Raw genomic sequence first — 112176 nt, 5'->3', positions numbered from 1 at the left:
CGAACCAGCGGCGGTTCAGGTAGATGCAGGTGCCGGAGGCCTCGGTGATCCAGGTCATCACCGGCGCGTCGTCCGCCATGGTGCGGAAGCGCGCCTCGCTCTCGCGCAGGCGCGCCTCCGCCTCGTGGCGGAAGGTGACGTCGCTCGCGGTCCCGAACCACTCGATCACCTCGCCCGCCCCGTCGAGGAGCGGCACCGCGCGCGACAGCGTCCAGCCGATGCCGCCGTCGGCGCGCCGCACCCGGTGCTCCAGCGCGAACAGGCCGCGGCGCCGGATCGCATCCGCGATCGCCGCCTCGACCTCGGGCCGATCCTCCGGCTCCAGGTACAGGTCGCGCCAGCGCGGGCTCGGCTCCGCCATGTCGGCGAGGAAGCCGCGGCCGTCGAGCCGGCGCATCTCCTCCCAGTCCGGACTCATCCGGTAGACGGCGTCCGCGGTCGCGTCGACCAGGGCGCGCAGGCGCCCCTCGCTCATGCGCAGGTTGGCCTCGGCGCCGACGCGCTCGATATGGGCCCAGCAGCGCTCGGTCACCTCGCTGATGAGCGCGAGCTCGGCCTGCGACCAGCGGTGCGGGGCGGCGTGGTGGATGGCCATCAGCGCGGTGAGCCGCCCGCGCTTGACCAGCGGCATGCAGATGGTCGCGGCGATGCCGATGTCCTGGAAGGTCTTCGCCTCGCGCGGCGCGATCTCGGCGAGGGTGTCGTTGATGATGAGCGGCCGGCCCGCATTGAGTTCCCGGACCGCGAGCGCGCCGAAATCCGCGAGGCGGTAATGCCCCAGGATGGAGGGCGAGCCCGGGGCGTGCCAGTTGCCGCGGATGGTGAAGCCGTCGCCGTCCGGGTCCATGTCCGCGTAGGCGCAGTTGGACAGGCCCAGATGCTCGCCGACGAGCCGCGTGGTGACGGCCAGCACCGCGTCGGCGTCGCGGGCCTCCGCGGTCGCCTGGGCGAGGCGGTCGAGGAAGCGGAAGCGGCTCTCGCTCCCGGCCACCCGGCGCTCGCCGAGCACGCGCGCGGTGCCGAGCACGCGCGCGGTGATGTCCAGCACGGTGGCGAGCACGCCGAGGGGCGCGCCGTCCTCGCCGAGGAGCGGGGTGTAGTCCAGGTCCATCCAGACCGTCTCGGGCCGGCCGCTCCGCCGCAATTCGAATTCCCGGGCCCGGAAGCTGAGGGCGCGGCCGGCGCGCCCGCTCTCGATCACGCGGGCGTTGAAGGCGCGGGCCTCCGGCCAGACCTCCAGCAGCCGGCCGCCCAGCGCCTGCGGGTGGCGCGGTCCGCAGACCTCAGCGTAGCCCTGGTTGTAGACGAGGATGCCCTCGGGACCCCAGATCGCCACCATCGGGACCGGCGAGAGCAGCAGCGTCTGGACGACGGTGCGCACCGGCATGGGCCACTCGGCCATGGCGCCGAGCGGCGTGGCGGCCCAGTCGTGCCGCCGGACGAGGTCCCCGAGAGGGCCGCCCCCGACCGGGGACCACGCGGACGCTGAACCTGCCTGTGTCATCAACTCATGGGTGAAAGCCGCTGTCCCGGGCGCTTGTCGGGGCGCGGGCGGTTCCCGTCAACGGCCGCCCGGGAGGGCCCAGGGTCGCGGCGCCCAGGGTCGCGGCGCCCAGGGTCGCGGCGCCCAGGGTCGCGGCGCCCAGGGTCGCGGCGCCCAGGGTCGCGGCACCCCGGCCCCGAGCGCCGACCCGGCGACCGATCCGGCGGCGAGGCCGATGGGCTCAGCGGCGCCTGCTCCCCATCGCCCAGGCGGCGGAGGCCACCGCGAGGCCCAGGCCGGCCGCGGCCGTGGCGAGCGGGTGCAGGCTGGCCCTCGTGTACGCGCTGGTCCGCTGCACGTATCCGGGCTGGTCGCCGCGGACCCGGCCGGCCTCCCGCGGGCGGAACAGGGCGCCCTCCGGGTGGCGCGGCGGCGACCCCCGCTTCTGGAGCGCGATGATGGCGGGCGCGAGTTGGTCGTAGAGCCCCGGCGCGAATTCCTTGCCCATCACGAAGAGCTTGCCGGCGCCGCCGACGAAGATGTCGCGCGGCGCATGGACGGCCGCGTGCAGGATCGCGTGGGCCACCTCCTCGGGCCTGTAGACCGGGGGCGGCAGCATCGGCTCCCTGTCCATGGTGTTGCGCGCCCGTTGCGGCAGCGGCGTGTCGATGGAGGCGGGCTTGATCAGCGTGACCGACACCGGCGCGCCCTCCGCGATCAGCTCCATGCGCAGCGTGTCGGTGAAGCCCTTCACCGCGTGCTTGGAGGCCGCGTAGAGGCCCTGGAACGGGAAGGCGAGGTCGGAGGCGATGCTGGCGACGTTGATCAGCGCGCCGCCGCCCCGGCGCAGGTGCGCCACCGCCGCCATCGACCCGTGCACGGTGCCCCAGAAATTCGTCCGGACCAAGCGCTCGTGATCCTCCAGGGGGATGTCCCGCAACGCGCCGTAGGTGGTCAGGCCGGCGACGTTGACCCAGGTGTCGAAGCCGCCGAACGTCGCGACCGCCCTGTCGGCGAGGGCCTCCACGTCCTCCTGGCGCCCGACGTCGCAGGCGACCGCGAGGGCTCGCCCGCCCGCTCCGCCGAGTTCGGCCGCGAGCTCCTCCAGCACGTCCCCGCTCCTCGCGGCGAGCACCACCCGGGCGCCCCGCCGCGCGGCCATGCGCGCCGTGGCGAGGCCGATGCCGCTCGACGCACCCGTGATCACGATGACTTGGTCGCGCACCCGCTTGTGTCTCATGCTCGCTCCTCCCTCAGCCCCGGCCCCCCTGCCGCCCGCGGCCCCTTGCCGCCCGCGGTTGCCCGCCGCGCGGTTCGCGCGCCGGGCGACCGCGGGCCGGGCCGCCGGAAGCCGGACATTCAAGTAATCAAGGACTCAGGCGGTCCTCGTCGGATCGTGGCCCCAGTTTATCAGCGAGAGGCGCCAGGGCGAATCCTTCACGGCGGCCGCGTCCTTGGGGCCGCCCTGCGCCAAGTGCCGGTGCACGTAGCCGACGACTTTGCGCATGTGCTGATAGTCGTCGTCGGACAGGTCGGACTTCTTGGTGCGCAGGATCTCGACGATGCGTCGACCCTCCCGGTGCCCGGTCGCCTCGGAGGCGCCGTCCCTCCTCTGGCCGACCGACCGGCTCGCCTCGCCCGCGAGGTGCTTCTCCAGGGTGGACGCCGTCATGTTCACGGCCTTCCTGAACCCCCGGACGATCTCCTCGCGGTCCTGGTCCGTCTCGTGCCCCATCATCCCTCTCCCGCTCGCGAGGCCGCCCGCGGCGCGCTCCGGCCCGCGCAGGTGCTCTTCCCAAGCTCGCATCCTCGAGGCCCGCGCGATGCGGCGGATCCGCGTCGATCCCGCCGAGGCCGGCGCCCGCCGGGGGCCGCCGCCTCGTCCCGCTCGTCTCGAACCGGGCGGCCAACGTCGGCCGGAATGCGTCGTTCCGGGGCTTGGTCTGCGGCGATTGCGCCGCGCCAAGCCGGGGCGCGGCCCCCGCTCCCGGGGCCACCGCCCGGCCGCGACCTCCTGCCCGCGCTCCCGGCTCGGCCTGGAGCGACAGTTTTGATCAACACCGGCCGCGTACCGGAACCCGGGATCACGCGTTGTGGCGATTGCGCGCGCAGTCGAGCCCCGCGGCATGACTGCGCTGATCGGGAGGACGTTCCGCAGACATGGGGAGCACGAGTGTCATCGTCGGCATTCACGGCCTGGCGAACAAGCCGCCGGTCGACGAGAAGACGCGGTGGTGGCGGGCGGCCATCGCCGAGGGACTGATCCGCAACGAGGGACTGAGCGACCCGCACTTCGCGTTCGAGTTCGTCTACTGGGCCGACCTTCGCTACGACGCGCCGCTGCGGGAGGAGTCCAACCGGGAACCCTACCGCCGCCACGGCGGGGCCGGGCCGCTGCCGGGGGAGGACGAGGCGCCCGCGCTCACCGAAAAGGTGGTGCTGGCGCCCCTCTATGCGGGGATCGACCGCCTGGAGGAGACGACCGGCGTCACCCTGGTGGACGATGCCATCCTGGAATACCGGTTCGACGACCTCTGGTACTACCATGCCGAGCGGGACTTCGCCCGCGACGTGCGCGCGCGGCTGGCCGCGCGGCTCCGGGCCTGCCGGCACCGGCGCATCCTGCTGGTCGCCCACTCGATGGGGTCGGTCATCGCCTACGACGTGCTCCGCCTGTTGGAGCGCGAGGATCCCGCCCTGCGGGTCGAGCACCTCGTCACGGTCGGCTCGCCCCTGGGCCTGGCCAAGGTGAAGCTCAAGATCGAGGCCGAGCACGGCGCCGCGCGCGTGCCCGCCAACGTGGCGCGCTGGACCAACCTGGCCGACGGCCACGACGTCGTCGCCATCATGGGCACGCTGGACGAGGCGTTCGCGCCGAGCGACGCGGGGCTGCGGGTGGTCGACCGGCGGGTCGTGAACACCTACAGCCGTCCCGACGGCGGGCGGAACCACCACAAGTCCTACGGCTACCTGCGCACGCCCGAATTGTCCCGCATCGCCCGCGCGTACGCGACCTCCTCCGGCGGCGCCTGATCCTGGCGCCGGGCCGGCCGGGGCTCGCGCGCGGCGGGCGCCCCGGACGCGCGGGGAAATGGACGCGCGGGGACATGGACGCGCGGGGACATGGCCGGGCGGGACATGGCCGGGCGGGACATGGCCGGGCGGGGACGCCATCTTCGCCTCGACATCCGCCCCCGGAGGTCCGAGACGATGGCTAACCGCGTTGGCGTGCTCGCCGCGCCGGCGCGGGTCGTGATCGCGCCGCCAATCTTGCAGGAGTGCCCAGGTGACCCAAGCCGAGGTGAAAACGCTGGTCCGCGTGCTGGCCGCCGAGAGCGGCTCCGGGTACCGGCTCGTGATCGAGACCGCCGACGGCAGCGTCGTGGAGCTGCGCGCGACCCGCGATCAGGTGGAGAGCCTTGCCCGGCAGCTCGCGCGCCTGACCGAGGACGAGGAGCAGGCCGGCGGCTGACGGGCCGCGCGGGCGCGACGCGACGGATGCGGCGCGCGGCGCGTTAGCGGACACCCGGCGGCCACCCCGCCGGCCGCGCCCGCCGCCCGGAGTCCCGCATGCCCGCTGCCGTCACGCCGCCCTCCCTCCCGCCGGCCCGCGTCCCCCCGCCCTCCACGCCCGGCCCGTCCGGGCTCGCGACCCTGGCCGTCGCCGTGGTCGTGGTCGCCGCGCTCTACCTCGCGCGCGAGGTCTTCATCCCCCTGGTCCTCGCCATCCTGCTGAGCTTCGTGCTCGCGCCGGTGGTGAATCTGCTGCGCCGCCTGCGCCTCGGGCGCGTGCCCTCGGTGATCGCGGCGGTGCTCCTCGCCCTCGGGGTCATCCTGGCCATCGGCGGCGTCATCGGCCTGCAGGTCGCCGACCTCGCCAAGAACATCCCCGCCTACCAGAGCACGGTCCAGCGCAAGGTCTCGGCCCTGCAGGAGGGCGTGCTCGGCCGCGCCAACGACCTCATCCGCCGCTTCAACCGGCAGGTCAGCGAGGTCTCCAGCCAGGCGGCCGCGCCCGACGCCGCCGGCGCCGCGGCGGGCGCGCAGGCGCCCCGGGCCGTGCTGGTGAAGGTGCAGGAGCCGGACACCTCACCCCTGGTCCTGGCCGAGAAGGTCCTGGGCCCGGTCGTCTCGCCGCTCACCATGGTCGGCATCGTCCTGGTGGTCGTGATCTTCATCCTGATGCAGCGCGAGGACCTGCGCGACCGCCTGATCCGCCTGTTCGGGGCGAGCGACCTGCACCGCACGACCATGGCCATGGACGACGCGGCGGGCCGGCTCGGCACCTTCTTCCTGGCCCAGCTCGGCATGAACGCCGCCTTCGGGGTCATCGTGGGCGTCGGCCTCTGGTTCATCGGGGTGCCGAGCCCGATCCTGTGGGGCGTGTTCTCGGCCCTGATGCGCTTCGTGCCCTATATCGGCGCGCTCATCTCGGGCGTGTTCCCGGTGGCGCTCGCGGCCGCCGTCGATCCCGGCTGGTCGATGGCGCTCTGGACCGCCGCCCTCTTCCTGGTGGCCGAGCCGGTGTTCGGGCAGGTCATCGAGCCGCTGCTCTACGGCCACTCGACGGGCCTGTCGCCCTTCTCGGTGATCGTCTCGACCCTGTTCTGGGGCTTCCTCTGGGGGCCGATCGGCCTGATCCTGGCCACGCCCTTCACGGTCTGCCTCGTGGTGCTCGGCCGCCACGTGGAGCGGCTCGAATTCCTCGACGTGCTGCTCGGCGACCGGCCGCCGCTGACGCCGGTCGAGAATTTCTACCAGCGCATGCTCGCGGGCGATCCCGACGAGGCGCAGGAGCAGGCGGAACTGCTGCTGAAGGAGCGCTCGCTGTCCTCCTACTACGACGAGGTGGCCCTCAAGGCGCTGCAGCTCGCCGCCAACGACTACCAGCGCGGGGTTCTCGGGCCCGCTCAGCTCGACGCGATCCGGCAGCTGACGCAGGCGCTGGTGATGGAATTCGCCAAGCGCCCGGACGAGGTGCCGCAGGAGGCGCCGGAGGCGCCGGCCGGGCAGCCGGGCGCCGAGGCCTCGCTGGCCGAGAAGGAGCACCCGAAGAACGAGGCCGTGCCGGGCCGCGCGCCGCCGCCCGAGGCGCGGCCGCAGAGGTGGCGCGGCGAGGCCCCCGTCCTCTGCATCGCGGGCCGCGGCCCGCTCGACGAGGCGGCCTCGTCCATGCTCGCCCAGCTGCTCGGCAAGCACGGGCTCGGCGCCCGCGTCGTCCCGCACGAGGCGGTCAGCCGCGAGAAGGTGCGCAACCTCGACGTGAGCGGGGTGGCGATGGTGTGCATCTCCTACCTCGACATCAGCGGGAACCCGGCCCATCTGCGCTACCTGCTGCAGCGGCTGCGGGAGAAGGTGCCGGGCCAGCCGATCCTGGTCGGCCTCTGGCCCGCCGAGGACGCGATCCTGACCGACGCTGCGCTGCGCCGGCAGGTCGGGGCGGATTACTACGTCGTCTCGCTGCGCGAGGCGGTCGAGGCGTGCCTGGAGGCCCTGCGGCAGGCCTGATCCGGGCTCCGCATCGAGCGAGCGGGTCCCGAATCCGGGGCCCGCCCGTCCGGACCTCCGGACCGCGTGCGCCTGACCAGCGCTCCCGAACCCCTTCCGGGCCCTCGCGGCGCCTGTGGAGATGTCCGGTTGCAAGCGTGTCGCGGACATCTCTTACGACATTCGACGGATTGCGTCGCCATCTTCCATTTCGGCAATGCGGATTTGGGCTTCGCTCAGGCGCCGCGCGGGCTTGTCATCACGGTGTCCGGACGTGATCGTCCGGTTCACCTCCACGCGCAAACCTTCGCGGTCGCGTTGGCCCAACATGCGCTTCCTTGTGGCTTCAAGGTTCCGAGGCTGTCATGGGCGTGACTTCCTCCCCGCGCTCCATTCCAACTGCCTTCGGCGGTACCGTCTTCGTTTTTATTGACGTACGCGAAGAATTTTGAAGAACGACGATCGCCGGTTCCCACGGAAAAATTGCCGTCCGCATCAGACTCGATGTTGCATCTGCCGTCCAGGTAGCGTTTCCCGCCGACTTCGATGAGACACCGTCCTTGTCCCGATTCGCTGAGGCATTTTCCCTCGGAGCGCAGCGTGCAGGTTGCGCCCGCCGGCGAGGCAGCGACGAGCCAGAGAACGGAAAGGAGTTTGACGGCACGCATCGGTCATTCCTCCGGGCTGCAAGCGGTGAGTCCGATCTCGTTTTACTGCGACGAACCGGCAACAAAAATCGATACGGAAATGCGCCGCTCACAATGGAAAGCGATAAATATTCCTGCAGAGACTATCCGGTTCGATCTCTCAGTCCCAGTGCGCGGCGGAGTCCCTGACCTCGGTCGGATCTCACGTCGTAGATGCGCCAGCCGTCGGGAGCGCGCTTCAGGCGATAAGTGATGCGCACCGCTTTGCGCGCGTTCCGGAATCTTGCTTGCGTAACGGCATAGTCACCCGTCATCGTGGCCGGGCTGATCACCAGGTTTGCGATGGTGGGATCCTGCGATTCCGTGAATGGATCAACATCGATTGTGTTGTCGCCGTTCGCGGCCTTTGCGAGGTCTCGAAGCCATGCCGCCGCGATCTCTTTCTCAAAAAAATGGTTGGCCGTTGACTTGTCCAGCTGAAGTGAAAGCAGTTTCGGGCTTTTGCGTGAGCCCTCGTACTGGGCGTAGACGGCTTGAACGGCAGCTTCCGGCGTCGCGAACTGGGCTTCGGAAACTGTCAACCCGGTGAGCAGCATAGCCCCTGTTGCACATGCGAAGAGCGATGAGCGTATCAGAGCACACATCGCAAGCTCCTCCTGCCCGTCCCTTGCCGAGATCGCGGAAGCACCGCTGATCGAGATCTGGACTCTTGAAATCAGCGGGAGTCCCTGCGGGGAGATCAGGTCATGCTTCCTCAGAAATGATGTCTCGTCGCGGATCGTGCTCCCGAGCGTGGCGCCAGAGGCGGCCGCCGCTGCGGTGGCCATCGCCGGCCTTCGGCGAGGGTTCGATTGCGGGCTGAACTCCGACCGGACACGGCGGTGACCGAGGACAGGATGATCCTGATCGCGCAGATCGAGAAGGGGGCGGGCGGCGATCTCGTGCGCGACCTGCTGGTCCTCCCGCGGTCGAGCCGGCCGGCTCGGGCCCCTCACCGCGCCGGCCCTGCCGCTTCGCTGCGCACGGGGCGGACCCGGCGGCCGCCCCGTGCGACACCCTCCGCACGGCCGAGCCATCGACGGGCCGCGGCCGGCTCCGTAAGGTGAGGGGGATCGGGAGAGGCGCGCGCGTGTCCGACAGTCGAAACCGCTGGCACGTGATCACGGGCCCGCCCTGCTGCGGCAAGTCGACGACGATCGACCTCCTGGCAGCGCGCGGCTTCCGGGTGAGGACCGAGGTGGCGCGCGCGCACCTGGACGAGGCGCTGCGAGCCGGGCGCAGCGTCCACGAGGTGCGCGCGAGGCCCGAGGAGTTCCAGGTCTCCGTGCTGATGCGCGCGCTCGCCGTCGAGCGGAGCCTGCCGCCGGAGGAGCTGATCTTCTTCGACCGCGGGGTTCCCGACAGCCTCGCGTATTTCAGGCTGCACGGCCTGCCCGAGGCCGATTACATGTCCCGCATCGCCGCCGCGCGCTACCGGACGGTCTTCTACCTCGAACCGCTGAGCGACTACGTCACGGACTACGCCCGCGTCGAGAGCCGCCACGAGCGGGACAGGCTCGCGGACCTCCTCTGGCGCGCCTACGCGGACCTCGCCTTCGACGTCGTGCGCGTGCCGGTCCTGCCCGCGCAGGAGCGGATCGACTTCATCCTGCGGCGGATCGCCGGAGCGGGCGACGGCGCGCCCCGGGCGGAGTGACCGCGCGGGCGGCCGCAGGGCCCCGCCCCACCCAGGCTTGAGCGCACGCAAACCGCAGAACAGGCCGGCCGAAACCAAACACCTCTCGCCCGCGTTGGGGGCCTACCTGTCATCACGGGCCGGGAAGCCTCAGCGTCGGAAAGGTGTCTGCGGATGATGTACCTCATGCGTGAGTCGTGTGAACTGATGCTCACGCCCGCCCGGATCGCCGCCGACCTCACGAAGCTTGCTTGCGAGAACCCGCTCAACCCTTTCACCTATACGGTCGCGGGCCGCTCGATCGCCGCCTCCTGCGAGATCTTCGAGCGCGCCACCCGCTCCTATCCCAAACCCGCCTTCGGCCTGCCGGCCGCGGAGCGGATCGTGTGGGAGCAGCCCTTCTGCCGGGTCATCGCCTTCGGGGAGCCGTCCGACAAGCCGAAGCTCCTCCTCGTCGCCCCGATGTCGGGCCACTACGCCACGCTGCTGCGCGGCACGGTGGCAGCCTTCCTCGACACCCATCAGGTCTTCATCACCGACTGGGCCGACGCCCGGCAGGTGCCGCGCGCGGCCGGGCGCTTCGGCCTCGACGAGTACATCGACGCCTGCGCGGCGATGTTCGCGGCGCTCGGGCCGGACCTGCACGTGATGGCCGTCTGCCAGCCCTCGGTGCCCGTCCTGGCCGCCATCGCCCGGATGGAGGCCGAGGACCACCCGGCCGTGCCGCGCGCGGCGATCCTGGTGGGCGGGCCGATCGACACGCGGCGCTCCCCCACGGCGGTCGACCTCCTGGCCCAGGAGCGCGGCATCGGGTGGTTCCGGCAGCACTGCATCCACCTCGTGCCGCCGGGCTATCCCGGCCACGGGCGCGCGGTCTATCCGGGCTTCCTGCAGCTCTCCGGCTTCATGGGGATGAACCTCGACCGGCACCTGACCGCCCACTGGGACATGTTCAACCACTTGGTCGAGGGCGACGGCGATTCGGCGTCCAAGCACCGGGCCTTCTACGACGAGTACCTCGCCGTGATGGACCTGACCGCCGAATTCTACCTGGAGACCGTGGAGCAGGTCTTCATCACCCACAGCCTGCCGAACGGCACCATGCGCCACCGCGGCGCGCCGGTCGATCTCGGGGCGATCCGCCGCTGCGCCCTGATGGCGATCGAGGGCGAGAAGGACGACATCACGGGCGTCGGCCAGACCCGCGCCGCCCTCGACCTCACCCCCAACCTCCCGGACGACAGGAAGGCCTACCACCTGCAGGCCGGGGCAGGGCATTACGGCATCTTCAACGGCTCGCGCTTCCGGGCCGAGATCGCGCCCGAGATCTGCCGCTTCATGGCGGATCAGGCGGCGCCGCGCCCGGCCCCCGTCCCGGAGCGGGCGGACTGGATCGACCGCTCCGTGGCCCTCTTCGTGGTCAAGGCCCCGCCCGGCCGCGCCGCGGTCCCGCTCCGGCCCGTCTGAGCCGGGGTCCTCAATGCAGCAGGGCGCGCCCCGGCACGGCGGCGCCCTGCGCGCCGGCGGGCGCGGTCAGGCCGGCCGCGCGGGCCTGCAGGTCTCCGAGCCGCCGCCGCAGCGCGCTCCGCCCCCGCTCCCGCTTGGCGCGCAGCTGCGCCAGGATCCGCTCCCGCTCCGCGCCCGGCCCGATCCGGGCCTCCAGGTGCTCGCACTCGATCTCGTGCGCGACCTCGACGTCCGCCAGCGCCGCCAGGACGGCCTGCAGCGCGCCGGTGAGGCCGTCCAGGTCCGTCCCGGGGGCGCGGCGCGCCGGGCGGACCGACACCGTGGCCGCCTCGGACAGGTCCAGCCGGAGCGGCGGCCGCGTCGCCACCAGGATGGACGCGCCGGCGACGATCGCCCCGGAGCGGGCGCGAATCGGGGTCGCGCAGGGCATGAACGGGATCCGCGTGCCGTCCGGGCGCTCCAGCACCGCCCCGGCGTCGCGGACGGGGCGCCCCTCCCGCAGGGCCACCGCCATCGGGCAGAGCGCGAGGGGCAGGTCCGACCCGTCGGGCGCCAGGAGGCGCCACGCGCCGCACCAGCGCGCGCGGCCGATCTCCGGACGGTAGCCCCAGAGCGCCGCGGCGGCCGGGTTGTAGTAGGTCAGCCAGCCCTCGGCGTCGGTGGTGTAGACCGCCGTCCCGGCCCCGTCGAACACCTGAGCGATCGGCGGCTCGTCGTTCCAGTCGGACGTCATGCCCGCGTGTCCTCCCTGCCCCCCGACACCTGATCGGCGCCTCCGGCCGAGGAGCGGCTCCGCTTATCGTTGATCTTGACGGATCGGCTTGACTTGCGACGCGCCGCGCACGGGCCGCATTCACCCATGATCGTCCCGGACAGGCAACGGGACGAAAACGATCGGCCGCCGAGCCGCTCCCGCCGCCGTCGCCCGGTCCGGCCGGACTTGTCCCGGATCCGAGAACGTTCTCGGGCGCCGTCACCTTGCAATCGATCGCCCCCGTACGGGCAGGTCTATGCCGACATCCGGATTTTCTCTCGCGTAGAGCTCATCGGGAGACCCAATCGACTGAGTTCCCGCCGCGCGGGAATCGCGGCGTCCCGCTGCCGAATGCCCGGGTCAGATTGCTGACATCATGGCATTCACCGGTCGCATGTGATAAAAGAGTTGTGATCATGATGACGGCTAGGCCTCCCAGGATGGCGGTGCTCGAGGAATTGCCATTTGGTGTAGATGTGAGCGAGAGCGAGGATTACCTCGTGATCGAAAAATCCGGCATCGAGCATGATAATCATAACTATATTGTGTCTGGGAAAGTGAAAAAGAAGAATAGAAGCGTGCTGGTCACGACCCATGTGGCGTCGTTCGAGGAAGCACTCGTCCTTGCCAAGCATCTCGCCGACAGGTTGGAGGCATCGCTGATCTACATACGGGACGACGCCCAGCCCTCGCTCTAGCTCGGATCCGCGCACGGCCGGATCTCCTCGGGCGCCGGCGGGGCGGCGCTTGGGCGCCGGCGGGGCGGCGCTTCGGCGCCGACGGGGCCCGGACGGAGGCCGGCCGCGAACGGTGCGGCACCTCCGTACTCGGTCGCGCGCTTTGCCGGCGCGCCCACTCGGTCCCAATAATCCGCGCCGCGCGCCCTCGTCGGACCCCGCACCGGAGCCCGCCTGTCACCATCGATCCTCACGGCAGCTGTCGACTAAATTGATACACTGCATCCTTTCTGTGCCGCTATGTCGTCGCGGATCTGGGTCCGTTAAGGATAAATTTAACACAGGATACCCAGATTAGGGCCTGAGATACAGATCACGGGCTCTTCGATGTCAGTCGGCTACGGCAATTCCCTGGTGCTCCGGGTGGCGGAGGACGCCTATCGGGGCGACGCGCTGGTCGCGGTGCTGGTGGACGGCGTGCAGGTCGGCGGGCCCCAGGCCGTCACGGCCCGCCACGGGGCCGGCGAGTGGCAGGACATCACCTTCACGGGCGCCTTCGCGCCGGATCCGCGCAGGGTCGAGGTGCGGTTCCTCAATGATGCCTGGGGCGGTACCGCCGGCGCCGACCGCAACCTCTACGTCGACCACCTAGTCCTGGACGGCCGGACCTATCGGGGCGCGGCGGCGAGCAACGGCGCCGGCGCGACGGTCGACGGCGCCGCGGCGCTGATGGCGGAGGGGGGCCTCGTCTTCGACACCAGCGCGCCCCCGCCCCTGCGCAGCCTGACGATCCGGGTGGCGGAGGACGCCTATCGGGGCGACGCGCTGGTCGCGGTGCTGGTGGACGGCGTGCAGATCGGCGGGCCCCAGGCCGTCACGGCCCGCCGCGCGGCCGGCGAGTGGCAGGACATCACGCTCACGGGCGATTTCGGCGACGACCCGCGCAGGGTCGAGGTGCGGTTCCTCAACGATGCCTGGGGCGGCACGGCGGACGCGGACCGCAACCTCTACGTCGATCACCTGATCCTGGGCGGGCGCACCTACGAGGGCGAGGCGGCGCGCAACGCGGCCGGCCCGATGCTCGGCGACGCCGCGGCCCTCTACTCGGCCGGAACCCTGACCTTCGACACCGGCGTGCCGCCCGCGGCGCCGGTGCGCAGCCTGACGATCCGGGTGGCGGAGGACGCCTATCAGGGCGACGCGCTGGTCGCGGTGCTGGTGGACGGCGTGCAGGTCGGCGGGCCCCAGGCCGTCACGGCCCGCCACGGGGCCGGCGAGTGGCAGGACATCACCTTCACGGGCGCCTTCGCGCCGGATCCGCGCAGGGTCGAGGTGCGGTTCCTCAACGATGCCTGGGGCGGCACGGCGGACGCGGACCGCAACCTCTACGTCGATCACCTGATCCTGGGCGGGCGCACCTACGAGGGCGAGGCGGCGAGCAACGCGGCCGGCCCGATGCTCGGCGACGCCGCGGCCCTCTACTCGGCCGGAACCCTGACCTTCGCTACCGGCGTGCCGCCCGCGGCGTCGATGCCGGTCCTCACGCCGGCCCCCCCGCCCGGCGGGACGGGCCCCGGCCTCTCCCTGCTCGGGGTGAACCTCGCCGGGGCCGATTTCGCCGCCGGCGCGCTGCCCGGCCGGCTCGGCACCGACTACACCTACCCGACCGCGCAGGAGATCGACTACTACGCGTCCAAGAACCTGAACGTCATCCGCCTGCCCTTCCTGTGGGAGCGCCTGCAGCCGGTCCAGGGCGGTCCCCTGAGCGCCGCCGAACTCGCCCAGATCGACGCGGTGGTGTCCGCCGCCACCGCCAAGGGCATGAAGGTGATCCTGGACCCGCACGATTACGGCGCGGGCTACGGCCACCTGATCGGCAGTCCGGAGACGCCCGACAGCGCCTTCGCGGATTTCTGGGGCAAGCTGGCCGGGCATTTCAGCGCCAACCCGAACCTGATCTTCGGCCTGATGAACGAGCCCTACGCCCAGAGCGCGACGCAGTGGCTCGGCTCGGCCAACGCGGCCATCGCGGCGATCCGCGCGGCCGGGGCGACGAGCCAGGAGATCCTGGTCCCGGGCAGCTACTGGGACGGGGCCCATAGCTGGGTGAGCAGCGACAACGACACGGTGATCGGGACCGGCATCGTCGATCCGGCCGGCAACTACGCCTTCGAGGTGCACCAGTACCTCGACGCCGACAGTTCCGGCACGCAGGCGGGCGTCGCCTCGCCGACGGTCGGCGTCGAGCGCCTGACGGCGATCACCCAGTGGGCGACGCAGACCAACAGCCGCCTCTTCCTCGGCGAGTTCGGCGTGGCGTCGGACCCGACCAGCCTGCAGGCGCTCGACAGCATGCTGGCCTACATGGACCGGCACGCCGTCTGGCAGGGGGCCACCTACTGGGCGGCGGGGCCCTGGTGGGGCGACTACATGTTCTCGATCGAGCCGACCGGCCTGGGCACCGCGCAGGTCGCCGACCGGCCGCAGATGGACGTCTTGGAGAAGTACGCCCCGTGACGTAGGCTGCCCACCGGGCGGCGCCGCCGCCCGCGGCGCGCCCCCCCCTCCGCGCCCGGCCGAACTCGACCCCGCGATGCCCGTCTCCCTTCCCCAGCACTTCTGGCAGGCCGTGCGGCCCGGCCTGTCGCCCCTTGGTCTCGCCCGGCTCCTCGCCGCCTCGTGGCGGCTGCGCCGGCTCGCCGGGGCGATCGGGCGGGCGCGGGAGGCGGGGGACGGGGCCGCCCTCGCGGCCCTCACCGCGCGCTGGGTGGCGCTGCACGAGGAGGCGGCGCGCCGCTTCGGGATCCCGGTCCCGGCGGAGGTCTACGCCGCCGAGGCGGCGCTGCGGACCTTCGCGGTCCGCGACCTGCCCCGCCTCGACCGCGAGATGCGCCGCCTCGCCTGGGCGGAGGCCCGGGCCGCGCGCGCCCGGGCAGCCGGGGACGAGCGGGCCGCGGCGGCCGCGCACCGGCTCGGCCAAGCCGCCTGCGACCGCATCTCGGCCCTCTCGCGCGAGATCGACGGCCGCTGATGCAACACTGCATCACCGGTTCGGTCCTGCCCACGCAGCGTGAATGGAAGCATAGGCTGGATTTCAGCGCTTCCGCACAACGCCCTTGACTGTGGTAGAACTGTGTTCTGAACTGGATGATGGCCACAATTCAGCCATTCTGAAAGCCGTTGCCGGAGGGACGGCCGCGTGCTAGGCCTGAATAATACCCGTACAGGGCGAGACCGGCGCGCTGCGGGCTGCTTCGCCGCGTGGTTTTCGCGATGATCATGGTGGTATCTCTGGCAGGTGTCGCGGCGATCGGGGCCGTCATGGCGCGGTTCTGCCCGTGGTTGCCGATGCTCCTGGCGAGCGTGCTGCTGTTCCTCGGGGCCGCGATCGGCCTCGTGGCCTGGGGCGAGCCGCTCCCGACCGCGCTCGGCCTGGCCTGCCTGCCGGTCCTCGTGCTGCAGACCAGCTACGTGATCGCCGGACAGGTTCTGGAGGGCGCGCGGGCCGCCCTGCTCAAGGCCAACCCGGCGCAGAAGACCCTCGTCTCCCCGCACGGCTCGGCGGACGAGCCCCCCGGCCTGCACTGATCCGACGTCCGCCCGATCGGTTCATACGCCATCCGGTTGATGGCTTCGCCATCTCCGATTTCGGCCATGCGGATGTCGGCGTCGCTCAGGCGCCGCGCTCGCGCACGATCCCGGCTCCCGGCGTCCTGCTCCGACGGGCGCGGGATGGGCGTCGGACGGAGTCCCCGTGATCGGTCCGGCAGCGCCTGTCCGCGGTCACGGCTCCGCTTCCGGACCCGTTCGGGCCTGCCCGACCGGGGCGGAGACGGCGGAGTCCGGGCAGCCGGCGACCGGATGCTCAGAGCGGCGCAGCGTCCGGGCCCGGGCCCGCGGGCAGCAGCTCGCCGCCGAGCGGCGTGTCGATGGTGCAGACGAGGCCCTCGGGGCGGAAGTCCATCCGCACCCGACCGTTGAGCTCACCGGCGAGGGCCCTCTCCAGCATGCGCGTGCCGAATCCCCGGCGCGCGGGCGGGTGAACCGGCGGACCGCCGCGCTCCTCCCAGCGCCAGAGCAGCCGCCGGGGCGGATCCTCGGTCACGCTCCAGGCGACCAGGATCTCGCCCCCGTCGCGCGCGAGCGCGCCGTACTTGATGGCGTTCGTGACCAGCTCGTGCAGGGCCATCGCCATGGTAACGGCGGTGCGCGGCTGCAGGGCCACCGGCGGGCCGCTCGCCGAGACGCGGCCCTCGACGCCGCACGCCGTCGCCGCGGTCGCGACGATCTCGCCGAGGTCGGCGGCCCTCCAATGCACGCGCGTCAGCACGTCGTGAGCGTGCGACAGGGCTTGCAGGCGGCCCTCGAACGCCGATCGGGCGGCGCCGGCCCCCTCCACTTCCCGGAAGGTCTGCAGGGCGAGCGACTGAACGATCGCCAGGGTGTTCTTGACGCGGTGGTTGAGCTCCTCGACCATCAGCCGAAGCCGCCTCTGGTCGTCCGCGATCTGCTGCTGGGCCCGGCGCAGCTCGGTTGAATCGTAGTAGTAGCAGATCACGCCGAACCGGCCGTCGGGCAACCGCGTCCGCTGCAGCTCCCACTCGTAGCCTTCGGTGCCCGGCACGTCCTGGCGGGGCCGGTAGAAGGCGCGCGAGTAGAAGGGAACGCCGGTGTCGAGCGTGTCCCGGAAATGGCCGATGATCTCCTGCGCCACCTCCTCCGGCCAGAGGATCCGCATGGCCTCGGCGAAGGGGCGGCCGATCAGCGGGCGCACGTTGCGGAAGGCGCCGTCCTGCGAACGGTGGTTCATCGAGGCGATCGTGAAATCCGCGTCGACGATGTAGATCCCGAAGGGGCAGCGCTCGATGAGCTCGTGAAACAGCTCCTCCTGGCGCGCGGCGCGCGCCGTGGCCCGCGCCAGGCGCTGCTCCAGGCTCGGGCCGTGATCCGCCGGCGGCGGCTCTCGCCGATCCGGGGCCTCGGGTGCCCGCTTCGCCGGATCCCGCGCTTCGGGCTCGTCACTGCTCAAAGGTCACACCGGCCGGGCTGAGAACCGCACCGGAGGCTCCCTACCTCAAGTCGAGGCGGGGGAGAAACCGGATCCGCGCGGCGTGCTCGGCGGCCCCCGCACGGCCGATTCCGGCTCAGCGGGCGGGATCGCGGGCGTCCGCCTCCCCGCCTCGGCCCCCCGCGAGCGCCGCGAGCCGGCGCCCGAGGAAGTCCACCACGGCCTCCCGGTCTCCCGCCGCCTGCCGGTTCCAGCGCGCGAGGTTGTGCCGGGCCGCCTCGCGCGCCTCGCGCCGCCAGTCCGGACGGGCCAGGGCCGCGGCCACGGCCGCCGCCGCCGCCTCCGGATCGCCGATCGGAACCCGCAGCCCCGAGGCTCCGAGCACCTCGTGGAAGACCGGCTTGTCCGGCGCCACCACCAGGAGCCCGGCGAACTGCATCTCGAGCAGCGGCAGCCCCAGCCCCTCGTCGTGCGAACTCATCAGGAACAGGTCGAAGGCGCCGATTGCCCGGCGCGCCTCGTCGTCGTCGAGGAAGCCGAGCGGCCTGACATGGGGCAGGCGCGCCAGCGTCTCGGCCTCGCCGCCCCAGCCCGGCCGGCCGATGATCCGCAGCTCGACCGGGCGGCCGAGCCGGCGCGAGAGGGCCGCGCAGAGGGCGGCGGCGCCGGAGTAGTTCTTGCGCGGCTCGATCGTGCCCATGGCGCCGACCACGAGCGGCCGGTTCGGGTCCTCCCGGTCCCCCGCCCCGGCCTCCTCCGGGAGCGCGTCCGAGAGGGAGAAGACGTTGCGGATCGGCGGGCGGTAGAGCAGCACGGTCGCGTCCGGCCGGATCCAGGGCCGCAGGGTCGCGCCCGTCGTCTCCGAAAGGACCAGGAAGTTGCGGAGCCGTCGCAGCGCAAGCCGGAAGGGCGGCACCATGTAGAGCCGCGCGGCCCGGTTGAGCTCGTGGCGCCGCGTGAGCAGGAACAGGTCGTTGACGTAGAGCACGCTGCGCTCCGGCAGCGCCGCGAAAACCGGCGAGGGCGGGTAGCCGGAGAACAGCCACAGGCTGCGCGGATGGGCCAGGGCGGCGGCCGGCATCCGCAGCATCTGCTCCCGGATCATCGCGGGCCGGCTCCCCCGCGAGGTCCAGCCGGTCACCGGCAAGGGTGCCAGGGCCTCCTCGCTGAACAGCTCGCGGGTGATCCGCTCGATCCCCGAGGCGCGCCGGCTCAGATGGGTGCGGTCGACGACGAGGGTGGGGCGGGGGCCGAGCGGCAGGGTCGGGCCGCTCATGGGCGCATCCCGCCGCTCTCCGCCTCGCCCTCGCTCTCCAGCATGCCCTTGAGCATCCACAGCAGGGAGGCGGTCTTGATGCTGAGGAAGCCGTAGCTCACCAGTGAGTTGAAGGCCACGTAGAGGCAGAGCGCGTGCGCGTAGCGGATCTGTGCCCGGGTCCGGTAGGCGGTGGAGAAGGTGCAGTAGAGCCAGAACAGGGCGAGGCCGAGGAGCGACTGCGTCGTGATGATGTAGCTGACGCCGCTGTCGACCGCCTTGTAGATCAGCTTGTCCGAGAGGCCGAGGAACTCGGGCACGTCGTAGACGTGCAGGAGGTCGACCGTCCAGGCGACGCGGCCCGGGAAGTCGTCGCTGCCGCCCGCGATCCCGGTCACGCCGACGAACAGGAAGGAGGCGACCAGCGCGCCCGGCAGGTAGAGGAGAGGCACCACCCGCGGCAGGAACCGCCACACCACGCTCACCAGCAGGATCGCGAAGAACGAGACCAGGGCGAGGCGCCCGTCGCAGGCCACCATCAGGAAGAAGTTCGTCGCCAGGAGGTAGGTGCGGCAGGATGGGCTCAACCGCTCCCAGCGCGAGAAGATGTAGGCCGCGATGATCACGCAATAGGCGCCGAGCGAGACCGGCTCGAGGAAGACCGACGAGACCCGGTGCGCGTCCATGATCTGGTCGGCGATGCTGAGGAAGCGCGCATCGGGCCGGGTCGCGCTCACGAACAGGTCGGAATCCGTGTTCCAGAAATTCTCCTCGGTCAGCCCGCGGGTCGCGATGAAGTAGTCCTTCACCCGGAACAGCGCCGAGTAGGCCTCGACGTTGAAGGCCTCGATCACCCCGAAGACGAACACGACGCTGTGGATGGCGAGGAGGTAGCGGTTCAGGTAGCGCGTGCGCGTGCACAGGCCGAGCATCATGAAGACCGGCGCGATCAGGATGTCGCGGAAGTACTTCACGCTCGTGGCCGGATCGACGGCCACCGCCCGCAGCGTCATGAACACGAAGAGCCAGGCGATCAGCGCGACCGAGAGCGTCATGCTCGGCCGGTAATGCGCCACGGCGACGAGCAGGGCGGCGCCGATCAGCACGATCTCGGCCCCGATGACGATGCCGGGCGAGAGCCCGGTGACGTTGCCGTTCACGTAGGCGAGCGCGGCGTTGAACAGCATCCCCCCGGCGAGGATCCCGAAGGGGACGTGCTCCAGCACGGCGCCCCGCGCCGCCGCCGGGGCCGGGACGGGCCTGAGGAAGGAGGGCAGCGCGACCGCGTGGGTCGGGACGGGCGGCATGGCGGGGCTCCGGCGGGTGGGGCGGCGAGGGACCCGCGCGTCGGCGGGCCGGCACCCGCGTCAGCGGGTCGGCACCCGCGTCAGCGGGTCGGCACCTCGGGCGGCTCCTCGGCCTGCAAGGCGACCTCGACCACGTCGCCGGGCTGCAGCTCGGTGTCGTGATCCGCCGGGATCCGGGCCGTCTTGCCGCCGGACCTGCGGAAGATCGAGATCTGCGGCTGGCTGTCGAAGCCGCGCACCAGCTGGGACTTGACCATTCCGGTGTAGCGCAGCTTCTCGCTGACCGCCTGGAGCCGGCTGCGGATCGCCGCCAGCTTGGCGGTCGAGTCCTGGATCTCGCGCAGCACCTCGAGGCGCCGGGTGTCGTCGACCCGCTGGAGCTTGCGGCCGAGATCGCCCTTCTCGCGCTCGACCGAGGCGAGGACCGCCATGGTCTGGAGGGCGCGGGTGGCCGAGAGCAGGACCGTGCGGCGCGCCTCGACGAGGCGCGGCATCGGCACGTTGCCGCGATCGAACAATTCCTGGTAGCGCTTGAGATCGTCAGTGTCCGACTGGACGCCTTCCTTCTCGCGCCGCTCCTGCTCGCTGAGCACCGAGGCCCGCTCGTTCTCCTTGGCGGCGGCCTCGGTCAGGTAGCGCTTCTCCTTGGCGATGTCCTCGTTGCGCGTCGTCAGGATCGCGCGCTCGCCCTCCGAGAGCTCCTTCGCCACGGAGGGCGCGACGGGCGTCTCGATCACCGCCTTGCGGTCGAGCTCCCCCTTGCCGTCGAGCTCGGCCCGCAGGCGCGAGAGCCGCTGCTGCTCCTTGGCGTAGTCGATCCAGGCCGTGTTGTAGGCGTCGCGCAGGTCCGACAGCTGCAGGAACGGGTTGTCCATCTTGAAGCGGAGGATGTCGAAGCCCCCGGCCAGCGCCACGGTCTGGCGCACGGTCATGCCCGGCCGGTAGGGCTGCTCGCCCGGCTTGGCCACGTCGCCGTTCAGGTAGACCGGTCGATATTCCAGGATCGCGACGTTGATCTCGGAGGCCGAGAGGATCAGCGGAAATTCCCGGCCGTCGTCGGTGCGGCGGCGGATCTCCTTCGACGGCAGGAGCGACTGGATCTTCGCCCGCGCCTCGGCGAGGCTCAGCCCGGCGACCGGGACCTGGCCGACCAGCGGCACCGTGACCTCGCCGTCGCCGTTGACGACGCTCTTGGCCTTCAGTTCGGGCACCGCGACCGCCTCGATCGAGAGCGTGTCGCCCGGCGCGATCAGGTAGGCCGCCGCGGCGGGATGCGCCGCGAGGGCGAGGACCGCCCCCAGGACGAGGCCCGCCCTCGTGCGGGACGGGCGGCGCGGGGCCTGGTTCACCATGCGGGGTACTCCCTTTCGCGGCGCGTGGCGGGCTTCCTGCGGTCGTGCGACCGGCCTCGTCGCATTCCGGATCCCTCGTTCGGACGGGTCCCGCGTCGGGCGACCCTGATGCTGGACGGGTCCGGGCGGCCCGCGGGGAGCGACCGGACGCGGCGGCTGTCACAACTTCGATTGTGCAGTGCACAACCGAAGGGCGAGAGACGGCGAAGCCATCCCCCGCCGCGAACCGGGGCTAGAAGTCCCTTTCCCCCCGAACCGTTCCAAGAAATGCCGCGCGACACAAGAGGTATGCGGCTTCCCCTGCCCCCGCTGGACCAGTTCAAGAAGACGCAGCACCGAGGATGCGGCGGCCCGGCCTTTCGCCTATGCGAGACAGCACCCGTACTTCTCAGAGAATGCAAGAAACGGGCCTGTTCCACGAAATGTCGGGTCGCCGCCACCGACATCGGCGCGCATTATGCTTGCAAAGCAGAGCAGACATGCGAAAAATGCAAAGAGGCCGCGAGGCTGCGCCCCGTGGGGCAAGGCGGGGCCCGCTTCGCCCTCTGATAAGGCTTGCGAATCCAATCGTCGCGGATCCGGGGCGGTGCGACCGGCCCGGCGGGTCGGCCGCGCCGAGCGCCGCCTTCGGCCGCTCCCGTCATGCTGAAATCACAACCCTGGTCATCGTTTTGAGCATGTCTTAACCGGCAACGAGAGGGTCGATCCGGGTCCCGGCTGGACTGTCCGCCCGATACGGGCCGCACAACCTCCCGAACGCCCTGGCCGGGAACCCTCTCGCGTTGCAACAAAAACCCCAACGGCCGGGCCGGGCCGCTTCGCCATGCACCGAGACGGCGTTTGGTTCCCGGAAAAAATCCGCCGGCTCGCCTGGAACGTGCATTCGGAACGGCAACGCTTCGCCAATCCGGCGCGGCGGGTTGTGAAACCCGTTCGACCGGTGTTAACCCTTTCGAGGCAGCAAGCGGCCGGCATTGCGACCTGTACGCCAAGCAGATCTGCTCGAATCGACACCTCGCCAGCAAGTCGGCGCAGATCAGCCGCCGAGTTGCGCAGGGCTTCAGCCCGATACGCCGTATCGCCGGCAAAATTCCCGCTGTTGTGCAGGGCCGGTCGGCCGCGTCCTGCGAGTACCGAGCGCGCAAGGGTGGCCATGAACATAAAGCCGAACCAGCTGCGTCTGCACGTCGACTCGGCCTCACCCCGGCTGGAGCGCGATGAGCGCTGGGACGTGGCGGCGATCCTGGACGTTCTGCGCCGGCGCCGCATCCTGGCGGCTTGCGTGTTCGTGGCCTGCCTCACCGCCGCGCTCGCCTACCTGGCGACCGCGACGCCGCTGTTCATGGCGACCGGCATCCTGGTGCTCGACACCAAGCTGACGCCCCCCTCCCCCGCCCAGGTCAGCGCCGAGCCGACCATCGATCCGGCCGTGGTGGACAGCCAGATCGAGATCCTCAAGTCCCGGAAGATCGCGACCGACGTGGTCGACAAGCTCGGCCTCCAGGGCGACCCCGAATTCGTCGGCAGCGGTCCCTCGCTCCTCGACGCGCTCAAGGGCCGGCTCCTGTCCCTGGTGGAGGCCAGCAGCGGATCCGCGGAGCCGCCCGACCTGCGCCAGGTCGCGGCGGGGACGCTCGAGCGCACGCTCAAGATCACCCGCACCGGCCGCAGCTTCCTCGCCGAGATCAACGCGACCACGCGGGACCCGAAGAAGTCGGCCGCGATCGCCAACGCCGTGGCGGAGGCCTACATCCAGGACCAGCTCAGCAGCCGGATGGAATCGAGCCAGCGCACCACCGACTGGATGCAGCGGCGCCTGAAGGAAGTGCGGGACGAGGCCGAGGCGGCCGAGCGCGCCCTCAAGGAGTTCCGGGCCCATGCCGGCGCGTCGAGCCCCGGGGCCGAGCCCGTGAGCGCGGCGGACATCGCCTGGGAGCGCGCCTCGATCGAGGCGATGCGGCGCGCCGCGGCCGAGAGCCTGGAGCGGGGCCGCGCGGGCCTCGCCGCCGCCCAGGCGACGCTGGCCGCCCTGGAGGGCGGGGACACCGCCGCCGCCACCCGCAAGCGCCTCGACGAGGTCGACGACCCCGAGGTCTCGCACCTCGCGGCGGCGATGGCCGGCCCGGGGCCGAGCCCGGCCGAGGCCGAGGCCCTGCGCGCGCGGCTGCGCCGGCTCGTGGACGACCGCCAGGCCGCGATCGGTCTCGCCCAGCGCCGCGACGGGCTGCTGGCGCGGCGCCTCGGCGACCTCGCGGCGGGCACGGATCCCGGCCCGAACGGCCGCGAGCAGCAGCTCGCCCGCGCGGCCGAGGCCGCCCGCTCCACCTTCGAGGCGCTGCAGAACCGGGTCTCGCGCGTCAGCTCCTTCCTGCAGCAGCAGGCGCTGCCGGTCACGGAGGCGCGGCTGGTGAGTGCGGCGGTGCCGCCGCTCGCCAAGTCCTCGCCCCGGACGACCCTGGTCCTGCTCCTGGCCAGCGCCGGCGGGCTCGCCGCGGGCATCGCGGCGGCCTTCCTGCGGGAGATGTTCGACCGGCGCATCCGCTGGCCGACGCAGATCGCCGGCCTCGGTCAGCCCTTCCTCGGTCCCCTGCCGCCCACCGAGGGGCGCCGCCTGCCTCTGCCGGGCCGACGGGCGCGGCCTTCCGCCGGGATCCCGCTGCTCATCGCAGGCCCGGACGCCTCGCCCGCGGCGCTCGAGACCCTGCGCGCGGCCAAGATCGCCGTCGACCACGCCCTCGGCCGCGAGAGCTGCCGGGTGGTCGGGGTCGTCTCTCCCTGCGACCGCGACGGGAAATCGACGGTGGCGGCCAATTTCGCGGCCCTGGCGGCCGAGATGCGGGCCCGCGTGCTCCTGATCGACGCCGACCTGCACGGCGGCGGCCTCTCGGCGCAATTCGCGGGCGAGGGGGCGATCGGCCTCGACGAGGCGGTGGGCCGGCAGCACCCGCTCGCCCGCTGCGTGGTGCCGACCCCGCTCGGCTTCGACCTCCTGCCCGGGAGCGTCGGCGCGCCGCCCGCCCACCCGGTCGAGATCCTGGCCTCGGTCGGGCTGCGGCGCCTGCTGACCGAGGCGCGCGGGCGCTACGACTACGTGGTGATCGACATCCCGGCGGTCCTCTGCGCGGTCGACGCGAGGGCGATCGCCGAGGTCATCGACGGCTTCATCCTCACGCTGGCCTCCGGCCGCACCAGCCTCGATGCGGTCGAGCGGGTCTTCGCCACCTGCCCGGGCATCGCCGACCGGTCCGTGGGCGTGGTCCTCAACCGCTCCAGGGTCGCGGTCGGCCCGCTGCGGGCGCGGCGGGCCCCGCGGTCCGGCATGCTGGAGATCGCCCGATGAGCGCCCATCCCGTCCTGCGCACGGCGCGGCGGGCCGTGCGGCCGGTGGCCCGCGCGGTCCGGCGCCACCTGCTGCCGCGGCTGATGCCGGTCGCTCGCCACGCCTTTCCGGAGGCCGCCGCGCGGGTGCGGGTCGTGGGCCTGCTGTCCTCGTCCTCCGGGCTCGGGGAATCGGCGCGGCTCTGCCTCGGCAGCCTGGCCGGGGCCGGCTACCGGCTCTCGACGGCCGACGTCGCGGGCCTGTTCGACAGCAACGACGGCATCGCCTACCCGGCGGGCGAGTCCGACCCGCAAGCGGACCTCGCCATCTACCATCTCAACCCGCCCATGCTCCTCCCGAGCGTGGTGCGGACGGGCCTGCGCCGGCACGCCGGCACCTACAGCATCGCCTACTGGGCCTGGGAGCTGGAGACCCTGCCGGCCGAGTGGATCGCGGCGATCCGGTTCGTCGACGCCATCCTGGTGCCGAGCCGCTTCTGCCAGGCCGCCCTGCGGGCCCACACCGACAAGCCGGTGATCGTGGTGCCGCATCCGGTCGACGCCGCCGTCCCGGTGCGGGAGGCCGCCGCGCCGCCGCCGGGGGACCGCTTCCGGGTGGCGAGCATCTTCAATTTCGGCTCGTCCTACGCGCGCAAGAACCCGACCGCGCTGGTGCGCGCCTTCCGGGCCGCCTTCGGCGAGGATCCGGGGGCCGAGCTGGTGCTGAAGGTCAGCGACGGGGCCCGCTACCCCCGCGAGCGCGCCCAGATCCTGGCCGAGATGGCGGGGGCGCCGAACGTCCGCCTGATCGACGAGGTCTGGGAGCGCCCGCGCCTGCAGGCCTTCCTGGCCTCGGCGGACGCCTACCTGTCGCTCCACCGCTCGGAGGGCTTCGGCCTGACCCTCGCGGAGGCGATCCTCGCCCGCGTGCCGGTCGTGGCCACCCACTGGTCGGGCAACACCGATTTCTGCGACCCGGCCCTGTCCTACCCGGTCGACTACGCCCTGGTGCCGTTCAGCGACCCGCATCCCGCCTATGCGGGGGTCGGCGCGGCGCGCTGGGCCGAGCCGGACATCGCCCACGCGGCCCACCAGCTGCGACAGGTGCGGGGCGAGCCCGAGGCGGCGCGGGCCAAGGCCCGGGCCCTGCGGAGCGCCTTCGTCACCTACCTGCGCCGCCACGGCTACGAGGAGGCGCTCGCCTCCCTCGCCCGCCCCGCGCAAGCCGCCTGATCGGGACGCCCGCGCCCCGACCCTGCTGCCCCGAGAGGAACGAGCCTTGACTGATCCGATTGCCCAGAAGGGCGACGAGACGGACCTGACCGTGTCGCTCGTCGTCTGCACGGTGGGCCGGCTGGAACCCCTGGAGAGGCTGCTCGCCTCCCTGCGCCGCCAGACGCGCCGGCCCCTCGAGATCCTCCTCGTCGACCAGAACCCGGCCGGCACGCTCAGCGCCCTGCTCACCCGCTTCCGCGACCTGCCCCTCGTGCACCTCGTCGACCTCGCCGATGCGCGGGGCCTGTCGCGGGCCCGCAACCTCGGCCTGGCCTGCGCCCGCGGCAGCGTGGTGGGCTTTCCGGACGACGATTGCTGGTACGACCCCGAGGTCGTCGCGCGGGTCGCCGACCTGTTCTCCGTCCCGGGAAGCCCGGACCTGATCTGCGGGCGCACGGTCGATGCCGGGGGCGCCGAATCCGTCAGCGCGCATCTGCCGGTCCCGGCCGAGATCGCGCGCGACACCGTCTTCCTGGCGGGCAATTCCAACGGCCTGTTCGTGCGTCGGGGCCTCGCCAAGCGCGTCGGCGGATTCGACGAGACGCTGGGAGTGGGCGCCGCGACGCCGTTCCAGTCCGGCGAGGAGACGGACTTCATCCTGCGCGCCCTCGCTCTCGGCGCGTCCTGCCGCTTCGAGCCCGGCCTGGTCGTCCGCCACGACCAGCCCGAGGCGAATCCGGCCGCCGCGGCCGCGCGGGCCGCCCGCTACGCGCCGGGCTTCGGGCGGGTGCTGCGCCTGCACGGTTTCGGACCCGGCTACGTCGGCAACCGCGTGCTGCGGGCCTTCGGGCGCGGGGCGCTCCTCCTCCTCGGCGGCCGCCGGGACGACGCGCGCCACCGCTTCGCCTGGGCGCTCGGCACCCTGCGGGGCTACGCCGCCCCGGCCCGCGCCCGCGCGGCGGCCCCGCCGCGCGGGGCCGCCGCGCGGGAGCCGGGCGCGCAGCCCAGGCCCTTCGGCCTCTCCTTCGCGCCGCTCGACGACGGGCAACTCGCCCGGCAGCTGGCCGGCCCGCTGGTTCCGGCCGGCGCGGGCCCGCGGATCGTCGCCACCGCCAACCTCGACCACATCGTCCAGCTCTCGCGCAACACCGTCTTCCGGGAAGCCTATCGCCGCGCCTGGATCGTCACCGCCGACGGGATGCCGGTCTACCTCTACGCGAGGCTGCGCGGGGCGAAGCTGCCCGGCCGGCTCACCGGCGCGGACCTGTTCGCGCGGCTGATGACGATGCTCTCCCCGGCCCGGCACCGCTGCTTCTTCGTGGCCTCCTCGGAGGAGACCGCCGCGCGGATCGAGGCCCTGCTCCTCGCCCGCGGCTTCTCGCGCGAGCAGCTCGCCTTCCGGGTGCCGCCCTTCGGTTTCGAGACCGACGCGGCCTATTCGGACGCCCTCGCGGGGGCGATCCGGGCCCACCGCGCCACCCACCTGTTCCTCGGCCTCGGCTCGCCGAAATGCGAGATCTGGAGCCACCGCTACCGCGGCGCCCTCGGCGACTGCTACGTGCTCAACGTCGGCGCCGGCCTCGACTTCTACAGCGGGACCAAGCGGCGCGCCCCGGTCGTCCTCCAGCGGACCGGCCTCGAATGGGCGTGGCGCGTGGCCCAGGAGCCGCGTCGGCTGTTCCACCGCTACTTCGTCGCCTCCTGGCGCTTCCTCTGGATCGCCGCCGCCGACTTCGCCCGGTCGGACCGCACCCTGCCCCCCTCACGCGCCATCGAGGTGGAACGCCATCGATGAGCCCCGCCACGCGAGGCGCGCTCGCGCCGCCGGAGCGGTCCGCCCGCCCGGCCGCGCCGCTCCGCCCCGAAGTCCACGGCCGCTGACCGATCGCCCGGCGAGACCGATGCCGCTCCGGAACGCCACACCTCCCGCATCAACCCAGAAGCCGGTGCGCAGCACCGCGCCGCAGGCGCCCCAAGGCGCCTGGACGCGCCGTCCGCCGCGCCACGAGGAGAGACGATCAATGCCAAGGGGGATTGCAGTCGAGTTCCAATATCGGGAGCAGCGCCTCGAGGACGGTGCCGCGGGGCTCCCACGGCGCGCGATCGACCCGGCCCGGCCCCTCTGCCGGCGCGCCGGCCTCATCAACGTGGCGCTGGCCAAGCGCGCGACCGACATCGCCGTCGCGCTCGCCGCGCTGGTGTTCCTCCTGCCGGTCTTCGTCGCCGTGGCCATCCTGATCAAGGCGGAGACGCCCGGCCCGGTCTTCTTCCGCCAGCGCCGCTACGGCGTGCAGCGGCGGCCGTTCCTGATCTTCAAGTTCCGCACCATGACGGTGCTCGAAGCGAGCGGGGCCTTCCGGCAGGCCGCCGCGAACGACGCTCGGGTGACGCGGATCGGGCGCTTCCTGCGGCGCTCCAGCCTCGACGAGGCGCCCCAGCTCATCAACGTGCTCGTCGGCGACATGTCGCTCGTCGGGCCGCGGCCGCACGCCGTCGCCATGGACGACGCCTACGCGCCGGTCGTCTCGCACTACGAGGACCGTTTCCTGGTGCGCCCGGGCCTCACCGGCCTGGCCCAGATCAGCGGCTACCGCGGCCCGACCGACACCCACGACAAGATCGCCCGGCGCATCGCCCACGACCGGGCCTATATCCGGCGCTGGTCCCTGCTCCTCGACTTCGCGATCATGCTGCGCACGCCGATCGCGCTCGTGAGGGATCCCAATGCCCTCTGAGGCGACGAGGCGGGCGCGACCGCTTCCCGCCGCGATCACCCGCGGCGCCTTCCTGGCCGCCCTCGCCGGCGGCGTCGCCGCGGCGGCCGGGATGGGGGCGGGCCCGGCGCGGGCCGGCGGGGCGGTCCGCTACCCCGGCGTCAACCTGTCGGGCGGGGAGTTCGGCGACATCGGCCGCCCCCTCGGCCAGGGCTACATCTACCCGCCGAACGAGAGTTTCGCCTACTACGCCGGGCGCGGCATGAAGCTCGTGCGGATCCCGTTCAAGATCGAGCGGGTGCAGCCGGAGCCCCTCGGCGCCCTCTCGGTCCGGGACGCGGACGAACTCGCGCGCTGCGTGCGCGCGGCCAAGGCCGCCGGGCTCCTGGTGGTCCTCGACGCGCACAATTTCGGCAAGCGCGACGGAAAGCCGATCGAGGCGCGGGACCTCACCAATCTCTGGTCGCGGCTCGCCGCGCGGTTCCGGGACGAGCCGTCGGTGGCCTACGGCCTCATGAACGAGCCGGTGGCCTTCGCGCCGCCCGCCTGGCGCCCGGTCGTCGACGCCCTCGTCAAGGCCATCCGCGACGGCGGCTCGCGGCAGCTCCTGATGGTCCCCGGCGCCGGCTGGAGCGGCGCCCATTCCTGGGTGTCGGACGGCAACGCCGCGGCCTTCGAGGATTTCCAGGACCCGCACTTCCTCTTCGAGGTCCACCAGTACCTCGACCGGGACAATTCGGGCTCGAACCCGCAGGATTACGCCCCGGGCGCCGGCGCGACCCGGCTCGCTGCCTTCACGGACTGGGCCCGGCGGCGCGGCGCCAAGGCCTTCCTGGGCGAGTTCGGCTTCGCCCTGCCCGCGGGCGAGGCCGAGGCGCGGGCGCTCCTCTCCTTCGTGGCCGCCCACACGGATGTCTGGCAGGCCTACGCCTACTGGGCCGGCGGACCGTGGTGGGGCGATTACGCGTTCAGCATCGAGCCCGGCAAAGAGGGCGACAAGCCGCAGATGGCCCTGCTCAGGGCCTACATGTAGGGGACCATGGCGAGTCTCGCACGACAATCCGTGACCAACGCGGTCGCGACCGGCTCGATCGTGATCGGCGGGACGCTGAGCACGATCATCGTGGCGCGCGTCCTCGGGCGCGAGGGCCTCGGCGTCTTCACGTACGGCATGTGGCTGGTCGGCCTCTCGGTCCTGGTCGCGGATCTGGGCATCCCCGGCGCCCTCGCCCGCTACCTGCCGGACCTGCGGCGGCAGGAGAACGGCGCGGCAGCGGACGGACTGGCGCGCTATCTCTTCGGCCGCTACGCCCTGCTGATGGCCGCCGGGGTGGCGGTCCTGCTCAGCGCCTCGGCGCCGCTCTGGAAGGACCACCTGCACGTCGGACCGATCGGGACCGTCGGCTACCTCGCCAACCCGCTCTTCTGGCTGCTCGTCGCCGCCGCCTTCGTGGGCCAGGGCGCCGGCAACTTCGTGGTCGGGCTCCTGCGCGGGCGCCAGGAATTCGGCCGGATGGCGCGCATCATGCTCGCCACCGCCGTCATCCAGGTCGCCGCCGCGGGCATCGGTTCATGGCTCTTCGGCGTGGCCGGCGCCCTCGCCGGGAGCGTCCTGATCGGTCTGTGCCCGGCGGTCTTCCTCGCCTCCGGCCTGCGCCGGGGCGCCCCGGTCGCCCCGGCCCTGCGCGCCAGGATCGCCCGCTATTGCGGTTCGACCTGGACCAGCTATCTCCTCGCCTCGGTGGTCTCGACGCGGACCGAGATCTTCTTCCTCGAGCGCAGCTGGGGCAGCAGCGAGGTCGCGCTGTTCTCGATCTGCGTGACCCTCTCCAACCTCGCCGTCCAGGCGCCGCTCCTGCTGACCGGCACGCTGCTGCCGCATCTCTCGCAGCAGATCGCCATGGGGGAGCACGAGCGGGCCGCCGCCCTCTACCGCAGCGGCATGCGCTTCCTCGCCATGATGGTGGTCCCGGCCTGTTTCGGCACCGCCGCCATCGCCCCCGCCTTCATCCCCCTGGTCTACGGCTCTCAATTCGCCGACGCGGCCCTCCCGGCCGCGATCCTGGTGGGCGCCTCCGCCATCGGGGCCGTGACCTCGGTGGCGCAGATCTACATGAATGCCAGCGAGCGCAACGGCTTCAACCTCGGCGTCGGGGCCGCCGGTGCCCTCAGCATCGTCCTGTCGGGGCTCCTCGTCGTGCCGGTCTATGGGGTGATCGGCGCGGCGCTGACGCGCGCCGCCGTCCAGCTCTGCGGCGCCGCCCTGCTGCTCCTCTACGCCCATCGGGTGCTGAAGGCTCCGGCCCCGATGGCGGATCTGGCGCGCATCGTGGCGTCCTCGCTGCTCTGCGCGGCCGTGGCGCACGCCGTCATCCGCGCCGTCCCGGGCCCGGCCTCCGTCGGGCTCGCCATCGTGGCCGGCATCGTCTCGTACGGCTTCGCCCTCAAGCTCTTCGGCTGCATCACCAAGGCCGATCTCGCGATGCTGCGGGCGGAGATTGGAATCCTGCCGCGGCCCTTCGGCCGCGTGCTGTCGAAGGCGGTCAGCTTCTACGCCTGATCGGGCGGGGGCGCGGGGGAGGATTGACGCGAGGGCCGGCGCACATTGCCATCGTGCCCCGGCATGGAGGAGAAGGCATGCAAGATCTCTACGACCGCTCTTTCTACGGCGAGCAACGTTCGGGCTCCTTGAATTCCGCCCTGATCGTCGCCCCGATGGTCTGCGCGATATTCGCGCCGCGCTCGGTCCTCGACCTCGGATGCGGGGTCGGGACCTGGCTGAAGGCGTTCTCGCAGGCCGGCGTCGCCGACGTGGCCGGCATCGACGGGGATTACGTGTCGCGCGACGACCTCGAGATCGCCCAGGAGCACTTCACTCCCCGGGACCTCACCACCGAGATCACCTTCGATCGCCGGTTCGACCTCGCCATGAGCCTCGAGGTCGGGGAGCATCTGCCCACCGACAAGGCTCCGGTCCTGGTGCGTTCGCTCTCGAACGCGGCCGACGTGGTCCTATTCTCCGCGGCGATCCCATACCAGGGCGGCATCGGCCACATCAACTGCCAGTGGCAGAGCTGGTGGGCCGACCTCTTCGCGCGGGAGGGATACGAGGCGTTCGACCTGTTCCGCCCGGCCCTCTGGAACGACGGCCGCGTCGAGGCCTGGTACCGGCAGAACATGCTCGTCTACGCGCGGCACGCCGGGGCCGAGACGGCCCGCGCCCATCTGCGGGGCGGCGGCCTTCCCCTCGACGTCGTGCATCCCGCCGAACTCGAGCGGGGCATGCTGGGCGTGCCGCGGGTCAGCCACGTCATCGAGGATCTGAAGCTCGCGCTCGGCCGGCGCATCCGGTCGAGCTTCGGGGCGGGCGGGCCGGTGCAGCGCAGCCGCAGCCGCTACGGCCTGTCGTGAGCCGGACCGCCGTGATCGGTGGTCCTCCCGGCCCGGCCTCCGGCCGGGAGCGCCACCGGGAGCCGCACCGCTCTCGTTCGCAGCACGAGGATCAGCGAATGTCGCCCACGCGTCGCGTGTTCATCACCGGGGCGGATGACCCCAAGAACTTCTCGGGCTCGTCCTACTACTTCGGCGAGAGCCTCAGGGCCGTGCTGGGTGCGGAACGCGTCGTCGCGCTGCCGATCCGCAGCTACCGCGACCTCTACCTGCCCACCCTGGTCTTCGGCGCGCGGATGGGGGTCGATCCGCGCAAGTACTTTTTCATGGCGCGGGAGTTTCAAGAGGCCAACTTCCTGGCCGCCAACGACCGGCCGAACCAGGGCGACGTGCTGGTCTCCTTCCCGCCAATCACGCCCCGCAGGGACAAGTATCTGCGCGCGTTCAGTCACGTCTCACTGCTCATCGACATGACGCTGACGCAATACTTCGAGTACAGCCAGTTCAAGGATGCCCCCGATCGGGTGAAGAGCCGTATCATCGGGCAGGAGACCCGGTCCTACCAGGAGTGCGACTCGATCTTCGTGTTCAACGACTGGGTGGCCGATCAGCTCGTCGAGCGCTACCGGGTCGATGCCGGGAAGATCCACGTGATCGGCCGGGGCCTGAACATGCCGCGCAGGCTCGCCGAGGAGCGCCGGCCGTCCCGCGCGCCAATCCCGGGCAGCCCCCTGCGGGTCGGGTTCGTGGGCGCGGATGCCGAGCGCAAGGGGCTGTTCGACCTGATCGAGGCGATCGACGGCGACCCGCTCCTGTCCGAACGGGTGCATGTCCACGCGATCGGGCCGGACGCGGCGACCCTTCCGGCGCGGCCCTTCCTGACGGCACACGGCTACATCGACAAGGCTGGGGAGATCGACAGGATCGTCGCGATCATGTCGGATTGCGCCCTGGGCTACCTGTTCTCGCGGGCCGAGGGCATCCCGGGCTCCGTGCTCGAATTCCTGAGCCTCGGCGTCCCCTGCCTGGTGTCGGACATCCCGGCCATGGACAGCGTCCGGGCGCTGCCCGGCGTGGCGGAGATCCCGCTCGCGGGCGGGGCCGCGGCCGTGCGTGCGGCCCTTCGCGGCCTCGTCTCCGAGCCCGAGCGCTTGGCGGCTCTGCGGGCCGACGCCGCCGCGGTCGACCTCGACGGCTGGATCCCTCAGGCGCAGGCCGTCGCGAACCGCATCTGCGCCTGATCCGGCCGCCCCACGATCCCCGGCGCCGCGGACCCCCGCGGCGCCGGGGATCACGCGGTCAGAGACGCGCCTCCTCGAAGGCCCGCACCCATTCGGCGCAGATCCCCGAGCGGACGATGTCCTCCAGCCCGAACTCCACGATCGGGATCGGCATCAGCCGGCTCTTCACGAGGTGGATCACGGTCCGCAAGCCCGACGTCTCCCGCAGGTCGGTCTGGGAGACGTCGCCGTTGATGATGACCTGGCAATCGTCGCCGATGCGTGTCAGGAACATCTTGATCTCGGCCGGGGTGGTGTTCTGGGCCTCGTCCAGGATCACGAGGCAGTTCTTGAAAGTGCGGCCGCGCATGACCTCGAAGGGCACGATCTCGATGTCGCCGGACTTGAGCGCGATGTCGAAGGCGCCCGCGCCCATCCGCTCCTTCATCGTCTCCGTGAGCGGAGCGACCCAGGGCGCGATCTTCTCTTCGAGACTGCCGGGAAAGTAGCCGAGGGAGCGTCCCGAGGGGACGTTGGGCCGGGTGATCACCACCTTGGCGATGCGGCGCTGGCGGAGGAGGTCCGCGGCGCGGGTGCCGGCGATGTAGGTCTTGCCGGTGCCGGCCGGCCCGAGAACGATGACTTGTGCGTGGGAACCGAGGGCTTCGAGATACTCGGCCTGGCGGGCCGTCATGGGTTGAATCGGCGGCGCATTGCGCTCCTCCTCGAACCGGGTGCGCGGCATCCGGATCGGGCGGTCATCGACCAGTTCAAGTCGTGCGCGTCGTCTCTTCATAGATCAACACTCCCACTGGACTTGCGGTGCCGCGATGTGATCTGCCCTCTCGTGTCCCTCGACCTCCTCGTTGCGCCAACAGCACGTCAAATCCGCGGGTCCGGACGGGTTCCACGTCCGATCGACGCAGGCGGTGGACAAGTCCGCCTGGATCTCCCGCAACGGTATGCCGACAGAGGTTGACCAGCAATTCCCGCGCCGCGCCGCACAGGACGGTTTTCGCGGGCGCGAAGATTAGGGTTCGGTCTGTGTCTCAAACCACACAGCGACGGGGCTCGCGGCCGGCTCCGCGGCGGGGTCGCGCACGCTGTCGCGTGCGCCGTCCCGGATGTCGGCTCCTGCGAGATCGCACCCTCCGCCGGCGTGACGCGGGGACAGCGGCCCGCCGAGTCAGGTCGGCTGGACGAAACTGTCGAGGACCATCTTCCGGCCGGCCTTGTCGAAGTCAACCGTGAGCTTGTTGCCGTCGACCGCCGCGACCGAGCCGGGGCCGAACTTCGTGTGGAAGACGCGCGCGCCCGCTACGTAGTCTGACGCAGTGCCGGTCGACTTCGCCACCAGCGTTCCCTCGATCTGCCTGGGGGCGCCGCGCGCGCCGCGGCCCTCGCCGAAGCGGGGCTCGCCCGGGCGGCCCTGGCCGCCGAAGCGCTCCTGTCCGGCCGTGGCGGCCTGGGCGCGCTGCCAGCCGGGGGTCGCGTAGGAGGAGCCGAAGGGCGTCGCCTGCCGGTCGAAGCGCGAGGGGCCGTGGGAGAAGTTCGCCGGCGCCTCGATCACGCTCACGCTCGCCTCGGGCAATTCGTCGATGAAGCGGCTCGGCATGGTCGAGGACCACAGGCCGTGGATGCGGCGGTTGACCGCGAAGGAGATCTTGGCGCGCTTGCGGGCCCGGGTGAGCCCGACATGGGCGAGGCGCCGCTCCTCCTCCAGCCCGGCCCGGCCGCTCTCGTCGAGGGCGCGCTGGTTGGGAAACAGCCCGTCCTCCCAGCCCGGCAGGAAGACCGTGTCGAATTCGAGCCCCTTGGCGGCGTGCAGCGTCATCAGGCTGACGCGGTCGCCGCCCTCCGCCTCGTTGGCGTCCATCACCAGCGCGATGTGCTCCAGGAAGGCCGGCAGGTCGGGGAACTCCTCCAGCGAGCGCACCAGTTCCTTGAGGTTCTCCAGCCGGCCGGCGGCGTCGGCGGTGCGCTCCTTCTGCCACATCTCGGTGTAGCCGGATTCCTCCAGGATGGTCTGGGCCACCTCGGCGTGGGGCCGCCCCTCCAGGAGCTTCGCCCAGCGGTCGAAGCACTGCACCAGGGCCCGCAGGGTCGAGCGGGGCTTGGGCTTCAGCTCCTCCGTCTCGACGATCAGCCGGGCCGCGTGCAGGAGCGGCACCGCGCGCCGCCGCGCGACACCGTGGAGGGCCTGCAGGGTGGCGTCGCCGAGCCCGCGCTTGGGCGTATTGACGATGCGCTCGAAGGCGAGGTCGTCCGCCCCGTTGGCGGTCAGGCGCAGGTAGCCGAGCGCGTCGCGCACCTCGGCCCGCTCGTAGAAGCGCGGGCCGCCGATCACCCGGTAGGGCAGGCCGAGCTGGACGAAGCGGTCCTCGACCTCGCGCATCTGGGCGGAGGTGCGCACCAGCACGGCGATCTGCGCCAGGGGATGCTCCTGCCGCTGCAGGCCCTCGATGGTCTCCCCGATGAGGCGCGCCTCCTCCTCGGAATCCCAGGCGCCCGTCACCGTGACGGGCTCGCCCGCGCCGGCCTCCGTGCGCAGGGTCTTGCCGAGCCGCCCCTCGTTGTGGGCGATCAGCGTCGCCGCCGCGGCCAGGATGTGGCCCGTCGAGCGGTAGTTGCGCTCCAGCCGCACCACCACGGCGCCCGGGAAATCGTGCTCGAAGCGCAGGATGTTGTCGACCTCGGCGCCGCGCCAGCCGTAGATCGACTGGTCGTCGTCGCCCACGCAGCAGACGTTGCGGCGGCCCTGGGCCAGGAGCCGCAGCCAGAGATACTGCGCCACGTTGGTGTCCTGGTACTCGTCGACCAGGATGTAGCGGAAGCGGTCCTGGTAGCTCGCCAGGATGTCGGGATTCTCGCGCCAGAGCTTGAGGCAGAGCAGGAGCAGGTCGCCGAAATCGACCGCGTTGAGGGTGGCGAGGCGCTCCTGATAGGCGGCGTAGAGCGGCCCGCCCTTGCCGAAGCCGAAGGCGCCGGCCTCGCCGGCCGGCACCTGGTCGGGGGCGAGGCCGCGGTTCTTCCAGCCGTCGATCGCCTGGGCGAGGCCGCGGGCGGGCCAGCGCTTCTCGTCGATGCCCGCCGCCTCGATCACCTGCTTGAGCAGGCGCAGCTGGTCGTCGGTGCCCAGGATGGTGAAGTCGGATCGCAGCCCGACCAGCTCCGCGTGGCGGCGCAGGATCTTGGTGCCGATCGCGTGGAACGTGCCGAGCCAGGGCATGCCCTCGCCGGCCGCGCCGATCAGGCCGCCGATGCGCTCCTTCATCTCCCGCGCGGCCTTGTTGGTGAAGGTCACGGCCAGGATGTCGAAGGGCCGGGCGCGGCCGATGGCGATCAGGTGGGCGATGCGCGTGGTCAGCACCCGCGTCTTGCCGGTGCCCGCGCCGGCCAGGACCAGGACGGGCCCCTCCGTCGCCTCGACGGCGCGGCGCTGCTCCGGATTGAGCCCGTCGAGATAGGCCGCCCCGGGAGGCGCCACGGCGGCCCTCGCGCGGGCTGCGATCGAGGTGGGGGCGGGCGCCTCGGCCCCGGCGGCATCGCGAGTCATGGATTCTTCACTGGACCAAAACGCGAACGGCGTCGAGGGTGGGCCGGCGAGGGGGCCGGCGAGGGGGCCGGCGAGGGGGCCGGACGGTGGCGCAGCGCCGCAGGGTCGCGGGGAACCCGAGACCGTCCCGGCGCGTCCCCCCATCGCCTATATCCGTGACCGTTCACAGCCTCGGGGTGTTCCCATGCGCGTCCATACCCTGCTGATCCTCGCGGCCGCCCTGGCGGCGAGCCCCGCCCTGGCCCAGAACCAGCGCGGCACCACCCGTGCCGAGCGCACGGTCGAGGGTCTCAACAACTCGATGAACTATCGCAGCGAATCGCGCGACATCCAGCAGCAGAACCGGTTCGAGACGAACCAGCTGCAGGGCCAGATCCGCCGCGAGCAGACGCTGCCGCCGCCGCCGGTGACCCCCGGCATCATCGCCCCGGCCCGGTGAGGGAGCCGGGCGGGGCGCGCGGGACGTGCCTCGGTCCGGCGCCGTCGCGGCACCGGGTCGCCCGCCGGAGCCTCTCCGGCGGGTGACCGGGCGTTCCTATTCGAGGCTCAGCGCCACGAACCGCACCTCGCCCTGGGCGTTCGAGACCAGCAGCAGGGCGGATTTGCGGCCCTCCTTCTTGATCTGATCCAGGCGGCGGGTGACGTCCGAGGGTGAGTTCACCGGCTCCTGGCCGACCTCGACGATGAGGTCGCCGGCCTGGATGCGCTTGTCGGCCGCGTTCGAGTTCGGGTCGACGCGGGTGACCACCACCCCCTTCAGCCCGTCCTTGATGTTGAAGCGCCGCCGCGCCTCCTCGGAGAGGCCGGTCAGGTTGAGGCCGAGGGCCTGGCGCGTCACGTCGGCCTCGGGCTGGGGCCGGTTGAGGGCGGCGGGCTGGGGCTTGTCGTTGTCCTCCAGCCGCCCGAGGGTGACCGGCCGCGTCTGCTCCGCGCCCTTGCGGATCGTGAGCACGTCCACGGTCTTGCCGACCGGCGTCGTCGCCACGATGCGGGGCAGGTCGCTCGACGACTTCACCTCGACGCCGTTGAACTTCACGATCACGTCGCCGACCTCGAAGCCGGCGGTCTTGGCCGGGCCCTTCTCGTCGATGCCGGCGATCAGCGCGCCGCGGGCGCCGCCCTTGAGGCCGAGCGCCTCGGCGGTGGTGTCGTCGACGTTCTGGATCCGCACGCCGAGCCAGCCGCGGCGGGTCTCGCCGTACTGGCGCAGCTGCTCGATCACCGGGGCCGCCGTCGCGGTCGGGACCGCGAAGCCGATGCCGACCGAGCCGCCGGTCGGCGACAGGATCGCCGTGTTGATGCCGATCACCTCGCCGCTCATGTTGAACAGCGGACCGCCCGAATTGCCCTTGTTGATGGCCGCGTCGGTCTGGATGTAGTTGTCGTAGGGCCCCGAATCGATGTTGCGGCCGCGCGCCGAGACGATGCCGGCCGAGACCGAGCCGCCGAGGCCGAACGGGTTGCCGATCGCGATCACCCAGTCGCCCGGCCGCATCTTCTCGGAATCGCCGAGCGGCACCGCCTTGAGCGGCCGGTCCGCCTCCGGCTTGACCCGCAGCACCGCGATGTCGGTCTTGGAATCCTTGCCGACGATCTCCGCCTTCAGCTTGCGGCCGTCGTGCAGGATGACCTGGATGTCGTTGGCGTCGCCGATCACGTGGTTGTTCGTCACCACGATGCCGGAGGCGTCGATGATGAAGCCGGAGCCGAGCGAGTTCGACTTGCGCGGCTGGCGCGGCTGATCGCCGCCGCCCCGCCGGTTGAAGAAATCCTCGAACAGGTCCTCGAAGGGGGTGCCGGGGGGCAGCTGCGGCAGGGTGCGGCCGCGGGTCTCCACCGTCGTCGAGGCCGAGATGTTCACCACCGCGTCGGTGACCTGCTCGGTGAGGTCGGCGAGGGATTCGGGGGCCCTGGCGAGGGCCGCGGAGGGGAGCGCGGCGGTCCCGACCGAGAGCGCCAGGAGGGCGCCCGCGAGCGCCGGCAGCCGCCGTTTCGCGAAGGCTTCGGATCGGCGCGCGGGCGCGGACTCGGCAGCGGGCATCGGGAACCTCGTCTGAACGGCTGTGTCGGGCCATGCTGCCAGATCGGGCGGCCTCCGGGAAGCGGAGGGCCGACCGCCCGGCGGATCCCTTAGATCGTGGTCGCGCCCGAAGGATCAAGGGCGGCCCGGGCGTCTCCGGCCCGCCCCGGCGCGGTTTCGCCTAGCGGAGCAGGAGGCGCACCACCCCGACCACGATCACCCCCGCCACCGCGGAGACGACCCCGACGAGGCGCATCCGCTCCGCCGGGGTCTGGGCCGCCTCCAGCATGGCCCGCCGCATCGCCCCCGGGAAGGCCGCGCAGAGCAGGCCCTCGATCGCGAGCGCGAGCCCGAGCGCGGCGACGAGGTCGCGCACGGCCCTGCGCTACTGGCCGGGCGCCGGGGTACCCGGCGCCGGAGCCGGGCCGCTCGGCGCCGGGGCGCCGGACTGGCCCGGGGCGGGCGAGGCGGCGGCGGGACGCGACCGGCCCTGCGGGTCGTTGAAGTAGCGGAAGAAGTCCGAGCCGGGGCCGATCACCAGGCGGGTGTCGGGGCCCGTGAGCCCCTTCTCGTAGGCCTGCATCGAGCGGTAGAAGGCGAAGAAGTCCGGATCCTGCCCGAAGGCCTGGGCCAGGATGCGGTTGCGGTCCGCGTCGCCCTCGCCGCGCAGCTGGTCGGCCTTCTGGCTCGCCTCGGCGACCAGCACCGTCACCTCGCGGTCGGCCCGCGCCCGGATCGTGGCCGCGTCGCGCTCGCCGTTCGCCCGCAGGTCGGCGGCCTCGCGCTGGCGCTCGGTCTGCATCCGGCCGTAGACCGCCTGGCTGTTGGCGGCCGGCAGGTCGACGCGGGTCAGGCGCAGGTCGATGATCTCGATGCCGAGATTCTTGGCCTGCCGGTTCACGTCCTCCTGGATGCGGTTCATCAGCGCCTCGCGCTGGGTCCGCACGATGGCGTCGCGCGAGGCGCTGGCGAGCACGTTGCGCATCGCCGCGTTGGTGAAGCTCGACAGGCGCTGATTGGCGACCTGCACGTTGTTCACCGCCTGATAGAAGCGCAGCGGGTCCGAGACCTTGTAGCGGGCGAAGGCGTCGACCTCGAGGTTCTGCCGGTCGGCCGAGAGCACGGTCTGCACCGGCAGGTCGAGGTCGAGCAGGCGCTTCTCGAACAGCACGACGGTCTCGAAGAACGGGATCTTGAAGTAGAGGCCGGGCCGGTCGGTGCCGGCCTGGTTCAGCACGGTGCGCACGCGGCCGAATTGCAGCACGAGGGCTTGCTGGGTCTGGCTCACCGTGAAGGCCGAGGCGTAGAGCAGGAGGGCCACGACGGCGATCAGGCCGATCGCGGCGGTCCGCAGGGCGTTGCTGCCGTTCATCGCGTCGTCCCCTGCGCCTGGCCGGCGCCGCGGGGCGCGGCGAGTTCGTTGAGCGGCAGGACCGGGATCACGCCCGGGGCGGCGGACCCGCCGGTTCCGGGCTGGTCGAGGATCACCTTGTTCACGCTGCCCAGCACCTTCTCCATCGTGTCGAGGAACATGCGCTCGCGGCTCACCGCGGGCGCGAGCTTGTAGGATTCGTAGACCTCGCGGAAGCGGCCCGCCTGGCCGGTCGCCTCGGCGGTGGCCTGCGACTTGTAGCCCTCGGCCTGCTGGATCATCTGCGAGGCGCGGCCCTCCGCCTGCGGCACGACGCGGCTCGCGTAGGTGCGGGCCTCGTTGCGGGCGCGCTCGGCGTCCTGCTGGGCGGCGTTCACGTCGACGAAGGCCTGGCGCACCTCCTGCGGCGGGCTCACGCCCTGGAGCTGCACCACGTTGATCAGCACGCCGGCCCCGTAGGAATCGAGCGCCCGCTGGATGATCTCCTGCACCTCCTGCGCGACGCTGGTCTGCTCGGTGGTGAGGATCGCCTGGATCTTGCGCCGGCCCACCACCTCGCGCATGGCGCTCTCGGCCACGGACTTGATGGTGCCCTCCGGGTTCTGGAGGTTGAACACGAATTCCTCGGCCTTGGCCGGGTTGACGCGCCACTGCACGTCGAAGTCGATGTCCACGATGTTGTCGTCGCCGGTGAGCATCAGGCTCTCCTCCGGCACGTCGCGCATCCGCTGCGGGCCGACGCCGGAGCGGTAGCCGATCTGGATGCTGTTCACCTGCCCGACATTCGGCTTCACCACGGCGCCGATCGGGTAGGGGAAATTGTAGCGCAGGCCCTCGCCGACCTGGCCGGTGTAGCGCCCGAACACCGTGTTGATGCCGACCTGGTTCGGCGCCACGGTGTAGAAGCCGGTCAGCAGCCAGACCGCGGCCACGATCAGCACCGCGAGCGCGATGCCGCGCCCTCCCACCGGGCCGCCGCCCGGCATCAGGGTCCGCAGCCGGTCCTGGCCGCGGCGCAGCAGATCCTCGAGATCGGGCGGCTGGTTGCCGCCGCCGCCGCTGCCCCAGGGCCCGCCGCCGTTGCCGCCGGGCCGGCCCCAGGGTCCGCCCCCGTTGCCGCCGGCGCCGCCGCCGCCACTCTGATTACTCCATGGCATGCTCGCCCACTTCCTTTCCCGGCCGGCACGCCTCTCGCTGTCGCGACCCGCGCGGCATCTTGAGTTGCTGTCAACGCTGTCCCCGCAGCGATATCGGCTGCGCTTGGCGGGAAAGCAACCTCCCGGGACCGGGCGAGGCCCCGGGCGGCGCCCCGGCGCCGGGGGTTCATCGCCGCACCCGGCGCCCGGATGGCCCGGACGGGCTCAAACGTGGCGGTCGAGGGTGACGAACCGGTAGGGATGCTCGTCCTCCGGGCCGGCCGGGTGCGCCTCGCTCGCGACCTCCCGGAAGCGGCCCGCCGGGATCTCGGGGAAGCGCGCGTCGCCCTCGGGCGCCGCCGCCACCTCGGTGAGCTCGATCCGGTCGGCGAGCGGCAGGGTCAGGGCGTAGATCTGCGCGCCGCCCGCCACCATCACCTCCTCGGCCTCCCCGACGAGGGCGAGCACCGCGTCCCAGCCGGCGGCCGTCTCGACGCCGGGCGCCGACCAGCCGGGATCGCGGGTCATCACGATGACCCGCCGGCCGGGAAGCGGCCGGCCGATCGAGTCCCAGGTCCGGCGGCCCATCACCACCGGCTTGCCCATCGTGAGGGCGCGGAAGCGCCGCAGGTCGCCGCGCAGGCGCCAGGCGAGGTCGTTGTCGCGGCCGATGACGCCGTTGCGCGCGACCGCGGCGATCAGGGTGACGCGGGGCACGGGGTCAGACCGCCACGGGCGCGCGGATCGCCGGATGCGGGTCGTAGCCCTCCAGGACCACGTCGTCGTGGCGGAAATCGAAGAGCGAGCGCACCTGCGGGTTGAGGCGCAGCCGCGGCAGCGGCCGGTGGTCGCGGGCGAGCTGCTGGCGGGCCTGGGCGACGTGGTTCACGTAGAGGTGCGCGTCGCCGAGCGTGTGCACGAAGTCGCCCGGGACGAGGTCGAGCACCTGCGCCATCATGGCGGTGAGCAGCGCGTAGGAGGCGATGTTGAAGGGCACGCCCAGGAAGGCGTCCGCCGAGCGCTGGTAGAGCTGGCAGGAGAGGCGGCCCTGCGCGACGTAGAACTGGAACAGGCAGTGGCAGGGGGCCAGCGCCATGCGGTCGAGGTCGGCCGGGTTCCAGGCCGAGACCACGAGGCGGCGGGAATCCGGGTTGCGGCGGATCTCGTCGAGCACCCAGGCGATCTGGTCGAGGCTGCCGCCGTCGGGCTTGGCCCAGGAGCGCCACTGCTTGCCGTAGACCGGCCCGAGATCGCCGTGCTCGTCGGCCCACTCGTCCCAGATCGTCACCCCGTTCGACTGCAGGTAGGCGACGTTGGTGTCCCCGGCCAGGAACCAGAGCAGCTCGTGGATGATCGACTTCAGGTGCAGGCGCTTGGTGGTGACGAGCGGGAATCCCTCGGCGAGGTCGAAGCGCATCTGGTGGCCGAACACCGAGAGGGTGCCGGTCCCGGTGCGGTCGTGCTTCTCGACGCCGTCGTCGAGGATGCGCCGCAGGAGGTCGTGATAGGCGCGCATGGGCTGTGCTCCGAGGCCCTCCAGGATAGCGCAATCCGCGTCCGCGGGTGAGCGGGCGGCGCCGCTTTTTCAGGGGACCGCGAGGGCCAGCATGGCGAGCACGATCGCGCCGTTGTTCACCGCGTGCAGGGCGATGCAGGCGGGCAGGCTGCCGGTGCGCAGCCGCACGAACCCGAGCACGAGGCCGAGGGGGAGCACGCTCAGCGGGCGGGCGGCGTGGCCGATCCCGTGGCTGAGCGCGAACAGGCCGGCGCTCAGGAGCACGACCGCGACCGGGCCGAGCCGTCCGGCCGCGCGGGCGAACAGGTCGCCCCGGAACAGCAACTCCTCGGCCACCGGCGCCAGGAGCACGAGCCACGCCACCCAGACCGCGAAGGCCGGGCCGGCGAGCGCCGCGGGCAGCCGGAACGCCGCCGCGGCGGGCTGGCCGGCGAGGAGCGCGAGGGCCGAGACCCAGCCGATCTGGAAGCCGGGCCAGAGCAGCAGCAGCAGGGGCAGGAGCGGTCCGCGGGGCGGCGCGGCGAGGCCGAGCGCCCCGGTCCAGCCCCGCCCGAAGCGCGCCCGCGCCCGCCAGACCACCAGGGCGGCGAGGATCGGCAGCGGCACGACCGCGAAGGTCAGGGCGTAGCGCTCGGCCTCGTCGAAGCCCGCGTACGGGAAGCCCCAGACCGAGAGGCCGACGCGGCGCAGCAGGCGGGCGGCCCCCGCCACCAGCGCGAAGGCCAGGAGCCCGGCCGCCACCAGGAAGAGCGGGGGGCGCAGGCCGAGGAGCGCCGCGGCGCCCAGCTCCCGCCAGGCGTTGCGGTCCCGCCAGGCGTTGCGGTCCTGCCAGGCGCCGCCGCGGGGCCCCGCCGCGGGGCCGCCGGGCCCCTCGGCGGGGCGTTCGCGCCCCGGCGCGGGAGGGGAGAAGGGCGGATCCGCCACAGGGGAGCGGGAAGGGTGATCGACGGGCTTCAAAACCGGCGCGCCTGCCTCTATATTCGGTAGGCCGGCCGCGAGGTCGGCTATGGCGATAAACGTTCTTCGCAATAAACCTATCGGACCCGGGGGCGGTACCCGGCGCCTCCACCCAAGCCCAGCCCGTTCCGGCGGGCTGGGCTTCGGCGGGGGCGAAATAGGATCGACGAGGGCGTAAAGGTTGGACTTTCGCTCGGCATGGTTCCGCCGTTATCGGGCCAATGCAATAGTTGCCAACGACAACTATGCTCCGGTGGCGGTCGCCGCGTAAGCGGTGCCCAAGACCAAACAAAGTCCTAGCGGTTAGCATCGCATAGGCGGGGTTCGGAGGCACCTGGCAACAGAAGCCTCCACTTTCCCTTCCACGACTCGCCGATGGATGCGGCACCGGGTAAGCGACCGCCGATGGCAGACGATCTGATTCGCTACGATCTCCTGGTGCAGGACGCCCTGCGCAGCGTTGTGCGCAAGGTTCTCGGCGACGCGGCCCGCGACGGGCTCGCGGGCGAGCATCACTTCTACGTGTCGTTCCGGACCGACTACCCGGGCGTGCGCATCTCCCAGCGCCTGCGCGAGAAGTACCCGCAGGACATGACGATCGTCCTGCAGCACCAGTTCTGGGACCTGGGGGTGACCGAGCACGCCTTCGAGGTGGGGCTGTCCTTCTCCGGCATCCCCGAGCGGCTTCTGGTGCCGTTCGAGGCGGTGACGGGCTTCTTCGACCCCTCGGTGCAGTTCGGCCTGAAATTCGAACTGGGCGAGGGGCAGGCGGGCGAGGAGAGTGCGGCGCCGGCCGCGAGCCCGGGAGCGGGCCTGCGGGCGATCCGCGGCGCGGGGTCCGAGCCGAGCGAGGCGGCCCCGAAGGTGCCGGCCCTCGCGGCGGCGCCGAAGATGCTGGGCGCCGACAAGCCGGAGGCGAAGCCCGCCGGCAAGGAGGCCGCCAAGGCCCCGGCCAAGCCGGCCGAGGAGCCCGCCGCCCCCGAGGGCGGGGCCTCCGTGGTGAGCCTCGACGCGTTCCGCAAGAAGAGCTGAGGCAGGGGCGCAGGGGTCCCCGGGGCGCAGGTCCCCGCTTCCCTCGGCCAAGCCGAATCGCATGGGGCCATTCGGCTTGGTCTCCTGGTGCCGCGTCATGTTTCGCTGACGCGGTCCTTCGGTTCGGTGGCGAACCGCCGACCATTTCGGCGCATGGTGCTTTATACCAACGGCTCAGGATGCGGACGCATCGAGCCGTTGATGCGCCTCGTATTTTCGATTTCAAGCCAAAGGCTTGGCGAACCGAAGGCTTGGCGAACATTCGAGAGCAGCACCACCGGTCATGAGAAATGACCGGTGGTCTTGGAACCCCCCGGGCGGCTCTGCGGCCCCCGCGGCTCGGCGCCCCCTACCGGCCGGATTCCCGCCGCGTCACCCGCATCCGCATGCCGTCCCGCGGCCGCAGCGTGACCCGGTGCAGGGGCACCACCGGCCCGGCCTCCGGCGAGCGGTCGAGGCGCACGGCGCGCAGGAGATGCGCCAGCACCAGCGTCGCCTCCATCAGCGAGAAGCTCATCCCGATGCAGACCCGCGGCCCCGCCCCGAACGGCAGGTAGGCGTAGCGGTCGATCCGGCCGCGGAACTCGGGCAGGAACCGCTCCGGCCGGTAGGCGTCCGGATCGTCCCACAGGCGGCGGTGGCGGTGCAGCACGTAGGGCGCCACCGTCACCAGCGAGCCGCGCGGGATCTTGATCCGCCCGAGTCGGTCGTCGGCGATCGCCTGCCGGCTCATGAAGGGCACCGGCGGGAAGAGCCGGATCGCCTCCTCCAGGGCCGCCCGCGTGAACGGGAAGGCGTCGGCGCGCGGCTGCGCCTCGGCCGCGAAGGCCGCGTCGATCTCGGCCTCGGCCCGGGCGCGGGAGGCCTCGTCCTGCGACAGGCAGTAGAGCGTCCAGGTCAGCGCGTTGGCGGTGGTCTCGTGGCCGGCCCCGATGAAGGTCACGATGTTGGCCTTCACCTCCAGGTCCGAGAGGCCCTGCCCCGTCTCGGGGTCCTGCGCCCGCAGGAGCAGCGTCATCAGGTCGTGCGGCGCCTCGCCCGCCGCGAGCAGCGCCCGGCGCCGCGCGATCAGCTCGTCCACCACCTCGGCGAAGAAGCGCAGGGCCGGCCGCGCCCGCAGCCGCCCGATCCGCGGCACCCAGTCGGGCATCCCGAACACGTCGAGGGGGTCGATCGGCCCGAGCGCCTCGAAGTAGCGGGTGATCGCCCGCCCGAGCGCGTCGGGGTCGCGCGGCAGCCCGTGCGTGAAGATCGTCCGCTCCAGCACGTCGAGGGTGACCCGGGTCATCTCCAGGGCCACGTCCACCGCCTGCCCGTCGCGCCGCGCGAGGCGCCGGGCGAGCACCGCCGCCGCCTCGCTCATCGGCGCCTGGAAGCCCGCCACGTGGCGGGCGGAGAAGATCGGCGCCAGCGTGCGCCGCTGCAGGCGCCACTCCTCGCCCTCGGCGGTGAGCAGCCCGTTGCCCAGGCCCGGCGCCAGGACGCGGCGCTGGAGGTCGTCCTTGCGGTAATTGGCGGCGTTGTCGACCAGGATGTGCCGGATCGCGGCCGGGTCGCTCACCACGGTGATCCGCCCGAGCGCCCCCTCCCCCGTCACGATCAGGTGCTCGAAATGCTCCCGGAACCACGTGGTGAGGGGATTCGCCCGCGCGGCGCGCAGGAAGGCGAACAGGTCCATCGGCTCCGTGCGCGGGCGGGGCACCGCCGGACGGAAGGGAGCCTGGGGAGGGCGGGCCTCGATCACGGCGTCTGACAGATCCTGTCTCCTGTCATGCTGGGGGCGGCCTCGCGCGGATCCGGCATCGCGCAAGGCGGATCTTTGGCTTAAGTAGGCGCCGTTTCGCTCTGCCAAAGAGGGCCACGATGTCGCCGACCGAGAAAGCCACCCGCACGGAATCCGACACGTTCGGGCCGATCGAAGTCCCGGCCGACCGCTACTGGGGGGCGCAGACCCAGCGCTCGATCCAGAATTTCCGCATCGGCACGGAGCGCATGCCCGCCCCGCTTGTGCACGCCCTCGGCCTCGTGAAGCAGGCGGCGGCGCTCGTGAACCGCGACCTCGGCGTGCTGGAGCCGCGGCTCGCCGAGGCCATCGCGGCCGCCTCCGCCGAGGTGGTCGAGGGGCGCCACGACGGCGAGTTCCCGCTGGTGGTCTGGCAGACCGGCTCGGGCACGCAGTCGAACATGAACGCCAACGAGGTGATCGCGAGCCTCGCCAACGAGCGGCTCGGCGGGCAGCGCGGCGGCAAGTCGCCGGTGCACCCGAACGACCACGTCAACCGCGGCCAATCCTCGAACGACACGTTCCCGACCGCGATGCACATCGCGGTGGCCCGCGAGATCAGCGACCGGCTGATGCCGGCGCTCCACCACCTGCACGCGGCCCTCGACGCCAAGGCGCAGGACTTCGCCGGGATCGTCAAGATCGGCCGCACCCACCTGCAGGACGCGACCCCGGTCACGCTCGGCCAGGAATTCTCCGGCTACGCCGCCCAGGTGGCCCTCGGCGGCGCGCGCGTCGGGGCGGCGCTGCCCGGCGTGCTGGCCCTCGCCCAGGGCGGCACCGCGGTCGGCACCGGCCTCAACGCCCATCCGGACTTCGCCGAGCGTTTCGCCGCCAAGGTGGCGGAGCTGACCGGCCTGCCCTTCACCTCGGCGCAGAACAAGTTCGAGGCCCTCGCCACCCACGACGCGCTCGTCTTCGCCCAGGGGGCGCTCACCAGCCTGGCGAGCGGCCTGTTCAAGATCGCCAACGACATCCGCCTGATGGGCTCCGGCCCGCGCTCCGGCCTCGGCGAGATCTCGCTGCCCGAGAACGAGCCCGGCTCCTCGATCATGCCCGGCAAGGTCAACCCGACCCAGGCCGAGGCGATGACCATGGTCTGCGCCCAGGTGATCGGCAACGGCACCACCGTCTCGGTGGCGGGCAGCCAGGGCCATTTCGAGCTCAACGTGTTCAAGCCGGTCATCGCCAACGCGGTGCTGCAATCGGTGCGCCTCCTGGCCGACGCGGCGGTGAGCTTCGCGGACAATTGCGTCGTCGGGATCAAGCCGAACCACGACCGCATCGCCGACCTGATGAGCCGCTCGCTGATGCTGGTGACCGCGCTCGCGCCGACGATCGGCTACGACAAGGCCGCCGAGATCGCCAAGACCGCCCACAAGAACGGCACTACGCTCAAGGAGGAGGCGCTGCGCCTCGGCTACGTCACGGCCGAGCAGTTCGACGCCGTGGTGCGGCCCGAGACGATGCTGGCGCCGAGCGCGGAGTAGCCGATGGCCGAGATCATCAACCTGCGCCGGGCCCGCAAGGCCCGGGCCCGGCAGACCGAGGAGGCGAGGGCGGAGGAGAACCGCGTCGCCTTCGGGCGGCCGAAGGCCGCGCGGACGCTCGCCGAGTCCCGCCGCGCGATCGAGACCGCCCGCCACGAGGGCCACCGGCTCGAGGGCCCGCCCGAGGACCGGCCCGGGGTGACCGATCCGTCGGAATGACGGGATCGGCGGCCGGCCTGCGCAAGCGCTCGGTGATGATCGCCGGGCACCGCACCAGCGTGTCGCTGGAGGACCCGTTCTGGGAGGCGCTCCAGCGGCTCGCGCGGGCGCGCGGCCTCTCCGTCCCGGCGCTGATCGGGCGCATCGACGCCGGGCGCGCGGGGCAGAACCTCTCCTCGGCGATCCGGGTCTTCGTGCTGCGCGCCTTGCAGGAGGAGGCGGGCGGGCCGGAGGCGCCGACCTGACCGCGACGGGATCGGCGCCTCACGCGGCGATGCACAGGGCGCGCCGCATCATGTCGAGATGGGCCGCGTAGTAGCCCTGAAGCTCGAGCGGGTGCGCCTCCCCGAACAGGCTGAGCCAGGTCGAGGCCATCATCACCGGCGAGAACAGCAGGTGCGGATAGGCCTCCTCGACGCCCGGGCGGAACTCGCCGCGCGCGACGCCGTAGCGCATCACCGCCCGCATCCGCTCCACCGCCGGGCCGATCACCTCGTCGTGCCAGCGCTCCGCCAGGCTCGGGAAGCGGCCGGCCTCCGCCATCAGCAGGCGCAGCAATTCCCGGCCCCGCCGGTCCGCCACCATGTGATCGTAGACGAAGCGGAAATGCGCGCGCAGGATGTCCATCGCGGTGCCCTGCGGCGCGTGCGTCAGGGCCGCGATGTTCTCCATCGTCGGGCGCACCATCTCCTTGAAGGTGGCGACGAACAGGTCCTCCTTGCTCGGGAAGTAGACGTAGATCGTGCCCTTGGTGATGCCGGCGCGGGCCGCCACGTCGTCGAGGCGCGTCGCCGCGTAGCCCCTGCGGGCGAATTCCTCGAAGGCCGCGTCCAGGATCTCCCCCGGACGGGCCTCCTTGCGCCGCTGCCGCGGCCCGTGCCGTGCCGCCTCCATCGCTCCCCCTATTGACCAACCAGTCAGTCACTAGTAGCAAGGCGCCGCGAAGAGCAAGAGCCGTCCCCCGTTCGAGGAGCGCGGCGCCGCTTCGCCACGAACATCCTTGCCCCGCGCGGGGCTCGCGACAGGTCTCCGGTTGACGTAAGGTCGCCCGGGGGCCTGGAAGGAGCGGCCGCTCCGCCCCCTCGCGGCCGCTCCTTCACGGTTCTCCGCCTCGGCATCATGCGCCGACGCGGTCCCGGGCTCGCCGGAAAAACCATGCACCGACAAGACTCTCAAACGAATCGCCGCATGCCGTTCCGGTGGGCCGCCACCCATGGAGCCTTCGTTCCCATGCCGCTCCTCCCCATGCTTCGCCTGATTCGCGCGGCGCTCCTCGCGGGCGCGGCGCTCGGCCCCGCCGCGGCGGCCGGCGCCCCGGCCGACGCGACGCCGCCGCCCTCGCTCGCCGCCGTCAAGACCGTCACGGCCGCCCGCACCGACGTGGCGGGCGAGGTCGTGCTGTCCGGCGACGTCCAGGCCAAGTTCCTCAGCACCGTCGCGTTCCGCGTGACCGGCAAGATCGCCGAGCGCCTCGCCGAGGTCGGCGACCACGTGGGGGCCGACCAGGTGCTGGCCCGGCTCGAACCGCAGGAGCAGCGGGTCAACGTCGAGACCGCCGAGGCGGCCCTGTCCTCGGCGGAGGCGCTGCTGACCCAGGCCAAGGTGAATTTCGAGCGCCAGCAGGCGCTCATGCGCAGCGGCTACACGACCCGCAGCAGCTACGACCAGGCCGAGCAGCAGCTGCGCACCAGCCAAGCCTCGGTCGATTCGGCCCGCGCCGCCCTCGGCTCGGCCCGGGAGCAATTCACCTACACGGAGCTGCGGGCCGGGGTCGCCGGCATCATCACGGCCCGCAACGCCGAGGCCGGGCAGGTCGTCTCCTCGGGCCAGACCGTGTTCACCCTGGCGCATGACGGCCCCCGCGACGCGGTCTTCATCGTGCCCGAGACCCTGCTGACCACCCCGCCGGCGGGCGGCAGGATCGAGATCAGCCTGCAGGCCGATCCGCGCATCCGCACCACCGGCGCGGTGCGGGAGATCTCGCCGACCATCGACCCCGGCACCGGCGGCGTGCGGGTGAGGATCGGCCTCGATTCCGTGCCGCCCGAGATGAGCCTGGGCGCGGTCGTGCTCGGGCGCGGGCGCTTCCGGCCGCGGCAGGCCGTGACCCTGCCCTGGAGCGCGCTCTTCCGCTGGAAGGACGCGCCCGCCGTCTGGGTGCTCGATCCGGGCTCCGGCACGGTGACGCCGAGGCCGGTCGAGATCGCCCGCTACGCCGGCTCCGCCATCGTGCTGGCCGGGGGCGTCGAGGCGGGCGAGCAGGTCGTCACCGCGGGGATCCAGTTCCTGCGCCCGGGCCAGCGCGTCGCCGCCGCCGGGGAGGGCGCGCCGTGAGGCCCCTCCTCCTCACCGCCGCGCTCCTCACCGCCGCGCTCCTGGCGCTCGCCGGCTGCCAGCAGGAGAAGGCCGAGGCGCCCCCGCCCGTGCGCCCCGTCCTCGCCGTGGCGGCGGAGCGCCAGGCGAGCGAGACCTTCGGCCCCTTCGCGGGCACGGTGGAGCCGCGCTACCAGACCCAGATGGGCTTCCGCATCGGCGGCCGCATCGTCGCCCGCGACGTCTATGTCGGGGACCTCGTCGCCAAGGGCACGCGGCTCGCCGCCCTCGATCCCACGGTGCAGCAATTCGCCCTGCTGCGGGCCCGGGCCGACGTGGCGGATGCGCAGGCCCAGGTCCAGAACACCACCGCGGCCGAGAGCCGCCAGCGCACCCTGTTCGAGAACGGCAGCGCGGTGACGCAGGCGCAGCTCGACGCCGCGGTCGCCGCCCGCGACACCGCCACCGCGCGCCTCGCCCAGGTCAGGGCGGCCCTCCAGAAGGCGGAGGACGAACTCGGCTACGCGACGCTCACCGCCGATTTCGACGGCGTCGTCACCGCCTGGAGCGCCGAGGTCGGGCAGGTCGTGCCGGCCGGGCAGGCGGTGGTCACGGTGGCGCGGCCCGACATCCGCGAGGCCGTCGTCGACATCCCGGACGCGCTGATGGGCGAGGTGCCGCGCGAGGCGGTCTTCACGGTGACGCTGCTCTCCGCGCCCGGCCTCACGGCGCGGGGCCGGGTGCGGGAGATCGGGCCGCTCGCCGAGGCGTCCACCCGCACCCGGCGCGTACGCATGACGCTGGTCGACCCCTCCCCCGCCTTCCGCCTCGGCACCACCGTGACGGTCGCGCTGGAGCGGCGGATCGCCCCCCGCATCCCCCTCCCCTCCACGGCCCTCCTCGACCCGGAGGGCCGCCCCGCGGTCTGGGTCGTGGCGGCGGACGGCAAGTCGGTCCGGCGCCGGGACGTGACGCTGGTCGGGCGGGCCGGGGACCGGGTCTTCGTGGGCGAGGGGCTCGCGGCCGGCGAGCGGGTCGTCGTCGCGGGCGTGCACAGCCTGAAGGAGGGCCAGGCCGTGCGGCTGCCCGAGGCCGGGCTGTGATCCGCTTTCCGGACGATCACGTCCGGACAGCGTCTGCCAAGCCCGCGCGGCGCGTGAGCGAAGCCCCAATCCGCCATCCCGAAGGGATCGAGCGGATTGGGTATGACACGCCCGCGCGGCGCGTGAGCGACGCCGACATCCGCATGGCGACGCAATCCGTCGGATGTCGGATGACGCCGCGCGGCGCGGCCGCGCGGCCATCCGGCATCAGGCGCGCGGGGCCCGGGGCCCGGCGCGCCGAACCTCATCCCCTCCCCGCGCCGCGCGGCCTCCCGCCCCTGGGCGGGCCGCGGCGGCCCCGATCCAGGACGCGCCGATGACCTCCTTCAACCTCTCCGAATGGGCGCTCGCGCACCGCTCCTTCGTCTGGTTCCTGATGGCGATCTCCATCGTGGCCGGGGCCATGGCCTACGAGCGCCTCGGCCGCGAGGAGGATCCCGCCTTCGCCATCAAGACCATGGTGGTGCAGGCGCGCTGGCCCGGCGCCACCATCGGCGAGACCCTCGAGCAGATCACCGACCGCATCGAGAAGGAGGTCCAGCAGATCAACGCGGTGGACTACACCCGCAGCTACACGACGCCGGGCCAGACCACCGTCTTCGTGCAGCTGCGCGAGACCACGCCGCCCAAGACCATCCCGTGGCTGTTCTACCAGGTCCGCAAGCGGATCGGCGACATCAAGGCTCAGTTCCCGCAGGGCGTGCAGGGGCCGTTCTACAATGACGAGTTCGGCGACGTGTTCGGCAACGTCTACGCCTTCACGGCGGACGGCCTCTCGATGCGCCAGCTGCGCGACTACGTCGAATCCGCCCGCACCAGCATCCTCAAGGTGAGGAACATCGGCAAGATCGAGATCGTGGGCGCGCAGGACGAGGTCATCTTCCTCGACTTCTCGACCCGCAAGCTCGCCGCCCTCGGGATCGACATGCAGAGCGTGATCAACACGCTGCAGGCGCAGAACGCCGTCGAGCCCTCGGGCGTGATCCAGGCCGATCCCGAGCGGGTGTCGGTGCGGGTCGGCGGCCAGTTCGCGGACGAGAACAGCCTGAGGGCGATCAACCTGCGCCTCAACGACCGCTTCTTCCGCCTCTCCGACGTGGCGGAGATCCACCGCGGCTACACCGACCCGCCCGAGACGCTCTTCCGCTACAACGGGCAGCCCGCCATCGCCCTCGCGATCGCCATGCAGCCGAGCGGCAACATCCTCGAATTCGGCGAGGCGCTGAAGGCGCAGATGCGCCGGATCGAGGGCGAATTGCCGGTCGGCGTCGGCATCCACCTCGTCTCGGACCAGCCGAAGATCGTCGAGGAGGCGGTCGGCGGCTTCACCAAGGCGCTGGTCGAGGCCGTGGTGATCGTGCTCGTCGTCTCCTTCCTGAGCCTCGGCCTGCGGGCCGGCCTCGTCGTCTCGCTCTCGATCCCGCTGGTCCTCGCCATCGTGTTCGTGATCATGGACGCGATGGGGGTGACGCTGCAGCGCATCTCGCTCGGTGCCCTGATCATCGCGCTCGGGCTGCTCGTCGACGACGCGATGATCACCGTGGAGATGATGGTGGCGCGGCTGGAGGCCGGCGACAGCCTGACCAAGGCGGCGACCTTCGCCTACACCTCGACCGCCTTCCCGATGCTCACCGGCACGCTCGTCACGGTGGCGGGCTTCCTGCCGATCGGCTTCAACGGCTCGGCGGCGGGCGAGTACACCTACTCGCTCTTCGTGGTGCTGGCGACCTCGCTCCTGGTCTCCTGGGTGGTGGCGGTTCTGTTCGCGCCCCTCATCGGCGTGAAAATCCTGCCGAAGACCATGAAGTCCCACCACGACCGGCCCAGCCGGCTGCTCACCGTGTTCCGGGCCCTGCTCGTCCCGGCGATGCGCTTGCGCTGGATCACGGTGGCGGCCACGATCGGTCTGCTCGCCGCCTCGGTCGTCGGCCTGGGCCACGTGCAGCAGCAGTTCTTCCCCTCCTCGGACCGCAACGAGGTGCTGGTCGACCTCACCCTGCCGCAGAACGCGAGCATCGGCGAGACCAGGGCGCAGATGGACCGCTTCGAGGCCGCCCTGAAGGACGATCCCGACATCCGGCACTGGAGCTCCTATGTCGGCCAGGGGGCGATCCGCTTCTACCTTCCCCTCGACCAGCAGCTCGGCAACGCCTTCTTCGGGCAGATCGTGATCGAGACGACGTCCCTGGAGGCGCGCGACCGCACCATGGCGCGGCTCGCCGCGCTCGGCCGCCGCGACTTCGTGGGCACCGACGTCTTCGTGCACCCCCTCGATCTCGGGCCGCCGGTCGGCCGCCCGATCCAGTACCGGATCGGCGGCCCCGACCTCCAGGTCGTGCGCCAGCAGGCCCTCGCCCTCGCGGCCATTCTGGGCGGCCATCCGAGCCTCGGCGTGCCGACCTTCGACTGGAACGAGCCCGGCAAGGTGCTCAAGGCCGAGATCCTGCAGGACAAGGCCCGCCAGCTCGGCGTGACCTCGAAGGACATCGCCACGATCCTGAACGGCATCGTCGGGGGCACGGCCATCACGCAGGTGCGCGACGCGATCTACCTCGTCGACGTGGTCGGCCGCGCGCTCGCCGCCGAGCGGCGCTCGATCGACACGCTCCAGAGCCTGCAGGTCCCTCTCGCCAACGGCGCCACCGTGCCGCTGCTCGCCTTCGCGCGCATCGGCTACGACCTGGAGCAGCCGATCGTCTGGCGGCGCGACCGCCAGCCCACCATCACGGTGCGCGCCGCGATCACGGACGACACCCAGCCCCCCACGGTCGTCAAGGCGCTCCAGCCGGCGATCGACCGGTTCAAGGCCGGTCTGCCCGACGGCTACGACCTGGAGATCGGCGGGGCGGTCGAGGAGAGCGCCAAGGGCCAGGGGCCGATCGCGGCCGTGGTGCCGGTGATGCTCCTGGTCATGGCCTTCCTGCTGATGGTGCAGCTCCAGAGCGTGCAGAAGACGCTGCTGGTGGCGAGCGTGGCCCCGCTCGGCCTCATCGGCGTCGTGGCGGCGCTGCTGCCCTCCGGCGCGCCGCTCGGCTTCGTGGCGATCCTCGGCGTGCTGGCGCTGATCGGCATCATCATCCGCAACTCGGTGATCCTGGTCACCCAGATCGACGCGTACGAGGCGCAGGGCATGGCGCCCTGGGACGCCGTCGTGGAGGCGACCTGCCACCGGATGCGGCCGATCCTGCTCACCGCGGCGGCGGCGAGCCTCGGCATGATCCCGATCGCCCGCGAGGTGTTCTGGGGGCCGATGGCCTACGCGATGATCGGCGGCATCGTGGCGGCGACCTTCCTGACCCTGTTCTTCCTGCCCGCCCTCTACGTCGGCTGGTACCGCATCAAGGCCCCGCCCCGGGGCGGGGCCTTGCCCGGCGCGGTCGCGCGGGAGGCCGGGGACGGCCGGCGCGGCGAGGCCGCGCCGGCGGGTGCCGGCGCGCCGATCGGGGCCTGAACGGCGGGGCCATACTTAGAATTGTTCTAAGAAAGTGTCTTGGCTGTTCGCCCGCGGCGTGCCATGTGGGGGGAGCCGTCGATCGGCCGGGCGGGTTTCCGGAGAGGCAGCGTCGGCGCGAGTCTGAGGAGGGATGGGATGAAGGGCGATCCGAAGGTCATCGAGTACCTGAACCGCGGCCTGCGCAGCGAGCTGACCGCCGTGAGCCAGTACTGGCTGCATTTCCGCATGCTGAACGACTGGGGTTACATCGAGCTCGCCAAGTACTGGCGCAAAGAGTCGATCGAAGAGATGAACCATGCTGACCGGTTCATCGATCGTATCCTGTTCCTTGAGGGCTTCCCGAACCTGCAGGAGCTCGATCCGCTGAAGATCGGGCAGAACGTGCAGGAGATCATCGAGTGCGACCTCGCGGCCGAGAACGAGGCCCGGGCGCTCTACCTCGAAGCGGCGCAGTACGCCGAGTCGATCAATGATCGCGTCTCGAAGGTGCTGTTCGAGGACCTCGCCGAGGATGAGGAGGGCCACATCGACTTCCTGGAGACGCAGCTGGAGCTGATCCAGCAGATCGGCCTGCCGCTCTACGCCCAGAAGCACATCGGCGGCCTCGACAAGATCGAGCCCGAGGTGGAGTGACGCGGGGCCCGGACCATCGGTTCGGAGATCGCCCGGCGCGGCGCCCCCCTCCGTGCGGGCGCCGCACCGAGCGCGGCCCGCCCCGGCGGATCGGGCCTGACGGGCGAGCCCGATCCCCGGGCCGTCCCACCCGGTGCGGGGCCGGACGAGGTCGACGCCCCGCGGCGTGAGCGGCCCCCGGCCCGGAGGCCGGCACAGCGTTCGAGCGCGTCGGAACGCGCTCGCCCCGGGCGCCGCCCGTCCGGCCGGCGGACGCAACGACGGGAGAGATCCCGAGCTCAGGCAGGGCTGCCGGGCGCCGGCCAGGAGCCGTGATCCGACATCCGCATTGCCGACATGGGAGATGGCGAAGCCATCAACCGGATGGCGTGTGACCCGACGCCCTCGTCGGTTCCCCTCGCCTCACGCGAGGCCGCGGTTGCGCTCCAAACCGCCGCGCGGAGCGGGTGCTGTTCGAGAAATTCCCGCGTCGCTGCCGGGCGCCCCAGGGGAAGGCTTGGACGTCTGCTTCGGGCAATCTGCCGAATCGATGCTGCGCCGATCCTCGATAGGAAAGATTCCGTCAACAACATGGTACTATTTTCTGCGATGAGCCCGGACCGTCCGCCCCCGACGAGTTGCCCAGCCTGCCGACACCGAAAGATGTAAAATCTCAGGTTGTATATAGCTCATCCGATAAAATTGCGTCTAGGCCGTTCGTCTCTCGGGCAGGTCGGCCCGGTAAGATGCTGCGGAATACATCGGCGATCTCGGTCGTGACCAGGCGAGGATGAACATGACGAGCCCAGCGATCGACACCGTGTCGCACCCCCGTCCGGGTCGGCTTCGCGCCATGGGCCGCTGGCTCGGACGTCGAGAGGTCTGGGCCGGCCTCGGCGTGCTCGCCCTGACGGCGCTCGCCGCCACGGCCGGCCCGCCGGCCTGGGTCTCCGCCGCCCGCGCCCTCGGCGTGCCCTACTGCCTGAAGTATTCCGACGTCTACCTGTACGCGGGCGGCGCCTTCCAGCGCCGGGGCAGCGATTGGTTCGATCTCCCCGTTTACAGCAACCTCACCGTCTCCCGCTACGAGGAGATCGAGCGCGACGCGGAGTTCATCTATCTCCTGAATTCCGCCTCCCGCAACAACGACAAGGTCAACCAGATCGTCGTCCGGCTCCCGGTCTGCGGCGGCGTCTCGCAGGTGACGCTGTCGAAGAATGCCCGCAACTGGATCGACTCGCAGCCGATCTGGCGCTGACGGGCGGCCGGGGGGCGCGGCGCGATCGGTCGCCGCGATCGGTCGCCGCGATCGGTCGCCTTGTGCGGCGGCCCCGGATGAGTACATCCGGGGAAGGGTTACCTGCCGGGCGGCGGGCCCCGACGGCCTCCTCCCCTCGAAGCCCCTCCGAGCGCCCCTTGAGCAATCCCAGACCTCTCCTCACCCCCGAGCGCCGCGAGGACGACATCGACGCGTCGATCCGCCCACTGAGCCTGTCGGATTTCACGGGCCAGCGCGCGGCGCGGGCGAATCTGGGGGTGTTCATCGAGGCGGCGCGGCGCACCGGTCAGGCGCTGGACCACGTGCTGTTCGTGGGCCCGCCGGGGCTGGGCAAGACCACGCTGGCGCAGATCGTGGCCCGGGAGCTGGGGGTGAATTTCCGCTCGACCTCGGGTCCGGTGATCGCCAAGGCGGGGGACCTGGCCGCGCAGCTCACCAACCTGGAGGAGCGCGACGTCCTGTTCATCGACGAGATCCACCGGCTGAGCCCGGCGGTGGAGGAGATCCTCTACCCGGCCATGGAGGATTACCAGCTCGACCTGATCATCGGCGAGGGCCCGGCGGCGCGCTCGGTCAAGATCGAGCTGCCGCGCTTCACCCTGGTGGCGGCCACGACCCGGGCGGGTCTGCTGACCACGCCGCTGCGCGACCGCTTCGGCATCCCGATCCGGCTGGAATTCTACGCGGTGGACGAGCTGGAGGCGATCGTGGCCCGGGGGGCGCGGGTGCTGGGGATCGGCATGGCGGCGGACGGGGCCAACGAGATCGCCCGGCGGGCGCGGGGCACGCCGCGGATCGCCGGGCGGCTGCTGCGGCGGGTGCGGGACTTCGCGATCGTGGAGGAGGCCGGGACGGTGACGCGGGCGATCGCCGACCGGGCGCTGCGTCTGCTGGACGTGGACGCGGCGGGTCTGGACACCATGGACCGCAAGTATCTGGGGCTGATCGCGCGCTCCTACGGGGGCGGTCCGGTCGGGGTGGAGACGATCGCGGCGGCGTTGTCGGAGCCGCGCGACGCCATCGAGGAGATCATCGAGCCCTACCTGCTCCAGCAGGGCTTCGTGCAGCGCACCCCGCGCGGCCGCCTCCTCACCCCGCACGCCTTCCGACACCTCGGATTGCCGGAGCCGAGCCGCGACCCCGCCGCGCAATTCGGCCTGTTCGGCGGGGACGAGGATGTCTGAGCCCTCGCGGCGCCGCTGGCCCACCCGCCGCCAAGTGATCGGGGGATTGGGCGCGCTCGGGGCCTCGGGCTTCGCCACGGCGGCCTACGGCACCGGGATCGAGCCGTTCTGGTCGGTGGTCACGCACTACGCGGTCCGGCCCCGGGCGGCCTGGCCCGCGGGCCTGCGCCTGCGCATCGTCGCCTTGGCGGACATCCACGCCTGCGAGCCCTGGATGACGGTCGAGCGCGTCGCCGGCCTCGTCGCGGCCGCGAACGCGCTCGGGCCCGACCTGATCGTGCTCCTCGGCGACTACGTGGCCGGGCAGCGCTTCATCACCCGCCGCCTGCGGGCCGAGGAATGGGCCGCCCCCCTGGCGGGCCTCGCGGCGCCCCTCGGCGTCCACGCGGTGCTCGGCAACCACGATTGGTGGGAGGATGCCCGGGCCCAGGCCCGGGGCGGCGGCCCGGTCGAGGCGGCCGTCGCCCTGGCGGGGGTCGGGATCCGGGTGCTGGAGAACGCGGCCGTCCCCCTCGCGGTGCCGGGCGGCCCGGTCTGGCTCGCGGGCCTGCAGGACCAGCTCGCGCTGCTGCCCCATCACCACCGCCTGCGCCGGGAGACCGGCGCGGCGCCCGGACGGGTCGGCCTCGACGACCTCGCCGCCACCCTGGCGGCGGTGCCGCCGGAGGCGCCCGTGATCCTGCTCGCCCACGAGCCCGACATCTTCCCGCGCGTTCCGGCCCGGGTGGCGCTGACCCTGTCGGGCCACACCCATGGCGGTCAGGTCAGGTTCTTCGGCTACGCGCCGGTCGTGCCCTCGCGCTACGGCCGCCGCTACGCCTACGGGCACATCCGCGAGCACACGGACCTGATCGTCTCGGGCGGGCTCGGCATGAGCATCGCGCCGATCCGGATCGGCGTCCCGCCCGAGATCGTGGTCGTGGAGATCGGGACGGAGGCCGCCGCGTGACCGGGCACCGCCTGACCCTGCGCGTCTACTACGAGGACACGGATTTCTCCGGCCTCGTCTACCACGCGAGCTACCTGCGCTTCCTGGAGCGCGGGCGCACCGAGATGCTGCGCGCGGCGGGGATCGACCAGTCGACCCTGCATGCGGGGGGCGAGGGCCTGTTCTTCGCCGTGCGGCGGATGCTGATCGACTGGCTGGTCCCGGCCCGGATGGACGACGTGCTCACCGTCGAGACGCGCACGAAAGAGGTCCGCGGCGCCTCGATCCTCGTGGCGCAGCGCATCCTGCGGGGCGATCAGGTGCTGATGACGGCGGAGGTCCGCGTCGCGGCCCTGATCGGCGGGCGCCCGGCGCGGCTGCCGGACGGGTTGCGGGCGATCCTGGAGGGCGGGCCGGAGGCGTGATGCGACATCCGCCATCCCGAAGGGATCAAGCGGATGTGGGATGAGGCCGCCGGGCTCCGCCCGGGGTGCCGCGGGCCGCAGGGCCTCGCGGAGGCGGGCTCAGGCGCGCGTTCCCTCGACCCGGAACCGGGCCGCGTGGCTCCCCACCTCGTCGAGGCGGGCGGGCGGCGCGCCGCAGGCCGCCAGGGCGTTCCGCAGGGTCTCGGGATCGACCGCGCCCGGCAGCGCGAGGAGCTGGCCGAGGCCGCCGCGCAGGCCGGCGCTCGCCACCACCTCGGCCCCGAGCTCCGCCAGCACCGCCTCGGCGCCCTCCCGCCAGCGCTCGAAGCGGGCGGCGTAGAGCACCCAGTCGCGCTGGGCCGCGCTCGGATCGTCGAGGGGACGGGCGATCACGAAGACCGGGGTGCCGGCCGGATGGCCCGGCCGCTCGATGAAGGGCAGGCGCGCGATCACCTTCGGGCGCCCCTCTCCGGCGAGACCCTCCCACCAGGGCCCGGCAGTGACGCCCTGGTCGAGGCGGAAGATCCCGAGGTCGCCGCGGGAATCCGCCACCGCGGCGATCACCGCCTTGGCGCTCGGATGCGGCCGGTAGGGCACCGTGAAGCCGAAGTGGAAGCGGGCCGAATCGCGCATCGGCGCGTCGCCGCCCGAGACGTCCGCGTGCACCGCGAAGGGCGCCTGCACGTACGTGAAGGTGGCGATGATGACCCGCCAGATCCCCTCGACCGTGTCGAGGGGCAGGAGCCCCGCGTGGCGCTCGGCGATGGCCCGCATCATCGAGGCCTCCCGGCCCGGCCGGAAGGCCGAGCCCGAGGCGCCGGTGCGCTTGACCGCGATCAGCCGGTCGATGATGCGCCCGCGCTCCATCAGCAGATCGTGCATGGCCGCGTCGATGCGGTCGATCTCGGCGCGCAACGCCGCGAGATCGGCGGTGGGGGCGGGGGAGGTCATGTGGGATCGGGCATCCGGGGAGACATCGCGCCGTCTTACGACCGCCCCGCCCCGCCCGTCACCCTCGATTGACGGACGGCCGCGAAGGTCCTAACTCAAGCGTCCGGCGAAACGAATTTTCTGGCCGCTTTATCGTCCGCAACCGGCGGATGCTGCTTGGAAGGCCCTTCGCGATCATGGCCATCTCCGCCCTGAGACCCGGCGCCGAGACCGCCTCGCAGGCCGTGGAGCCCGCGAGTCCCGTGGCCCAGTTCGGGCTCGACGCGCCGCTGGCGATGGATGCGGGCGTGGCCCTCGCCCCCTGGCAGATCGCCTACCAGACCGTCGGCCGGCTGAACGCCGCGCGCAGCAACGCGGTGCTGGTCTGCCATGCCCTGACCGGCGACCAGCACGTGGCGAGCCGCCACCCGCTCACCGGCAAGCCCGGCTGGTGGGAGACCGTGGTGGGGCCGGGCAAGCCCGTCGACACCGACCGCTACTTCGTGATCTGCGCCAACGTGGTCGGCTCCTGCATGGGCACGACCGGGCCGGCCTCGATCAACCCGGCGACCGGCCACCCCTACGGGCTCGACTTCCCCCTGGTCACCATCCGCGACATGGTGCGGGGCCAGGCGATGCTCCTCGACCGGCTCGGCATCCCCGACCTGTTCCTGTGCATCGGCGGCTCGATGGGCGGCATGCAGGTGCTGCAATGGGCGGCGAGCTACCCCGAGCGGGTCTTCGCCGCCATGCCGATCGCGACGGGCGCGCGCCACTCGGCCCAGAACATCGCCTTCCACGAGGTCGGCCGCCAGGCGGTGATGGCGGATCCCGCCTGGCACGGCGGGCGCTACCTCGACGTCGGCACGCGGCCCGCCAAGGGGCTCGCGGTGGCGCGGATGGGCGCGCACATCACCTACCTGTCGGAGCCGGCCCTGCACCGCAAGTTCGGCCGCCGCTTCCAGGACCGCGACGCGCCGACCTTCTCGTTCGACGCCGATTTCCAGATCGAGAGCTACCTGCGCCACCAGGGCATCAGCTTCGTCGAGCGCTTCGACGCCAACGCCTACCTGTATCTCACCCGCGCGATGGACTATTTCGACCTCGCCGCCGACCATGGCGGGGTGCTGGCGAACGCCTTCCGGGGCAGCCGCACGCGCTTCTGCGTGATGTCCTTCACCTCCGACTGGCTGTTCCCGACGCCCGACTCGCGGGCGATCGTGCACGCGCTCAACGCGGCGGCGGCGCGGGTCGCCTTCGTGGAGGTGGAGAGCGACAAGGGGCACGACGCCTTCCTGCTCGACGAGCCGGCGATGTTCGCGGCCGCCCGCGGCTTCATCGCCGCCGCCGCCCGGGAGCGCGGCCTGTGAGCGCCGCCGCCGCGCCGCTCGCCCCCGCGGGCCTGCCCGAGGAGCCCGGCCTCGCCGCCGCCCGGGCCGACCACCGCGTCGTGCTCGGCCTCGTCGAGGCCGGGGTGCGGGTGCTCGACGTCGGCTGCGGGGACGGCTCGCTGCTGGCGCTGCTGCGCGACCGCCGCGGCGTCGACGGGCGGGGCATCGAGCTCTCCCGCGAGGGGGTGAATGCCTGCCTCGCCCGCGGCCTCCCGGTGATCCAGGGCGACGCCGATACCGACCTCGCCGACTACCCGGACGACGCCTTCGACTACGTCATCCTCTCGCAGACGATCCAGGCGACGCGCCAGCCCAAGGTCGTGCTGGAGCACCTGCTGCGCATCGGCCGGCGGGCCATCGTCTCCTTCCCGAATTTCGGGCATTGGCGCATCCGGGCCGAGCTGCTGATGCGCGGGCGCATGCCCGTCAACGACTACCTGCCGGACGCGTGGTACGAGACGCCCAACATCCATCACTGCACGATCCGCGACTTCGTGGGCCTGTGCCACCTGGTCGGTGCCCGGATCGAGCGCGCCTCGGCCCTCGACGCCGAGGGGGAGCCGATGCGCTTCTCCCTGCCCTGGTGGATCTGGAACCTCGTCGGCGCGCAGGGCATCTTCCTGCTGCGGCGGGGCTGAGGCGGCCCTTCGGCGCGCTCGGCAGAATTGCGTGCGCCGACGTCATCGTCACCGCAGGACCGGTGATCCGGGATCCGCTTGGTCGAAGCGGATCCCGGATCCCAAGCCCGCGCGGCGCCTGAGCGAAGACGACATCCGCGTTGCCGAAACGGGAGATGGCGAAGCCACCAACCGGATGTCGGACGACCCTCGCGGCGAACGATGCCGGGACGGGCGTCGCGCCTCATCCCCCCGCGTCGGCACCGCCTCGCGCGAAGGCCGGCGCGGCGAGCCCGCGGGCGTGGTCGCGGAGCGCCTCCGGCCAGCTCTCCGTCAGCGCCCGGAAGCGCGCCCCGTCGCCCGCGTAGAGCGCCCGCGACGCCTCCTCGTAGCCCGGGGCGTCGCCCAGCATCGCGCCCATGAAGCGGTCGGCGGCCTCCCGGGCCTGCCGCACCCGCTCGCGCCCGCCCCCCTCCGCCCGGGCCGCGTCGACGAGCCGGCGCAGGGCCGCCGAGGCGCCCCCCGGCTGGGCGGCCAGCCAGTCCCAGTGCCGGGGCAGCAGCGTGACCTCCCGGGCCACGACCCCGAGCTTCGGCCGCCCGGCCTGCCGCGGCGGCGGCGCGGGTGCGAGCCGGGCCAGGATCTCCGCGTCGCTGCCGCGCAGGTCGAGGTCGATCACCCGCCCGGTCCGGTCGTCGAAGACGTGAACCGGCGCGCCGCCCTCCCGTTGGTGAGCGGCCTTGACGGCGAGCGCAACCTCACGGATTGCGCCCGACGCCAGCCGGCGCTCCCCCTGGAACGCCGTGCAGTCCGACCCTGATTCCATCGCCGGATCCTCCTCGGCGGGGAGATATCACCCGGATGATATCCGCCGTCAATATCATCCGGGTCAAATTCGCGAGGCTCCGAGCCCGATGCGCCCTGCCCGGATCGTCCCCCTGGTCGTCGCCACGGCCCTGTTCATGGAGAACACGGATTCGACCGTGATCGCGACCTCGCTCCCGGCGATCGCGGCGGATCTGGGCGAGGACCCGATCGCCCTGAAGCTCGCCCTCACCTCCTACCTGGTGAGCCTCGCGATCTTCATCCCGGTCAGCGGCTGGATGGCGGACCGGTTCGGGGCGCGCACGGTCTTCCGCCTCGCGCTCGCCGTGTTCATGGGCGGCTCGCTCGCCTGCGCGGCGGCCGATTCCCTCGGCTGGTTCGTGGGCGCGCGCTTCCTGCAGGGCATGGGCGGGGCCATGATGGTGCCGGTGGGGCGGCTCGTGCTCCTGCGCAGCGTGCCGAAGGCGGAACTCGTCCAGGCGCTCGCCACCCTGACGATCCCGGCCCTGGTCGGCCCGGTGATCGGCCCGCCGCTCGGCGGCCTCATCACCACGACCCTGAACTGGCGCTGGATCTTCTTCATCAACCTGCCGATCGGCCTCGCCGGCATCCTGCTGGCGACCCGCTACTTCGCCGACCTGCGCGAGGCCGAGCGCCCGCCCCTCGACGGGGTCGGCTTCGTGCTCTCGGGGGCCGGGCTCGCCAGCCTGATGCTCGGCCTGGCCTCGGGCGGGCGCCACCTCCTGCCCGCTTCCGTGTCGTGGGGCTGCGTCGGGGCCGGGCTCGCGCTGCTCGCGCTCTATTGCGGCCATGCGCGCCGCACCGCCCACCCGCTGATCCGCCTCGACCTGATGGGCTACCCGACCTTCCGGGCGGCGATCACCGGCGGCAGCCTGTTCCGCATCGGCACCGGGGCGATCCCCTTCCTGCTGCCGCTGATGCTGCAGCTCGGGTTCGGGCTCGACCCGCTGCATTCGGGCCTGCTCACCTTCGCGGCGGCCGCGGGGGCGCTGTTCATGAAGACCCTGGCGGCCCGCATCCTGCGGTCCCTCGGCTTCCGCACGGTGCTGACAGTGAACGCCGTTCTGGCCGCCTGCCTGCTCGCCGCGAACGGCCTGTTCACCCCCTCGACCCCGCACGCGCTGATCGTGGCGGTGCTGCTGATCGGCGGCTGCTTCCGCTCGCTGCAATTCACCGCCGTCAACGCCATCGCGTACGCGGACGTGGATTCGCGCGACATGAGCGCGGCGACGAGCCTCGCCAGCGTGGCCCAGCAGCTCTCCCTCAGCATCGGGGTGGCGTTCGGGGCCTTCGCGCTCGAGAGCGCCGCGCAGTGGCACGGGCGCGCCTCCGTGCGGTCGGAGGATTTCTGGCCGGCCTTCCTGGCGGTGGCGCTCGTCTCGGGCCTGTCGGCCTTCGCCTTCGCGCGCCTCGCCCCGACCGCCGGGGCCGAGGTCTCGGGCCACCGCCGCGTCACCGCGCGGCCGGCCGCGGACGCGACCTGAGCTGCGCGGCCGACGCAGGGTCGCACCGGCCCTCGCCGCCCACTTTCAGCACCCATTCAGTCGCGCTTCCCTACAAGGATCGTCGTCGCGACGGCGGGAGATCTCTCCCGGGCAAACGCCGCGATTTCCATTCTCAATCATGCGAGATCGAGGGGATCGGCCATGAAGCGCATCGTCTCCGCCTGTGTGGCTGCCGCAACCCTGGCCGGCATGGTGACGGCGGGCGCGTCTCCGGCGCAGGCCGGCGGCTGGCGGGCGGGCCCGGCGATCGCGCTCGGCGCCATCGGCGGCCTCGCCCTCGGCAGCGCGATCGCGGCGGGCTCGCGTCCCGCCTACGGCTACGCCCCGGCCTACGGCTACGCGCCGGCCTACGGGCCGGCACCGGTCTACGTGGAGCCCGACTGCTACGTCGTGCGCCGCCGCGTCGTGGACGAGTTCGGCGACGTCTACCTCCGCCGCGTGCGCGTCTGCGAGTGAGCGGGGCGCGGGTCCGGGGCGGCGTGCCGCCCCTCAGCCCCCGCCCGCCGCCCGCTTCGCCTCGATCGCGTCCCACACCGCCACCGCGAGGTCGGGGCCGCCGAGGCGCTTGATGGCCCGGATGCCGGTGGGAGAGGTCACGTTGATCTCGGTCAGGTGGCCGTCGATCACGTCGATCCCGACCAGGATCAGGCCCCGCCGCCGCAATTCGGGGCCGATCGCCGCGCAGATCTCGCGCTCGCGGGCGGTCAGCGCGGTCGCCCCGCCGGTTCCGCCCCGCACCATGTTCGAGCGGATGTCGTTGCGCGCCGGCACCCGGTTCACGGCGCCGAGGGGCTCGCCGTCGACCAGGATGATGCGCTTGTCCCCCTCCGAGATCCGGGGCAGGAAGCGCTGGATCACCCAGGCCTCGCGGAAGGTCTGGGAGAAGAGGTCGAAGATCGAGCCGAAATTCGGGTCGTCCGGCGTCACCCGCAGCACCGCCGCGCCGCCGTGCCCGTGCAGGGGCTTCATCACCACGCTGCCGTGCTCGGCCCGGAACTCCTCGATCTCCTGCCTGTCGCGGGAGATCAGGGTCGGGGGCATCAGGTCCGGGAAATGCGTGACGAAGAGCTTCTCGGGGGCGTTGCGCACCTCGAAGGGGTTGTTCACCACGAGCGTCGCCGGGTGGACGCGCTCCAGGAGATGCGTCGCCGTGATGTAGGCGAGGTCGAAGGGCGGGTCCTGGCGCATCAGCACCACGTCGAGATCCGCGAGGTCGACGCGCTCCGGGCTGCCGAGCGCGGCGTGCGCGCCCTCGACATCCTGCACCCGCAGCGCCTCGGCGCGGGCCGTGACCCGCCCGTCGCGCATCGAGAGCCGGTCGGGCGTGTAGTGCAGCAGGGTGTGGCCGCGCGCCTGCGCTTCGAGGAGAAGCGCGAAGGTGGTGTCGCCCGCGATGCGGATGCTCTGGATCGGGTCCATCTGGACCGCGACGGTCAAGGCCATGGGAAGGCGCCTCCGGTCGGCGGCGTTATCGGGCGCGCCCGTCCTCCTGGCAACGGGGCGCGAAAAAAGGCCCCGCTCCGGGAGGAGCGGGGCGTGAGATCAGGGAGGAAACGTCATGGTGACCCGATCGGCCATGCAAACCGCGTGCCGAAATCCCGTCAGGCCTGCGGATCCTCGGCCGGCCAGCCGACGATCCGGTCGAGGAGTTCGTCCGTCTCGAACTCCTCCTCGGTGCCGCTGACGCGCCCGCGCACCGAGATCCCGGCCTCGTGCACGGTGGCCCGGCTGCCGGAGACCAGAGGGTGCCACCAGGGCAGGTCGCGGCCCTCCCGGACGAGGCGGTAGGCGCAGGTCGGCGGCAGCCAGGGCAGGCGGCGCACCGCCTCCGGCGTCAGGCGCACGCAATCCGGCACCCGGCTCTGGCGCCGCGCATAGTCGCGGCAGCGGCAGGCGCCGATGTCGAGGAGCGTGCAGGCCACGTCCGTGTGGTGGATCTCGCCGGTATCCTCGTCCTCGAGCTTGAGCAGGCAGCAGCGCCCGCATCCGTCGCAGAGGCTCTCCCATTCCGGCGCGGTCATCGCTTCCAGGCTCTTCGTGCGCCAGAACGGCGCGGCGGGGTCGCTCCCGGGCGGCGCGGAAAGCGGCGGGACGGCCTCGCGTTTGGCGGCCTTGAGGTTGGCGGCCTTGGGTTTGGCGGCCTTGGGTTTGGCGGCCAAGGGCAGATCCTTCGTCGGGGGCGGGGCTTCCCTCTGCCGCAGCCGGGCCTCCCGCACAAGCGCGGCCGCCCCTGCGCAGTCCTGCGACCTCGCGCCCCGGCGCGTCCGGGCGCAGGATCCGCGAGGGATCCGGGGCGCCGCCGCGGCGTTGCCGCAGGGCGCCAGCGCGGCCGTTTCCGAAACCCGGCCTCGCGATCCGCGTCGAGTTTGGGTACACCTCACCGTCCGGCCCGCTGACCGGCCGGGCCGCCAAGGACATCCACCGTGCCGCTGAACCGGCTTGCCTCGCTCTGGACGCGCCTCAATCGCGCCGCCCTCGGATTCGACGCCTGGGTGAATGCGAGCCTCTACGAGGGCGGCGCCGGGCTCGGCGAATCCTATTCCCGCTTCTCCGACGCGATGCGGCGGCGCTTCACCGTGCGGGGCGTCAAGCGCCTGATCCTCGACCTGTCGAGCGAGGCGGTGACCCTCACCCTCGGCGGCGCCGTCGTCATGGTCACCCTGGCCCAGCCCGCCTTCAACCAGACCAGCGAGAACTGGCTGAAGGCCCAGGACCTCGCCGTCACCTTCCTCGACCGCTACGGGACCGAGGTCGGCCGGCGCGGCATCAAGCACGACGATTCCCTGCGCATCGACGAGTTCCCGGACATCCTGGTCAAGGCCCTGATCTCGACCGAGGACCGCCGCTTCTACGACCATCTCGGCATCGACCCGATCGGCACCCTGCGGGCGCTCACGGTGAATGCCCGCGGCGGCGGCCACGTCCAGGGCGGCTCCTCGCTGACCCAGCAGCTCGCCAAGAACCTCTTCCTGACCAACGAGCGCACCCTCCAGCGCAAGATCAACGAGGCCTTCCTGGCCCTCTGGCTGGAATGGCACCTCACCAAGAACGAGATCCTGAAGCTCTACCTCGACCGGGCCTATATGGGGGGCGGCACGTTCGGGGCGGCGGCCGCCGCCGACTATTATTTCGGCAAGAACCTCAAGGACATCTCGCTGGCCGAGGCGGCCATGCTGGCGGGCCTGTTCAAGGCGCCGACCAAGTACGCGCCGCACGTGAACCTGCCGGCCGCCCGCGCCCGCGCCGCGGACGTGCTGCACAACATGGTCGAGGCCGGCTACCTCAGCGAGGGCCAGATCCAGTCCGCCCTGCGCAACCCGGCGACGCCGGTGACGCGCTCGCGCGACATCAGCGCCGACTACTACCTCGACTGGGCCTTCAACGAGGTGAAGCGCCTCGCCGACGAGGGCAAGCTCAAGCGGGAGCGGGTGCTCGTCGTCAAGACGCCCCTCGACCTGTCGATCCAGCGGCGGGCCGATCAGGCCGTCGAGAACATCCTGCGCCAGTTCGGCGACGCCTTCGACGTCGAGCAGGCCGCCCTCGTCACCATGGACCCGGACGGGGGCGTGCGGGCGATGGTGGGCGGCGCCGATTACGGCCAGAGCCAGTTCAACCGCGCCACCGACGCGCTGCGCCAGCCGGGCTCGTCCTTCAAGCCCTACGTCTACGCGGCGGGGCTCTCCACCGGCCTGTGGCGGCCCGACAGCAAGGTGGTGGATTCCCCGGTCTGCATCGGCAATTGGTGCCCGGCCAATTACGGCCGCTCCTTCGCCGGCACGGTGCCGCTCTGGGTCGCGGTCGCGAAGTCGATCAACACGATCCCGGTCAAGTTCTCGATCGCCATGGGCAAGGCGACGGGCGAGACGCACGAGGCGCGGGCCGCCAAGCTCGGCCGGGCCAAGATCATCGACACCGCCCACCGGATGGGCATCACCAGCAACCTCGTCGATTCGGTCTCCCTGCCGATCGGCTCGGCCGAGGTGACGGTGATCGACCAGGCGGCCGGCTACGCGGTCTTCGCCAACGGCGGCAAGCGCGCCAAGCCCTACGCCGCCGTGGAGATCCGCACCTCCGCCGGCGAGGTGATCTATCGCCACGACACGAGCGAGCCGCCCCCCGAGCAGGTGCTCTCGACCCGCGTCGTGGCCGACATGAACTTCATGCTCAACAAGGTCGTGGAGGAGGGCACCGGCCGCAAGGCGCAGGTCGAGGGCGTGAAGACCGCCGGCAAGTCCGGCACCACGAACGCCTACCGGGACGCGTGGTTCGTCGGCTACACGGGCAACCTCGTGACCGCGGTCTGGTACGGGAACGACGACCATTCCTCGAGCAAGAACATGACCGGCGGCTCGCTGCCCGCCATGACCTTCCACGAGGTGATGGCGCCGGCCCACCAGGGGATCGAACTCAAGCCGCTGCCCGGCTTCGAGGGCGACAAGCCGGGCGCGGTCGCCGCGAAGGCGCCGGCCCCGGCCCCGCCGCCCGGCGCGCCTCCCGGCACGATCTCGCGGCGCTCCTTCGAGGTGCTCGGCGGCATCGGCAGCCTGTTCCGCGCCGTCGAGCCCGCGCCCGGCCGCTCCGCCATGCGGGAGGTGACCGCACCCGGCAGCGTCGCCGAGGGCGGCCGCCCGGCCGGACGGCTCGCCACGCGCTGACCGGGTGCTGACCTCGCCCCCGCACCTGCGCTACACGCAGCCGATGCAGCCGTCGCGAACAGCCCGGGTGCCGGCGGAGTGGTCCGCCCGCGCCGCCCCGCTCCGCCCCGCCCTCGCCCGGGCGCGCAGCGCCCTGCGGCGCTCGGGCCTCGATCCCCGCCGGACCGGGACCGTGGGACTCGTGGTCTACGCCCTCGCGCTCGGCGGCGGCCTGGGGCTCGCCAGCGCCAATTGGGCGACGCGCGGGCGCTACCCCTTCGGCGGCGTCGCGCTGAACGCCTGGACGGCGTGGCCGCGCATCGGCTCGCGCGACGCGGACCCCTACGTGCGGGCGATCCACGCCCGCACCGGCGAGATCCCGATCGCGCTCGGCGAGGGGCTGCTGCTCACCGCCCGGGAGGACGATGCGGGCCAGCGCCTCTCGCCCGGCTGCAGCTACCGGATCGCCGGGGCGACGCCGCCGGCCCGGGCCTGGACGCTCACCGCCGAGCGCCGCCGGCCCGCCGCCGCGCCCGCGGCGGAGGGGCCCGTGCCGCGGCGCGGCTTCACCTCGACGGAGGTGCTGCGCGACCAATCCGGGCGCTTCGCCATCACCCTGTCGCCCTCGGTCCAGCCCGGCAACTGGCTGCCGACCCCGCCCGGGGAGGGCGCCCTGCGCCTGGTCCTGCGGCTCTACGACACGCCGGTCGCGGCGAGCACCGGCGTGCTCGAGCGCGAGGGCGTCCCCTCGATCACGCGCCTGGGCTGCGACGGATGACCCCCTTCGGCCGCTTCCTCATCGCGACGCTGTCCGGGCTGGTGCTGGCGGGCATCGTCCACATCGCGGTGGTGCTGGCGATCCCCGCCCTGTCGGCCCGGGACGCCCTCTCGCGCACCCGCGCCACGCTCAGCAACGACACCTCGGTGCTGATCCACGCCGCCGAACTGAGCGGCCCGCCCGAGGCGGCGGAGGGATGGCTGCCGCCGCAGGACCCGGCGGTGGCGGTGGGCGTCTGCGCCTACGACCTCGACGACGGGCCGGTGCGGATCTCGGCCGAGACCGGCCCGCTCTTCGAATCCCTCTCGGTGCACGGCCGCGGCAGCGCCTTCTACGCCATCACCGACCAGGCCGCCGTGAAGGGCAACATCGAACTCGTGGTGATGACCCAGCGCCAGTTCGACGAGGCGCTGGCCAACGCGGACGAGGACGAGCGCAACCGCGACGTCCGGATCGTGGCGCCGAGCCGCCAGGGCTTCGTGGTGGTGCGGGTGCTCGCCGCCCTGCCGAGCCAGCAGGCGCTGGCCAACGCGGCCGCGCGCTCGGTCTCCTGCACCATCGACGGGCCGGACGAGTGATCCGCCGGCCCGGGGCGCCGCGTCGGGGCGCCGCGGCCTCCGTCAGCCCTTGGTCACCAGCACCGCCTCGGTCCCCTCCCCGGGCGCGAGGCCGCAGCGCGCCTCGGCGTCCACCGGCAGGAGCGGGTCGAGCAGCCGGCGGCGGGCGGCCAGGAAGGCGAGCACGCGCTCGGCGCCGACCGCCTCCTCGTCCGGCACCGCTACCAGCAGGTGCTCCAGGGCGTAGCGGTAGCCCTCCTCGCGCAGGCGCGCCTCGCGGCGGACCCAGGCGACGAGGCAGCGATTCTCCGCCACCCGCAGGGCCGCGCTGCGCACGTCCGCGTCGTTGAGGGTGCGGATGAAGGGCAGGCTGCGCAGGCGCGTGAGATCGGCCCGCATCACCCGCGACGCCGTCTCGGCGAAGGCCGGGAGCAGGCGCCCGTCCGCCGCGGCGTCGTCCGAGAGGCGGCGGTAGCGGGAGACGGGCGAGCGCGCCTCCTCCGCCATCAGCGCGTCGAAATACGCCGAGGGCGCGGCGGGGCGCCACTCCGCCGGAAGCAGCCGGGCGCGGGTGAGGTCGGCGAGCGCCGCCTCGAAGGCGAAGGGATCGCGGGCCGGCATCAGGTAGCGCCACGCCCGGTCGCGCAGGACCTTCTCGTCCTCCGTGAAGGGAAACGGCGAGGCCGGCGCGCTGCGGTCGCGGGCCGCGAGCGCGCCGGCCGCGTCGACGAGGCTGTTCCAGGCCGTGGGAGCCGGGCGGCCGAGATCGCCCTGCTGCACGCAGGAGGCGATGAGCGGCAGGGCGGCGAGCAGGATCGGGCGGCGCAGGAGGCCGCGCGGCCCCATCCGCGCGTCAGCCCCGCTTGCGGGCGTCGCCGCCCGCGGGCGGGCAGGCGAGCGGGGCGGGATCGGGCATCCGTTCATAGCGCACCCCGGTGAAGAGCAGGACGGTGGCGCCCGGGTGCTCGGCGGCGTCCGGCCGGCGGGCGGGCCGGGCCGAGGCCCTCAGGGGCACGATCTTCCCCGTGACGCGATGCTCCGGACCGCTCATTGCCGCCTCCCAAACCCGACGACCCTCCGAGAACCGCCGTGCGGGACGGCGGCGCGCTGATCGCTTCCTCATGACGCGGCGTGGTTAACGAGAGGTTTCGGGACGGGGTCCGGACCCCCCTCGCCCGTAAACCGTCCGTCACTGCGTCCCGGCGGCATCCCCGCTTTCCCCAGCCCCGGCGCCCGCCCCTCCCGACAGGCTTAAGCGTCGCTTTACAGGGCCGGCCCTAGGGTCGGGGCCTTCGTATTGCGTAGCCGATCCGCCCGATGTCACGTCCCGCCGTCGACGCCCTGCCGGACCTCTCCGGCCTCCTCGAACTGGCGCAGGACCGCCGGCTCGACATGAAGCCCGTGCTGCTGCGGGTCCAGACGGACCTCTTCCGGGCCGCGCCCGTCCGGGATCCGGGCACGATCCGGGCCTTCGAGGCCCTGGCCTGCGGGCTGATCCCGACCGTGGATGCCGCTACGGCGGCGCTGGTCGCCGAGAGGCTCGCGCCGCTCGCGGACACGCCCGAGAGCGTGCTGCGGCTCCTCGCCGCCCACGGGGGCGAGGCGCGGGACGCCGTGCTGCGGCTGAGCCCGGTCCTGTCGACCGACCTCCTCGACGCCGCCGAGAACGGACCGGCCCTCGACGCGGTGATCGCCCGGCGCGGCGACCTCAGCCGCGCGCTGATCGAGGACCTCACCCTGCGGGAGGATCCGGCCGTCGACCTCGCCCTGGCGGGCAACCGGGGGGCGCGGCTCGACGGGCCGGCCCTGGCGCGCCTCGTCGCCCGCGCCCGGACGCGGCCGGACCTCGCGGCCGCCCTCGTCGCCCGCGACGACCTGCCGGCGGTCGACCTCGCCCCGCTCTACCTCGACGCGCCGACCGGCCTGCGGGCGCGGATCCGCGAGGGGGTGGCGGCCCGCGCCGCCCTGCGGCCCCTCGCCAGGCCGGCGCCGCGCGGCCTCGGGGAGGCCCTCAAGACCTTCGCGCTGCGCGGCGCGCGGGAGCGGGCGGAGGCGGAGCTCTCCGCCGCCCTCGGCTTCGCGGGCGTCGCCTGGGACTTCGCCGCGCCGCGCCGCCACGACCTCCTCGCCCTCGCGCTCAGGGCCGCCGGGCTGAGCGAGGAGGAGGCCGTGTTCCTGTTCCTGCGGCTCGATCCCGAGATCGGCCGCTCGGTCGAGGCGGTCTTCGCCCTGGCGAACCTGTTCCGCACGACGCTTCCCGCCACCGCCCGCGACCTCCTCGCGGCCATCCTCGGCGAGGAGCCGGCCGAGCGCGTCGCGGGCCCCGAGCAGCACCGGCCCCATCACGGCCCGGCCTCGCCGCGGCTGCGCCCGGCCGCGCCGGCCCTGCGCCCGGCCCTGCCCGAGCGCGTCCGGCGCTCGCAGACGAGGAGCGAGTAGGCGGGGGGCGCCACGCGGGCGGCGGGCCGCCCCTCAGCCCTTGGCGAGGTCGAGGAAGTGGCGGCCCTGCGGGTCGTCGATCTCGATGATCCAGAGGTCGGGGTCGAAGCGCATCTCCTTGGTGAGGCGGGTCTCGACGTCGGGGGGCATCGCCTCGGTCATCAGCGCCTCGAAGCGCCGCACGCCGTCGTCGTCCGCGGCGAACAGGGCCTGGGGCGCCGGGCCGTAGAGGTCGGCGCGGCCGTCGAGCCGATCCACCTTGACGAAGATCGCCCCGGCCTCCGGCGCGCCCCGCCGCCGCTGCACCGCGCTCACGCCCTCGACCGCGCAGCGGCGCAGGTGGGCGGCGACGAAGAAATCGGAGCGAAGGCGTGCCATCCGCGAGTCTCCCGGCCGGACCGCCCCTGCTACACAGGCCGGACCGCCGGGCCAACCGGGTCCGGGCGGCGCGGCGCCCCGCCGCCGCTCAGTCCGGCTTGAGGCCCGAGCGGCTCGCGAGTTCCTTTAGGGTGCGGGAGGCCACCTCCGGCGAGCCGGGCAGGCGGCGCTCGCGCTCAAACCGGGCGATGGCCGCCCGGGTGGCCGGGCCGGCGCGGCCGTCGACGGCGAGCGGGCCGTAGCCGAGCTTCACCAGGGCCTTCTGGGCGAAGGCGACCTGCGGGTCGGGGTGCGGCGCCTCGCCCCGGTCCGGGCCGGCCGGCCTCCGCGCCGCCGGCTTGGCCTCGGCCGCCCGGGTTTCCGGGGCGCGGAGAGCCGCGAGCTTGGCGGAGGCGGCCGGCGCCGCCTCTCCCCTCGGTCGCGGCGGGGGCGGCGGCAGGGAGGCGAGGGATTTCTGGCTGCCGGAGGCGGGCCGCGGCGGCGCGTCGTGCGGGGCGACCGAGGCGGTGACCTGCGCGTCGCCGCGGAGGATCTCGCCGATGCCGTCCTGCGGCGCCTCGGCGGGGTGCGGGGCGGGGCGGGGCGGGCGGGCGTCGGGCTTGGCCGCGGACTTGGTCGGGGCGTTGGCCGGGGATTTGGCCGGAGCCTGGGCGAAGAGGGGCGCAGGATGCCGGCCGTTCTGGAAGCTGAGGGCGTTCACCGCCACGGCGGCCGTGGCGGCGAGGGTCAGCAGCCCGCCGGCGATGGCGGCCGGATGGCGCAGCAGCGCCTCGAACCGGCCGCGCGGGCCCCCGGCCTCCGGCAGCGCCGCGGGCGCGGCGGCGGGCCGCCGGACCCGCGGCGCCGCGCCAGGCGGGCGCGGCACCGGCCGCGCCTCGGGCACGATCGTCAGGTCCGGGTCGCGGGGCCGGGCGGGCGCCTCGGGCATCGCCTCTCCTGCGCTGGAGCAATCCGGGCAGGAGGGTACGCGCGCACCCGTCTCGAATGTCCTAATCCCAAAAGCCCGGGATGCTGACGCACCGGGCCGTCGGCCCTCTCGAACCGTCGACACCGCGCCGAAGGCTTGGCGCGAAGGATGGCTTGGCGCGAGAAATGGCTTGGCGCGAGAAATGGCTTGGCGCGAGAAATGGCTTGGCGGCGATGCGAGAACGGAACCAGCGGTCATGAGAGATGACCGCTGGGATGACCCGCGGGCTCCGGGGTGGAGGCTCAGAACCGGTAGGTGAAGCCGCCCTTCACGGCGTGGTCCTGCGCCCGCGGCCCGACCTGCCCCGTGTAGGACACGTCGAGCGTCGCCCGCTCCGAGAGCCGCAGCGAGAGGCCGGCCCGCGCCACGAGGGCGTCGCGGTCGATCGGGATGCCCACCGTGACGAAGCCCGGCGCCGCCCCGAATGCGAGCAGCGCGGTCGGCACCACGTCCCCGAAGGCCCGGCGATAGCCGAGCAGCCCGTGCAGGATCACCGGCGCGCCGAAGCCCAGGTCGAGGCCCGTCTGCGCCCGCACGCCCGCCGTCAGCGTCGGGATCTCCGCCGTCCGGGCGGCGCCGGTGAGGGCCCCCACCCCGCCGGTCTCCGCGAAGCGGTCGCGGTCGATGCTCACGGAGGCGCCGCCCACGAAGGGCTCGATGAAGGCCGGGATGGGCGCGAGCGGATCCTTGCCCGCGACGGACGGCGCGCCGCCCAGCACGATCCTGTAGCCGATCTCGCCGAAGCCCTGCACCGTCGCGCCGCCGTAGCGCGCCGCCTCGGTCTCGGCCACGCCCGGGAAGGTCACGCTGCGGCGCGTGCGCAGGCTGTCCCCGGCATAGACCGCCCCGAGCCGCAGCGCGAACGGACCCGCCTCGTAGCCGCCGTACACGCCCCCGAAGCCGCTCTCGATCGTGCCCGACTGCACCCGGCCGGGCGTGTCGAGGCTCGTCGTCGTGTAGCCGCCCGCGACGCCGAGCGTGAGGCCGTTCCCCAGCCGCAGGTCGGCGCCGAGCACGAAGCCGGCCGTGTCGCGGCTCACCGCCACGGCGTTCCCGTCGCTGCGCGCCTCGCCGAAGGAGCCGAAGCCCTGGCCCCAGAGGCCGAACACCCGCGGGTCGAGCACCCGGACCGGCACGGGCGCCGCCGGGGCGGCCCGCCCGGGCAGGTCGGCCGTGTAACTGGCCGGCAGGCTGCCGTAGTCGCGCACGCCCGCCTCGCCCCGGCGCAGGCGGTCGAGGATCGCCTCCCGCACGAAGAAGGCGGTCTCGGAGGCGGCGGAGACGCTGCTCGCGTGGATGTCGCCGCTGAGGGCCTGGAAGGCGCCGACCGCCTCCGGCGTGGTCAGCCCGACGGTGCGGGCCGTGACGGCGCTCGCCCCGCCGCTCGCCTGGATGCCGTTCGCCGCGGCGGCCTGGTTGCGGGTCCGGGCCACCGCCGCGAAGGGAACGTCGTTGCGGGTGAGCGTCAGGTCGACCTCGTTCGCCTGGTAGCGCAGGGTCGGGGTGAGGAAGGCGAAGTTGGCGGTGACGCCCGCGAAGCTGCCGCTCACCCCGCCGCCCGCCGTCAGGATCGGGTAGAGGGTGCGCGGGGCGTAGGTGCCGGCCTGGGCCAGAACCGCGACGGTGCCCCCGGCGAGGGCGGCGGTGCCGGTGGCGGCGAGGCGGTCGGCCTGCCCGGCCGCGTTGGCCTCGACCCGGTAGGTCGAGCCGGCCGCGAAGGCGACGGTCCCGGCGACGGTCAGGGTGCCGATCGAGGTGCCGGGCGCCACGGTGCCGCCGGACTGGGCCACGATCCCGCCGACCGTGCCGGTGCCGCCGAGGAGGCCGCCGGCTCCGACCGTGACCGGCCCGCCGATCACGCCGTTCGCGTAGAGGGCGCCGGTATCGCCGATCGTCACCGCGGTGGTGAGGCGGTCGGCCGGGTCCATGCGCAGCGTGCCGACCACGTTGTCGAAGTATCCGGCGGCCGCGTAGAGGTCGAGGCGCGCCCAGTAGCTGAGCGGCTGCCCGTAGAAGGCTGCGAGCGCGGTGGTCTCGGTGTTGACCAGGATCTGGTTGATCGTGGCGGTGGCGAGTTTCCCGGAGAGGCCGCGATTCGGCGCGAGCGTCGCGGCCGCGCCGGTGCCGCCGTAGAGGGGCGCGAGGAGGATCGAGGCGTCCGGCCCGCCCGCCGGGGCCTGCTCGCGGGGCGCTTGGTCGAACGGGAGGGTGGGCAGGCCGTAGGTCAGGCGGGACTGGTAGAGCGCCTGATTGGCGGCCGAGGGCAGGTAGGGGGTGTTGGTCGTGTTGGCGGCGCCGGCGGCGCAGGCCGCCACGGAGGCGCCGCACTGGGCCGCGAGGTAGCCCTGGAGCTCGCCCTGGGCGCGCGTGAACAGGCCCGGCAGGTTCATCGCCAAGCCGGTGGTCGCGGCGTTGGCGATGTAGGCCGGGTTGGTGAAGGCCTGGGCGAGGTCGTAGGCCGAGAAGGCCCGCGACGCGACGATGTCGAGCGGGTAGTGGACGCCCAGCACGATGCGGCTGTCCGCGTATTCGGCGGCCCGGGACAGCATGCTGCGGTATTGCTGTGGCACCAGCATGGCGAGCAGGATTCCGTCCGTAAAGGCGTACTGCGTGTGCCCGCTCGGGAAGGACGGGTTGGTGGCGATGCCGTTGAGCGCCGTCGGGTCGAAGATCGCGTAGCGGCCGGGCGCGACCTGGATCGGCCGCGAACTGCCGTAGACGTCCTGGCCGGCCTGGGTGTTCGTCACCCCGTAGGCGAGGTCGTAGACGCTGTCGCGGGCGTTCGGCAGGCCGTTCAGGGTGGGCAGGGTGGAGCCCGCCGGCGCGACGGCCGGGACCGGCACGTAGTTCGCGGGCGTCGTGCCCGGGTTCGTGGCGGCGCCGTTCGCGAAGTAGTTCTTGGCGACGCCGAGATCGGTGCCCATCACCGAGTAGGCCGTGTTGAGCAGGGCGAAGGTCGCGGCGAGCGGACCCGTCGTGGCGGTGCTCGCCCGGATGCCGGCCTGGTAGAGGCTGCCGAGCTGCGGGCCGAGACCGCCGACCGGCTGGAGCGGGTTCAGCGTGCCCGCGCCCTGGACCGCCTGGAGCGGCAGGCCGCCCGCGAGATTGTCGGCCGGCCCGAGAGTGACCGTCGTGCCGTTGGCGAGGGTGATGGCGGTGACGAAAGCCGCGCTGCCCGGCAGCGCCTTGTCGCTGATCGCGAGCTGCCTCTGCACCGTCGTCGCATTCTGGTTCTGCGCGATCGCCTGCGAGAGGTTGAGCTGAAGCGTCTGCCGGCCGACCGGGGTGCTGGCGAGCGACAGGAAGGGCGCCAGCAGGTTCAGCACGTTGACGTTGGCCGGCGTCGTGTTGACGGCCTGGGCCCGCGCCGCCCCGACTCCCATGATGGCCGTGATCACGGCCGCAAGCGAGACACCCGACAGGAACCTCATCCGGCTTCCCCGAAGTCATTCTGAGCGATGCTCTCGGCCGGGATGGTTAAGGTGCGGCAACGCGCGGGTCGCCGTCATAATCCGTCATAATTTCTGCCGCATCCGGACCGTGTCCGAACTGCCACGACTCGCGATGAGCCGGCGAAATATCTTTGTTTCGAATTGGTATCTCGGCATCCGCGGCGCTCGCCCGCGCGTTCTCCGCCCCGTGCGGTCGAGCAAGGCTGGCGCGATCGGGACCCCTGGGTCAGGGTTCCGCCCCGGGCGGGAGCAGGCGCGCCCGCGCGGCCCGGTGGGCCCGCCCCTTGCCGTGGAGGGGCCAGTAGCGCTCCATGGCCAGGTAGGTGAAGGAGGCCGACCAGCCGATCAGCAGGAGCCCGTTCAGGGCCTCGACCCCGGCGAGCAGCCGCGTGTGCGAGGCCGGAATATGGTCTCCGAAGCCGAGCGACGTGTAGGTGACCACCGAGAAGTAGAGGCAATCCTCGAACGAGGTGACCGGGACGCCCGCGAAGGCCCCGTGGCCGAGCCGCAGGACGAGCAGCCAGTACATCCCGGCGTAGATCCAGACCGCGATGGTGTGGCCCACGAAGGCGGCCAGCACCACGACCAGGATGCGGGCGCGCGGCGGCACCGGGAGGTCGGACAGGTGCTCGGAGGTGAGCCGCAGCACCTCGTAGAGCACCAGGATCGTGGCGACCACGAGGACGATGCTGGCGGTGATGGCGACGAGCATCCGGCAAGAATGCGGGCATCTTGGGCTGCCCGTCATTGACCTTGCTCAACCCGGCCGCATCATTGGCGGGCGGGTTGCGGCCCCTGCCCCGACCGCGCCTCCGCCGGGGCGGTCCCGTCGGCTCCCCCGGGTCCGGCCTCCTCCAGCAGCAGGGTTCGGACGTCGTTCAGGACGAGGGCCGGCTCGAAGAAGTCGAGGCTGTAGATGTTGCGGATGCGCCCCCGCCGGTCGATCAGGAAGGCGCGGAGGAGGTGGCCGAGCGCGCCGCCGGGGCGGCGGTCGAGCCGCTGGTCGTAGGCAGCGAGGATCGGCGCGAGGGCGTCCCGGTCGGGCGCCGTGAGGAAGGCCCAGGCGGGCGCCGCCGGGTCCGAGGAGCGCCACGCGGCCGCGAAGGCGCGCATCACCTCCGGCGTGTCGTGCTCCGGGTCGAAGCTCAGCGTGACGAGGCGCATCCGCCGCGACAGGTCCGCGTCCGCCGCGGCGAGGTCCTGCAGCCGGGCCATGTCGGCGCTGGCCAGGGGGCAGAGGTCGCCGCAGCGCGTGTAGATCAGGGCGAGCACGGTCGCGCGGCCGCGCAGCGCGTCCCGCAGCAGGTCCAGGCGGCGGCCGGTCTCGTCCAGCACGACGCCCCCGGCCGCCGGCCGGATCGGGGGCAGGCGGTAGCTCCCGGCCGGCGGCACCGGGAAGGAGGGGCCGGCCGCGGCGCCGGGCGCGGGCGGGTGGCCCTCGTGGGCCGCCGCGCCGAAGGCGGGCACCGCGACGGCGAGCGCCGCGGCGAGGAGCGGGAGCGCCGCCGGTCGCATCCGGGCTCAGTTCGTGGAGGGCGAGGCCGCCCCGAACGCCATCATGTGCGGGCGCCCGAGACGCTCGGCCGTGAAGTCGATCGCGAAGCGCGGCGTCAGCGCGGCGCCGTCCCAGGTATACGCCTTCAGGAACTGCTCGTTCTCGGCCCCCGTCTTGTCCCAGTTCGCCAGGAGCGAACTCGTGTAGTAGAGGCGTTTGCCGTCCCAGCTCTGCGAGACCATGTTGAGCTGCGCGCCGATCTTCTTCTCGTAGATCTGCCGCGGCCGGTGCGGGTCGGAGACGTCGAAGACGCGCGTGGTGCCGTCCATGAAGGTGTCCACGAACAGGGTGCGGTCGTCCGCCGAGAGGCTGATGTCGACCGGGAGCGGCAGCTTGGAGGGATCGCCGATATCGGCCACCGCCTCGGCCTTCCAGGTGCCGCGCTCATCCTCGTGGACGAGCCAGATCTTCGCCGTGAGGGCGGTCGAGGTGAAGGCGTAGGAGTGGTGCGGCCCCCAGGCCCAGCGGATCTCCAGGGGCACGCCCGGCACGTGCAGCACCGACCGGGGCTGCCGGGCGTGGAAATCCCACACGACCATGGTCTGGCCGAAGCGCTTCATGGCCTCGGCATCCGCCACGACCTCGGCGAGCGGGCGCATGTAGTTCTCGAGGCCCGTGAAGGACGAGGTCAGCATCACGTTGCGGCGCGGCAGCACGCGCGCGTCGTAGCCGTAGCCGTCGGCCCGGGCCTCGATCCGGGCGCCGTTCGGGGCCGCGTCGGTCGGCAGCCAGTGGGTCGCGATGTAGTCGCCGCCGTTGGAATACTCGACGAGGGCCGCCCGCCCGGTGCCGTCCCGGTTCGAGAGGCTCGGGATGAGCATGCGGCCCGGCAGCGCGTAGGCGCCGTGCGGGCCGGCCGCCCCGCCGCTCCTCTCGACGAAATCCTCGATCACCTTGACGAGGCGCGGCGTCCCGGGATCCGACGCGACGTCGAAGATGAAGATCTTGCTGTCGGACAGCCCGGCCGCCCAGAACTGGCGGCGGTCGTCGGTGAAGCCGCCGTGATGGGCCTCGTGCCGGCCGCCCACCGAGGCCGCGTGGATCGGCTTGCCGAAGGTCGGCGAGCCCTCGCGCGCGTCGACCGTGACGAGCTTGTCCGAGCCGTCGCCGAGCCCCTCGACGCCGAGCGTCCAGACGTAGACGAAATCCTCGACGCCGGTGATCTTGGCCATGTAGGGCGACTGGCAGGTCTCGTCGGCGAGGGCCGGCCCCGTCGCCAGCAGAAGGGCGGCGGCGCCCGCGCGCCACGCCGCGCGCACGCCGGACGGTCCCGAGTGGATCCTGCTCATGGATCTCTCCTCCCCGCCCCCTGCCCGCGCCGACGTCCTCCCGCCTCGACCGGCCCGGACGGGGCGGCGGGGAGCGGGATCGTGGCGACACCTGTTGCGATCATGCTTCGCCAATTCGGCGGGGGTGTCAATCACGCGACCCGGGCCGCCGGGATCTCCCCCGGCCCGGGCCCGCGGACCGCTCACGGGTCCTCCTTGACGAAGACCACGACGGCGTTGGCCGGCAGGACCACCGCCGCCGAGTGCGGCAGTCCGTGCAACGGCGGGCCGCCCGCCTCGATCGCGCCGGAATTGCCGGCGACCGCCGGATTGACCCAGCCGTCGTAGACGTCGCTGTTGAAGGCCTCGCGCCACGTCCCGCCCCGCGGGAACCCGAGGGCGTAGCCGTGCCGCGTGGCCTCCGCCAAGCTCGCGGCGACGACCACGTCCCGCCCCTGGCCCGGCAGCCAGCGATGATACGCGATGACGCGGTTGAGATTGTGGACGTGGAAGACGTTGATCTCGCCGCGGGTCAGCGCCGGCTGCGCCCGGCGCAGGCCGATCAGCTCGCGCGTGAAGCGCAGGAAATCCGCCATCGCCCGGTCCTGCCGCAGGCCGTCCCACCAGATGCGGTGGTCGGGATCGTCGGGGGAATCGCTCCAGAGCTTGTCCTCCAGGAACTCCTGACCCATGAACAGGAGCGGGATGCCGGGGCCGGTGAGGAGCAGGCCCGTCGCGACCCGCGAGCGGCTGCGCGCGTACCACGAGCGCGCGTTCGACGGATCGGCGGCGGCCGGGACGCGCGGGCGCCGGTCCTTCGCCTCGTGGGCGACGAGCAGGACGTCGTGGTTCTCCAGCATCTGGACCGCGCGCCAGCGCTGCGGGAGGCCGTTCCACGCCGCCAGGGCCTGCGCGACCGGGTCGAGGTTCACGTCCGCGTCGCGCCCGCCCGCCGCCTGGGCGAGCGCCTGCCGCACGCTCTCGCGCAGGCCCGCGTGCCAGACGAGGTCGAAGCCCGCGCCGCCCTCCGCCGCCGGGCGCACGCAGGCGGCCTGATCGGGCGCCCAGTACTCCGCGACCTGCACGGCCGAGGGCTTGGCGCCGCGCAGGGCCGCCGTCAGGTCCTGGCAGAAGGACCAGCCGCCGAACGCGTCGATGACGCTCACCTCGTCGTAGCGCAGCCCGTCGACGTGGAATTCCCGGGCCAGGAACACGGCATTGTCGATCAGGAACCGGCGCACCGGGGCGTTCCAGTACTCGAAGACGAGGCCGCCCGCCCAGCCCCGGTCCGTGAAGTAGAGGCTGTCGTTGTTGTTGCCCTGCGGGACCCGGTCGAAGAAGTACAGGCTCTCGTCGCCGAAATCACCGCCCGCGTGATTGTAGACGACGTCGAACAGCACCGCGATGCCGTGGACGTGCAGCAGGTCGACGAACAGGCGCAGCTGCCCGGCGGCGTCCCGGATGTCGGCCGCCGCCACGGGGGCGTGGCCGCGCGCGGCCAGGAGGGCGTTGGCGCGCCGCAGGGAGGGGCCGAGTTCGGCCTCCGGCACCGCATAGGTAAATTCCGGCGAGAAATAGTCGGTGCCGTTGTAGCCGAGGCTGAAGGCGGTCGGGAATTCCACGATCGGCAGCGGCTGCACGGCCGTGACGCCGAGCTCGGCGAGGTAGGGGATCCGGTCGATCGCGTCCAGGAAGGTGGCGACCCGGCCCTGGCGCCGGTCCGCCCCCGCCGCGTCGACGGCGAAGAAGGTCCCGACATGGAGCTGGTAGATGATCAGGTCCTCGTAGGCCGGCGGGCGGAACCCCGCATCGTGCCAGGGATAGGCCGCCGGATCGGTCACCACGCAGTTCCAGTCCGGGGCGACGATCTCGCGCGCGTGAGGGTCGCGCTTGTATCCCCGCGAGCCCGGCCCCTCGACGTAGAACTTGTACTGCGCGCCCGCGCCGACGCCCGGTACGAAGCCGGCCCAGCAGCCGGAGGGATCGCGCACCAGCCGCTGCGCCTCCGCGCGAGGAGACCAGCCGTTGAACGAGCCGGTCACCCACACGCCGAGGGCGCGCGGGGCCCAGCACCGGAAAGTGCAGCCGCCGGGCCTCGCCGTGGCGCCCATCGGCGTGTCGGGACCGATGTGAGTCTGGCTGGCGGGCATGGGACCGTCCTCGCTTCGCTCGCCTCCCCCGATTCGGTCGCGTGCCGCCGTGTTCGGCGGTCATGCCGAATTCCTCTCACGCACACGCTCAGTGTCTCGCCCCGCTCGGGGCCGGAAGATCGCGCACGCCGCACGACAACCCGCATTCGACAGGCGGATGCGGCGAAGCGGATGGACTACGCAAGACAAGGATGTCTGTAACTCCCTTATAGGCGAAGCGCCTCGATTGAGAAGGCCGATGATCCGGCCGCGTCGGAAATTTCGGTCGGCGTTCCGGCCGGACAAATCCGGGCGGATCTGGCGCCGCGACGGTCTCTGCCGGTCCGATCGCGGGCGGGCGGCGACCTTCCTCAGCTTTCGACCGGCCGAATGTCCGCGTCGCGCTCGCCCTCGTCCCGCCTCGCCCGACGGGCGTTCCCCCTCCGCCCGGCCGGGAACCGGCCGCGGGGCGGCGCCCGGCCCGGGCGGAAGCCAAGAGCGGCTGCCAAGAGCGACTGCCAAGAGCGGCTGCCAAGAGTAGCAGCCAAGAGCAGCGGCAGACGAGTCGCGGGAATGCCGCGTCACCGGAGCTGCGACGCCCTCGCTCACCCTGATTTATTCTCATTCAAATCTGTGCGGCGGCGCGAGATGGGGGTTTCATCTTGCGCGACCGGCCCGGCTCCCGGTAGCTGGGCCGGAACAGGGGCTGCCCCGCCCCGGTGCGCGGGAGCGCCCCCGGGGCGCCCGGCCACGGGGTCCGCGCCGGAGCGCCGGCCCCTCGCGCGAGGATGCCACGGATGGACGAACTGAACGGACGGATGCTCGGCGTGCAGATCCTTCTCACCGGCGTCATCGCCCGGATGGCCGGCGAGACGCGCGACCCGGTGGGGTTCCTCAGCGAATTCCGCGACGAGATCCGGGCGGTGGTCGGGGGCGTGCGCATCGCGGGCGCCGCCGACGAGGGGCGGGTGCGGGCGAGCGCCCTGGCGGCCGTCGACGAGCTGTTCGCCCTGATGAAGCCCCCGAGCCGGGAATGAGGGCGCTCGACCGGAGTGCGGGCCGTCATCCCGCCCGTTTCCGGAAAGGTTCGGGTTGTTGCTGCCTTGCAACAATACAACCTTAAATGGCAATCTTTCAACGGATCCGGCCCCGGCGCCCTCCCGGCGACGCAGCAAGGCCCTGATCGCACAAGGGGAAATCTCGACGCCAGCGAGATCCGCAGATCATTCTTGGAAAAAGTCTAATCAGGGACTCTACCTCTGCGTTAGATAACTGCGATTGCTGTGATATTCCTTATTATAATTCCAAACTACGGCGATTGACTGGAAAATTATCCTGCCTTTTTTAGCTTTCATGTCCGGCCCGAGGCGTGGCGCGGCATCCATACAGGGGGCACCATCCGTGAAGCGGCCGAAGCCAGTTCCGCATCTCCGGCGTCGGGCCGGTCACAGCCATCCGACGATGCTGGCGGATCCGAAGGGCGCGGTCGGCATGGCCTGCGCGGTCGCCGTGGGGTCGGTCGGGACCGCCCAGGCCCAGCAGGCTCCGGCCGCGGCGCTGCCCCCGCTCAACGTCGATGCCCCGATCGTCCGGCCGCGCCCGCCGGCCCCGCAGCCGACCAAGGCGCAGGTGAAGGCCCGCACGGCCCTGCGCCAGGTCGTGCGCGCCCGGCAGGTGGCGGCGCCGCCCGTCGCGGCGCCCGCGCCCAGCCCCGCCGCGGGCGGCGCCGCGGCCCTGGCGCAGCTCGACGTGGGCGGCAGCCCCTACGCGGACCCGGCCGCGCCCTACAAGGCGGACCGCCTCGCCTCCAACCGCTTCACGCAGCCGATCCTGAACACGCCGAAATCGATCACCGTGGTGACGCGGGAGGTCCTCAACGACAAGAACGCGACGAGCTTCCGCGACCTCGCGCGCACCACCGCGGGCGTGACGCTCGGCACCGGCGAGGGCGGCAACGCCTTCGGGGACCGGTTCTTCATCCGCGGCTTCGACGCGCGCAACGACGTCTTCATCGACGGCATCCGCGACCCGTCGGTCAGCGTGCGCGAGAACTTCTTCACCGAGCAGATCGAGATCCTGCGGGGGCCCGCCTCGACCTTCGCGGGCCGCGGCACCGCGGGCGGCGCCGTCAACATCGTCACCAAGCAGGCGGGCTTCGCGGATTTCGTCAGGGGCGAGGGGCAGCTCGGCACTGACGCGACCCGGCGCGTCACCCTCGACGTCAACCAGGTGATCAGCCCGGCCCTGGCCGTGCGGGTGAACGGCCTCTACCAGGAGGCCGGCGTCGCGGGCCGCAACTCCGTCTACGACGACCGCGCCGGCGCCGCCGTGGCCGTGACCCTGAAGCCGGCCGACGGCTGGACCTTCACGGCGAACTACTTCCACACGGACCTGGACAGCCTCCCGGATTTCGGCGTGCCCTTCAACGTGCGGGTGCGCCGGCCCTTCACCGAGAGCATCGTCCCGCGGGACACCTATTACGGCTTCGTCAACCGCGACTTCTACCGCGTCCAGCAGGATACCGGCACCCTGACGGCCGAGTACGCGCCGTCCGACGGCATCAAGCTGAGCAACCGCTTCCGCGCCGCGCATTCCGTGCTCGACTACGTCGGCACCTTGCCCCAGGCGCCGGTGATCCCGGCCAACGGCAACCTCGCCGGCACGACCCTGACCTTGAGCCCGCAGAGCCGCTACCAGACCGTCGACGTCGTGGCGGACGTCGCCGACGCGACCTTCAAGTTCGCGACCGGGCCGATCCTGCACACGGCCGTGATCGGCAGCGAGATCAGCCGCGAGAATGTCGGCCGCGACACCTATGCGGGGCTGCGCTCGGAACTGTCGAGCGCCGGAACCGGCGGCACCTTCACGGGCACCGGCAGCCTGACCGGCGTCAACATCCTGGCGCCGCCCAACCTCCTGCCCTTCGCCCGCAAGCCTTACCGGGCCGGCAACCCGACCACCATCCCGGTCGACACCAAGGCGGCCTACCTGATCGAGACCGCCAATTACGAGGACGTCGTCCTCCTGAACGGCGGCGTCCGCTACGACGATTACAACGTCTCCTCGACGAGCGGCAACAGCACGGTGCGGGCGCATTCGGGCCTGCTGAACTACAATGTCGGCCTGACGGTGAAGCCGCAGCCGTTCCTGAGCCTCTACGGGGCCTACGCGACCTCGTCGAACCCGGTCGGGGCCGAGCTCGACGCGTCGAGCTCGGCCTATGGCGGCCTCAGCCCGACCGCGACCGTCAACCAAGTGTTCGGGCCGGAGCTGAACACCGCCGAGGAGGTGGGCGTCAAGGCGGAGCTGTTCGACCGCCACCTGCTCGCGACCGCGGCCCTGTTCCGCACCACGAAGGAGAATGCCCGCGAGACCGTCGGCACGGGCGCGGCCGCCACCATAGTGGCGGACGCGGCCTACCGCGTGGAGGGCGTCGACCTCGAACTCGCCGGCAAGATCACCGACCGCTGGAGCGTCTTCGGCGGCTACGTGATCATGGACACCAAGGTCACCAAGAGCGCCAACCCGGCCACCATCGGCTACCGGCTCGCCAACATCGCCCACCGCTCCTTCAGCATGCTGACCAAGTACAAGGTCACGAACTGGCTCGAATTCGGCCTGCAGGCGGTCAACAATTCCCGCATCTCCGGCGGCACGCTCGCCTCCAACAACAACGTGCTGCCCTCCTACTGGCGCTTCGACGCCTTCCTGGAGGCGAAGGTCAGCGAGAACCTGACCGTGAAGCTGTACGGTCAGAACCTGTTCGACCGGAAGTACTACGACGCCTTCTATCGCAGCGACGCGCCCTTCACCTTCATCGCCCCGGGCCGCAGCGTCTACCTCATCGCGCAGGCGAAGTTCTGAATCATGCTGGTCTGCATCCCGGAGGTCCTGAGCAAGGACGAGGTCGCCGAGTTCCGCCGCATCATGGACGCGGCGGAGTGGGAGGACGGCCGCGCCACGGCCGGCGCGCAATCGGCGCTCGTGAAGCGCAACGAGCAATTGCCGCCCGACGGCGAGGTGGCGCGCCAGCTCGGCGCGCGGGTCGTGCGGGCCCTGCTCGCCAACCCGCACTTCGTCTCGGCGGCGATCCCGCTCCAGATCTTCCCGCCGCTCTTCAACCGCTACGGCGAGGGGCACCATTTCGGGATGCACGTCGACAACGCCGTGCGGGGCGATCCCCTGACGGGGCTGCGCATCCGGACCGACCTGTCCGTGACGCTGTTCCTGGCCGAGCCCGACGAGTACGACGGCGGCGAATTGGTGGCCGAGGACTATTACGGCACGCAGGAGGTGAAGCTGCCGGCCGGGGACCTCGTCCTCTACCCGTCCTCCAGCCTGCACCGGGTCACCCCGGTGACCCGCGGCACCCGGGTGGCCTCGTTCTTCTGGCTGCAGAGCATGGTCCGCAGCCCTCAGGCGCGCAGCCTGATCTACGACCTCGACGGCGCCATCCAGGGTCTCGCGGCGGAGCTGGGCCAGGATCACGCCGAAGTCGTCAGGCTGGCGGGGATCTACCACAACCTGATCCGCACATGGGCCGAGGTATGAGGGCGAGGGACCAGAGGATGAGGGGCAGAGATCCGAGGGAGCGCGCCGCGCCGCGCCGGCGGCGGGCGTCCGCGGCCTTCCGCGCCGGGCTCGGCGCGTGGCTGATCCTGGCCCTGCTCGGCCTCGCCGGCGCCCCGGGGCGGGCGCAGCCGCAGGGCGCCGCCGCGCCGCCCGACGCGGCCGCGCCCGCTCCGGCGGCCGCGCCCGCTTCGGTGGCCGCGCCCGCTTCGGTGGCCGCGCCCGCTTCGGCGGCCGCGCCCGCTTCGGCGGCGCCGGCCGAGGCGCCGCCCGCGGCCGCCGAACCGGCCCGCGCGCCGCAGGCGGACCGGGCGGAGCCCGCCGCCCGGCCGGCCGCCGCGGCGCCGCAGATCCACGACCTGTCGCCCTGGGCGATGTTCCTGAATGCCGACATCCTGGTGAAGATCGTGATGTCCGGGCTCGCCCTCGCCTCGGTGGTGACCTGGACGATCCTGGCCGCCAAGACGGTCGAGCTCGGCCTGGCGCGGCGCGGCCTCGGCCGGGCCCTCGGCCGCGTCGCCGGCGCGGGCAGCCTCGCCGAGGCCGAGCGGGAGCTCGGCGGGCGCGACACCGTGCTCGACCGGCTCGTGGCGGCCATCCTCGACGAGGTGCGGATCTCGCGCGGCCTCGGCGAGGGCATCAAGGAGCGCGCCGCCTCCCGCTGCGCGGAGATCGTGAAGGCGGAGGGCCGCACCGCCCGCCGCGGCATGGGCGCGCTGGCGACGATCGGCGCCATCTCGCCCTTCGTCGGGCTGTTCGGCACCGTCTGGGGCATCATGAACAGCTTCATCGGGATCGCGAGGGCCCAGACCACCAACCTCGCCGTGGTGGCGCCCGGGATCGCCGAGGCGCTGCTCGCCACCGCCATCGGCCTCGCCGCGGCGATCCCGGCGGTGATCGTCTACAACCACTTCGCGCGGGCGACGCGCGGCTACGGCGAGCTCGTCCAGCGGGCCTCCGGGGCCGCCCAGCGCCTGCTGTCGCGGGATCTCGACCGCGACGGCGAGGCCGGGCGGCGCCTGTCGCTCGCCCGCGCGGCCGAGTAGCCGGGAGGCCCCGATGGCGGTCGCACTGGGCGGCGACGAGGACGACGGCGACGATTTCGGCGAGGCGCACGAGATCAACGTCACCCCGTTCATCGACGTGATGCTCGTCCTCCTGATCATCTTCATGGTGGCCGCGCCGCTCTCGACGGTCGACCTGCCGATCGACCTGCCCTCGTCGAGCGCCCTGCCGCAGAAGAAGCCCGACAAGCCGACCTACGTGACGATCAAGGCGGATCTCGCGGTGGCGATCGGCGAGACGCCGGTCAAGCGGGTCGACCTCGCGCGCACCCTCGACGGGCAGGGCGACGGGCGAAAGGACCGGCGCATCTTCCTGCGCGCCGACCGCGCCGTGCCCTACGGCGAGATGATGGACGTGCTGGAGATCCTGCGCGCCGGCGGCTACCTCAAGGTGGCCCTCGTCGCGCTGGAGGGAGCGCCCGGCGCGGATGCGAGGGGGGCCGGCGGCGCGCCTCCCGCGCCGCGATGACCGGACCGGCTCGCGGCGAGGCCGCGATCGGGCGGGTGGGGCGGACGGCCTGGCCGATCTGGCTCGCGGCCGGCGCCTTCGTGCTGGCGCTGCACGCGAGCGGCCTCGTCCTCGCCCTCGGCGCGGCGGTGCCCGACGAGTCCGACGACCTCGGCGCGAGCGCGCTGGAGATCGGCCTGGAGATGGCCGCGCCGCGCCGCGAGCCCTCCGACCTGCCGCCGGGCCCCGAGGCGGAGGAGGCCGCGGCCGCGCAGGCCATGGTCCAGCAGCAGGCGACCGAGACCCCGACCGAGCTGCCGAAGGCCGTGCCGACCGAGGCGGAGGATCCCGACCGGATCGTCTCGCCCGACGCGACGCGCAAGCCGCAGGAGGACAAGCCCGAGGTCAAGCGGACGGAGACGAGCGCCTCGCAGGAATCCGTCGCCTCGGAGGCGGCCGCCGTCCCGACCTCCGAGACGATGCGGGAGGCGCCGCGCTCGACCGCCCCGGTGCTGGGAACGGGCGAGAGCGCGCGGCGCGCCCGGGTGACGTGGCAGAAGCAGCTCCTCGCCCATCTCGACCGGCACAAGCGCTACCCGAGCGGCGCCGCCCAGGCGACCGGCCAGGTGACGGTGACCTTCGTGCTCGACCGCCTCGGCCGCGTCGCCTCGGCCTCCGTCAGCGCGGGATCGGGCGACGCGGCGCTCGACCGCGCGGCCCTGGCGATGATGCAGCGCGCCGATCCGGTCCCGCCGCCGCCGCCCCTCGTGGCCGACGAGGGCCTCACCTTCGCGATCCCGGTCGTGTTCCGGGCGAAGAAGGGCAAGTGAGGAGAAGGGCACCTGAGGGCGGGACCGCGCGCCCCGCGCCCGTGCGGGCCCGCGCGGCCGCACCGCAGGGGGAGATCCGGGAAGGAGGGCCCCTCACAGCCCCAGTCGCTCGAGGGTGCGCGGATCCTCCCGGCCGCCGTAATAGAGGTCGAGGGCCGCGCGGAACCCCGGCTCGGTCGGCGCCGCGCGGGAGAACAGCGTCATGCTGGAGCGGAACTTCATGTCGTCCGGGGAGCCGAACAGGTCCTGCGCCGTGCAGCCGGTCAGCGCGGTCGCGGCCGCGGTGCAGCGGCGCAGCCGCTCGCCCAGCAGGGGATGGGCGAGGTAGGCCCGGGCCTCCGGCAGACCGCCGATGGCGTAGCGCTGCGCCATGGCGCTGGATCCGAGCCCCGCGACCTGCGGGAAGATGAACCACATCCAGTGGCTCCGCTTGCGCCCGGCCGTCAGCTCGCGCAGGGCCTGATCGTAGGTGCCGCGCTGCGCGGCGACGAACCGCGCGAGATCGTAGGGATCGTCCATGCCGGGCCTCCGGTGCGGATCGGCGCCGCGATCCCGCGCGCCGCGACACCCCGGGCCAACCCGCGAGGGCCCCCCGGCGATCCGCCGCCCGCCCGGCCGGACGCGGTCTCCGGTTCGCGCGCCCCGCCGGGAGGGGCCGGACAGCCGCGCGGCGAGGTCCCCGCCGATCCCCTTGCCACCAGTTTCGCCACGACCCGCAGGATCAGTGTCACGACATTTCTCGTTACCCAAGATGTCGTTCCCTGCAAGGACGCCCGCTCGGCCGCGATGTCCCGCAATTGCGACCCCGATCGACTCGCACGGTTGCGGTCCTGTTCGTGCCTCGACGGTGCGGACCGGGCCGGGCGGCTGCTCCCCAGCGGTGACCGACTATGGTAAGGAGCGGCGATTGCCCGCGATGCACTGCTCCATCGGGATCGCTCGTTTCGAATGGCCAATGGGGAGCCACGGATGGCCGACACGGGGGATCCGGCTGGGCCGGCCGAGGGGATCGCCCGCAGCACGCTCGCGATCCTGGCGGCCGACGTGGTGGGCTACTCGCGGTTGGCCGAGATCGCCGAGGAGGACACCCACACCCGGCTGCGCGCGCTCCGGGTCCGCACCATCGATCCCTGCGTCGTCTCCTTCCGGGGCCGCATCGTCAAGAACACCGGCGACGGCCTGATCGCGTCCTTCGACTCGCCGCTCGACGCGGTCGCCTGCGCGATCCAGCTGCAGGACGAGGTCGCCGCCACCGAGCGCGCCCAGCCGGGCGAGCGCAGGATCCGGTTCCGGATCGGCGTCAACGTCGCCTCCACGATCGTCGATTCCGGCGACGTGTTCGGCCGCGGCGTCAACATCGCGGCGCGCCTGCAGGAGATGGCGCCGCCGGGCGGCATCATCATCTCCAAGCCCGTCTTCGACGCGGTCGCGCCGCGCGCGCGGATCAAGGCGGTCGATCTCGGCCCGACCCACCTCAAGAACATGGCGACGCCGGTGCGCGCCTATTCGGTGCTGGGGCACCAGCCCGACACCGACCCGGCGGCGCGGCCGCTGCGCCGGCTGAAGGCCAAGGTTCCGTCGATCGCCGTGCTGCCCTTCCGCACCGAGGGGCGCGAGGCCGGCTCCGACTACATCGGCATGGGACTGGCCAACGACCTGATCGTGGCGCTGCAGAGCGTGCGCGGGCTGCTGGTCATCTCGCGCAGCTCCACCCTGCCCTACCAGGGCCGGGGCGTCGACCGCAGGCGGGTCAGCCGGGAACTCGGCGTGCGCTACGTGCTCAGCGGGTCCGTGGCGGTCAACGGGGCGAGGCTGCGGATCAACGCCAGCCTCGCCGACCAGGAGACCGGCGTCGTGATCTGGGCCGACCGCTACGACGGGTCGACGGCCGACATCTTCGCGCTGCAGAGCCGCATCGCCACCCGCATCCTGTGGAGCATCGCCCCCCACGTCCGCGAGGCCGAATTGAAGCGCGCGCTGCGCAAGCGCTCCGAGAACCGGAACGCCTACGAACTCGTGCTGCAGGCGGTCGACGCCATGTACCTCATGCGCAGTCCCGAATTCCCGAAGGCCCGCGAACTCCTGCAGGACGCGATGCGGGCGGACGAGACCTACGCCACCTCCTTCGCGTACGCGGCCCTCTGGCACATCCACAACGTGGCGCAGGGCTGGGCCGCCGACGTCGGCTCCGAGGCCGAGGAGGCCACGCGCCTCGCGGTCGCCGCCATCGAGCGCGACCCGGCGGACGGCTTCGCGCTCGCGGTCTACGGCCACACCAAGGCGCTCTTCTTCCGCGAATACGCCAACGCGATGCTGATCTTCGAGCGTGCCCTCGAAGCCTCGCCCGGCAACGCGATGGCCTGGACGCTCAGCAGCGGCGTCTACGGCTATGTCGGACAAGGGGAGGCTGCCGTCACCCGTGCGGAGCAGGGGCTGCGTATTTCCCCAGTCGACGTGCAATCATACTTCTATCTCATGTTTCTTGGTCAGGCTCATTATCTCAGCAGAAACTACGAGGAGGCGCTGATCTGGGCGCAAAAAACCTTTCTGCTCAATCCGAGGCTCTGCGCAAATTTGAGAATTCTTGCGGCAACACTGGTTGCTCTGGAAAGAATTCCGGAAGCCAATCTTGCCGCCCGGGCGATCCTCTCGGTGCAGCCGGCTTTTCGCCTGAGAGCTTACGCGGCAAGGTGTCCTTTTTCAGGAATTCTGTTAGAAGAATTCATCGACAGGCTGGAGCGGGCCGGGCTGCCGCACGCATGACCGGAGCCGGCCCCCCGGGCGGATCGGAGGGGGTAATGGGAGGCAACTGGTTCGACGCGCTGGGCGGCAACTGGATCAGCCCGATGGGCGGCAACTGGGTCGACGCGGCGGCCTCGCCCGGCCCGCAGGTCTTCGCCATGCGGGCCGACCGGCCGCTGGCGGAGATCCCGGTTCAGGCCGACCTCACCGCCACCTTCCGGGCCTCCGAATGGGATCCCGACCTGATCGCGCTCGCCATCCTGCCGCAATTCATGAAGGCGAAGGTCGGCACCAAGACCTGGGACGCCGCGATCGCGCTGCCGGCGCCGGCCGCCATCACCCAGCCGATGATCGACGACCTCCTGCTCCTGGCGATCACCGAGCGGCCGGACGCGCTCCCGGAGATCGTCCAGCAGCACCAGAACTTCCAGACCTGCTGGCTGCAGCTGCTGAACATCAGCAGGGCCTCCCATCCGCAGACCTACCTGCTGATGAAGCTGATCGCGCGGTGCGGCGAACTGGCCATGATGGTGCTGAAGCTGCGCCACCCGGCGCGGCCGCGGCCGTCCCAGGTCTGCCCGACGCTCTACCCCCCGGTGCCGGTCCCGGGCCACTCCTCCTACCCGGCCGGCCACGCCCTGATCGGGAGCTTCACCTCCGCCTGCCTGGCGGAACTCTTCCCGCCCCCAGCCCAGGCCCAGGCCCAGGCCCTGACCGCGCTGGCCGCGCGGGTCGGCTTCAACCGCGTCATCGCGGGCCTGCACTTCCGCCAGGACGTGGATGTCGGCCTCGACGTCGGCCTGCAGCTGAAGCCCTTCATCAAGCAGTGCCAGCTCTACAAGGACACGCTGGCGGCGGCGCAGGCGGAATGGGCCTGAGCCCGCAGCGCCGAAGCGGTCGCCGCTTCGGCGCAGGAGGCTCTCGCGGCGAAGAGGGGAGGCGTCCGTGGCGCGCAATGTCCCGCATTCCGGGTTCCGTCGCGTTCTCTGGGAGAGGCCGAGCGATCCGGCCCTGGTGCGGGCCGCCGAGAGCGTGGCGGCGCGCGAGCCGCCCGACCGCTGGCTGGACGCCTACCGGGTTCCGGACGGGGTGAGGCTCGACCGCGCGTTCGGGGCGATCCCGATCGGCCCGGGAGCGGGGGCGCGGGAGATCTCCCCCCTGTCCCTCGACCCGCGCCGGTCGGAGCGGTTCCTGGTGCGCGCCATCATCCCGGTGCCCGGCTCCGGCGAGATCCCCGCCACGCTCGACGGCGGCGCGGTCTCTTCCGACGCCGAGGTCGGCACCACCCTGACCTGCGGCAGCAGCCGGGCGGTCGGGACCGAGGCGGACGTGCGGACGCGGCTCGACACCGCCCTGCTCGCCCAGAACGGGCTCGACGGCAGCGGCGTCGCGATCGCCATCGTGGATGGCGGCATCTCCCTGGCGCGGCTCGCCGCGCGGCTCGGCACGCCGCCGCTCCTCGACGCCGGCCAGTCCTGGTCGCCCACCACCATCGTCTCCGTGCCGGGCAGGCACCGGGTCGGGCACGGCACGATGTGCGCCTTCGACGCGCTGATCGCGGCGCCGAAGGCCACCCTGCTCGACGTGCCCGCCCTCGCCGCCCGCTCGGCCGGCGATCACTCGGCGGCCGGGACGGTCGGGGCGGCGATCCAGGCCTACTGGTTCCTGATCACCCGCTGGCTGCTCACCGGGCCGCCGGCCGGCCTCGCGGCGCTCGTGGTGAGCAACAGCTGGGGCATCTACCACCCGAGCCTCGACTTCCCCCAGGGCCATCCGGGCCGCTACGTCGACAACCCGAACCATCCGTTCCGGTTCTACGTCCGCGCCCTGACGCAGAGCGGCACCGACGTCGTGTTCGCGGGCTCGAATTGCGGGCCCGAATGCCCGGCGGCGCCGTGCCTGCAGCGGGTGCAGGGCGCGATCATGGGCGCCAACGCCTATCCGGAGGTGCTCACGCTGGCCGCCTGCACGACCGCCGGGGACCGGCTGGGCTACTCCGCCAAGGGTCCGTCGATCGCCGGGATGACGCCGCAGAAGCCGGACGTGACGGCCTACAGCCACTTCCTCGGCTCGCTCAGCCGGAGCCGGTTCACGCCCGACGGCGGGACCTCGGCGGCCTGCGCGGTCGCCGCCGGCTGCGTCGCGGCGCTCCGCACCCGGGCGAAGCCGGCCACCACCTCCGCCGCCGCGATGGCGCAGGTCCTGCGCGCGACCGCCCTCCAGACCGGGCCCCCGGGGTGGAACGCCGAGCGCGGCCACGGCGTCCTGCGGCCCGTCGAGGCGGGCCGCAGCCTGGGGCTGATCCCCTGACCCGGCCGCGGGCCGGGCGACCCCGGCCCCGCCTGATTCCAGCGGTCATGGGACATGACCGGCGGGTCCGTTCTCGACTCGTCGCCGAGCTGCCGGCTTGGGGCGCGCATTCGAGAGGGTCGACGGCCCGGTGCGTCGGCATCCCGGGCCGGTGGGATCACTGCATGGTGGGCATCACGAAGTCGGCCCCCGCCCGGATGCCGGTCGGCCAGCGGGTCGTGATCGTCTTGAGGCGGGTGTAGAACCGGACGCCCTCCGGCCCGTGCATGTGGTGGTCGCCGAACAGCGACGCCTTCCAGCCGCCGAAGGAGTGGAAGGCCATCGGGACCGGGATCGGCACGTTGATGCCGACCATCCCGACCTCGATCTGGTGGGCGAATTCCCGCGCGGCGTCGCCGTCCCGGGTGAAGATCGCCGTGCCGTTGCCGAATTCGTGCGCGTTGATGAGCTCCGCCGCCGTGGCGTAATCGGGGACGCGGGCCACGGCGAGCACCGGCCCGAAGATCTCCTCCTTGTAGATCCGCATCTCGGGCGTGACGCGGTCGAACAGCGTGCCGCCGACGAAGAAGCCGTTCTCGTAGCCCTGCAGGGTCAGGCCGCGTCCGTCCACCAGGAGCTCCGCCCCCTCGGCCACGCCCGCATCGATGTAGCCGCGCACCTTGTCGAGGTGCTGGCGCGTGACGAGCGGCCCCATCTCGGCCTCCGGATCGGTGCCGGGGCCGACCTTCAGCGCGCGCACCTTCGGGACCAGCCGCGCGATCAGCGCGTCGGCGGTCTTCTCGCCCACCGGCATCGCCACCGAGACCGCCATGCAGCGCTCGCCCGCCGAGCCGTAGGCGGCGCCCATCAGCGCGTCGACCGCCTGGTCGAGGTCGGCGTCCGGCATGATGATCATGTGGTTCTTGGCGCCGCCGAGCGCCTGGGCGCGCTTCCCCTGGCTCGTCGCGGTCGCGTAGATGTGGCGGGCGATCGGGGTCGAGCCGACGAAGCTCACCGCGTTCACGCCGGGGCTGAGCAGGAGCGCGTCGACCGCCTCCTTGTCGCCCTGCACCACCGAGAAGACGCCGTCGGGCAGGCCCGCCTCCCGCAGCCACTCGGCGAGCAGCAGGGCGGCGGAGGGATCGCGCTCGGAGGGCTTCAGGATGAAGCAGTTCCCGCAGGCCAGGGCGACCGGGAACATCCACATCGGCACCATGGCCGGGAAGTTGAAGGGGGTGATGCCGGCCACCACGCCGAGCGGCTGGCGCAGGGAGTGGGAATCGACCCGGGTGCCGACATTCTCGGTCACCTCGCCCTTGAGGAGCTGCGGCGCGCCGGTGGCGAATTCAACCACCTCCATGCCGCGCAGGATCTCGCCCTTGGCGTCGGAGAGCACCTTGCCGTGCTCGGCGGTGATCACGGCGGCGAGCGCGTCGGCGCGCGCCTCCAGGAGGCCGAGGAACCGGTTGAGGATGCGGGCGCGGCGCAGGGGCGGGGTGGCCGCCCAGGCCGGGAAGGCCGCCCGGGCGCTCGCCACCGCCGCCTCGACCTCGTCGCGGCTCGCGAGCGCCACCGCGCCGGTCTGCTCGCCGGTGGCCGGGTTGAAGACGGGCGCCGTCCGGCCCGAGCGGCCCGGCACGCGGGCGCCGTTCACGAAGTGGTCGATCGGGGAGATCATGGCGGGGGTGCCTTCCTGTCCGGCCCGCTCCGGGCCGCCTGTTGACGGGCTGTTCTGGGCCGACAAAAATCGCGGCTCAATGGCAGATCCCGCCCAACCGTTGTGCGGAGTTTCGCGCCCCTGGGGGTCACGCCCGTGCGGGTCGCGCCCGGACGGGTGGTGCCCGTGAGCCGGGGGCGCCGATGAACTGGGACCACCTGCAGGTCTTCCTGGCGGTCGCCCGCTCCGGCCAGATGCTGGAGGCGGGCCGCCGGCTCGGCCTCAACCACGCCACGGTGGCGCGCCGGATCGAGGGGCTGGAGGCGGCGCTCGGCGCCACGCTGTTCCACCGCCGGCCGCACGGCTCCGTGCTGACCGAGGCGGGCGAGGGCCTCGTGCCGGTGGCCGAGCGGATCGAGGCCGAGGTGCTCGCCGCGACCGCGCGGCTGCGGGCGCAGGAGGCCGAGCCGACCGGCACGGTGCGGATCGGGGCGCCGGACGGGCTCGGCAACCTCTTCCTCGCCCGGGAGCTCGGCCGGCTCGCCCGCCGCCACGCGGGGCTGATCATCGAGCTCGTGCCGCTGCCGCGCTCCTTCTCGCTGTCGCGGCGGGAGGCGGACCTCGCCATCGGCCTCGACCGGCCCAGCCACGGGCGGCTGATCCTGTCGAAGCTCTCCGATTACAGCCTCGGCCTCTACGCGGCGCGCGACTACCTCGACCAGGCGGGCGCGCCGGCCGGCGAGGCGGACCTGGCCGCCCACCCGGCGGTGATCGGCCTCGACGACTACGCCTACGCCTCGGCCCTCGACTACGCGGCCTTCCTGCAGGACCGGGCGCGGCGGGTCTTCCGCTGCGCCGGGGCGGTCGGGCAGCTCGAAGCGGTGCGGGCCGGGGCGGGCATCGGCATCCTGCACGATTTCGCGGCCGCCGGCTGCCCGGACCTCGTGCGGGTCCTGCCCGGGATCCAGTTCCGGCGGACCTACTGGCTGATGTCGCATCCCGACAGCCACGAGGCGCGCCGGGTCGCCGCCTGCCGGGACTTCATCACCCGGCGCTTCCGGGAGGAGCGCGACCGCTTCCTGCCGCGCCGGTCCGCCGGCCCGGTCCCGCCGGACGCAACCTGACCAGGCGCAGCGCTGCCGAGGCCGGTCTCCGCCGCTCGGGTTCTCCGCCGCTCGGGTTCTCCGCCTTTCGGGTTTTCCGCCTTTCGCCGCCGAGCCCATCCGGCAGGCGCGCGCGGCCCAGCGCCGGCCCGAGGGAGGTCGGCCCACCCCAATCCTGCCCGTCGCGGCCCTACGAGCAAACCGGGCCCGGCGAGGTCATGGCCTTCACCCGTGATCATTTCCTACAACAACCACTTGCGGAGGCGGCCTTTCGCAGGCATCCTGTGCAACCACAGATGGCCAGTAATGATGCCGCTTTTCTCAAATCCTCGATGACGGAGGGCGTGGTGGCTGGCGATATGGATTTTCAAGAGTCGGTAGTATTTCACGCGGTGCGAGGACCCGACGCGCAACCACATCTTTCTCCGCAAGCGCGCGCCTTGCCGGTGCTCCAACAATATGGACGTATTGCGATTACGTTGGGCGATGTCGGCGTGATGTCGCCGATCAACGAGGAGAATCTGTCTGAAACTGAGAGGCTGGGGCTCGATGCGTTTCGCCTTCGGAGCGAGCAATCCTACAGGAAGGCCAAGGCGAACCGGCCCGCGAACGCGCTGACCTGGGGCGGGGATGGCCCGCGCGCGCCGCTCGACAAGGGCGACCTCGAACGTTCGTTCGATCCGCCGCCCGGAGCCCCGGCGGCTTACAGGCTGGTCGGCCGCGTGGCGGCCGGTCTCGTCATCGTCTCCGGCCCCGGAGCACTCGCGTTCACGCAAGCCGAACGGACCAAGATCGTCGCCGAAGTCCAGAACGCCCATGCTTGGCTAAGCTCGCAAAGTCCTGCGAAGGACGTCACGTTCGTACCGATCATCAATCAGGTTGACGTGACCGCCGCCGACAATCCGCAAGGTGGCGGCTATGAGAGCCAGGAGCAGTTTTGGCGGGATGAGGCGCTCTCCCAGCTTGGTCACGACGCGGGGACGGCCGGTATCGCACAATTTTTGCAAAGCATGCGCCAGAGCGTGGCGGCGGATTATTATTACTGCGCGTTCTTTACAAAGTATACGACTTTTCATTTTGCCTATGCGCATCCTGAGAGCGCTTACCTTGTTCTCAACTACTACAACGACAGCTGGGGGCCCGACAATATCGACCGTGTTTTTGCACACGAGTCCTGCCACATCTTTGGTGCGCCGGATGAGTATGCGTTGGCGCGGTGCGAGTGCGGCGGCTCCTGGGGCGTCTTCGGGCGCCCCAACATCAATTGTGAAAGCTGTGCTCCGAGCGGCGGCGAGCCCTGCTTGATGAAGGCAAACACTTGGTCGATGTGCGCCATGACACCATATCACGTTGGCTACAACGGGTTGCCGGCCGTGTAAGCGGCCGCGCCGCGGAGGGCTGAACGATGAATGAGCTGCTTCTCATCAAGGCGCCCGATCCATCGGAGACTTTCGAAAAGCTGAACTCGAAAGTCACGATCCTGCAATCATTCTCGCCGCGTCTCCATGAGGTCGAGGGCTCTGCGGAGGATGTGGCGGGAGCCGCGAAGCTGCCGGGTGTGGTCGCCGGGGCGGCCGTCCAGCATTCGGACCTGTCACAATCGGAAAAGCTTGCGGTCGATGCGTGGCACTTGCGCCTGAAGGAAAAAGCGCGGCCTTACGAAGGAATGAATTGGGGCTCGGACGGTTTCGACCCGCCGTAGGTGGAGAGCCATTTGCGGCAGGTGGCACAATGCGGGGCGGCCATGAATCGCTTGGTTGTCGTGACATCGGTTTGGCTTGCGTGGATCAGCTTCGCCAGCTTTGTCCTTGGCTCCATCACGACGTATTATGTACAATGGAAGGCGGCCGACGCCGCAAAGAAGGCCAGCGAAGCCGCGAACGGGGCGGTTCAGCGCGCCGCGCCGGCGGGCGGCCCACCGGGCGCGCTGCCGGCCAACGCTCCCACGATCGGCGATCTTTCGGAGCTCTTCAAAGCGATCACGGGGGCGCTCGACGTCGTGGTCAAGGCGGGTCCGGGCTTGGCCGGGCTCATCGCATCGATCCTGTTCCTTGGGGTGGGCTGCTGGGCCTCGACCGAGCCGGACCCGCGAACATGCACCATCAACAAAGACACCGTGATCAGCATCAAAGACAATAAACTGACTGAACCAGTGATCGTTGCATGCAAATCTGATTCCGCAAAGAGATAACTGTTCGATGTGCGATCTAGTTCGCACAGGTGTGAAAAATTGCACTATGAGAGCTTACGGTCCGAGCTAAGATATAGTCTGTAGTCAAATCGCCATATATTTCCGGTAGAACTGTAAAGTCGGTCTCACTCAGGCCTCGTTGATATCCTCTAAAACTTGGAGACTTCCGATGCGCAGGCTCGAAGGCCGATCGATGTACATCGTGCGCCTGATGAACGTCATGGCTGCGAGTGGAGGCGTGGATCCATTCGTGCAGCGTTGCACCGACGCGCATCTCGCCTCCATCTGGATCCGGATGGGCTATGGAAGGCGGATCGATCCCAATCTCCGGCATCCTGACTTTTCGCAGCTTCATAAGAAACTGACCGGTGCCGGCATCCAGATCTGGGGCTGGCACGTGCCGCGCTGCCCGAATGTGGAGATTGCCCAGCAGGAAGCCGAACTCGTCGTCGGCTGGTCGCGGGACTTCACCTTGGCTGGCGTTCTCCTGGATGCGGAGCACGCGCATCCAGTCGACGTCGAAGACCGCGATCGTCTCGCGCAGGGCTTGGATCTGGGCGCGGTCGCCGGAGACGATGAGCAGGTTGCGGGTGCGGTCGGCCCGCAGGACGAGGTCGCGGGGCGCCACCGCCGCGAGGATGGATTGCATCTCGCCCGCCGAGATCCAGCGCAGGGGGATGACCTGCGCCCCGGGCTCGCCCGCGGCATCGGGCGTGCCGCGCACCCCGGAGGGCGGCGGCGGGGCGCCCGCGGGGAGGATCTGCACGTGGCTGCCCCGGCGGCGCAGGGTGACGCCGCGCGCCGCGAGCGCGCTCTCGAACAGGCCGAGCAGGGCCGCGCGGCTGACCGGCCCCGCCGTCTGCAGGGTGACGGTGCCGGCGACGCGCTCGTCGAGGCTGTAGCTCCAGCCGAGCGCGTCCACGAGCACCGCCCGCGCCGCCACCGCCACCGGGGCGTTGACGAGGTTGAGCGTGACGTTGCCCTCCGGGAGCGGCGCGGCCGCCTCCCTCGCGCCGCGCACGAAGACGTCGGTGCCCCGCCGCACCAGCGCCGGGGCCGGGCCGGCGGGCGGGCCGCTCTCGATCGCGCCGCGCAGGCCGTAGTCGGAGGCGCCCGCCGGCGGAGTCCCGCCGCTCCCGAGGGCGAGCGCCATCGCGAGGACGGCGCGCCAAGCCTTCGCCCTCCCCCGCATCGCCCTCTCCTGCGCCAACTCAGCGTAAAGAGATCCTTACGATCCGCATGCTTAACCAAGAGTAAAGCGCGCGCAGGCGCCGGGATCTGCACTTTCTGCGCGCAATCGCCCTTCACGACAACTCTCCCCTTGCGGCACGGCGGCGGGGGCGGACCGGCCCGGCGCGGTCGCCGCGGGTGCGGCGCGGCGTGCCTTTCGGGGCCCGACGCGCTAGATGCGGGCCGTTGCCCCCGCGGTGTTGAGGAGTGGCCGCCCGATGTTTCCCGATGTTCAACTGCATATCGCCGGTGAGTGGCGCCGCGGCGGCGCCGGCCAGACGCTTCCGATCCTGAATCCGGCGACCGGCGAGACGCTGGGCCAGCTCGCGGTGGCGACGCGGGAGGATCTCGACGCCGCGCTCGCCGCCGCCGAGCGGGGCTTCTCGGCGTGGCGCAAGGTCTCGGCCTTCGAGCGCAGCAAGGTGCTGCGCAAGGCCGCCGACCTGCTGCGGAGCCGCGCCGACGCCATCGCCCGGATCATGACCCAGGAGCAGGGCAAGCCGCTGGCGGAATCCCGCGTCGAGGTGATGGCGGGCGCCGACACGATGGACTGGTTCGCGGAGGAGGGCCGGCGGGCCTACGGCCGCGTGATCCCGCCCCGGGCCGAGGGCGTGATGCAGATCGTGCTGCGCGAGCCGGTGGGGCCGGTGGCGGCCTTCACGCCCTGGAATTTCCCGATCAACCAGGCGGTGCGCAAGGTCGCGGCCTCCCTCTGCACCGGCTGCTCGGTGATCCTGAAGGGGCCGGAGGACACGCCGGCGAGCTGCGCCGAGCTGATCCGGGCGCTCCTCGACGCGGGCGTGCCGGGGGACGTGCTGGGCCTGGTCTTCGGCGACCCGGCGACGATCTCGTCCTACCTGATCCCGCATCCGGTGATCCGGAAGATGTCGTTCACGGGCTCGACGGCGGTGGGCAAGCAGCTGGCGGCCCTGGCCGGCCAGCACATGAAGCGGGCGACGATGGAGCTCGGCGGCCACGCGCCGGCGATCGTCTTCCGCGACGCGGATGTCGACAAGGCCGTGAAGGTGCTCGGCGCCAACAAGTTCCGCAACGCCGGCCAGGTCTGCGTGGCGCCGACGCGCTTCCTGGTGCACGACTCGGTCTTCGACCGCTTCGTGGACGATTTCGTCGGCTACGCCCGGGCCCTGACCGTGGGCAACGGCCTGGAGGAGGGGGTGACGATGGGCCCCCTCGCCCATGGCCGGCGGATCGAGGCGATGGAGGGCTTCGTGGCCGACGCGGAGGCGAAGGGCGCGCGCCTGCGCACGGGCGGCAAGCGCCTCGGCAACCGCGGCCACTTCTTCGAGCCGACGGTGTTCACGGACGTGCCGCTCGACGCGCGGATCATGAACGAGGAGCCGTTCGGGCCGATCGCGGCGATCCAGCGCTTCTCGGAGGACGAGGAGGCCTTCGGCGAGGCGAACCGCCTGCCCTACGGGCTGGCGGCCTACGCCTATACGGGCTCGACCGAGACGGCGCAGAAGCTCGCCACCCGCATCGAGAGCGGCATGCTGTCGATCAACCACCACGGCATCGCGCTGCCGGAGACGCCCTTCGGCGGCGTGAAGGATTCGGGCTACGGCAGCGAGGGCGGCTCGGAGGCGATCGAGGGCTACCTCAACACCCGCTTCGTCACCCAGGCCGGCTTCTGAGCGGCTCCCGGCCGGCGCCCCACGGCGCCGGTCCCTTGCCGGCGATTTAGGGGTTGCCAAGCCGATCCGGACCCTCTAGATCACCCCCCACCGACGGAGGCCGCTGCCTCCCGGCCAGGCGCCCGTAGCTCAGCTGGATAGAGCACCAGACTACGAATCTGGGGGTCAGAGGTTCGAATCCTTTCGGGCGCGCCATCTAACTTCTTGCTACGCATCAGCTTTTCCTTTCGGGCTCCGCGGCTCGGGAGGGCTGGTTTGCAGTCGGTTTGCAAATTCTGTTCGTGGCGAGTTCTCCCAGTTGAGGATTGCTTGGTCCGCTAATGCTCGCGTTCGAGCGAGGTAGCGGTCGAGGATCACGGTCACCGTCTTGAGCGAGTGACCAGTGATTGTCGCGATCTGCTGTGGCTGGCAGCCGGCCTCGGACAGCATCGTCACAGCCGTGCCGCGCAGGTCGTGGAAGTGCAGGCTGACCGGCTCGGCGAGGCCGGGCAGCGTGATGCGGTTGAGCCCGGCGTCGGCGGTCGCCTGTTCCCACAGCCGGGCGAAGTACCGCTTCTGCAGCGCCCTCCCCGTCTTGGTGGTCAGGATCAGCGGTGAGACCCGCTGCATGCCGTCCAGCATGCGCCGGAGCGCCTTGGTGCACGGGATGGTGACGAGGGGCGCCACGCGCCCGCCGCGGGCGCTCTTGCCCTGTCTGAGCGTGATGGCGGTGCCATCGTAGGCAGACCACGGCAGCACCAGCAGGTCGCCCTGCCGCTGGCCGGTGTGGAGCGCCATGATCAGCGCGCGCTGCAGCTCGATCGGCGCGACGCGCATGAAGGCGTCGATGTGCTCGGGCAGCCAGACGATCTCGGACCGGTCGGCGTGGTAGAGGCGCTTGAAGCCCTGGATGTGGTTGACGTGGAGCCGGCCATTCTCCCGCGCCCAGGTCAGCATGGCCGAGATGACGGAGAGCCGGTTGTCCGCCTCGCGCTCGCCTGAGGCGCGGGCCACCTTCGCGCGCCAGTCCAGAAAGTCGCCGCGCACGGCCGGGTCGTTCAGGACCTCGCGCGGCATGTCGCCGAACTCTGGCTCGGCCTTCGCCAGCATGCGCCGGTACTCGCGCTGCGTGGAGGTGGAGAGCTTGTCGGTAAACTCCAGCGAGGCCGTGTACTCGCGGATGAGGCCGTTGAAAGTGTCGCCCGAGTGCCGGGCCTTGAGCATCTTCTCCGCCTCGGCGTAGCTCAACAGGAACTCGCGGGAGCCCGGTTCACCAGCGAGGCGCATGCCTGTCGCACGGTGGTACCAATAGGTACGGCGCGTGCCATCCTTCCGCGGCTTGTAGGTCGGGAATACGCCCGGGTACTCAGCGCGAACCACGGCTGGCCCTCCACTGCTCCCTTGCCGTCATCTCGGGCGCGGCATTCCCCTCCCCTACCGTGACGATGAGGCGGCCGGTCGCGGGATCAACCTCGAACCGGCCGACCTTGAGGCCGGCCTCCGCGGCACCCTTCAGGATGCGTTTGACTTCGGTTTGCGTGATGGTCTGGCGGCGGGGCATCTCAGCTCGCGGCATTCTGAATGAAGTCGAGTTGCGGCATCAGTTCAGAGTCCGGCACTCCTGCAGCCCTACCAGCCTCTGCAATCCAAAATTCAAACGCGCGGCGACGAAAAGCATTGTCCGAGCTGATATAGCTAGTTAGCAGGTAGAGACGCGCGAAGCCTTCAATGATCGCCGCTGCTGGGTCTAGAACAACGCAACAAGAACCGGGGATTCCGCCGATTTTCGAGTGCATTCGAAATTCGACACGAGCATCATCACCGCGGCCGGTGATCAGCACGAGGGTTCCGTAGCTCTGATTTATAGCCAGTATGGGGTCGATCTCATCAGTGCCGAACAGCTCGTTTGTGATCCGGTTCGCAGCCGACAGCGTGAAGCCATAGGCGATCGGTTTCCGGTTCACGACGTACCGGGTGAAGTCACCCTCGGAGAACTCGCGCCAGCCGCCCGTAGCATCGGCCCCAATGCTCAAGGGAGTGCCTTTGCTCAGGTTCAGACGGACCCGATTGCGTGGCTCGTTCGCTCCGATGGCGAAATCTCCGATCCGGATCTTACGGCCAGGAGCCTTGGACATAAACAGTCTCCGCGTAGCACATTCTGTACATGTGCTACGCGGAGACTGTTTGTCAAGCGTGCTGCCTACTCGCCAGATGCGCTCCGCCAGTCGCACCGCACCGCGCTCAGCACGACGACGGCCCTGCCTGAAGGCTGGGGCAGCGAGCGCCAATCCATGCCACCGGTTGAGAAATGGAACTCCGCAGCGCCCGCGCACGGAACGACATGCTCCGCATCCGGTGACCCGTACGCCTCGATGCAGAGGAGCCGGCGCTCGTAAAACAGCCACTCATTGTAGGCGTTGAGCAGGGCCGGCGTGACGGGCTCTGCGGCGGCCGTGGGGTTGCCGATGAGGGTGACGCCTCCCCCGATGAGGGGAAGCCTGGTGAGGCCGCGCAGGAAGCCACGGCGAGAAGCAAGAGACATCAGAACGCCTCCTCGGCCGGAATGTGAGCATCGAGATCAACGGTCTGGCCGAGAGTCGCGAAGTAGCGCTCGATGGCCTCGCGCAATTCGGTGAGCGGGTCGGGCTCCGCGTTTCGCATGGCGCGGATCGCAGCGGTGACAGGGCCGACATGTGAGGAGGGCGTGCGGGGGCGTTCGCCGGCAAGAGCCGACGTGGTAGCTTTGTAGATAGCCATAACTGGTCCTTGCAGCAGTTGTGGTCAGGGCCGGGCAAGAGGTGGTGCTCTTGTTCGGCCCGGCAGTTTCTGACATTATCAACCTAGTGGGGGTTGTCAATGTCAGAAACCGAGAAGAACAAGGGTGGCCGTCCTCGCGTCGATGCCACTCCAGTCACGGTCCGCATTCCACCCACGCAACTCGCTAGCCTAGACGCATGGATTGAGAAGCAAGCTGATCCGCGGCCGTCGCGGCCGGATGCAATTAGAAAACTCTTAGATAAGGTACTGAGGAAAGATCGCAAAAAAGAAACCCCTCTTTCGGATGCGGAGCTAATAATATATGGCGAGAGGTTGTTAAAGAACGCCGATGCATTTTATTATGCTGCCCTTCTGGCTGGCGTGCCATTTGATCCCGGCAATGTCCGGGCACAGCAACATCGCGACCCAACGGACGCCGGGATTGCGGCAATTAGTGGACCTAGATTAGACTGCAAAGTCAACGGCCCGCCTATAGTTACAATGGCCTTGGCAACAGAGCTATACCTTAAGCTCCTCAAAGTGTTGGGAGATAAAGTTCCGACTCGTGGCCACAGATTATTAGAGCTTTTTTTAACGGTCGAGACTCTTTCGCCGCGGGCGGCGCAACTGATTATCAACAGAGCAATGTTTTCTCGGGGAAAAAGAGAGCATTTCCTGAGTGTTTTGGGAACTCTGTCGTCAGCATTCGAGGAGTGGAGATATGCACATGAACACGAATTCCTAATCACATCTCCAAGCTTTCTGTTTGACTTAGCGGGCTGCACGCGGGCTGCGATTAGTGAGATATACCCGCATCTTCGCAGCCCGTTCGATCTGCCGCGATCTGCTGACTTCTGAAAAATGATGTCAAGAGCGCGCCCATGGCGCGGTGCTCGAAAGGGTACAGCGACCTGTGCCGGTGATCAAACACGCATTTCTGGCTCGCAAATGAAATACATGCTAGTAAACATCATATACGCAGTGAGTGATGGTGTAGAAATATCCGAAGAACGGTTTATAAAACTGCTTGAAGCGTGTATTTTTATCGCTACCGTCACAGAAGTAGAGGAGATATTTGATTTCTGTATGGAGAACTACTACGAGATTGAGTTAGAGATGCTCTCTATGGTACAGCGCGACCTGCTATTTTCGAGTGATGACCGTGAATATAGCAGAATGCGCGGTCAGATAAATAGAAAGATTATGAATTTTTTGTCTTCAGCTAAATCTTATCTTGATCAAGCTCCGCTTAGAATGGTGGACATATTCGGAAAAACCTCCAAGGAATTCAAGTCTTTTAAGATCGAAACCAACAGATCCTACGATCAGAAAATTGGCTATAGAGTTCTTGAGGCACTAAGAAATCACAGTCAGCATTACGGTTATCCGGTTGGAGCCATAAATTTCGAAGCGGTCTGGCAGACAGATCGAGAACAGCCCCGTCATGTGTTCACGGTAGACCCAATCATATCAATTGAAAACCTTAAGAAAAACAAAAGGTTCAAAAAATCTGTGCTAGATGAACTCGTCTCCCTGAAAAGCCCCGTGTATTTCAAATCATTGTTGCGCGAGTACATTGACGGATTGGGTGAAATTCATGAAACTTTCCGCGAACAAATTTGCGAGAAACTAAGCAGCTCAATCGCGAAAATCGAAACTGCAATTCAGATGTATGTAGACAGACCCGGGAATAAACAACGTAGTGGTAACGAGCCGATTGTCGTAATAAAATACAAATCAGACAACGAAGTTGCGGTGGAAAGGATCATCAATACTGAATTTCTGGATTTCTTGCGCTATCTGCGATTCAAAAATAGAAATTTGACAAACGTATCAACCAGATTTGTGAGTAGTGAATATTCCTAGGGCTTCTACCGGCGATTGGCTGGCCGCCGTCCCGGCTGTCGGAGGGCGGTAGCGGCTCTGCTGCGTGATCCGCATGCGGACCGCGAGCGCCGACATCGCGCGACTCTCCCGCTCGGCCATGGCCGTAAGCTTGTCGAGGCGCCGCACGCCTTCCTCTGTGTCCAGCCATTCCGGTCGGAACTCGTCGACACGCTGCGCCAGCATGCGCGTTCACGACGTGCCGGCAGTACGCCTCCAGCAAGCCGTGCATCTCCCGCCCGAACCAGCCGGCCGGCATTCGTCCGACCACGGCCCGCCACTCCTCACCCTGCTCCGGCGTGAGGTGAGCAGGCGGCCGGCTAATCTGCCTTCGCCTTGCGTCGCTTCGGCATCCGCGCCCCGGCGGCCAGCAGCTCGCGCTGCAGCTCCTGCGCCTGTGTCCAGCTCGCGCTGAAGGCATTGCCCCAGGGCGGCGGCGGGCCGTCACCAACGCCCAGGCCGTCAACCGCCTCGGGCAGCGGCGACGCCTCATGCGGCCCAAGCCCGAGGGCAGCGTGAAGGCGCAGATAGTCGCCCGCCTCGAACGCCTCGACGGCCTCGGCCGTGATGCGATGGTCCCGCACCTTCGATGATCGACGCTTCACCGGCATGTCAGCGCCGCCGGTTCGACAGCAAGGCCGGCGGCCGGGACCGACCCTCGCCGGGCGGTTCGACGTCGAGGTCGAGCTCGCGCACGAGCCGGGCGAAGGCAAGCCGGCTATCCCGCTCGATCGCCACCTCGGGGCGCGCGCGCGGCGAGCCGAAGCGGTCGTCGAAGGTCATCCCGCGCTCGGCGATCGCGGTGCGGGCGGTCTGGCACTGATCCCACGCCTCGGCGGCCAGTTGCAGGAGCCGGAGGTGGTGGCCCTCGAGGTCGTAATCCTCGACGACCGCCCGCCACCAGCGCTGCGTTGCCTCGGACAGGTGCTCGGGCGGCGTCGGCCGGCGCTTCACGCTCATGCGGCAAATCTCGATTGAACGGGGGCAGCGGCCGTCATCGTGCGGGTTCGGGACCGGTCACGAGGGGGGAGGCGCTAGAGTTTGGACGCCCCCCCTGGGGGTAGCGCCGGAGCAGGTGGCGACCCGCTACTGCTCCGGCGCTAAGGCCCGGCGGGGGAACATCCGGGCCATTCACGGGACGGTTAGGCGTTGCCGAAGTCACCGTAGACCAGCGCCGCAGGCCGCTTGACTGCGAGCCCAATCCGCTCCTCGGCCAACACGGCGACGAGGTTGCGCGTGAAGAAGTCCGCGTGCTCGGTCGAGACTTCGACGCGCGGCGCCCAACGGTCGTACAGCGTGGCGGCCTGCTGGAAGGCACCGACGAGGAACTTGTCAGCGGCAATGCTCGTGGTCGTCACGACCGGCAGCCCCCACAAGGTCTTGGGCGTGTTGCTGCCTGGCGCTCCGATCAGGTACAGGCCGCCCGCATCCTTGATGAGGCAGATGCGCATCCAATCGCTCGGGTGCATCACGATCCCGTCAGGCGGGAAATCGGCCAAGCTGCACTGGAGGACGGCCAACGCGACCTGATCCAGCATGGTCGGCGCGGTCATCGTGAACGGCGCCGAGTAGGCCGTTGCCTGCGGGATCAGGCCCAGGATGTTCGAGCCAGTGCCGTCGCCCGACAGGAGTTGGGCATCTTCCCTAACGGCGAGGCCATAGCGCAACTCGCTGTCGATGATGCCGGCGAGTTGCGGAGCATCCTCGAGGATCTGGCGCGAGGCCGGGACCCAATGCGCGATGGTGCGGATCGGCGTCGTCGCGATGTCGAACGCGTAGGCGCTCTCGGCCTTGGCATCGCCCTCGGCCGCCTGGATGGCGGCATTGTTCGTGCGGGTAGTCTGCTTCGGATACTCGACCGATCCGCTCGACACCGGAATGACTGGCAGGAGGTCCCGCACCACGAGCGGGCGCTTCGGGAGCGTTACCACATCGTCACGGGTCGGCGTCGTAAGCCGCCCGCCGGAGTTTGTGGCCGAGGTAATGGTGGTCTTCATCTCCAGGCGCAGCCGGCCCGGGCGGGAGGTCTCCTGAGCAAACGCCTTCAGTTCGGGCGACGCGGTGAACTCCTCGCCCCAACTGAGCGGAGCTGCGGTGGTGCCGAGGCCGCGAGGACGGGCCATCTTCTGCTCCAACTCGGTGAGCTGATCGGAGATGCCGGCGACGCCTGAGGTCAACTGCTCGACGGACTTCAGCCGAGCGTCGACAGCGCGGTTGTTGTCCTCGATGGCGCGGATCACCGCGTCGAGGCCGGTCGCATCCTTCTGCCGAAGCAGGTTGCCGGCGGCACGCGCCGCGCGGATGCCGGGGGTGACGTGCGTGTTCATCGTCCAGTCCTCATCTTCTCGGCGAGCCGCGCGATGCGGTCCGCGGCGATCTGAAAGTGTCGGGCTTCCTCGTCGGGATCGGTCCCGGCGAGGGCAGACCAGCCGCCGGCGGCGAGGCGGTTCGCGGCCTCGCGAGGGAGGCCAGACTTGTGCAGGAGGTCGACCAGCTCGGCCTTGCTGGTGAGGTTGAGCCGGGCCCGGCGGTTGGCCGGCAGGGCCACCACGCTGATCTCGGCCAGGTCCAAATCCGTCAGGATGGTGGTGCCGCGCTCGCCCGACTTTCGACCGCCCTCGGCGACGAAGAAGCCGATCGAAAGGCCGTTCACGTCGCCGTTCTTGATGTGCGCGTGAGCGTCCCGCCCGCGACTGCTGTCGAGGTTGAGTTCGCCGCGCGCGAACAGGCCGTGGCCGTCCTCGCGCAACTCAGTCCATCGGCCGATCGGCTGGCTCTGATCGTGCGACCACAACATGACCGGAGCGCTGCCGCTCGCCTTGTGCTCTGCGAGCGTCCGGCGAAATGCGCCGACTGCTATGACGTCTCCATGGGCGTCGGGGGGGCCCCCGTATACGCTCGCATACCCGGATACAGACCCGGCCACCTTGGCGCCCGGATCGAGCTTAACTTCCAACGGCGGCGCGAGGCGCACCGTGGGTACGTTGCGGAATTCGAGTGTGGGAGGCATGGCCACCATTCACGCGACAAAGCGACGGCTCGGATGAGAGCCCGTTGAGCTTCGCGACCCGGCCTGCCGGTGTCCTGAAGGTGGCGTGTCGATCCTGTCCCGGCCTGCCGGTGACAATCAGCGATCAGCCACAGGCAAAATGCGCGAGGCTCATGGTTCGTTCAAGGCTCAGTGCTGCGTAGCCCGGTGATTTGTAGTGGATGAGGCCGCGGCCTCTTCAGCGTCCGCCTGCTTCGCCGCGAAGACCGACAGCGCGAACAGGAGGCGCGATAGTTCGCGGTTGCCGCTGATCTTCGCCACCGTGCCGCACCCAAAGGCGAGAAGCGCTTCGGCTGCCGCCTTGGCGTCGGTGTCGGGGCCAGCGCCCTCAATCAGGGCTTGCTCGAAACAACGGTGCATTCTCTTGACGACGTGCGCGGGAAGGACGGCGGCGTTCATGTGCTGGCTCATCACGAGAGGTCTCCTGCAATGGGTTGAGGCGGGCGAGATCCTGCGCGCGAGCGCGCGGGAGGCGGTCGTCGTTCGAAACCTGGTTTGCGTTGAGGTGAGGGGGCGGGATCGGCACGCGATCCGCCAGGTTCCCAACTCCTGACCGGCCCTGGGACATGCTGCCGGCATGACGGATGACGCTTCTTGACGCGTCAGCGCTAGTAATCGCCAACACGCGCGTCCGCGTATTAGTGTGGAACGGGAATGACACGTCATAATGCGTCATCCGTCATGCTCCTGAGGCCGTTTAGCCGAAGCTCTCATCTCGCTTCAGCCGGATGCCTCGAAAGCCGCGACCGCGTTCGGTCCGGTGAGGCGCTAGCCCCTTGCGCCGCATCGCCGGGTTGAAGCTCTTGAGGGTGCCGGGCAGGTCGCCTGCGGCCTTGGCGTAGGCAGACCAGCTCTCGAACAACTCAGCGCTGAACTCGAAGGCGACCGGCTGCCCTGGCCGAAGCTCGCACTTCTCACTGAGCCACTGCCCCAACAGATCCTGCTCAGTGAAGTACGCTTCGGTTGCTTCAGCGACGCTTGTGGGCCGCACCAGGCCGTTTCTCTGCCAGTCAAGGCAGCCTTCGATCATCCAACGCAGGATTGCCGGCCACTCGGTCTTCAGCGTCTCCTCAAGCCGCGGGTCGGGCCGCTCGGGCCTCCGGGTGAAGGGGACGATGTTGAACCGGCGCCGTGCCGCATCATCGACGTTCCGCAGCAGCGGTTGGTGATTGCCGACGACGGTCAGCTTGAAGGCCGGTAGGAACGTGAAGTTATCCTGCCGCATGAACCGTGCGGTGATTGGGTCGCCGCCGGTCATCTGCTTGATCCGAGCCTCGGCCCACGCCCGGTCCTCCTCGGTCTCAGACGCGGTCACGAGGCGCGCACCGCAGAGCATGGCCATGTCGGTGCTGTGCTTGTCGCCCTTTGACGCCGTGAACGTGTCCATGGCGGCCGTCTTGGCGTACTCGGCCAGGATGCCCGTGAGCACGTTCAGGAACACGCTCTTGCCGTTTCCGCCCGGCCCGTAGACGAACACGAGGGCATGCTCTCGCGTGACACCGGTCAGCGCGTAGCCGCACCACTGGCGTAGGAACCGGATCAACTTGGACTTGCTTCGGGAAAGTGGAGAGCTCTTTCCGTGAGGGAGGAGGTTCCCGATGCGAGAACCGAAGAAGCGCTTCACCCCTGAGTTTCGCGCCGAAGCCGTGCGCCTTGCTCACACGAGCGGGCGCAGCCGCCGAGAGGTCGCCGAGGATCTCGGCATCGGCCTCTCGACGTTGCGCCACTGGATCGACGGACAGCGCGATCGCGAGATGGAGGCGCCGCCCTCCGACCGCCAGGAGGACATGGCCGCCGAGCTGAAGCGGCTGCGGCGGGAGAACGAGGTGTTGCGCCAGGAACGCGAGATCCTGAAGCGGGCCACGGCTTTTTTCGCCAAGGAGGGAAGTCGATGAGGTTCCAGCTCATCGATGCGGCGAAGAAGGACTTCCCGGTCGC

Annotated in this window: 100 protein-coding genes, 1 tRNA gene, 1 other RNA gene and 2 pseudogenes (1 of these 104 running past the window's edge); 57 read left to right on the top strand and 47 right to left on the bottom strand. The window is 71.5% G+C overall.

Translation table 11 applies throughout. The features are described from left to right. The 3 genes from MET2598_RS0122415 to MET2598_RS0122405 all read right to left on the bottom strand — a co-directional run. Nucleotides 1-1387: the start of a PAS domain S-box protein gene (locus MET2598_RS0122415; protein ID WP_018262425.1), read on the bottom strand. Its footprint begins 1859 nt before the window's first position; the window shows 1387 of its 3246 coding nt (coding positions 1-1387); the start codon lies at nucleotides 1385-1387; the stop codon falls past the left edge of the window. Nucleotides 1388-1724: 337 nt separating this feature from the next. Beyond that, nucleotides 1725-2723: an SDR family oxidoreductase gene (locus MET2598_RS0122410; RefSeq protein ID WP_012331004.1), complete on the bottom strand. Its 999-nt coding sequence runs from the start codon at nucleotides 2721-2723 to the stop codon at nucleotides 1725-1727. 135 nt (nucleotides 2724-2858) lie between these two features. Further along, a complete protein-coding gene (locus MET2598_RS0122405) occupies nucleotides 2859-3221 on the bottom strand; it encodes a DUF3140 domain-containing protein (protein ID WP_018262423.1) in 363 nt (120 codons plus the stop codon). 422 nt (nucleotides 3222-3643) lie between these two features. Between MET2598_RS0122405 and MET2598_RS0122400 the strand changes: the two genes are divergently transcribed. From MET2598_RS0122400 to MET2598_RS0122390, 3 genes are all read left to right on the top strand, one after another. Continuing rightward, complete coding sequence (locus MET2598_RS0122400; protein WP_018262422.1) at nucleotides 3644-4516, top strand: hypothetical protein; 873 nt, start codon at nucleotides 3644-3646, stop codon at nucleotides 4514-4516. Between the two features lie 253 nt (nucleotides 4517-4769). Further along, entirely contained in the window at nucleotides 4770-4955 is a 186-nt protein-coding gene (locus tag MET2598_RS0122395) for a hypothetical protein (RefSeq protein WP_012331007.1), read from the top strand. 98 nt (nucleotides 4956-5053) lie between these two features. After that, nucleotides 5054-6991 carry an AI-2E family transporter gene (locus tag MET2598_RS0122390; RefSeq protein ID WP_018262421.1) on the top strand — a complete coding sequence of 646 codons (1938 nt, stop codon included), beginning with the start codon at nucleotides 5054-5056 and terminating at the stop codon, nucleotides 6989-6991. A 266-nt stretch (nucleotides 6992-7257) separates the two neighbouring features. Here the strand turns inward: MET2598_RS0122390 and MET2598_RS42295 are convergent, their stop codons facing one another. Continuing rightward, on the bottom strand, nucleotides 7258-7638 hold the full coding sequence (locus MET2598_RS42295; RefSeq protein WP_168169120.1) for a hypothetical protein: 381 nt from the start codon (nucleotides 7636-7638) through the stop codon (nucleotides 7258-7260). Nucleotides 7639-7760: 122 nt separating this feature from the next. Beyond that, nucleotides 7761-8444: a DUF3828 domain-containing protein gene (locus MET2598_RS39695; RefSeq protein ID WP_236728787.1), complete on the bottom strand. Its 684-nt coding sequence runs from the start codon at nucleotides 8442-8444 to the stop codon at nucleotides 7761-7763. A 302-nt stretch (nucleotides 8445-8746) separates the two neighbouring features. Here MET2598_RS39695 and MET2598_RS0122385 point away from each other — a divergent pair, with 302 nt between their 5' ends. Both MET2598_RS0122385 and MET2598_RS0122380 read left to right on the top strand, forming a co-directional pair. Then, on the top strand, nucleotides 8747-9313 hold the full coding sequence (locus MET2598_RS0122385) for an AAA family ATPase (RefSeq protein ID WP_012331010.1): 567 nt from the start codon (nucleotides 8747-8749) through the stop codon (nucleotides 9311-9313). 153 nt (nucleotides 9314-9466) lie between these two features. Then, the gene (locus MET2598_RS0122380) at nucleotides 9467-10759 is read left to right on the top strand and encodes a polyhydroxyalkanoate depolymerase (RefSeq protein WP_026190881.1); all 1293 of its coding nucleotides are present in this window, start codon (nucleotides 9467-9469) and stop codon (nucleotides 10757-10759) included. Nucleotides 10760-10769: 10 nt separating this feature from the next. Here the strand turns inward: MET2598_RS0122380 and MET2598_RS37130 are convergent, their stop codons facing one another. Further along, on the bottom strand, nucleotides 10770-11492 hold the full coding sequence (locus MET2598_RS37130; protein ID WP_018262418.1) for a PAS domain-containing protein: 723 nt from the start codon (nucleotides 11490-11492) through the stop codon (nucleotides 10770-10772). Nucleotides 11493-11953: 461 nt separating this feature from the next. Here MET2598_RS37130 and MET2598_RS0122370 point away from each other — a divergent pair, with 461 nt between their 5' ends. The 4 genes from MET2598_RS0122370 (at nucleotide 11954) to MET2598_RS42290 (ending at nucleotide 15778) form a co-directional block, all read left to right on the top strand. Beyond that, nucleotides 11954-12211, top strand: a complete 258-nt coding sequence (locus tag MET2598_RS0122370) for a hypothetical protein (protein WP_236728786.1) — start codon at nucleotides 11954-11956, stop codon at nucleotides 12209-12211. A 366-nt stretch (nucleotides 12212-12577) separates the two neighbouring features. After that, entirely contained in the window at nucleotides 12578-14707 is a 2130-nt protein-coding gene (locus MET2598_RS0122365) for a carbohydrate-binding domain-containing protein (protein ID WP_018262417.1), read from the top strand. 76 nt (nucleotides 14708-14783) lie between these two features. Then, nucleotides 14784-15221: a hypothetical protein gene (locus MET2598_RS0122360; RefSeq protein WP_012331014.1), complete on the top strand. Its 438-nt coding sequence runs from the start codon at nucleotides 14784-14786 to the stop codon at nucleotides 15219-15221. Nucleotides 15222-15469: 248 nt separating this feature from the next. Beyond that, entirely contained in the window at nucleotides 15470-15778 is a 309-nt protein-coding gene (locus MET2598_RS42290; RefSeq protein ID WP_198293031.1) for a hypothetical protein, read from the top strand. 277 nt (nucleotides 15779-16055) lie between these two features. Here the strand turns inward: MET2598_RS42290 and MET2598_RS0122350 are convergent, their stop codons facing one another. From MET2598_RS0122350 to MET2598_RS0122335, 4 genes are all read right to left on the bottom strand, one after another. Then, nucleotides 16056-17219, bottom strand: a complete 1164-nt coding sequence (locus tag MET2598_RS0122350) for a sensor histidine kinase (RefSeq protein ID WP_018262415.1) — start codon at nucleotides 17217-17219, stop codon at nucleotides 16056-16058. A 115-nt stretch (nucleotides 17220-17334) separates the two neighbouring features. Further along, nucleotides 17335-18474: a glycosyltransferase gene (locus MET2598_RS0122345; RefSeq protein WP_018262414.1), complete on the bottom strand. Its 1140-nt coding sequence runs from the start codon at nucleotides 18472-18474 to the stop codon at nucleotides 17335-17337. After that, nucleotides 18471-19760 (bottom strand): hypothetical protein, encoded by a 1290-nt coding sequence (locus tag MET2598_RS0122340; protein WP_018262413.1) that lies wholly within the window; start codon nucleotides 19758-19760, stop codon nucleotides 18471-18473. The genes MET2598_RS0122345 and MET2598_RS0122340 overlap by 4 nt, the downstream gene beginning before the upstream one ends. Nucleotides 19761-19840: 80 nt before the next feature. Then, nucleotides 19841-21112, bottom strand: a complete 1272-nt coding sequence (locus MET2598_RS0122335; RefSeq protein WP_018262412.1) for a polysaccharide biosynthesis/export family protein — start codon at nucleotides 21110-21112, stop codon at nucleotides 19841-19843. 1153 nt (nucleotides 21113-22265) lie between these two features. Here MET2598_RS0122335 and MET2598_RS0122330 point away from each other — a divergent pair. The 8 genes from MET2598_RS0122330 (at nucleotide 22266) to MET2598_RS0122295 (ending at nucleotide 32990) form a co-directional block, all read left to right on the top strand. Beyond that, complete coding sequence (locus MET2598_RS0122330) at nucleotides 22266-24452, top strand: Wzz/FepE/Etk N-terminal domain-containing protein (protein WP_018262411.1); 2187 nt, start codon at nucleotides 22266-22268, stop codon at nucleotides 24450-24452. Next, nucleotides 24449-25663 carry a glycosyltransferase family 4 protein gene (locus tag MET2598_RS0122325; protein ID WP_018262410.1) on the top strand — a complete coding sequence of 405 codons (1215 nt, stop codon included), beginning with the start codon at nucleotides 24449-24451 and terminating at the stop codon, nucleotides 25661-25663. The genes MET2598_RS0122330 and MET2598_RS0122325 overlap by 4 nt, the downstream gene beginning before the upstream one ends. 46 nt (nucleotides 25664-25709) lie before the next feature. Beyond that, a complete protein-coding gene (locus MET2598_RS0122320) occupies nucleotides 25710-27440 on the top strand; it encodes a WecB/TagA/CpsF family glycosyltransferase (RefSeq protein WP_018262409.1) in 1731 nt (576 codons plus the stop codon). A gap of 226 nt (nucleotides 27441-27666) precedes the next feature. Continuing rightward, complete coding sequence (locus tag MET2598_RS0122315; RefSeq protein ID WP_018262408.1) at nucleotides 27667-28380, top strand: sugar transferase; 714 nt, start codon at nucleotides 27667-27669, stop codon at nucleotides 28378-28380. Further along, nucleotides 28370-29392, top strand: a complete 1023-nt coding sequence (locus MET2598_RS0122310) for a glycoside hydrolase family 5 protein (RefSeq protein WP_018262407.1) — start codon at nucleotides 28370-28372, stop codon at nucleotides 29390-29392. The genes MET2598_RS0122315 and MET2598_RS0122310 overlap by 11 nt, the downstream gene beginning before the upstream one ends. 30 nt (nucleotides 29393-29422) lie before the next feature. After that, nucleotides 29423-30919 carry a lipopolysaccharide biosynthesis protein gene (locus MET2598_RS0122305; protein WP_018262406.1) on the top strand — a complete coding sequence of 499 codons (1497 nt, stop codon included), beginning with the start codon at nucleotides 29423-29425 and terminating at the stop codon, nucleotides 30917-30919. 77 nt (nucleotides 30920-30996) lie between these two features. Next, a complete protein-coding gene (locus tag MET2598_RS37125) occupies nucleotides 30997-31770 on the top strand; it encodes a class I SAM-dependent methyltransferase (RefSeq protein WP_018262405.1) in 774 nt (257 codons plus the stop codon). 98 nt (nucleotides 31771-31868) lie between these two features. Beyond that, the gene (locus MET2598_RS0122295; RefSeq protein WP_018262404.1) at nucleotides 31869-32990 is read left to right on the top strand and encodes a glycosyltransferase family 4 protein; all 1122 of its coding nucleotides are present in this window, start codon (nucleotides 31869-31871) and stop codon (nucleotides 32988-32990) included. 58 nt (nucleotides 32991-33048) lie between these two features. Here the strand turns inward: MET2598_RS0122295 and MET2598_RS0122290 are convergent, their stop codons facing one another. Beyond that, the gene (locus MET2598_RS0122290) at nucleotides 33049-33765 is read right to left on the bottom strand and encodes a PhoH family protein (RefSeq protein WP_012331028.1); all 717 of its coding nucleotides are present in this window, start codon (nucleotides 33763-33765) and stop codon (nucleotides 33049-33051) included. A 390-nt stretch (nucleotides 33766-34155) separates the two neighbouring features. Next, nucleotides 34156-36525 carry an ATP-dependent helicase gene (locus MET2598_RS0122285; protein ID WP_018262402.1) on the bottom strand — a complete coding sequence of 790 codons (2370 nt, stop codon included), beginning with the start codon at nucleotides 36523-36525 and terminating at the stop codon, nucleotides 34156-34158. A gap of 184 nt (nucleotides 36526-36709) precedes the next feature. Here MET2598_RS0122285 and MET2598_RS0122280 point away from each other — a divergent pair, with 184 nt between their 5' ends. Next, a complete protein-coding gene (locus MET2598_RS0122280; protein WP_018262401.1) occupies nucleotides 36710-36964 on the top strand; it encodes a hypothetical protein in 255 nt (84 codons plus the stop codon). A gap of 96 nt (nucleotides 36965-37060) precedes the next feature. Here MET2598_RS0122280 and MET2598_RS0122275 read toward each other — a convergent pair whose 3' ends face one another. The 7 genes from MET2598_RS0122275 to MET2598_RS0122245 form a co-directional block, all read right to left on the bottom strand. After that, the gene (locus tag MET2598_RS0122275; RefSeq protein ID WP_018262400.1) at nucleotides 37061-38566 is read right to left on the bottom strand and encodes a DegQ family serine endoprotease; all 1506 of its coding nucleotides are present in this window, start codon (nucleotides 38564-38566) and stop codon (nucleotides 37061-37063) included. A gap of 160 nt (nucleotides 38567-38726) precedes the next feature. Continuing rightward, entirely contained in the window at nucleotides 38727-38921 is a 195-nt protein-coding gene (locus MET2598_RS0122270) for a DUF2065 family protein (protein ID WP_012331032.1), read from the bottom strand. 9 nt (nucleotides 38922-38930) lie between these two features. Continuing rightward, a complete protein-coding gene (gene hflC / locus MET2598_RS0122265) occupies nucleotides 38931-39917 on the bottom strand; it encodes a protease modulator HflC (RefSeq protein ID WP_012331033.1) in 987 nt (328 codons plus the stop codon). Beyond that, the gene (gene hflK / locus MET2598_RS0122260) at nucleotides 39914-41074 is read right to left on the bottom strand and encodes an FtsH protease activity modulator HflK (RefSeq protein ID WP_012331034.1); all 1161 of its coding nucleotides are present in this window, start codon (nucleotides 41072-41074) and stop codon (nucleotides 39914-39916) included. Before hflK ends, hflC begins: the two co-directional genes overlap by 4 nt. A gap of 204 nt (nucleotides 41075-41278) precedes the next feature. Next, nucleotides 41279-41770, bottom strand: coding sequence for a dihydrofolate reductase (locus tag MET2598_RS0122255; protein WP_012331035.1), 492 nt, complete (start codon nucleotides 41768-41770; stop codon nucleotides 41279-41281). A gap of 4 nt (nucleotides 41771-41774) precedes the next feature. Beyond that, complete coding sequence (locus tag MET2598_RS0122250; protein ID WP_018262399.1) at nucleotides 41775-42569, bottom strand: thymidylate synthase; 795 nt, start codon at nucleotides 42567-42569, stop codon at nucleotides 41775-41777. Between the two features lie 69 nt (nucleotides 42570-42638). Next, the gene (locus tag MET2598_RS0122245; protein WP_012331037.1) at nucleotides 42639-43493 is read right to left on the bottom strand and encodes a CPBP family intramembrane glutamic endopeptidase; all 855 of its coding nucleotides are present in this window, start codon (nucleotides 43491-43493) and stop codon (nucleotides 42639-42641) included. Between the two features lie 24 nt (nucleotides 43494-43517). Between MET2598_RS0122245 and ssrA the strand changes: the two genes are divergently transcribed. Together ssrA and MET2598_RS0122240 are read left to right on the top strand one after the other, a co-directional pair. Further along, nucleotides 43518-43881: a transfer-messenger RNA gene (gene ssrA, locus MET2598_RS38420) on the top strand. Between the two features lie 50 nt (nucleotides 43882-43931). Continuing rightward, entirely contained in the window at nucleotides 43932-44558 is a 627-nt protein-coding gene (locus tag MET2598_RS0122240; RefSeq protein ID WP_018262398.1) for an SspB family protein, read from the top strand. A gap of 349 nt (nucleotides 44559-44907) precedes the next feature. Here the strand turns inward: MET2598_RS0122240 and MET2598_RS0122235 are convergent, their stop codons facing one another. Next, nucleotides 44908-46236, bottom strand: a complete 1329-nt coding sequence (locus tag MET2598_RS0122235) for a cytochrome P450 (RefSeq protein WP_236728785.1) — start codon at nucleotides 46234-46236, stop codon at nucleotides 44908-44910. A gap of 185 nt (nucleotides 46237-46421) precedes the next feature. Here MET2598_RS0122235 and fumC point away from each other — a divergent pair, with 185 nt between their 5' ends. From fumC to MET2598_RS0122220, 3 genes are read left to right on the top strand one after another with little or no spacing between them, the layout of a single operon-like run. Next, entirely contained in the window at nucleotides 46422-47831 is a 1410-nt protein-coding gene (gene fumC / locus MET2598_RS0122230; protein ID WP_012331040.1) for a class II fumarate hydratase, read from the top strand. Nucleotides 47832-47834: 3 nt separating this feature from the next. Continuing rightward, nucleotides 47835-48050 (top strand): DUF4169 family protein, encoded by a 216-nt coding sequence (locus MET2598_RS0122225; protein ID WP_012331041.1) that lies wholly within the window; start codon nucleotides 47835-47837, stop codon nucleotides 48048-48050. After that, nucleotides 48047-48295 (top strand): ribbon-helix-helix domain-containing protein, encoded by a 249-nt coding sequence (locus MET2598_RS0122220; RefSeq protein ID WP_012331042.1) that lies wholly within the window; start codon nucleotides 48047-48049, stop codon nucleotides 48293-48295. Before MET2598_RS0122225 ends, MET2598_RS0122220 begins: the two co-directional genes overlap by 4 nt. Before the next feature lie 19 nt (nucleotides 48296-48314). On the opposite strand, the gene MET2598_RS0122215 is transcribed toward MET2598_RS0122220, so the two are convergent. Next, a complete protein-coding gene (locus tag MET2598_RS0122215; RefSeq protein ID WP_012331043.1) occupies nucleotides 48315-48944 on the bottom strand; it encodes a TetR/AcrR family transcriptional regulator in 630 nt (209 codons plus the stop codon). Nucleotides 48945-49280: 336 nt separating this feature from the next. Here MET2598_RS0122215 and MET2598_RS0122210 point away from each other — a divergent pair, with 336 nt between their 5' ends. The 8 genes from MET2598_RS0122210 (at nucleotide 49281) to ybgC (ending at nucleotide 59348) form a co-directional block, all read left to right on the top strand. Then, nucleotides 49281-50384: an efflux RND transporter periplasmic adaptor subunit gene (locus tag MET2598_RS0122210; protein WP_012331044.1), complete on the top strand. Its 1104-nt coding sequence runs from the start codon at nucleotides 49281-49283 to the stop codon at nucleotides 50382-50384. Then, nucleotides 50381-51466 carry an efflux RND transporter periplasmic adaptor subunit gene (locus MET2598_RS0122205; RefSeq protein WP_012331045.1) on the top strand — a complete coding sequence of 362 codons (1086 nt, stop codon included), beginning with the start codon at nucleotides 50381-50383 and terminating at the stop codon, nucleotides 51464-51466. Before MET2598_RS0122210 ends, MET2598_RS0122205 begins: the two co-directional genes overlap by 4 nt. Before the next feature lie 316 nt (nucleotides 51467-51782). Continuing rightward, nucleotides 51783-54917 carry an efflux RND transporter permease subunit gene (locus MET2598_RS0122200; RefSeq protein WP_018262397.1) on the top strand — a complete coding sequence of 1045 codons (3135 nt, stop codon included), beginning with the start codon at nucleotides 51783-51785 and terminating at the stop codon, nucleotides 54915-54917. Between the two features lie 138 nt (nucleotides 54918-55055). Continuing rightward, nucleotides 55056-55553 carry a bacterioferritin gene (bfr, locus tag MET2598_RS0122195; RefSeq protein ID WP_012331047.1) on the top strand — a complete coding sequence of 166 codons (498 nt, stop codon included), beginning with the start codon at nucleotides 55056-55058 and terminating at the stop codon, nucleotides 55551-55553. Nucleotides 55554-56328: 775 nt separating this feature from the next. Continuing rightward, the gene (locus MET2598_RS0122190) at nucleotides 56329-56790 is read left to right on the top strand and encodes a hypothetical protein (RefSeq protein WP_236728784.1); all 462 of its coding nucleotides are present in this window, start codon (nucleotides 56329-56331) and stop codon (nucleotides 56788-56790) included. A gap of 158 nt (nucleotides 56791-56948) precedes the next feature. Continuing rightward, nucleotides 56949-57995: a Holliday junction branch migration DNA helicase RuvB gene (gene ruvB / locus MET2598_RS0122185; RefSeq protein WP_012331049.1), complete on the top strand. Its 1047-nt coding sequence runs from the start codon at nucleotides 56949-56951 to the stop codon at nucleotides 57993-57995. Next, complete coding sequence (locus tag MET2598_RS0122180; RefSeq protein WP_026190878.1) at nucleotides 57988-58944, top strand: metallophosphoesterase; 957 nt, start codon at nucleotides 57988-57990, stop codon at nucleotides 58942-58944. The genes ruvB and MET2598_RS0122180 overlap by 8 nt, the downstream gene beginning before the upstream one ends. After that, nucleotides 58941-59348 carry a tol-pal system-associated acyl-CoA thioesterase gene (gene ybgC, locus MET2598_RS0122175; protein ID WP_012331051.1) on the top strand — a complete coding sequence of 136 codons (408 nt, stop codon included), beginning with the start codon at nucleotides 58941-58943 and terminating at the stop codon, nucleotides 59346-59348. The genes MET2598_RS0122180 and ybgC overlap by 4 nt, the downstream gene beginning before the upstream one ends. A 99-nt stretch (nucleotides 59349-59447) precedes the next feature. Here ybgC and MET2598_RS0122170 read toward each other — a convergent pair whose 3' ends face one another. After that, nucleotides 59448-60299 carry a chorismate mutase gene (locus tag MET2598_RS0122170; RefSeq protein WP_018262395.1) on the bottom strand — a complete coding sequence of 284 codons (852 nt, stop codon included), beginning with the start codon at nucleotides 60297-60299 and terminating at the stop codon, nucleotides 59448-59450. Between the two features lie 176 nt (nucleotides 60300-60475). Between MET2598_RS0122170 and metX the strand changes: the two genes are divergently transcribed. Both metX and metW read left to right on the top strand, forming a co-directional pair. After that, nucleotides 60476-61648 carry a homoserine O-acetyltransferase MetX gene (gene metX, locus MET2598_RS0122165; protein ID WP_018262394.1) on the top strand — a complete coding sequence of 391 codons (1173 nt, stop codon included), beginning with the start codon at nucleotides 60476-60478 and terminating at the stop codon, nucleotides 61646-61648. Beyond that, nucleotides 61645-62307, top strand: a complete 663-nt coding sequence (metW, locus tag MET2598_RS0122160; protein WP_012331054.1) for a methionine biosynthesis protein MetW — start codon at nucleotides 61645-61647, stop codon at nucleotides 62305-62307. Before metX ends, metW begins: the two co-directional genes overlap by 4 nt. A gap of 223 nt (nucleotides 62308-62530) precedes the next feature. Here the strand turns inward: metW and MET2598_RS0122155 are convergent, their stop codons facing one another. Beyond that, on the bottom strand, nucleotides 62531-63112 hold the full coding sequence (locus MET2598_RS0122155; RefSeq protein ID WP_018262393.1) for a DUF2239 family protein: 582 nt from the start codon (nucleotides 63110-63112) through the stop codon (nucleotides 62531-62533). An 88-nt stretch (nucleotides 63113-63200) separates the two neighbouring features. Between MET2598_RS0122155 and MET2598_RS0122150 the strand changes: the two genes are divergently transcribed. Beyond that, the gene (locus MET2598_RS0122150; RefSeq protein WP_012331056.1) at nucleotides 63201-64616 is read left to right on the top strand and encodes a DHA2 family efflux MFS transporter permease subunit; all 1416 of its coding nucleotides are present in this window, start codon (nucleotides 63201-63203) and stop codon (nucleotides 64614-64616) included. Between the two features lie 162 nt (nucleotides 64617-64778). After that, on the top strand, nucleotides 64779-65093 hold the full coding sequence (locus tag MET2598_RS0122145; protein ID WP_018262392.1) for a hypothetical protein: 315 nt from the start codon (nucleotides 64779-64781) through the stop codon (nucleotides 65091-65093). Between the two features lie 33 nt (nucleotides 65094-65126). On the opposite strand, the gene gshB is transcribed toward MET2598_RS0122145, so the two are convergent. Then, a complete protein-coding gene (gshB, locus tag MET2598_RS0122140; protein WP_018262391.1) occupies nucleotides 65127-66080 on the bottom strand; it encodes a glutathione synthase in 954 nt (317 codons plus the stop codon). A gap of 158 nt (nucleotides 66081-66238) precedes the next feature. Beyond that, nucleotides 66239-66796: a YcgN family cysteine cluster protein gene (locus MET2598_RS0122135; protein WP_018262390.1), complete on the bottom strand. Its 558-nt coding sequence runs from the start codon at nucleotides 66794-66796 to the stop codon at nucleotides 66239-66241. 264 nt (nucleotides 66797-67060) lie between these two features. Here MET2598_RS0122135 and MET2598_RS0122130 point away from each other — a divergent pair, with 264 nt between their 5' ends. From MET2598_RS0122130 to MET2598_RS0122120, 3 genes are read left to right on the top strand one after another with little or no spacing between them, the layout of a single operon-like run. Beyond that, nucleotides 67061-69292, top strand: coding sequence for a transglycosylase domain-containing protein (locus tag MET2598_RS0122130; protein ID WP_018262389.1), 2232 nt, complete (start codon nucleotides 67061-67063; stop codon nucleotides 69290-69292). Between the two features lie 4 nt (nucleotides 69293-69296). Continuing rightward, complete coding sequence (locus MET2598_RS37120; protein WP_012331061.1) at nucleotides 69297-70049, top strand: DUF1214 domain-containing protein; 753 nt, start codon at nucleotides 69297-69299, stop codon at nucleotides 70047-70049. Continuing rightward, the gene (locus tag MET2598_RS0122120) at nucleotides 70046-70627 is read left to right on the top strand and encodes a DUF1254 domain-containing protein (RefSeq protein WP_012331062.1); all 582 of its coding nucleotides are present in this window, start codon (nucleotides 70046-70048) and stop codon (nucleotides 70625-70627) included. The genes MET2598_RS37120 and MET2598_RS0122120 overlap by 4 nt, the downstream gene beginning before the upstream one ends. Before the next feature lie 42 nt (nucleotides 70628-70669). On the opposite strand, the gene MET2598_RS0122115 is transcribed toward MET2598_RS0122120, so the two are convergent. Both MET2598_RS0122115 and MET2598_RS0122110 read right to left on the bottom strand, forming a co-directional pair. Next, on the bottom strand, nucleotides 70670-71452 hold the full coding sequence (locus MET2598_RS0122115; protein ID WP_018262388.1) for a hypothetical protein: 783 nt from the start codon (nucleotides 71450-71452) through the stop codon (nucleotides 70670-70672). Between the two features lie 7 nt (nucleotides 71453-71459). Next, nucleotides 71460-71657 carry a hypothetical protein gene (locus tag MET2598_RS0122110; protein ID WP_018262387.1) on the bottom strand — a complete coding sequence of 66 codons (198 nt, stop codon included), beginning with the start codon at nucleotides 71655-71657 and terminating at the stop codon, nucleotides 71460-71462. A gap of 266 nt (nucleotides 71658-71923) precedes the next feature. On the opposite strand from MET2598_RS0122110, the gene MET2598_RS0122105 reads away from it, so the two are divergent. Further along, the gene (locus MET2598_RS0122105) at nucleotides 71924-73045 is read left to right on the top strand and encodes a DUF2336 domain-containing protein (protein ID WP_018262386.1); all 1122 of its coding nucleotides are present in this window, start codon (nucleotides 71924-71926) and stop codon (nucleotides 73043-73045) included. A gap of 33 nt (nucleotides 73046-73078) precedes the next feature. On the opposite strand, the gene MET2598_RS0122100 is transcribed toward MET2598_RS0122105, so the two are convergent. The 7 genes from MET2598_RS0122100 to MET2598_RS0122070 form a co-directional block, all read right to left on the bottom strand. Then, the gene (locus MET2598_RS0122100) at nucleotides 73079-73423 is read right to left on the bottom strand and encodes a DUF1491 family protein (protein ID WP_012331066.1); all 345 of its coding nucleotides are present in this window, start codon (nucleotides 73421-73423) and stop codon (nucleotides 73079-73081) included. An 88-nt stretch (nucleotides 73424-73511) separates the two neighbouring features. Then, nucleotides 73512-74351 (bottom strand): peptidoglycan-binding domain-containing protein, encoded by an 840-nt coding sequence (locus MET2598_RS0122095; protein WP_012331067.1) that lies wholly within the window; start codon nucleotides 74349-74351, stop codon nucleotides 73512-73514. Nucleotides 74352-74632: 281 nt separating this feature from the next. Beyond that, nucleotides 74633-77821 carry an autotransporter family protein gene (locus MET2598_RS0122090; RefSeq protein ID WP_018262385.1) on the bottom strand — a complete coding sequence of 1063 codons (3189 nt, stop codon included), beginning with the start codon at nucleotides 77819-77821 and terminating at the stop codon, nucleotides 74633-74635. A gap of 247 nt (nucleotides 77822-78068) precedes the next feature. Further along, nucleotides 78069-78554: a potassium channel family protein gene (locus MET2598_RS0122085; RefSeq protein WP_012331069.1), complete on the bottom strand. Its 486-nt coding sequence runs from the start codon at nucleotides 78552-78554 to the stop codon at nucleotides 78069-78071. Nucleotides 78555-78613: 59 nt separating this feature from the next. Next, on the bottom strand, nucleotides 78614-79357 hold the full coding sequence (locus MET2598_RS0122080; protein ID WP_012331070.1) for an SCO family protein: 744 nt from the start codon (nucleotides 79355-79357) through the stop codon (nucleotides 78614-78616). Nucleotides 79358-79363: 6 nt separating this feature from the next. Continuing rightward, nucleotides 79364-80686 carry a selenium-binding protein SBP56-related protein gene (locus MET2598_RS0122075; RefSeq protein ID WP_012331071.1) on the bottom strand — a complete coding sequence of 441 codons (1323 nt, stop codon included), beginning with the start codon at nucleotides 80684-80686 and terminating at the stop codon, nucleotides 79364-79366. Nucleotides 80687-80868: 182 nt separating this feature from the next. After that, entirely contained in the window at nucleotides 80869-82815 is a 1947-nt protein-coding gene (locus tag MET2598_RS0122070) for an alpha amylase C-terminal domain-containing protein (protein ID WP_018262384.1), read from the bottom strand. Nucleotides 82816-83591: 776 nt separating this feature from the next. Here MET2598_RS0122070 and MET2598_RS0122065 point away from each other — a divergent pair. The 6 genes from MET2598_RS0122065 (at nucleotide 83592) to MET2598_RS0122040 (ending at nucleotide 89705) form a co-directional block, all read left to right on the top strand. Next, a complete protein-coding gene (locus tag MET2598_RS0122065) occupies nucleotides 83592-83831 on the top strand; it encodes a hypothetical protein (RefSeq protein WP_012331073.1) in 240 nt (79 codons plus the stop codon). A gap of 424 nt (nucleotides 83832-84255) precedes the next feature. Next, on the top strand, nucleotides 84256-86658 hold the full coding sequence (locus tag MET2598_RS0122060) for a TonB-dependent receptor (RefSeq protein WP_018262383.1): 2403 nt from the start codon (nucleotides 84256-84258) through the stop codon (nucleotides 86656-86658). A gap of 3 nt (nucleotides 86659-86661) precedes the next feature. Then, complete coding sequence (locus MET2598_RS0122055; RefSeq protein WP_012331074.1) at nucleotides 86662-87345, top strand: Fe2+-dependent dioxygenase; 684 nt, start codon at nucleotides 86662-86664, stop codon at nucleotides 87343-87345. Nucleotides 87346-87362: 17 nt separating this feature from the next. Continuing rightward, nucleotides 87363-88409, top strand: a complete 1047-nt coding sequence (exbB, locus tag MET2598_RS0122050) for a tonB-system energizer ExbB (RefSeq protein WP_018262382.1) — start codon at nucleotides 87363-87365, stop codon at nucleotides 88407-88409. A 13-nt stretch (nucleotides 88410-88422) separates the two neighbouring features. Next, nucleotides 88423-88896 carry a TonB system transport protein ExbD gene (exbD, locus tag MET2598_RS0122045; protein WP_012331076.1) on the top strand — a complete coding sequence of 158 codons (474 nt, stop codon included), beginning with the start codon at nucleotides 88423-88425 and terminating at the stop codon, nucleotides 88894-88896. Next, entirely contained in the window at nucleotides 88893-89705 is an 813-nt protein-coding gene (locus MET2598_RS0122040; RefSeq protein WP_018262381.1) for a TonB family protein, read from the top strand. Before exbD ends, MET2598_RS0122040 begins: the two co-directional genes overlap by 4 nt. A gap of 93 nt (nucleotides 89706-89798) precedes the next feature. Here MET2598_RS0122040 and MET2598_RS0122035 read toward each other — a convergent pair whose 3' ends face one another. Next, complete coding sequence (locus MET2598_RS0122035) at nucleotides 89799-90224, bottom strand: DUF1810 domain-containing protein (RefSeq protein ID WP_012331078.1); 426 nt, start codon at nucleotides 90222-90224, stop codon at nucleotides 89799-89801. 450 nt (nucleotides 90225-90674) lie between these two features. Here MET2598_RS0122035 and MET2598_RS0122030 point away from each other — a divergent pair, with 450 nt between their 5' ends. The 3 genes from MET2598_RS0122030 (at nucleotide 90675) to MET2598_RS0122020 (ending at nucleotide 94757) form a co-directional block, all read left to right on the top strand. Further along, nucleotides 90675-92468 carry an adenylate/guanylate cyclase domain-containing protein gene (locus tag MET2598_RS0122030; protein WP_012331079.1) on the top strand — a complete coding sequence of 598 codons (1794 nt, stop codon included), beginning with the start codon at nucleotides 90675-90677 and terminating at the stop codon, nucleotides 92466-92468. A 35-nt stretch (nucleotides 92469-92503) separates the two neighbouring features. Continuing rightward, nucleotides 92504-93325, top strand: a complete 822-nt coding sequence (locus MET2598_RS43450) for a phosphatase PAP2 family protein (RefSeq protein ID WP_012331080.1) — start codon at nucleotides 92504-92506, stop codon at nucleotides 93323-93325. 67 nt (nucleotides 93326-93392) lie between these two features. Then, nucleotides 93393-94757, top strand: coding sequence for a S8 family serine peptidase (locus tag MET2598_RS0122020; RefSeq protein ID WP_012331081.1), 1365 nt, complete (start codon nucleotides 93393-93395; stop codon nucleotides 94755-94757). A gap of 157 nt (nucleotides 94758-94914) precedes the next feature. Here MET2598_RS0122020 and MET2598_RS0122015 read toward each other — a convergent pair whose 3' ends face one another. Then, entirely contained in the window at nucleotides 94915-96414 is a 1500-nt protein-coding gene (locus MET2598_RS0122015) for a CoA-acylating methylmalonate-semialdehyde dehydrogenase (RefSeq protein ID WP_018262380.1), read from the bottom strand. Between the two features lie 182 nt (nucleotides 96415-96596). On the opposite strand from MET2598_RS0122015, the gene MET2598_RS0122010 reads away from it, so the two are divergent. From MET2598_RS0122010 to MET2598_RS41455, 4 genes are all read left to right on the top strand, one after another. Continuing rightward, complete coding sequence (locus MET2598_RS0122010) at nucleotides 96597-97517, top strand: LysR family transcriptional regulator (RefSeq protein ID WP_018262379.1); 921 nt, start codon at nucleotides 96597-96599, stop codon at nucleotides 97515-97517. 197 nt (nucleotides 97518-97714) lie between these two features. Beyond that, nucleotides 97715-98875: a hypothetical protein gene (locus MET2598_RS0122005; RefSeq protein ID WP_236728783.1), complete on the top strand. Its 1161-nt coding sequence runs from the start codon at nucleotides 97715-97717 to the stop codon at nucleotides 98873-98875. A 26-nt stretch (nucleotides 98876-98901) separates the two neighbouring features. Then, entirely contained in the window at nucleotides 98902-99198 is a 297-nt protein-coding gene (locus tag MET2598_RS0122000; protein WP_018262377.1) for a hypothetical protein, read from the top strand. 42 nt (nucleotides 99199-99240) lie between these two features. Then, the gene (locus tag MET2598_RS41455) at nucleotides 99241-99687 is read left to right on the top strand and encodes a hypothetical protein (protein ID WP_150108581.1); all 447 of its coding nucleotides are present in this window, start codon (nucleotides 99241-99243) and stop codon (nucleotides 99685-99687) included. A gap of 16 nt (nucleotides 99688-99703) precedes the next feature. Here MET2598_RS41455 and MET2598_RS42975 read toward each other — a convergent pair whose 3' ends face one another. Continuing rightward, complete coding sequence (locus MET2598_RS42975) at nucleotides 99704-100879, bottom strand: secretin N-terminal domain-containing protein (RefSeq protein ID WP_018262375.1); 1176 nt, start codon at nucleotides 100877-100879, stop codon at nucleotides 99704-99706. Nucleotides 100880-101135: 256 nt separating this feature from the next. Between MET2598_RS42975 and MET2598_RS0121985 the strand changes: the two genes are divergently transcribed. Continuing rightward, nucleotides 101136-102569 (top strand): NAD-dependent succinate-semialdehyde dehydrogenase, encoded by a 1434-nt coding sequence (locus MET2598_RS0121985; RefSeq protein ID WP_012331118.1) that lies wholly within the window; start codon nucleotides 101136-101138, stop codon nucleotides 102567-102569. 118 nt (nucleotides 102570-102687) lie between these two features. Beyond that, nucleotides 102688-102764 (top strand) — tRNA-Arg (locus MET2598_RS0121980). A 12-nt stretch (nucleotides 102765-102776) separates the two neighbouring features. Here MET2598_RS0121980 and MET2598_RS0121975 read toward each other — a convergent pair. From MET2598_RS0121975 to MET2598_RS0121965, 4 genes are all read right to left on the bottom strand, one after another. Then, the gene (locus MET2598_RS0121975; protein WP_236728782.1) at nucleotides 102777-103796 is read right to left on the bottom strand and encodes a tyrosine-type recombinase/integrase; all 1020 of its coding nucleotides are present in this window, start codon (nucleotides 103794-103796) and stop codon (nucleotides 102777-102779) included. Nucleotides 103797-103914: 118 nt separating this feature from the next. After that, nucleotides 103915-104109: a hypothetical protein gene (locus tag MET2598_RS0121970; protein WP_018262373.1), complete on the bottom strand. Its 195-nt coding sequence runs from the start codon at nucleotides 104107-104109 to the stop codon at nucleotides 103915-103917. Nucleotide 104110: 1 nt separating this feature from the next. Next, on the bottom strand, nucleotides 104111-104683 hold the full coding sequence (locus tag MET2598_RS41450; RefSeq protein ID WP_157182238.1) for a hypothetical protein: 573 nt from the start codon (nucleotides 104681-104683) through the stop codon (nucleotides 104111-104113). Nucleotides 104684-104748: 65 nt separating this feature from the next. Beyond that, complete coding sequence (locus MET2598_RS0121965) at nucleotides 104749-105090, bottom strand: hypothetical protein (RefSeq protein WP_018262372.1); 342 nt, start codon at nucleotides 105088-105090, stop codon at nucleotides 104749-104751. Between the two features lie 314 nt (nucleotides 105091-105404). On the opposite strand from MET2598_RS0121965, the gene MET2598_RS41445 reads away from it, so the two are divergent. Together MET2598_RS41445 and MET2598_RS41440 are read left to right on the top strand one after the other, a co-directional pair. Continuing rightward, nucleotides 105405-106163: a hypothetical protein gene (locus MET2598_RS41445; protein WP_157182237.1), complete on the top strand. Its 759-nt coding sequence runs from the start codon at nucleotides 105405-105407 to the stop codon at nucleotides 106161-106163. 6 nt (nucleotides 106164-106169) lie between these two features. Further along, complete coding sequence (locus MET2598_RS41440; RefSeq protein ID WP_157182236.1) at nucleotides 106170-107171, top strand: hypothetical protein; 1002 nt, start codon at nucleotides 106170-106172, stop codon at nucleotides 107169-107171. A gap of 338 nt (nucleotides 107172-107509) precedes the next feature. Here MET2598_RS41440 and MET2598_RS0121950 read toward each other — a convergent pair whose 3' ends face one another. From MET2598_RS0121950 to MET2598_RS37105, 6 genes and pseudogenes are all read right to left on the bottom strand, one after another. Next, nucleotides 107510-107800, bottom strand: coding sequence for a hypothetical protein (locus MET2598_RS0121950; protein ID WP_026190873.1), 291 nt, complete (start codon nucleotides 107798-107800; stop codon nucleotides 107510-107512). Nucleotide 107801: 1 nt separating this feature from the next. Beyond that, on the bottom strand, nucleotides 107802-108149 hold the full coding sequence (locus MET2598_RS0121945) for a P27 family phage terminase small subunit (RefSeq protein ID WP_018262368.1): 348 nt from the start codon (nucleotides 108147-108149) through the stop codon (nucleotides 107802-107804). A gap of 182 nt (nucleotides 108150-108331) precedes the next feature. Continuing rightward, nucleotides 108332-109516: a phage major capsid protein gene (locus tag MET2598_RS0121940; protein WP_018262367.1), complete on the bottom strand. Its 1185-nt coding sequence runs from the start codon at nucleotides 109514-109516 to the stop codon at nucleotides 108332-108334. Further along, on the bottom strand, nucleotides 109513-110199 hold the full coding sequence (locus MET2598_RS0121935; RefSeq protein ID WP_036270962.1) for an HK97 family phage prohead protease: 687 nt from the start codon (nucleotides 110197-110199) through the stop codon (nucleotides 109513-109515). Before MET2598_RS0121935 ends, MET2598_RS0121940 begins: the two co-directional genes overlap by 4 nt. Nucleotides 110200-110367: 168 nt before the next feature. After that, on the bottom strand, nucleotides 110368-110649 hold the full coding sequence (locus MET2598_RS0121930) for a hypothetical protein (RefSeq protein WP_018262365.1): 282 nt from the start codon (nucleotides 110647-110649) through the stop codon (nucleotides 110368-110370). A gap of 286 nt (nucleotides 110650-110935) precedes the next feature. Beyond that, a pseudogene (locus MET2598_RS37105) lies at nucleotides 110936-111784 on the bottom strand (phage/plasmid primase, P4 family); the annotation flags it as partial. Between the two features lie 52 nt (nucleotides 111785-111836). Here MET2598_RS37105 and MET2598_RS42970 point away from each other — a divergent pair. After that, nucleotides 111837-112176: pseudogene (locus MET2598_RS42970) on the top strand (transposase); the annotation flags it as partial.

The sequence above is a fragment of the Methylobacterium sp. WSM2598 genome, from assembly GCF_000379105.1.
In the GTDB taxonomy this organism is placed as follows: Bacteria; Pseudomonadota; Alphaproteobacteria; order Rhizobiales; family Beijerinckiaceae; genus Methylobacterium.
The sequence above is the reverse complement of the archived record's forward strand: the minus strand, read 5'-3'. Positions and strand labels throughout refer to the sequence as shown.

Excerpts from the sequence above, each read along its gene's own strand:
- MET2598_RS0122410 (WP_012331004.1), bottom strand. The coding sequence starts at position 2,723 with ATGAGACACAAGCGGGTGCGCGACCAAGTCATCGTGATCACGGGTGCG.
- MET2598_RS0122405 (WP_018262423.1), bottom strand. The coding sequence starts at position 3,221 with ATGATGGGGCACGAGACGGACCAGGACCGCGAGGAGATCGTCCGGGGG.
- MET2598_RS0122400 (WP_018262422.1), top strand. The coding sequence starts at position 3,644 with ATGGGGAGCACGAGTGTCATCGTCGGCATTCACGGCCTGGCGAACAAG.
- MET2598_RS0122390 (WP_018262421.1), top strand. The coding sequence starts at position 5,054 with ATGCCCGCTGCCGTCACGCCGCCCTCCCTCCCGCCGGCCCGCGTCCCC.
- MET2598_RS42295 (WP_168169120.1), bottom strand. The coding sequence starts at position 7,638 with ATGCGTGCCGTCAAACTCCTTTCCGTTCTCTGGCTCGTCGCTGCCTCG.
- MET2598_RS39695 (WP_236728787.1), bottom strand. The coding sequence starts at position 8,444 with ATGGCCACCGCAGCGGCGGCCGCCTCTGGCGCCACGCTCGGGAGCACG.
- MET2598_RS0122380 (WP_026190881.1), top strand. The coding sequence starts at position 9,467 with ATGATGTACCTCATGCGTGAGTCGTGTGAACTGATGCTCACGCCCGCC.
- MET2598_RS37130 (WP_018262418.1), bottom strand. The coding sequence starts at position 11,492 with ATGACGTCCGACTGGAACGACGAGCCGCCGATCGCTCAGGTGTTCGAC.
- MET2598_RS0122370 (WP_236728786.1), top strand. The coding sequence starts at position 11,954 with ATGGCGGTGCTCGAGGAATTGCCATTTGGTGTAGATGTGAGCGAGAGC.
- MET2598_RS0122365 (WP_018262417.1), top strand. The coding sequence starts at position 12,578 with ATGTCAGTCGGCTACGGCAATTCCCTGGTGCTCCGGGTGGCGGAGGAC.
- MET2598_RS0122360 (WP_012331014.1), top strand. The coding sequence starts at position 14,784 with ATGCCCGTCTCCCTTCCCCAGCACTTCTGGCAGGCCGTGCGGCCCGGC.
- MET2598_RS42290 (WP_198293031.1), top strand. The coding sequence starts at position 15,470 with ATGGTGGTATCTCTGGCAGGTGTCGCGGCGATCGGGGCCGTCATGGCG.
- MET2598_RS0122345 (WP_018262414.1), bottom strand. The coding sequence starts at position 18,474 with ATGAGCGGCCCGACCCTGCCGCTCGGCCCCCGCCCCACCCTCGTCGTC.
- MET2598_RS0122340 (WP_018262413.1), bottom strand. The coding sequence starts at position 19,760 with ATGCCGCCCGTCCCGACCCACGCGGTCGCGCTGCCCTCCTTCCTCAGG.
- MET2598_RS0122335 (WP_018262412.1), bottom strand. The coding sequence starts at position 21,112 with ATGGTGAACCAGGCCCCGCGCCGCCCGTCCCGCACGAGGGCGGGCCTC.
- MET2598_RS0122330 (WP_018262411.1), top strand. The coding sequence starts at position 22,266 with ATGAACATAAAGCCGAACCAGCTGCGTCTGCACGTCGACTCGGCCTCA.
- MET2598_RS0122325 (WP_018262410.1), top strand. The coding sequence starts at position 24,449 with ATGAGCGCCCATCCCGTCCTGCGCACGGCGCGGCGGGCCGTGCGGCCG.
- MET2598_RS0122315 (WP_018262408.1), top strand. The coding sequence starts at position 27,667 with ATGCCAAGGGGGATTGCAGTCGAGTTCCAATATCGGGAGCAGCGCCTC.
- MET2598_RS0122310 (WP_018262407.1), top strand. The coding sequence starts at position 28,370 with ATGCCCTCTGAGGCGACGAGGCGGGCGCGACCGCTTCCCGCCGCGATC.
- MET2598_RS37125 (WP_018262405.1), top strand. The coding sequence starts at position 30,997 with ATGCAAGATCTCTACGACCGCTCTTTCTACGGCGAGCAACGTTCGGGC.
- MET2598_RS0122295 (WP_018262404.1), top strand. The coding sequence starts at position 31,869 with ATGTCGCCCACGCGTCGCGTGTTCATCACCGGGGCGGATGACCCCAAG.
- MET2598_RS0122290 (WP_012331028.1), bottom strand. The coding sequence starts at position 33,765 with ATGAAGAGACGACGCGCACGACTTGAACTGGTCGATGACCGCCCGATC.
- MET2598_RS0122285 (WP_018262402.1), bottom strand. The coding sequence starts at position 36,525 with ATGACTCGCGATGCCGCCGGGGCCGAGGCGCCCGCCCCCACCTCGATC.
- MET2598_RS0122280 (WP_018262401.1), top strand. The coding sequence starts at position 36,710 with ATGCGCGTCCATACCCTGCTGATCCTCGCGGCCGCCCTGGCGGCGAGC.
- MET2598_RS0122275 (WP_018262400.1), bottom strand. The coding sequence starts at position 38,566 with ATGCCCGCTGCCGAGTCCGCGCCCGCGCGCCGATCCGAAGCCTTCGCG.
- hflC (WP_012331033.1), bottom strand. The coding sequence starts at position 39,917 with ATGAACGGCAGCAACGCCCTGCGGACCGCCGCGATCGGCCTGATCGCC.
- hflK (WP_012331034.1), bottom strand. The coding sequence starts at position 41,074 with ATGCCATGGAGTAATCAGAGTGGCGGCGGCGGCGCCGGCGGCAACGGG.
- MET2598_RS0122250 (WP_018262399.1), bottom strand. The coding sequence starts at position 42,569 with ATGCGCGCCTATCACGACCTCCTGCGGCGCATCCTCGACGACGGCGTC.
- MET2598_RS0122240 (WP_018262398.1), top strand. The coding sequence starts at position 43,932 with ATGGCAGACGATCTGATTCGCTACGATCTCCTGGTGCAGGACGCCCTG.
- MET2598_RS0122235 (WP_236728785.1), bottom strand. The coding sequence starts at position 46,236 with ATGGACCTGTTCGCCTTCCTGCGCGCCGCGCGGGCGAATCCCCTCACC.
- fumC (WP_012331040.1), top strand. The coding sequence starts at position 46,422 with ATGTCGCCGACCGAGAAAGCCACCCGCACGGAATCCGACACGTTCGGG.
- MET2598_RS0122225 (WP_012331041.1), top strand. The coding sequence starts at position 47,835 with ATGGCCGAGATCATCAACCTGCGCCGGGCCCGCAAGGCCCGGGCCCGG.
- MET2598_RS0122220 (WP_012331042.1), top strand. The coding sequence starts at position 48,047 with ATGACGGGATCGGCGGCCGGCCTGCGCAAGCGCTCGGTGATGATCGCC.
- MET2598_RS0122215 (WP_012331043.1), bottom strand. The coding sequence starts at position 48,944 with ATGGAGGCGGCACGGCACGGGCCGCGGCAGCGGCGCAAGGAGGCCCGT.
- MET2598_RS0122210 (WP_012331044.1), top strand. The coding sequence starts at position 49,281 with ATGCCGCTCCTCCCCATGCTTCGCCTGATTCGCGCGGCGCTCCTCGCG.
- MET2598_RS0122200 (WP_018262397.1), top strand. The coding sequence starts at position 51,783 with ATGACCTCCTTCAACCTCTCCGAATGGGCGCTCGCGCACCGCTCCTTC.
- bfr (WP_012331047.1), top strand. The coding sequence starts at position 55,056 with ATGAAGGGCGATCCGAAGGTCATCGAGTACCTGAACCGCGGCCTGCGC.
- MET2598_RS0122190 (WP_236728784.1), top strand. The coding sequence starts at position 56,329 with ATGACGAGCCCAGCGATCGACACCGTGTCGCACCCCCGTCCGGGTCGG.
- MET2598_RS0122180 (WP_026190878.1), top strand. The coding sequence starts at position 57,988 with ATGTCTGAGCCCTCGCGGCGCCGCTGGCCCACCCGCCGCCAAGTGATC.
- MET2598_RS0122170 (WP_018262395.1), bottom strand. The coding sequence starts at position 60,299 with ATGACCTCCCCCGCCCCCACCGCCGATCTCGCGGCGTTGCGCGCCGAG.
- metX (WP_018262394.1), top strand. The coding sequence starts at position 60,476 with ATGGCCATCTCCGCCCTGAGACCCGGCGCCGAGACCGCCTCGCAGGCC.
- MET2598_RS0122155 (WP_018262393.1), bottom strand. The coding sequence starts at position 63,112 with ATGGAATCAGGGTCGGACTGCACGGCGTTCCAGGGGGAGCGCCGGCTG.
- MET2598_RS0122150 (WP_012331056.1), top strand. The coding sequence starts at position 63,201 with ATGCGCCCTGCCCGGATCGTCCCCCTGGTCGTCGCCACGGCCCTGTTC.
- MET2598_RS0122145 (WP_018262392.1), top strand. The coding sequence starts at position 64,779 with ATGAAGCGCATCGTCTCCGCCTGTGTGGCTGCCGCAACCCTGGCCGGC.
- gshB (WP_018262391.1), bottom strand. The coding sequence starts at position 66,080 with ATGGCCTTGACCGTCGCGGTCCAGATGGACCCGATCCAGAGCATCCGC.
- MET2598_RS0122120 (WP_012331062.1), top strand. The coding sequence starts at position 70,046 with ATGACCCCCTTCGGCCGCTTCCTCATCGCGACGCTGTCCGGGCTGGTG.
- MET2598_RS0122115 (WP_018262388.1), bottom strand. The coding sequence starts at position 71,452 with ATGGGGCCGCGCGGCCTCCTGCGCCGCCCGATCCTGCTCGCCGCCCTG.
- MET2598_RS0122110 (WP_018262387.1), bottom strand. The coding sequence starts at position 71,657 with ATGAGCGGTCCGGAGCATCGCGTCACGGGGAAGATCGTGCCCCTGAGG.
- MET2598_RS0122105 (WP_018262386.1), top strand. The coding sequence starts at position 71,924 with ATGTCACGTCCCGCCGTCGACGCCCTGCCGGACCTCTCCGGCCTCCTC.
- MET2598_RS0122100 (WP_012331066.1), bottom strand. The coding sequence starts at position 73,423 with ATGGCACGCCTTCGCTCCGATTTCTTCGTCGCCGCCCACCTGCGCCGC.
- MET2598_RS0122095 (WP_012331067.1), bottom strand. The coding sequence starts at position 74,351 with ATGCCCGAGGCGCCCGCCCGGCCCCGCGACCCGGACCTGACGATCGTG.
- MET2598_RS0122090 (WP_018262385.1), bottom strand. The coding sequence starts at position 77,821 with ATGAGGTTCCTGTCGGGTGTCTCGCTTGCGGCCGTGATCACGGCCATC.
- MET2598_RS0122085 (WP_012331069.1), bottom strand. The coding sequence starts at position 78,554 with ATGCTCGTCGCCATCACCGCCAGCATCGTCCTCGTGGTCGCCACGATC.
- MET2598_RS0122080 (WP_012331070.1), bottom strand. The coding sequence starts at position 79,357 with ATGCGACCGGCGGCGCTCCCGCTCCTCGCCGCGGCGCTCGCCGTCGCG.
- MET2598_RS0122075 (WP_012331071.1), bottom strand. The coding sequence starts at position 80,686 with ATGAGCAGGATCCACTCGGGACCGTCCGGCGTGCGCGCGGCGTGGCGC.
- MET2598_RS0122070 (WP_018262384.1), bottom strand. The coding sequence starts at position 82,815 with ATGCCCGCCAGCCAGACTCACATCGGTCCCGACACGCCGATGGGCGCC.
- MET2598_RS0122065 (WP_012331073.1), top strand. The coding sequence starts at position 83,592 with ATGGACGAACTGAACGGACGGATGCTCGGCGTGCAGATCCTTCTCACC.
- MET2598_RS0122060 (WP_018262383.1), top strand. The coding sequence starts at position 84,256 with ATGCTGGCGGATCCGAAGGGCGCGGTCGGCATGGCCTGCGCGGTCGCC.
- MET2598_RS0122055 (WP_012331074.1), top strand. The coding sequence starts at position 86,662 with ATGCTGGTCTGCATCCCGGAGGTCCTGAGCAAGGACGAGGTCGCCGAG.
- exbB (WP_018262382.1), top strand. The coding sequence starts at position 87,363 with ATGAGGGGCAGAGATCCGAGGGAGCGCGCCGCGCCGCGCCGGCGGCGG.
- exbD (WP_012331076.1), top strand. The coding sequence starts at position 88,423 with ATGGCGGTCGCACTGGGCGGCGACGAGGACGACGGCGACGATTTCGGC.
- MET2598_RS0122040 (WP_018262381.1), top strand. The coding sequence starts at position 88,893 with ATGACCGGACCGGCTCGCGGCGAGGCCGCGATCGGGCGGGTGGGGCGG.
- MET2598_RS0122035 (WP_012331078.1), bottom strand. The coding sequence starts at position 90,224 with ATGGACGATCCCTACGATCTCGCGCGGTTCGTCGCCGCGCAGCGCGGC.
- MET2598_RS0122030 (WP_012331079.1), top strand. The coding sequence starts at position 90,675 with ATGGCCGACACGGGGGATCCGGCTGGGCCGGCCGAGGGGATCGCCCGC.
- MET2598_RS43450 (WP_012331080.1), top strand. The coding sequence starts at position 92,504 with ATGGGAGGCAACTGGTTCGACGCGCTGGGCGGCAACTGGATCAGCCCG.
- MET2598_RS0122015 (WP_018262380.1), bottom strand. The coding sequence starts at position 96,414 with ATGATCTCCCCGATCGACCACTTCGTGAACGGCGCCCGCGTGCCGGGC.
- MET2598_RS0122010 (WP_018262379.1), top strand. The coding sequence starts at position 96,597 with ATGAACTGGGACCACCTGCAGGTCTTCCTGGCGGTCGCCCGCTCCGGC.
- MET2598_RS0122005 (WP_236728783.1), top strand. The coding sequence starts at position 97,715 with ATGGCCTTCACCCGTGATCATTTCCTACAACAACCACTTGCGGAGGCG.
- MET2598_RS0122000 (WP_018262377.1), top strand. The coding sequence starts at position 98,902 with ATGAATGAGCTGCTTCTCATCAAGGCGCCCGATCCATCGGAGACTTTC.
- MET2598_RS41455 (WP_150108581.1), top strand. The coding sequence starts at position 99,241 with ATGAATCGCTTGGTTGTCGTGACATCGGTTTGGCTTGCGTGGATCAGC.
- MET2598_RS42975 (WP_018262375.1), bottom strand. The coding sequence starts at position 100,879 with ATGCGGGGGAGGGCGAAGGCTTGGCGCGCCGTCCTCGCGATGGCGCTC.
- MET2598_RS0121985 (WP_012331118.1), top strand. The coding sequence starts at position 101,136 with ATGTTTCCCGATGTTCAACTGCATATCGCCGGTGAGTGGCGCCGCGGC.
- MET2598_RS0121970 (WP_018262373.1), bottom strand. The coding sequence starts at position 104,109 with ATGCCCCGCCGCCAGACCATCACGCAAACCGAAGTCAAACGCATCCTG.
- MET2598_RS41450 (WP_157182238.1), bottom strand. The coding sequence starts at position 104,683 with ATGTCCAAGGCTCCTGGCCGTAAGATCCGGATCGGAGATTTCGCCATC.
- MET2598_RS0121965 (WP_018262372.1), bottom strand. The coding sequence starts at position 105,090 with ATGTCTCTTGCTTCTCGCCGTGGCTTCCTGCGCGGCCTCACCAGGCTT.
- MET2598_RS41445 (WP_157182237.1), top strand. The coding sequence starts at position 105,405 with ATGTCAGAAACCGAGAAGAACAAGGGTGGCCGTCCTCGCGTCGATGCC.
- MET2598_RS41440 (WP_157182236.1), top strand. The coding sequence starts at position 106,170 with ATGTCAAGAGCGCGCCCATGGCGCGGTGCTCGAAAGGGTACAGCGACC.
- MET2598_RS0121950 (WP_026190873.1), bottom strand. The coding sequence starts at position 107,800 with ATGCCGGTGAAGCGTCGATCATCGAAGGTGCGGGACCATCGCATCACG.
- MET2598_RS0121945 (WP_018262368.1), bottom strand. The coding sequence starts at position 108,149 with ATGAGCGTGAAGCGCCGGCCGACGCCGCCCGAGCACCTGTCCGAGGCA.
- MET2598_RS0121940 (WP_018262367.1), bottom strand. The coding sequence starts at position 109,516 with ATGAACACGCACGTCACCCCCGGCATCCGCGCGGCGCGTGCCGCCGGC.
- MET2598_RS0121935 (WP_036270962.1), bottom strand. The coding sequence starts at position 110,199 with ATGCCTCCCACACTCGAATTCCGCAACGTACCCACGGTGCGCCTCGCG.
- MET2598_RS0121930 (WP_018262365.1), bottom strand. The coding sequence starts at position 110,649 with ATGAGCCAGCACATGAACGCCGCCGTCCTTCCCGCGCACGTCGTCAAG.